Genomic DNA, 101208 nt, shown 5'->3' on the forward strand with positions numbered 1-101208 from the left:
CCTGGTCCACATCGTCGAGCAGAACACCGCCAACTACCCGCACTACTGCGACACGGGCAAGCCCTACGGCTGCCCGGCGGGGCAGGCGGCGTACTACGGCCGGGGCCCGATCCAGCTCAGCTGGAACTTCAACTACAAGGCAGCCGGTGACGCCCTCGGCATCGACCTGCTCAACAACCCGTACCGGGTGGAGCGCGAGCCGGCCGTGGCCTGGATGACGGGCCTCTGGTACTGGAACACCCAGAACGGCCCCGGCACCATGACCCCGCACAACGCCATGGTCGACGGCGCAGGCTTCGGCCAGACCATCCGCTCCATCAACGGCTACCTGGAGTGCGACGGCAAGAACCCGGCCCAGGTCCAGAGCCGGGTGACCAAGTACCAGCAGTTCACCCAGATCCTGGGCGTGCCCGCGGGCAACAACCTCAGCTGCTGAGAAGCGTCCCGCGAACGGGGGGTGGCCGCCGGCGGGCGGCCACCCCCTTCGTCCTGTGCGGCCGCGCCCCCGCCGGGTGCGGGGCCTCGTGACTGGGCCATGCGGCTCTGGGGCAAGTGCCCTGGACCGGGGTCCTGCCGTTACGTCGGCATGTGGAACGGAAGCAGAAGAAGGCGTGCTGTCGGCGCGCTGCTGGTCGCGGGGGCACTGGCCCTCGGGGGCGGGCTCCAGCGGCCCGGGGAGGCCCGGGCCGGCGTCGAGCCGACGGTGGCCGTGTTCCAGGACGTGCTCGTACCGGCCGGGTACCGGGAGCTCCCGGGAGTGCGCGTACGGCTCTCGGCCCGGCCCGGACAGCGGTTCGTGGTGCACGCCGACCGGTTCTCGCTGCGCACCATGGAGCCCCTGACGGGCGCCGAGTACCTGGGGACGACGGCCGCGCTGTTCTGTCCCGGGCAACGACCGCCGAACGGGATGCACTCCGGCAACAACATCGTCCCCGTCCTCAACGAGACCCTGCGGCCCGCGCTGCGGTGGGTGTTCGAGGCACCGCACACCTCCGGCACGCAGGCGTACACCTGCACGGTGGCGGTGGCCTTCTACTCCAGCGACGCGCCCGCGGGGACGGACGTCCGGGCGAGCGCCGCGACCGGGCTCGTGCGGCTGCACGCCGAGAGCGCGTACACGGGAGTGGGCCGGTGGGTCCTGCCCGCGACGCTCGACCCCGTACAGGGGGCGTGGACGGTGATCCCGGCCGGCGGGACGGCCGAACCGCTCGCCCACCTCTACCGCCCCGTCACCGGACGGCCGGCTCTGGCCGTTCGCCAGGACGCCCAGCTGTCCACCTGCAAACGATCGACGCCCTACCGGGCGTGTCCGGTCGGCAGACACCAGTTCAGCTCCGTCGAGACCCGGGTCCACGCCCAGCCGGTCGACCCGGCCGGGGCGGACTGCGGTGCTCCCGTGGAAGGCCCCGTGAGCACCGCCCGGATCTCGGCGGCCGAGCACCACCGGACCATGTCGAATTCGCTGGAGCTCACCAAGTCGGACCTCCCGGCCGGGTGCGGGGACCTACGGCTGTCCCTGCGGGTGCGGGTCCTGGGCGGCGATCCCGTACTCGTCCACGGCGGGTACGCGTCGGCGGGGGAGGCGGCGACCGCCTACAGCCACGGGTACGCCTACGAGTACGAGCCGGACGGACCGGTCCTCAAGGACCAGGTCGCCTGGGCTGCTCCCGTGTCCCGATGACGACCGTCGCGTACAGGTCCTCGCAGGTCGTCAGGGCCGGGGTCAGCCCGTCCGCAGCGACGATCTCCATGGCCCGCGCCGCCTGGCGTTCGCTGGTCTCGAAGAGCAGCCGGCCGCCCGGCGCCAGCCAGCGCGTCGCCTCGGAGGTCACCCGCCGCAGGACGTCGAGCCCGTCCGCCCCGCCGTCGAGCGCCACCCTGGCCTCGTGGTCGCGGGCCTCGGGCGGCAGCAGCCCGACCTCCGCGGTGGGTACGTAGGGCACGTTGGCGAGCAGCACGTCGACGCGGCCCCGCAGCGCGTCCGGCAGCGGGTCGTACAGGTCGCCCTCGTAGACCTGGCCCCCGGCCGCCGCGACGTTGCGGCGGGCGCACCGCACGGCGGCCGGGTCGATGTCGGAGGCGTGCAGCTCGACCCGCTCCAGGGCCGCGCCCAGTGCCGCGCCCAGGGCGCCCGAGCCGCAGCACAGGTCGACGACGACGGCTCCGGGAGCGGCCAGGGCGGCGGCCCGGGAGACCAGGAACTCGGTGCGGCGGCGGGGTACGAAGACGCCCTCGTCCACGGCGATGCGCAGACCGTGGAACTCGGCCCAGCCGATGACGTGTTCGAGGGGGAGGCCGGCGGCGCGGCGCTCGACCATGGTGTCGAGCTCGTCCGGGGTGGGTGCGGCGGAGAGGAGCAGATCCGCCTCGTCCTCGGCGAAGACGCAACCGGCGGCGCGCAGCCGGCCGACGACGGAGGAGAGGAGAACAGGGGTGGGTGGGACAGACATGGGGACCTTCGGGATGCCTAGGGGCACTCCCGCGGTGAGAGCACCCAACCTGACCTGGCGTTGATGGGTCTCACCTCCTCGGTCGATCACCTGCTGGGGCGGATTACATTACCCCACGTCAAAGAGGCCGGGGCCGGGCCCGCTTGACGTCTGACGCCGGTTCCGGCGGTGCCTTCCGGCCCCCTTCACGGCCGTCCGGCGGGACCCTCGTCCCGCCGGCCCCGCTCGCCCGCGAGGGTGTCGAGCGCCCGCGAGAGCCGTTCCAGCACCCGGGCGGTCTCCGCGAACCCGTCCTCGCCCAGCTCGGCGGCGAGGCGGGCCGCCAGCTGCGCGTGGCCGGGCTCGATCTCGGCGACGGCCGCCCGCCCGGCTTCCGTGGGCGTGAGGAGCTTGGCCCTGCGGTGGGCCGGGTTCGGGGCGTACTCCGCGAGGCCACCGGCCACCAGCAGGTCGGCGACCCGCTGGACACCCTGCCGGGTCATGCCCATCGCGCGGGCGATCCCGGCCACGGGCAGCGGCTCGGTCAGTACGGCGCCGAGAACCTGCCACCAGGCCGCGGTGAGCCCGGCCGGCCGGGCCAGGTCCTCCGACGCGGCGAGGAACTGGCCGTTCAGCCGGAAGACGCCCAGCGCGGTACGGCTGAGCAGGTCCTGTTCCGCGCGGCTCATGAGTTCAGCACCTCGAAGGCGGCGGCGTCCGAGTCGTGGAACAGCCGGTACCAGGCGTCGAGCCTCTCGCCCTGGAACGCGCCCATCCGCCCCAGGACCTCACGGGCGAAGGCGACCGGCTCGGTGGGCCCGGCGGTGATCAGGTCGCCGTCGGTGACGGCGTCCGTGTCGATGTAGTGGTCCGCGCCCCGGTAACCGGTGGCCGCGAGGTAGAAGGAGACGGCGCTGGTGTGGTCGCGCTCGTCGAGCAGACCCTCGCGGGCCAGCCCGGCCGTGGCGCCGCAGATCGCGGCGACGGGCACCCGGGCTTCGAGGAACGCGCGGGCCGTGGCGGCGAAGGGCGCGAGGTCGTCGCCGGTGTCCCACAGGTCGGCGCCCGGGAGGATCAGCAGCGCGCTGTCCCCCGGGCGCAGGTCGGGGAGGGCGAGGTCCGGGGTGACGCGCAGCCCGCCGAGAGTGGTCACCGGCGCCCCGGTGGGGCCGACGGTCCTGATCTCGTACCCGCTCCGGGCCAGCCAGGCGGTGGTGTGTCCCGTCTCCCAGTCGGCCAGGGTGTCGTAGACGGCGAGATGAACGGTTTTGCGGGTGGTGGTGCCGGTCATGGTGGCCTCCGATGCCTGTACGCTCCGATGCGAGCTATGACAACATGCTGTCGCAATGACAGCATGTTGTCAATGCGCCCCGGGCTCCGCCCGGCCTGATCGACACGGCACCCCTCAGCCGAGCATCTCGTCCTCGTCGAAGCCGAGGTCGTCCTCGATGCCCAGCTCCACGGCCGCGTGCCAGCGCAGCGGGTCCGGGTACGCGCCCGTCGCCACGGCGCGCAGGGCCGCGTTCGCCTCCTCGGTGCCGATCTCGCCCAGCGACTCGACGCACTTCACGCAGAGCGGGAAGTACGGCGCGTCCGTCTCCCCGCGGGAGTCGATCAGCCCGGCCAGCGCCGGGACGGCCGCGGCCGCCCGGACCTGGCCCGCGATGTCGACCAGGTCCTCCAGGACCGCCCCCGCCTCGCCGGACGCGATGACGGGAGCGAGGAGCTCTCCGAGGCCCCGCGGGTGCAGCTCGGCGGCCAGCGCCGCCAAGCGGCCGAACCGGGTCCACTCGCCGCGGGCCGCACAGACGCCCAGCCAGTCCAGGACGGCCGGCGAGGCCGCCAGGGGTTCGGCCCGCGCCACGGCGGCGGCCTTCTCGGCGCCGATGTAACCGCCCTTCAGCAGGGAGTCGACGCGGTGAATGGTGTTGTCGTCCGTCATGCGGTTGCTCACTCGTCCAGGGGGAGGGGCTTGTGGCTCATGCCCTTGATTCTTGAGTTGAAGACGTCGGCGGATTCGGCGCGCAGGCCGAAGTTGAGTCCGCCGCGCTCCATCTTGACGTGCACGAACTTGTCGCTGTCGCCGATCTCGTCGAGATCGATGCCGAACTCCTCCTTGATGGCGTCCTTGTTGTCGCCGGAGCCCCGGCCGTTGCCGATCAGGGCGTCCCGGGTGCCCGGCTCCATCTCGTAGCGCACGAAGTGGGTGTACTTGTCCGCGTTGCGGCCGCCCTTGCGGGTGGTCCGTTCCGCGATGCCGACGACGTACTCCTTCTCCTGCGTCACGAAGTTCTCGCCGCGCGGGGTGATCTCACCGTTCGGCCCCAGCTTCTTGAACTCCTTGGCGCCCATCACGCGGTAGAAGACCTCGTACGGCGCGAGGCCCAGCGGGTCGGCCCAGGTGAGCGGGTTGTGGACGTAGGCGACCGGGTTGGGCGCCGCGGCCAGTCCGAGCGGATCGGGGGAGAGGTAGCGCGCGGTGGCCGGGTCGTAGTGGCGGAAGTAGTTGTAGTGGAGCCCGGTCTCCGGGTCGTAGTACTGCCCCGGGAAGCGCAGCGGGGTGTACGCGGTGGTGCCCCTGGGCCAGGTGGTGGTGCCCCACACGGTCGTCCGGGCCCGCCAGGCGATCCCGCCGTCCTGGTCGACGAGTTCCGTCGGCGCCCCGGAGAGGTCCGTCACGATCGCGAAGAACCTGCGGTCGATCTCCTCCTGGGCCGCGTCGGCGGAGAGGATGCGCTCGGTCTGGGCCAGCGGCCGGAGCCCGTCGTGGTCCCAGGTGAGGCTGACCGGGTGGGCGACCCCGGGCGCCCGTGTGGTCTGCTCGCAGAGCGTCGTACCGTCCCAGGTGAAGTCCACCTGTTCCCGCACCCGGCCGTCGGCGTCCAGGCGCTGCTTCGCGCTGCGGCGGCCGAGCGGGTCGTAGCGGTAGCGCCACACGGTGCCGTCGGGCGTGGTGACGGCGGTCAGCCGGTCCTCGGCGTCCCAGGTGTACGCCCAGCTGTCGAAACCGCCCGACAGCCGCTTGGCACGGCGCAGGACCGTGCGGCCGGCGGCGTCGTAGGCGTACCGGACCCGGCCCGCCGAGGTCACCCGCGTACCGGAGTACTCGCGCGGGCCGGTGGCCTCGGCACCCGCGTGGGCGGCGGGCCACTCGGCGGACGTCTGGTTGCCGGCGTCGTCGTAGGCGTAGCTCTCCGACCACCCGTCGGCGCTCACCGCGGTGACGCGGCCCGCCGGGTCGAGACCGAAGCTGCGCGTCCCGGCGTGCTCGTCACGCACCTGCGCCAGCAGGCCGTCCGCGCGGAAGGTGTACGCGCGCCGCCGCACGGTCCGCTCCCCGGCGGTGAGGTGCTGGCCGGTGAGGCGCCCGAGGTCGTCGAAGGTGTGGGCCAGGCTGAGGTTCTCGCCGAAGTGCCGGGCCAGCTCCCGTCCGGCCGGGTCGTGCTCGAAGGTGATGCCGTGCCCGCACGAGGACAGCGCGGTGCGGTTGCCGGCGCTGTCGTACGCGAACGTCGAGACGGCTCCCGTCGGCGTGGTGCGCCGCACACGGCGGCCCAGCGCGTCGTACGCGTGGGTGAGGGTGCGCCCGTCGACGGTCTCGGAGACCACCCGCCCGAGCACGTCGTGCTCCCAGGAGGCCTCCGAATCGGGCCCGGTCGCCCGTACGAGCCGCCCGGAGGGGTCGTAGGCGTAGGTCGTGACGGCGCCCGCCGCGTCCTTGCGCACGACATGGCCGAGCGGGGACCGCTCGTAGCGCGTGGTGTCGCCGAGCGGGCCGGTCCGGGCGGCGAGACGGCCGGTCGCGTCGTAGGAGTAGCCGAGGACACGCCGGTCGAAGTCGGTCTCCGAGATCAGGTCGCCCACCGCGTCATAGGTGTAACGCCAGGTCAGCCCCTGTGGGTTGGTGACCTCGGTGAGCCGGAGCTCGGTGTCGTGGGTGAAGGTGTGGCGGGTGCCGTCGGGGGCGACCCGCGCGGCCAGCAGGTCGAAGTGGGTGTACTCGAAGCGGGTGGTGGCGCCGGTGGCGTCGGTGTGCCGGACGCAGTTGCCCTCGCCGTCGTACGCCCAGCTCTCCTCGCCGCCGTCCGGGCCCGTCCTGCGCAGCAGCCGGTCCTCGGTCGACCAGGTGAGCCGGGTGACGGCGCCGAGCGGCCCGGTGATCTCGACGGGACGGCCGAACGCGTCCCGTACGAAACGGGTGACGGCGCCCGCCGGGTCGGTGAACTCGACGGGGAGCCCCGCCCGGTCGCAGCGGATCCGGGTCTCCTGGCCCAGGGCGTCGACCACCCCGGTGAGGTGGCCCGACGCGTCACGCGCGTAGCGGGTCGTGGCACCGGACGGGTCGGTGAACGCGGTGCGATGGCCACGCTCGTCGAAGGTCTGCCGCCAGACGGAGCCGTCGCGGCCCGTCAGTTCGGTGGGCAGGCCGAGCGCGTTGTACACGGCGGTGGAGACGAGCCCGTCGGGGTGGGAGACCGTGACCGGGTTCGCCGCGTCGTCGTAGTGGATCCGCAGGGTGTGGCCCAGGGCGTCCGTGCGGGCCAGCAGGTTGTCCCGGCGGTCCCAGGACCGGTGGACGGTGTGCCCGTGCGGGTCGGTCTCGGCGACGATCTGGTACCGCTCGTTGAGCTGGAAGACGCGGGTCGCGCCGGTGGAGTCGGTGAAGTGGGTGCGCCGGGCCTCGGTGTCGTAGCGGAAGGAGGCGGTGAGGATGCCGTCGGGACCGACCGTGCGGGCGGCCCGGCCCTGCCCGTCGTACTCGTACCGGTAGGCGGAACCGTTGCGGTCCGTCCACGAGGTGATGCGGCCCTCGGGGTCGTAGGTGAAGCGCAGCGGCAGCCCGGACGAGTTGACCACCTCGGTCAGATGGCCCTGTTCGTCGTGGCCGTAGCCGGCCACCGGCACGGAACCGTCGGGCGTGCGCAGGGCGATACCGGTGACCCGCCCCTTCTCGCGGTCCCCGGTGACGGTCACCTCGTAGCCGCCCGTGTGGACCACGGAGACGGGCATGCCGTCCGCCGCGCGGACGATCTCGACCCGGTTGCCGCTGCGGTCCTCGACGGCCCACAGCCAGTAGCGCAGCGTCTCGTGGGGGTGGGCGGGGGAGAAGCGGCGGGTCAGGCCGGTGGCCGGGTCGGTGACCGAGAACTCCAGCTCCCCGTCGGGTGCCTGGTGGCGGGCCAGGCGCAGGTCATGGCCCTCGACGGGGGAGACCTCCGGTCGCGCGGCGGTCGGCAGCGCGGGGTAGACGAGCAGGGAGCCGTCCTCCCGGGCCCAGACCGCGCCGCCGGACAGGTCCAGCTCGACCCGCTCGTCGAGGGTGGAGGCCCAGCTGCGCCCGAACCACTGGCCGTAGCGGTACTCCGACAGATGGGTGCGGCGCAAGGCCCACGGGAGCGTGCCGGGCAGCTGGAGATCGGTCTGCGGCAGCAGCACCTCGCCGGTGGCCACGTCCACCGGGTCGCCCACACACGTGGTGTTGGACAGCGCCACGCTGTTGAGACGGGTGTTGTTCCGGGCGCCGGAGAGCCCGTCGGGGCCCTTGCCCCTGCTCTGCGGGCCTCCGCCCCTGTTCCCGCCGTGTCCGTCGTCGTCCTTCTTGTTCTCCTTGGCGAGGCGGGCGCGGATGTCGTCGTCGTTGTCCTTGTGGTCCTTGGAGATCTGTTTGACGGCCTTGGGGAGGGTCTTGCCGACGTGGTCGCCCATGGTCCTGGTGGATTTGACGAGGGCGGCCATGGCCTTCTCGATGACGGGGTCGAGGGCGTCGGCGATCTCGTCGCGGCCCTTGTTGCGGCCCTGGTGGGACTTGGCCCTGGTGAGTTTGCCGGTGGTCTTGCCGTGGATGGCGATGCTGACGCCGTTGAGCTGGGTGCCGGCGTGGTCGTGCTCGGCGTGCTCGATGTGGAAGCCCTTGCCGCCGCCCTTGCCGCCACCGCCACCGCCCGCGCCGGTGCCTGCGGAGGCGAGGTGCATGGAGTCCTTGGAGGTCTGGACGCCCTCTTTGAAGCCGTCCTTGCCGGCCTGTGCGGCCTGGTCGACGTCGACGCCGTCCTGGAGGCCCATGGCGGTGGCACCGAGCTGGACGACGAGGTCGGCGGCCAGGTTCTCCAGGGCGGCGACGGCGGGTTCGGTCATCGCGGTGACGATGTGGGCGACGGCCTCTTCCATGGCCTCGGTGATCAGGCGCAGGAGGGTCTTCTTGGTGAACGCGACGGCGCCCGCGCCCAGGAGGGCGGACAGGCCGCCGGTGACGGGGATCAGGGCGAGCGCCAGGCCGGTCTGTCCGGCCAGGATGCCCAGCTCGACGACGGCCTTGGTCTTCATGGTCTCGATGGCGGTGACGGCCAGGTCGAGTGCTCCGGCGATGGTGCGGGCGGCCGAGGCGATGTCCTTGATGTGTTTGCCCTTGACCTTGCCCCAGTGCTCGTTCAGGGCGTCGAGGGCCTCGCCGTGGCCCGAGGACAGCAGGCGCTGGACGTGGTTGTTGGCCAGCTGGCCGTCGTCCTCCAGGTCGTCGGCGAACTCCCGCAGGGTGTCCGCCATGTCCTGGTAGGCGTCCTCGTCCACATTCGGCCAGTTCACCCCGACCACGTCCAGCAGTGTGTCCGCCCAGTCGGGCAATGTCACAGCCATCTCGCCAAACCCCCGTTTGCGCTCTGTGCAAAGCAAAGATCATCAGGTTAATGGCGGAGGCTTCCTCCGGACGCCGCGTTCGCCCTCCCGCTTCACGCCCTCCGTTCTCCTCCCTGGCGCCCGCGCCGGACCCCCGCCCCCCGCGTGCGGGTCTTCCGCCGTCGTGTGTGCGGGGGCTCTTTCGCCCGCTGTCCCGCCCCTGGCCTCGGGCCCCCGCCGGGCCCCCGCCCTCGGGCCCTCGTGCCCGCGCGCCGGGGCACGGCCCCGCGCGTCCCGGACCGCGTCGTGAGCCCGTCGCGATGCCGGCCCCGACACCATGCCGACCGATGAGGCCCACGCCATACAGGATGGCCATGTCGGCGACCGCCCGGGCCTCCCTACCCTGGGCCGCATGACCCCTCATGCCGATCCTCAGGCCGGCGCCGCAGTCAAGGCCGCCGACCGTGCGCACGTGTTCCACTCCTGGGCCGCCCAGGAACTGATCGACCCGCTCGCCGTCGCCGGCGCCGAGGGGGCGTACTTCTGGGACTACGACGGCAACCGCTACCTCGACTTCACCAGCGGCCTCGTCTACACCAACATCGGGTACCAGCACCCCAAGGTGGTCGCCGCCATTCAGGAGCAGGCGGCGAAGATGACGACCTTCGCGCCGGCGTTCGCCATCGACGTCCGTTCCGAGGCCGCGCGCCTCATCGCCGAGCGGACCCCCGGCGACCTGGACAAGATCTTCTTCACCAACGGCGGCGCCGAGGCCGTCGAGAACGCCATCCGGATGGCCCGGCTGCACACCGGCCGCCCGAAGGTGCTCAGCGCCTACCGCTCCTACCACGGCGCCACGTCCACCGCGATCAACCTCACGGGCGACCCCCGCCGCTGGGCCTCCGACACGGCGTCCGCCGGTGTGGTCCACTTCTGGGCGCCGTTCCTCTACCGTTCGCCGTTCTACGCGACGACGGAGGCCGAGGAGTGCGCGCGGGCCCTTCAGCACCTTGAGGACACGATCGCCTTCGAGGGGCCGGGGACCGTCGCCGCGATCATCCTGGAGACCGTGCCGGGCACGGCCGGGATCATGCCGCCGCCGCCCGGCTACCTCGCCGGGGTGCGCGAGATCTGCGACCGGTACGGCATCGTCTTCGTCCTCGACGAGGTCATGGCGGGCTTCGGCCGCACCGGCGCGTGGTTCGCCGCCGAGCACTTCGACGTCGTCCCCGACCTGCTCACCTTCGCGAAGGGGGTCAACTCCGGTTACGTACCGCTGGGCGGTGTCGCCATCTCCGGGGCGATCGCCGAGACCTTCGCCAGGCGCCCCTACCCCGGTGGCCTCACCTACTCCGGGCATCCGCTCGCCTGCGCCGCCGCCGTCGCCACCCTCCGGGTCATGGCCGACGAGAAGGTCGTCGAGCGGGCCGCCCACCTCGGCGAGCACATCCTCGGCCCCGGCCTGCGCGAGCTCGCCGAACGCCACCCCTCCGTCGGCGAGGTGCGCGGCCTGGGCGCCTTCTGGGCCCTGGACCTGGTGCGCGACCCCGGGACCCGCGAGCCGCTCGTCCCGTACAACGCGGCGGGCGAGGCGAACGCCCCGATGGCCGCCTTCGGCGCGGCCTGCAAGAAGAACGGCCTGTGGCCCTTCATCAACATGAACCGCACCCACGCCGTGCCCGCCTGCAACGTCTCGGACGAGGAGGCCAAGGAGGGGCTCGCCGCGCTCGACGCGGCGCTGTCCGTGGCCGACGAGCACACGGTGTCCTGAAACCCCGGACCCGGCCCCCGGGCGTCCACGGCGCCGTGGACGCCCGGCGGCCGGGTGCCCCGCGCCGTCCCGGCGTCCTGCCGTCCTGCCGTCCCGGTCTCCCCGGCCCACGATCCCGGCGATGGTCCCCGTCGGCTGGCTTAAGGTGTCCGGAACCGGACAGAGGGGGCCCAGGACCATGCCCGCGAGCGGAGCTGTGACCCGCAACACCCTGCGGCAGCAGATCGCGGACGCGCTCCGTGACGAGGTGCTGGCTGGGCGTTTGCAGCCCGGTGAGGAATTCACCGTCAAGCAGATCGCCGAGCAGTACGGCGTCTCGGCCACCCCCGTGCGCGAGGCGCTCGTCGACCTGTGCGCCCAGGGCCTGCTCGACTCCGACCAGCACAAGGGATTCCGGGTCCACCGGTTCTCCGTGGACGACTACCGGGGCATGGTCGAGGCCCGCTCGCTCGTCGTGGACGGCGTGTTCCAGCGGCTGGCCGGCCGGACCGTGCCCGTGCGCGGTGTCCACCGCCCCGTCGTCGCCCCCCGGACCCCCGAGTCCCCCACCGGGACAGACGTACCCGCCGGGACCAGTACCCCCGCCGGGACCAGTACCCCCGCCGGGACCAGTGCGCCCGGCGTTACCTGGGAGCTGAACGTGCAGGGCGTGCACGGGGCGCCGCTGGTGTCGATACGGCGCCGGGCCGAGGAGGCCGCGCGCGCCGCGCGCGCCGGGGACCTGGACATCCTCATCGGTTACGACCTGCGGTTCTGGCGGGAGCTCGGCGGCTTCGTCGCCAACCGCTACATCGCCGAGTTCATGCACCGGCTGCGCGTCCAGGCATGGGTGTTCGCCGTCCCGCACCTGCGGGCCGACCGCAGGCCAGGCGACTGGCTGTGGAGCGGCCACGAGGAACTGGTCGACGCGATCACGCTGGCCGATCCCGACGCGGTGATCGCGGTGATCGACGCCTACAACGCGCACGCGCTGAGATGGGCCGACCACGTGGAGCGGCGGCAGCGGTGACCGCGCTGTCGGTCGTCGTCCCCGCGTACGACGAGGAGGAGCGGCTGCGGCCGACCCTCGAAGCGATCCGCGCCCACCTGTGCGCCGACCCCGGCCGCTGGGACGGCTGGGAGGTGATCGTCGTCGACGACGGGTCGACCGACGGCACGGCGCGCATCGCGCGCGAGGCGGCCGCCGACGACCCCCGCGTCCGGCTGGTGACCAGCCCCTCGAACCGTGGCAAGGGCAACGCCCTGCGGATCGGCGTCCTCGCCTCGCGCGGCCGCCGCGTCCTGGTCACCGACGCCGACCAGGCCACCCCGGTCGAGGAGCTGGACCGGCTGGACGAGGAGATGACGGCGCGGGACGCGGCGGCGGCGATCGGCTCACGCGCCCACCCCGACTCCCGCATCGAGGTCCGTCAGCGGCGGCTGCGGGAGTGGCTCGGCCGCTCGGGGAACCGGCTCATACGCGCGGTCGCGGTGCCCGGCGTCCAGGACACCCAGTGCGGCTTCAAGCTGTTCGACGGGGACAAGGCACGGGCCGCTTTCGCGGACTCCCGGCTGAACGGCTGGGGCATCGACGTCGAGGTCCTGCGCCATTTCCGGCGGGCGGGGTGGCCGGTGTCCGAGGTGCCGGTGCGCTGGGCCCACCAGGACGGTTCCAAGGTCCGCCCGCTCGACTACGCGCGGATGCTCGGCGAGCTCGCCCTGCTGCGGATCCGGTCCGTCCGGCCCGCGGACCTGGTGGTCGTCGGGGTCTACGCCCTCGCCTCCCTGCTGCTCTACAAGGGGCTCTGGGCGGACCTGGACCGGGCCTACCTCGCCGACGCGGGCCAGGACCAGAACCAGTGGGAGTGGTTCTTCGCGGTCACCGCCGACAACGTCGTCCACCTGCGCAACCCGCTCTTCACGACCGCCCAGAACCATCCCGACGGCGTCAACCTGATGGCCAACACCGTCATGCTGGGCGTCTCCGTGCCCTTCACGCCCGTCACGCTCGCCCTCGGTCCCACCGTCACCTGGGCGCTGGTGCTGACGGTGGGCCTGACCGCGACGGCCTGCTCCTGGTACTGGCTGCTGGCCCGGCGGGTGGTGCGCCGCAGGGCGGCCGCCGCCGTCGGGGCCGCCCTGGCCGCGTTCGCGCCGCCGATGATCTCCCACGGCAACGCCCACCCCAACTTCCTGCTGCTCTTCATGATCCCGTTGCTCATCGACCGGGCGCTGCGGCTGTGCGAGGGCCGTGCGGTGGTACGGGACGGGGTGCTGCTCGGGCTCTTCGCGGCCTACCAGATCTTCCTCGGCGAGGAGGCGCTGCTGCTCGCCGTGGTGGGCATGACGCTCTTCGCCTTCTTCCACGCGCTCTTCCGCCGCGATGTGGCGCGAGCGGCGTGGCGTCCGCTGCTGAAGGGTCTCGGCATCGCGGCGGCCGTCTGCCTGCCGCTCGTCGCCTTCCCGCTGTACTGGCAGTTCTTCGGCCCGCAGAGCTACCACAGCGTGCTGCACGGTCCCCACGCCGGCAACAGCCCGCTCGCGTTCCTGGAGTTCTCCGGCCGCTCGCTCCTGGGCGACGACGCGCGGGCCGACCGGCTGGCCCTCAACCGGACCGAGCAGAACGCCTTCTACGGCTGGCCCCTCACCGCGCTCACCTTCGCCGTCGTCCTGCGCCTGTGGCGCCTGCCGCTGGTGAAGGCGCTGACGTGCGCCCTGCTGGCCGCCGCCTGGCTCTCGCTGGGGCGGCGCGTGCGCGTCCCGTTCACCGAGGTGGTCCTCCCCGGCCCGTGGCGGCTGCTGGCCGACCGGCCGCTGTTCGAGTCGGTCATCGAGTCGCGGGTGGCGATGGTCTGCGCACCGCTGCTCGGCGTGCTGGTCGCGCTGGCGGTGGACCGCCTGGCGGCGTCCCGTTCGCGCACGAACCGGCTCGTGGGCCTGGCGGCGGTGGCGGCCTCCCTGGTGCCGGTCCTGCCGACCCCCTATCCGGTACGGGAGCGGCCGCCCGTCCCGGGCTTCGTCGCGTACGAGACCTACCGCAGGTACCTGGGGCCGGGGGAGTCGCTGGTCCCGGTCCCCGTGCCGGACCCGGGGAGCGCCGACGCCCTGCACTGGCAGACGACGTCCGGCTTCGGCTTCCCGCTGCCCGGCGGCTACTTCAACGGGCCGTACGGCGAGGACCGCACCGGCATCTACGGCGCCCCGCCCCGGTTCGCCTCCAGCCTGCTGCGCGATGTGAGCCGTACCGGCACCGTCTACGACCTGGAACCCCGGTGGCAGGAGGAGTGGCGCAGGGATCTGGACCACTGGCGGGCGGGGGTCCTCGTCATGGAACCCCAGTACCACCAGGCGGCGCTTTACGAGACCGTGTCCAAGCTGGTGGGGCGGCCCGGTGAGCGGATCGGCGGTGTGTGGGTATGGGACCTGCACTGACCCCACCGCCGGTCCCACCGCCGGCCCGACCGCCTGCCCACCCCTCGACCCGCCCCACGAGCCCTTCCTCGACCCCTCCCTCGACCCGGCCGCCGACCGAACCGGAGCACCGGCCTCATCGCCCGCGTCGACCGGCCCGCCGGCGCCGCCCGCACCGCCCGCACTGCCCGTCCCGGCCGGGCGGGGCGCCTGTGCGCACCGCGCCCAGGCGTCACACCCGCCGCACCGGGCGCTGAGGTCCCGTCCTCGCGCGGGCGGAAGCACGGACCCGTACCCGCTCCTGTGCGGAGCGTGCACACCGCATTACGCTGTCCCGACCGTTCGGAACTGAAGGAGAGCGAGTCTCCCTTGGCCTGTGACCTGTGGTTGGTCCCCCTCGTCGACGTGCTGTGCCACAGCCCCGACAATCCCTTCGCGGAAGAGATCGCCGCCTACGACAAGGCCCTCACCGAGGCCGGTCTGCCGACCGTCCCCGTCTTCGCCTACATGCCGGGGCTGTCGGGTGACGTGGCGCCGGTCGCCGGCTTCGACTACGACGCCCTGCACTTCCTGCGCCGCGCCTACCTGCTCCAGATCTGCGGCCTGGCCGTGACCCCGGTCGACGAGCTGGGCGGCGACTACGAGCAGCTGCTGGAGATGTTCGAGTCCACGGCCCAGCAGTCCCACCTGGTGTGGCACTACGACCACGCGGGCGCCTACGTCCCCGTGGACTTCCCCGCCCCGCTGTCCAACGAGGAGCTCCTGGAGGGCGGCGGTCCGCTGGGCTCCGCACAGGGGCTGCTGCGCGAACTGGAGTACGTCGCCCCGTCCATCGGCATCGACCCGGTGAACCCGCCGGCCGCCCCCCGGCCCCCGGAGCGCCCCACCTCCCTGGAGGAGCCGGCGGGCCCCATCCCGTACGACGAGAGTCCCTTCGCCCGCGAGCGGCACGTCTGGCTGGGCCTGCACGCGGCGGCGACACGGAGCCTGGGCCAAGGCTCCATGATCATCTTCAGTTGACCGTAAGGTGCCGGACACCTCGGTCCACTAGGACCGAGCCATGTCACAGACCCCTGCGCACGTCTCCTCCTACTCCGACGTCAAAGGCTGGTTCGGGCCGGTCGACCAGCTGTTGTTCGACTGGTTCCTGACCGGCCAGCGGGACGCGGGTATCCGCGGTGACCTGCTGGAACTCGGCGCCTATCTGGGCAAGAGCGCGATCTTCACGGGCTACTACCGGGCGGAGGGGGAGTCGTTCACGGTCTGCGACCTGTTCGACTCCCCCGCACCGGACGCCTCCAACGGCGCGGAGATGGAACGCTCGTACGCCACCCTCACCCGCCGCGCCTTCGAGACCAACTACCTGTCCTTCCACGACACCCTGCCGACGGTGGTCCAGGCCCCCACGTCGCTGATCACCGGCCATGTCCGCCCCGGCAGCTGCCGCTTCGTCCACGTCGACGCCTCGCACCTGTACGAGCACGTGCACGGCGACGTCGAGTCGGCGCGGCTGCTGCTGGCGGCGGACGGCATCGTGGCCTTCGACGACTACCGTGCCGAGCACTGCCCCGGCGTCGCCGCGGCGGTCTGGGGCGCGGTCGCCTCGGGCGGGCTGCGCCCGGTGTGCCTGACCGGCACCAAGCTGTACGGCACCTGGGGAGACCCCGCCCCGCTCCAGGAGGCACTGCTGCGCCGGCTGGAGTCGCGTACGGACGTGTGGCACGGCGTCGAGGACGTGGCGGGCGCACCGCTGATCCGTCTCAAGCCACGGGGCACCCGGCGCCCGTGGACGCCCCGCTCCCGCTACCCGGCGGCCCCGGCCGCGGATCCCCTTCCGGCCCCGGCCGCCGCCCCGGCGGACGCTTCCGGCGCCGCGGGGTCCGCTCCCGCCGCCCGCCGACGGGCCCCGGCGCTGCGCCGGCTGGCGCGTGACCTGCTTCCCCCGATCCTCACCAGGGCGCTGACGCACCGCTCATGACGCCCGTCCGGCCGGGCCTCGTGCCCGGCCCGCCGCACCGCCCGGCTCAGCGCGGCTCCGGCGGCCGCTGGCGGGGCATGTTCGGCCGCGTGCCCGGCGGCAGCGGGAAACGGCCCGACGGGTGGGCGTGGTCCGGCCGCGGCGGGGCCGACAGCGTCGACTGTGTCACCAGCGGCGTCGGCCCCGAGCGGAACTCCACCATCCAGTCCGCCGTCTCCGCCCGCACCAGCTCCGTGACGTCCTCCGAGAACCGCCGCAGCACCCCCAGGCACCGTTCCGCCGCCTCGCTGGCCGTGCCCTCCGCCGGGCCCAGCACCTCGCGAACGCTCTCCGACGCCCAGTCGAACTGGAGCGCCTGAAGCCGCCGCTGTACCGCCTGCGCCGTGGCGACGTCCCGCATCCAGCCGGACGTCAGCCCGAAGTACCGGTCGCAGGCGACGCACGCGGCGGCCAGCAGCAGCGCGACGTACCCCCACCCCGACGCGCCCTCCAGCGCGCCCGTCACGTCCATCAGGGGCAGCGCGGCCCCGATGATCACGCCCAGTGCCGTGGCGGCCCGCAGTATCTGTGCGAACCGGCGCTTGTGGACCCGGTCGGAGAGGTACCAGTCGGCCGTGCGCAGCGCATGGGTCTCGGCCCACCGGTAGAGCTCGTCCAGGCGCTCGGCCGGTTCTCCCCAGTCACCGAGCGGGAACGGGCGCCCGGTCAGATCGCCGCCGTTCCGCTCCGGGCTGTCGCCCTCCCCCCGGGCCGGGCCCCCGGGCTGCATCTCCGGCTGGGTCACCGGGGCACTCCTCTGCGCTCTGCGTGACAATGCGTGATGTGCGACGCCCGGTTGCGTACTCGTGCTGGAGCCGTGCGCACGCCCTTCCTACCGCCGAATGGCGGGCCCGAGGCGCGAAATGCGGGTTATTCCGCCCGCAAGAGGGGCTTGATCGGGTGGAGGCGGCGCCGGTTTCTCACCCGAACAGGTGAAACCGGGCGGATGGAGCGGGCCGCCTGGCGACCACGTAGGCTCGGCTTACCGAACATTCGTCGTCGAAAATGCCAGGAGTGACCGTGATTCCCGGTGGTGGCCAGCCCAACATGCAGCAGCTCCTCCAGCAGGCCCAGAAGATGCAGCAGGACCTCGCCCGCGCCCAGGAGGAGCTGGCGAGGACCGAGGTCGAGGGCCAGGCGGGTGGCGGCCTGGTGAAGGCCACGGTCACCGGCTCGGGCGAGCTCCGCGGCCTGGTCATCGACCCGAAGGCGGTGGACCCGGAGGACACCGAGACCCTCGCCGACCTCGTCGTCGCCGCCGTCCAGGCCGCCAACGAGAACGCGCAGCAGCTCCAGCAGACCAAGCTCGGCCCGCTGGCCCAGGGGCTGGGCGGTATGCCGGGTCTGCCCTTCTGAGCGCCCTCCCTCCGGGCGGGCCCCGTCCGTGACCGGCGGGGTGACGGCGCGGTTTCCGGCCGGTGAATCGTCCGGTGACCGGCAGTGACCCGTCACGGCAGGCCCTTCTAACCCGCACCCTCAGCAATTACCGTAAGCATCACAGCACTCCAGGAGAGGCGTTCCGTTGTACGAAGGCGTGGTTCAGGACCTCATCGACGAACTGGGCAGGCTGCCCGGCGTCGGGCCCAAGAGCGCGCAGCGGATCGCCTTCCACATCCTGCAGGCCGAGCCCACCGACGTACGCCGTCTCGCCCATGCCCTCCTGGAGGTCAAGGACAAGGTCCGGTTCTGCGCCGTGTGCGGCAACGTCGCGCAGGAGGAGCGGTGCGGCATCTGCCGGGACCCGCGTCGGGACGACACGGTCATCTGCGTGGTCGAGGAACCGAAGGACGTCGTCGCGATCGAGCGGACGCGTGAGTTCCGGGGGCGCTACCACGTGCTCGGCGGCGCGATCAGCCCGATCGAGGGCGTCGGCCCGGACGACCTGCGGATCCGTGAACTGCTGGCGCGCCTCGCGGACGGCACGGTCACCGAGCTGATCCTGGCGACCGACCCGAACCTGGAGGGGGAGGCCACCGCGACGTACCTGGCGCGGATGATCAAACCCATGGGGCTGAAGGTCACTCGCCTCGCCAGCGGACTTCCCGTTGGCGGAGACCTGGAATACGCCGACGAGGTCACGCTCGGCCGCGCGTTCGAAGGGAGACGACTCCTCGATGTCTGACGCCACACTCCACGCGCACAGCCTGGACCCCGACAGCTTCGCGGTCCAGATCGCCGACTCGATCGAGTCCTTCATCGTCGCCACCACGGAAGTGGCCAAGGGCGACGAGCCCGACAGTGCCGTGCCCTTCCTGCTCCTGGAGGTCTCCCAGCTGCTGCTGGCGGGCGGCCGGCTGGGCGCCCACGAGGACATCCTCCCGGAGGAGCGGTACGAGCCGGACACCGGACCCGATGTGGACGTCGACGAGCTGCGGATGCGGTTCGCGGCCATGCTCGACCCGGTGGACGTCTTCTCGGAGGTCTTCGACCCGTACGAGCCGCGCAAGGCACCCGTGCCGTGCCGGATCTCCGACAACCTGGCCGACATCGTCATGGACCTGCGCCACGGGCTGGCCCACTACCGGGCGGGCCGCACCACGGAGGCGCTGTGGTGGTGGCAGTTCTCCTACTTCTCCAACTGGGGCCCGACGGCCTCCGCGACCCTGCGCGCCCTCCAGTCCCTCGTCTCGCACGTCCGGCTCGACCAGCCGCTGGCGGAGCTGGACGGCCTGGACACCGACGAGGACCTGCCGGAGGACGCCCTGGAGGAGGAGGCGGGCCGGGTGATGGCCCGCGAGATCCTCGGACCGCTGGGCATCCGCACCGGCCCGTAGTCACGGGCCGGTCGCCCCGGTCGTTCCCGACGGCCCCGGACCCGGTCGCGCGGTCACCCGCGACCGGGTCCTCGTCGTCGCGCGCCTCCCGGACGGCGCGGGGAAGGCGCTCGCCACCCCTGAGGTGGGCGGGTCCGCTGAACCGGGGGCGCACGGTCCCGCCCACCTGCCATCCTCATGCCCATGAGGCGGTGGCGGGCGACGGGGACAGGCGTCGGTGCCGGTATCGGTCTCGGTCTCGGTGCGGCGGGCGTGGGTGCCCTGATCGCCGTGGCCGTCACCGATCTGGGCAGGGCCGACCAGGTGGCGAGCGTGGCGGGGGCGGTCCTCGCGGCGGCGGGCCTCGGCCTGTCGCTGTGGGCGCGGTCCGGCCGCGGGCCGGGGAGTTCCGCGCCCGGTCCCCCGGCGGATCCTCCGGCCGCCGCCGTCACCGCCTCGGGCAGCCGTGCGGTCGCCGCGGGCGGCTCCATCGGCGCGGTCACCACCGGGGACGCCGCACCGCCGGGTCCGGGTGCCGCCACGGGGCCCGCGGGGCCGTCGGGGTCCGCGGCGCCGGCGGGGCCCCCGGCCGCGACGAGGCCCGAGCGGCCGGTCGTCGCGTCCGGGGACCGTTCGGTCGCCGCGGGCGGTGACATCGGCAGCGCCTCGACGGGCGACGCGTGACCGCCGCGTCGGGCGACCGCTCGGTCGCCGCGGGCGGCTCCATCGGCCGGGTCATCACAGGCGATCACGTCACCCAGGTGGACCACGCGACGATGATCCCGCCCGAGGCGCTGGAACTCTCCGCGTGCCCGCCCTCCCTGGTGAACCTCCCGGGCCGCGATGGGCTCTTCGTCGGACGCGGACGTGAACTCGCCCTGCTCGACGAGGCGTTGCGCGACACCCGGGGCGTCGTGGTGCAGGCCGTGCACGGTCTGGGCGGCATCGGCAAGTCGACCCTGGCGGCACACTGGGCGGCGACCCGGACCGGCGACCACAATCCGGTGTGGTGGATCACGGCCGAGACACCGGCGGACCTGGACGCCGGACTGGCCCAGCTGGCCGTCGCGCTCCAGCCGGCCCTGGCCGGGTCCCTGAACCAGGACGCGCTGCGGGCGTACGCGATCCGGTGGCTCGGTGCCTACGAGGGCTGGCTGCTGATCCTGGACAACGTCTCGGACCTCGCCGATGTCGCACCCCTGCTCGCCCGCACGACGAAGGGGCACTTCCTCATCACCAGCCGTCTGGCGCACCACTGGCACACGGTGGGCGCCCGGCCGGTCGTCCTGGACATCCTCGAACCCGCCGAGGCCGTCGACCTGTTCACCCGCATAGCCACCCATGGCGGTCCCCGGCCGACGGACGGCGCCGACGAGCTCTGCGCCGCACTCGGCTGCCTGCCGCTCGCGGTGGAGCAGGCCGCCGCGTACTGCGCCGAGGCGGCGGTGACCCCCCGCGCGTATCTGGACCTGCTCACCGCGTACCCGGCCGACCTCTACGCGGACGCCCCCGAGGCCAGCGACGGCCGCCGTACCGTCGCCCGCGTCTGGCGCCTCACCCTGGACCGCCTCGCCGACGACCCCCTCACGGGCCGCATCCTGCGCGTCCTCGCCTGGTACGCCCCCGACGCCGTCCCGCGCGCCCTGCTCAACGGCCTCGCCCCCCTGCCCGCCGTCCTGCGGGCGCTGCGCCGCCTGGCGGCCCACTCGATGCTGACCCTGCACGAGGACGGTACGACGGTGTCGCTGCACCGGCTGGTGCAGGCGCTGGCCCGTACGGCCGACGCGGAGGACCCCCACCGCCGGGCCGGGGACATCGCCGAGGCGTATGTCTTCGCCGTCGAGGCCCTGACCGGCCTGGCCCCGAGGAGCGGGCGGGACACGGGGGCCCGGAAGCTCGGGCATGCCCTGCTGCCGCATGTCGACGCCCTCCTCGACCGTCAACCGGGCAGCGCCACCACCGACGCCGACGGGGCCGCCGACGCCGCCGGCACCCCCGCCGGCACCATCGACGCCGCCGCGGCTGATGACGCCGTCGACCGGCTGCTCGGCTGGGCCGGCGGCTTTCTGCTGATGCTGCGGGGGAACGCCCAGGCGGTGGGCTACGCCGAGCGCTGGCTCGCCCACCGCGAGCGGACCCGGGGCGAGTGGCACGCGGACACGGTGCAGGCGCGGAACGTCCTGGCCCACGCGTACATGACCTCGCACCAGGCCCGCCGGGCGGTCCCGCTCCACGAGCGGACGCTGGCGCACCGGCTCCGGGCGCTGGGCCCGGACCACCCGGCCACCCTCCGGTCGGCCGGCCGGCTCGCCCAGGCGTACACGTACTCCGGCGCCCCGGAGCGAGGGGTCGCACTGCACGAGCGCACGCTGGCCGGCCGGACCCGGGTCCTGGGCGCGGACCACCCGGCCACGCTGGCCTCCCGGGGCTTCCTCGCCCAGGCGTGCCTGCGCGCCGGGCAGAAGGAACGCGCGGTCGGGCTGTGCGAGCGTCTGGTCGCCGATCGCGTCCGGCTGAACGGCCCGGAGCACGTCGACACCCTCCGGGCGCGCCATCACCTGGCCATCATGTGCGCCCACGCCGCCGGCCGCGAGCGGACGGTCCCGCTGATGAAGGAGACGCTCGACGACTGCGTGCGGGTCCTGGGCGGTGAGCACCCCCTGACGGAGAGGGTCTGGAAGGACCTCTTCCGGCTGGGCGTCGTAACCCCGCGGCCCTGGCTGCTCTCCGGCTGACCGCCGGGGCCGCCGGGGACCGCCGGGACTGCGAGGGCGCCGGGGCCGACGCGGCGTCGGCCGGAACGCGACGCCGTCCCGAGTGACCCGCCCCACATTGCGCGTAGTGCCGTCCCGCCGGGGCAGGTGCCAGCCCGAGCGGCCGTGACGCCATCTGTGATGATCACGGACTGAGCGGGACATCTCACGATGTGATAGAGCAGGGGCGATTCCCGGCCGCTCGTTAGACTGAGCCGACCGCAAAACGGACTGAGCGAGGAGCGCACGTGGGCCTTGTCGTGCAGAAGTACGGAGGCTCCTCCGTTGCCGATGCCGAAGGCATCAAGCGCGTCGCCAAGCGAATCGTCGATGCCAAGAAGAACGGCCACCAGGTGGTCGTCGTGGTTTCGGCGATGGGCGACACGACGGACGAGTTGATCGATCTCGCCGAGCAGGTATCCCCGATCCCTGCCGGGCGTGAGTTCGACATGCTGCTGACCGCCGGGGAGCGGATCTCCATGGCGCTGCTGGCCATGGCGATCAAAAACCTGGGCCACGAGGCCCAGTCGTTCACGGGCAGCCAGGCAGGTGTCATCACCGACTCGGTCCACAACAAAGCGCGCATCATCGATGTCACGCCGGGCCGGATCCGCACCGCGCTGGACGAGGGCAACATCGCCATCGTCGCCGGGTTCCAGGGTGTGTCCCAGGACAAGAAGGACATCACCACCCTCGGGCGCGGCGGGTCGGACACGACCGCCGTCGCGCTCGCCGCGGCGCTCGACGCCGAGGTGTGCGAGATCTACACCGATGTCGACGGTGTCTTCACCGCCGACCCCCGGGTCGTGAAGAAGGCCCGGAAGATCGACTGGATCTCCTTCGAGGACATGCTGGAGCTCGCGAGCTCCGGGTCCAAGGTGCTGCTGCACCGGTGCGTCGAGTACGCACGCCGTTACAACATCCCGATCCACGTCCGGTCCTCGTTCTCGGGGCTCCAGGGCACGTGGGTCAGCAACGAACCGCGAGGGGACCGCAAGGTGGAGCAGGCCATCATCTCCGGTGTCGCCCACGACACCTCCGAGGCGAAGATCACCGTCGTCGGAGTCCCGGACAAGCCGGGCGAGGCCGCCGCGATCTTCCGCACCATCGCGGACAACGAGGTCAACATCGACATGGTGGTGCAGAACGTCTCCGCCGCGTCCACCGGCCTCACCGACATCTCCTTCACGCTCCCCAAGGCCGAGGGCCGCAAGGCCATCGACGCCCTGGAGAAGCAGAAGACCCTCATCGGCTTCGAGTCGCTGCGCTACGACGACCAGATCGCCAAGATCTCCCTCGTCGGCGCCGGCATGAAGACGAACCCGGGCGTCACGGCCGGCTTCTTCGAGGCGCTCTCCGACGCGGGCGTGAACATCGAGCTGATCTCGACCTCCGAGATCCGCATCTCGGTCGTCACCCGTGCCGACGACGTCAACGAGGCCGTCCGCGCCGTCCACACCGCCTTCGGGCTGGACAGCGACTCCGACGAAGCCGTCGTCTACGGAGGCACCGGGCGGTGACCGCGCGATGAACCGCAAACCGACACTCGCGGTCGTCGGAGCGACCGGAGCCGTCGGTGCGGTGATGCTCCAGATCCTGTCGCAGCACGCGGACGTCTGGGGCGATGTACGCCTGATCTCCTCGAAGCGCTCGGCCGGCCGCAGGCCGGTCGTGCGCGGCGAGGAGACCGAGGTGCTCGCGCTCGATGAGGACGCCCTGGAGGGCGTCGACGTCGCGCTCTTCCTGGTGCCGGAGGAGGTCGCCGCCCAGTGGGCGCCGATCGCCGCCGCCAAGGGCGCCGTCGTGGTGGACAACTCGGCGGCCTTCCGGATGGATCCGGACGTGCCTCTGGTGGTCCCCGAGATCAACCCCCATGCCGTACGGGCGCGCCCGCGCGGCATCGTCGCGAGTCCCGGCTGCACCACGCTCGCGCTCATCGTCGCGGTGGGCGCGCTGCACGCCGAGTTCGGGGTGAGCGAGCTGGTCGTCTCCGCGTACCAGGCCGCCAGCAGCGCCGGACAGGACGGCGTCACCGCCCTGCGCGGCCAGCTGTCGCTCGTCGCCGGTACGCGACTGGGCGACAGCCCCGGTGATGTGCGCCGGGCCGTCGGGGACGACGGCGGTCCCTTCGCGGCCCCGCTGGCGCTGAACGTGGTGCCCTGGTCCGGGTCGCTGCGGGAGGGCGGCTGGTCCTCGGAGGAGCTCCGCGTCCGCGAGGAGACCCGCAAGATCCTGGGACTGCCGGAGCTGCGGGTGTCGGCGACCTGTGTGCGCGTGCCCGTCGTGACCGCGCACTCCGTCTCCGTGCACGCGAAGTTCGAGAACGAGGTGACCGTCGCGCGGGCGCACGAGATCCTGGCGACCTCGCCCGGTGTGGTGCTGTACGACGATCCGGCGGCCGGGGACTACCCGACGCCCGCCGATGTCGTGGGGACCGACCCGACCTGGGTCGGGCGTGTGCGGCGGGCGCTGGACGACGAACGGGCCCTGGAGCTCTTCGTGTGCGGCGACAATCTGCGCAAAGGTGCCGCACTGAACGCCGTTCAGATCGCCGAGGCCGTCGCGGCCGAATTCGCGGTGGACTGATCGCACAGGCTTTGTAGGATCTGTGAACGCCCTGTGAGCAAGTTGCCTGTCAGCAGCACTTGAACTGGGGTGATGGCATGTTCGACGATGCTCTTCCCCTTGCTGCGACCGACGGGCTGCAACCGGCGGTGGGTGGAGGGCGTCTATGCGGTCGCCCCTATGCGCTGCCGTGGACAAATCGGGGCACTTGAGAAGAGCGGGTACGCATGAGGGCAATCGACGCATCGTCAAAAGCGATCGCGTGCGCGTACAACCCTGACGGGGGGAAGCGTGTCCAACAGGCGTGGCAGAGGTTCTCGACATCACAGTGGTGGCCCCGCTCCGCGGCCCCGGCACGGTGCGCCCGCTCCGGCGGCCCCGCCAGCCCGGCGGCATGCCGGTGATCGCTCCCATGCCCGCGGCCCGTTCGACCCGCATACCGTCCCAGCGCGAGGGCGCTGAGGACACCATGACCGCGGGTACCACCGTCGATCACCTCACCGAGACCTACCGCGCCCACTACCGCTCGCTGCTGGGACTCGCGGCCCTCCTGCTCGACGACACCGCGTCCTGCGAGGACGTCGTGCAGGAGGCGTTCATCCGCGTGCACTCGGCGCGCAACCGCGTGCGCGACCGCGAGAAGACCCTCGCCTATCTGCGGCAGACCGTGGTCAACCTCTCCAGGTCCGCGCTGCGCCGTCGCATACTCGGGCTGAAGCTGCTCTCCAAGCCGATGCCGGACATGGCGAGCGCGGAGGAGGGCGCGTACGACCAGCTGGAGCGGGACGCGCTCATCAAGGCGATGCGCGGGCTCCAGAGGCGTCAGCGGGAGGTGCTGGTGCTGCGGTACTTCGCGGACATGACGGAGGCGCAGGTCGCCGAGACGCTCGGCATATCCCTCGGCTCGGTGAAGGCGTACGGCTCTCGTGGCATAGCGGCGCTGCGCGTCGCCATGGAGGCCACGGCATGAGTGGACAGAGCGACAGGCCAGACGGGCCGGGCAGGCCGGGCAGGTCTGACAGGTTTGAGCGGTACGGGCCGGACGGGCCGTTGGACGACCGGACTGGGAACGGAATTGTGAACAACGGGCCGGAAAAGGATCTTGGCGGCCTCGACGGGGACGAACAGGCGCTGCGCCGGATGCTCCAGGGCGCGGTGGAGGACCTGCACCCCACCGACGGCGCACTCGACCATCTGCGCAGGGCCGTGCCCGCGCGACGCGCCCGCAAGCGCCAGGCCATCGTCGGAATGGCGGCGGCGGCGCTGCTCTTCTGCACCGCGGTACCCGCCTTCGTCCATGTCGCCGGATCCGGCGACACCTCCGAGGACCACCCCGTCAACGCCGGACACGGCGAGCAGGCACAGGGCGGCACGGGCGAGGAGACCGGCAGCGGGGGTGGCGAGGCGGGCCCCGACAGCCCGGCGGGCAACCAGACCACCGGGGTCGGTGACGGTGTCAAGGGCGACCCGGAGAAGCCGCAGGAGTCGGTGGCGGGCACGTCGGACGGCACGGTCGGCGGTACGTCCGCCCCGTCCGTCTCGGTGCCGGACACCGTGGCGGTGTGCGAGGCGGGCCAGCTGAGCGTCTCGGCGGCGCAGGCCGACAAGCCGGACGCGGAGGGCAAGGTCTACGGCACCTTCCGCATCGCCAACGTCTCCACCGGCGACTGTGCTGTCGCCGGCGCGGGCAAGGTCGGTTTCACGACGGCGGGCGCGGCGGACCCGTCGAAGATCACCGTCGTCGACCACGCCCCGGGGGACGCGGCGACCGGCCTCCCCGACCAGGCGCGGACGGCGCAGGCGCTGGTGCTGAAGCCCTCCGCCGCGTACGAGGTGAAGTTCGCCTGGGTCCCGGCCGAGACCTGCCCCACCGACGGTGGCGGGGCCTCGCCCGACCCGACCGCACCGACGGACGGCACCGCGGCGTCCGGATCGGGCGGTACGAGCGCCGAGGGCACCCAGCCGCAGCTGGGCACGGAGGACGGCACCCCGGCGGAGGGCAGCGTCACGGTGACCCACACGCCGGAGGCGGGGGCCCCCGCGGCGGAGACGACGATCCCGAACGCCTGCGCCGGGACGATCTACCGCACGGGCGCGCTGGACGCGTCGTAGCACGACCCGTCGGCGGGCGTCCGGCGGACGGGCAGGTTGGATCCGGCGTCCGGCGTCCGGGCGCAGGCCGGCGGGCTCGGCAGGATCGGCCAGGGATGGCCGGCCGACGGCCCCGAGGGGCCACCGACGGGCGCGCCAGGTCGGCGCGTCGGGCTGCCCCGCCAGGTCGGCGCGTCAGGCCGCCGGGGCCGGCTCCTCCGCCGGGATGCCGAGCGCCCGGTCCTTCTCGGCCTCGACCTCGCGGCGGAGCAGCCGGAACCACATGAAGAGCACGAAGCCCGCGAAGACGAACCACTCACCGGTGTAGCCCAGGTTCTGGAACGCCTTCAGGTCCAGCCCGCTGCCCTGGGGCGCCTCCGCCGGGACCGGCGTCAGACCGGACGGCGCGTCGGCGAGGGTGATCCACGCGTCGTAGACGTCGTCCGGTACCAGATTGACCAGCGATGCCGCGCTGATCATCCCGACCTGGCCGGGCGGCAGTCCGCCCGACGCGTCGACGCCCTTGGTGCCCGAGTTCTCCGACGCCTGCAGCGCGCCGGTCACCGTGACCTCGCCGACGGGCGGTGCCGGGGCCTTGGCGCCGTCGGCCAGCCAGCCCCGGACCACCGGAAGGGCCTTGTCGTCCGTGCGCAGCAGGGTCAGGACGTACGAACCGGTCTTCCCGTCCAGCGTCCGCCCGGGAACCAGGAACTGATCCCCGTACCGCCCGCTCGCGGTGGCGTGGCGCCCCGACGTCTCCTTGTCGACCGGCAGCAGGTCGGCCAGCGGCACGGCGGCCCGACTGCCCGCCTCCGGCCGCTGCTCGGCCTCCCGGTGCGAATCGACGCGGTCCTCGAACTTGCCGAGCTGCCAGGTCCCCATGAACACACAGAACGGGATCGCCAGCAGGACGAAGACGTTGATGCCCCACCACCGGGGCGTCGTCAGGAACCGGTACACCCCTCCACGGTACGGAACGCGTTCACCCCGCTTCCTGCCGGGTCCCCAGGTGCCGGGCCGCGAACGCCAGCTCCAGCCGGACCTGCTTGATCCGCTCCTCCACCACGAGCGAGCCGTGGCCCGCGTCGTACCGGTACACCTCGTGCACCGCGCCCCGCGCCGCGAGCCGGTCCACGTAGTTCTCGACCTGCCGGATCGGGCAACGCGGGTCGTTGACGCCGGCCGAGATGTACACGGGTGCGCTCACCGCGTCCACGTAGGTCAGCGGGGACGAAGCCTCGAACCGCTCGGGCACCTCCTCCGGTGAACCGCCCAGCAGTGTGCGGTCGAGCGACTTCAGCGCCTCCATCTCGTCGTGGTACGCCGTGACGTAGTCCGCGACCGGTACGGCGGCCAGGCCCACCGCCCACGCCTCCGGCTGCGTACCGAGGCCGAGCAGGGTCAGGTACCCGCCCCAGGATCCGCCCGTCAGCACCAGTTTCGACGGGTCGGCGAGGCCCGAGGTGACCGCCCACTCGCGGACGGCCGCGATGTCCTCCAGCTCGATCAGCCCGACCCGGTGCTTGAGCGCGTCGGTCCACTCCCGGCCGTATCCGGTCGACCCGCGGTAGTTGACCCGCACCACCGCGTAGCCGTGGTCGACCCATGCCGCCGGGCCCGCGGCGAACGCGTCGCTGTCGTGCCAGGCCGGCCCGCCGTGGATGTCGAAGACCGTCGGCAGCGGGCCGGTGGCTCCCTCGGGCTTCTGCACCAGGGCGTGGACGCGGCCGCCCGGCCCCTGCACCCACACGTCCTCCACCGCGACGGACGCGGGCGCCTTCATGCCCGGAGGGTCGAGGACCACACCGCCCGAGGTCGAGCGCACCACCGCCGGCTGGGAGGCCGAGGACCACAGGTACTCCACGGAACCGTCGGGCCGCGCGGTCGCGCCGGACACCGACCCGGGCGGGGTGGGGACGGGGACCAGCTCCCGCGTCGCGATCTCGTACCGCCACAGCTCGCTGCGGGCCTCGAAGCTGTGCTCGACCAGCAGCCCCGAGCCGTCGGGGTACCACTCGGCCGACACGTCACCGGGAAGGTCGAGGTCCAGCTCCGTCTCCGTTCCCGACGCCACGTCCCAGAGCATCGGTTCCCAGCGGCCGCGGCGCTGGTGCCCCACCAGAAGCCGGGTGTCACCGTCCACCGGTGCGAAGCCCAGCACGGCGAGGCCGAGCGCCTCGGCGCCTCCCTTGGTGTCGTCCAGCTCGGCCACCGTGGACCCGTCCAGCCGCACCACGCGCAGGGCGGAGTGCATCGCGTCGCCGTGCTCGGTGTGCTCCACCGCGACGAGCGTCCCGTCGTGCGACAGGTCCCCGACCCCGGCCGACTCCCGGTGCCGGTAGATCTCGGCCGGCGCGAGGCCCGGCCGCACGACGTGGATCGTCGAACCGTCCTCGTCCGTGGAGCGGCCGACCACCGAAGTGCCGTCCCGCCCGATCGCCAGCCCCGCCGGGTAGGACGCTTCGAGGCCCGGGGCGGCGGGCTCGTCGTCCCCGCCCTCGAAGGGCTGGCGCATCCACACACCGAACTCGTCGCCGTCCGTGTCGGAGAACCACCAGATCCACCGGCCGTCCGGCGACAGCGTCCCGTCCGTCGTGCCGTTCGGCCGGTCGGTGACCTGCCGACGGCTGTCGCTGTCCCGGTCCCAGGCGTAGAGCTCGTACGTACCGGTCGCATTGGAGACGAAGAGCGAGCGGGCGGGAGCGTCGAGCGCCCAGTCGGGCAGGGAGACCCGTGGGGCCCTGAACCGCTTCTCCCAGTCGGGCATGGCGTCCGTGTCGACGGGAGCGAGCGGTACGGCGGTGACGCCCGTGGCGTCGGCGCCGGTCGTTCCGGTGGGGGCGGTCCTTCCGCCGGGGGTGGTCGGAGCGGCGGGAACAATCGGATCAGTCATGGCCCCATGATGCTCCGGCCCGCCGACAAGCCGTCCACACCGCACACAGGCCTGTGGACAACCCGCCGTGTCAGCGCATGCCGCGCGGAGTGTCGTCCGTGCACAGCGCCCAGATGACGAAGAGGCCGATCGCGATCGAGACGATCGCCCAGACCGGCTGGTACGGCAGCCAGATGAAGTTCGCGATCACGGCGAGGGCGGCGAGGGCCACACCGCCGGCCTTCGCCCAGGTCGCACCGGCGAGGATGCCGGCGCCGACGGCCGCGACGAGCAGCCCGAGCACGAGGTGGATCCAGCCCCAGGAGGTGACGTCGAACTCGAAGACGTAGTCGCCGACGCGCTGGTACACGTCGTCCTCGGCGATGCCCGCGATGCCCTGGAGCATGCCGAGCACGCCCTCCACCAGCATCAGTACACCGGCGAGCATGGTCCCGCCCGAGGCCCACGCGTTGGAGGCGCGGTCCGCGCCGTGCTCCCCGGGGGCCGTCGTACCGTCGTGCCGGGCATAGGCGTGGTCGCGGGCCGGGCCCCCGGTGCCGTGGGTCGGGTTGCTCATCGCCGCGCCTTCCTGTCCGCCGGATGCCCTGGGTGCGTTGGCCCTCCGAGCTTGCGACGCCCACGACCCCCCCGGCGACCGGGACACGGCCGTCCGGGTGACGCGTCAGGCGGGTGTGTCGCCGCTGCCCCCCTGGCGCGGCGGGGGAAGCAACAGCCCCCGCTCGGGGTGCTTCTCGCCGGTCACGCTGCCGTCCACCCCGAGGTCCACGCGGGCGCTCTCGTGGAAGTTGTTGACCGCGCGGAACACCGCGCGGTTGCGTTCGCGCCAGTCCTCCAGGGTGCCGTCGATCTTGCCGTTGGCCTGCCAGTCGACCCGGGCGGCGGCGCCGTTCAGCTCGTGCGCCGCCTCCACGACGTCGTCACCCCCGAGCAGCATGATGCGCTCGAAGGCGCGCCCGCGCAGGCGCCCGGCCTCCGACATCTCGGCGAGCATCTCCCGCTCCCCGAGGTCGCTCACCCGGATCGCTTCCTTGTGCTCGTAGAGCTGCACCGCCAGGAAGATGCAGGTGCGCACGCTGTCGACGTACCCCTCGTACGCTTCGAGCTTCTTGCTGTCCCAGCGGGTCACCAGCTCGTGCTTCTTGCGCTGCCGGTCCATCGCGTAGTTGGTCAGAAGCGTGGACATCGCGCCCAGAAGTACGGCGGCTATCGTCACGAACTGATCGGCGGCACCCACGTCATCCCCCACAACCCGGCACTCACAAGGACATCCGGATGATCTTAGGCGTCCCCCTGCCCCGTCGTCAGGGGCGGAGGAAGAGGTTCTCCGCGGAACCCGCGGGAGGGGCCACCGGCGGGTGCGGCGGGGGCCTTCCCCGCGCACGGCCGGCTGGGGGCTCCGGGGCGCTCGGCGCTACGGTTCCCAGGGACGAACCCGCGGAGAGGCGACCCCCATGTCCCATACGTCCGAAGCCCTGGTCACGATCGGCCGCGGCTATACGCGCCACGCCCCCGGCACCCTCGGAAAGGCCCCGCTGGTCGCCCGCCACCTCGACCGCCGGCTGAAGGAGCACCCTCGTCGACGGGTCGTGCGCACCCGGTTCGGTGCCAGGGTCGCCGTCGACACGCAGGACCTCATCCAGCGCTACCTGTACATGTTCGGGGTCTGGGAGCCGCACATGACGCGGTGGCTCCAGCGCAGGCTCCGCCCGGGCGACACCTTCGTCGACGTGGGCGCCAACATCGGGTACTACAGCCTGCTCGCCTCACGCCTCGTGGGCGACGGCGGCCGGGTCGTGGCCATCGAGGCGTCCCCGGCGTTCCACCGCCGCGTCGTCCAGCACGCACGGCTCAACGGCCGGGGCAACATCCGCGCCGTCAACGCCGCCGTGTCGGACAGCCGCACCATGCTGACGTTCGTCCTCGCCAGTTCGCGCAACATGGGCGCGAACAGCATCGTGCCGTACGACGGTCCGGCCGAGTCGTCGTTCGAGATCGAGGCGCGGCCGCTGACCGATCTGCTCGAAGCCGAGGAGGTCGCCGGCGCCCGGGTGATCAAGATCGATGTGGAAGGCGCGGAGGGCGCTGTCGTCCGGGGGATGGCGCCGCTGCTCGGTACGCTGCGGCCGGATGCCGAGATCACCGTGGAGGTGGCACCGGACCGGATGGCGCAGCTCGGGGACGCGGTGGCGGAGTTGTACGACACGATGCGGTCCCACGGGTTCCACGCGTACCGCCTCGACAACGACTACGCCCCGCAGAGCTACCCGGAGGCCGCGCGCCGGTCCACCCGGGTGCCCGTGCGTCTGCGGAGGCCGGCGGAGGGCGAGAGCGACCTGATCTTCTCGCGGGTGGACGCCGAGACGCTGCCGTGAGGCCCGCACCGCGGGCGGGCCCGATCGGCCCCGGCGGGCCGGGCCCGCCGGGGCAGGTGCGGGGGTGGCGTCCGGTTCAGCCCTGCGCGGGACAGCTCCACCCGAGCGAACCGAGTGCCCGCGCCCGCGCCTGGACGACGGCCATACGGGCGTCGCGCTCACCGGCGTCGGTGTGCGATGCCTGCCCCGTCGCCTGTCCCGGCCACTTCCGGTAGAGGAGCCCGGCCTCGCGGGTGAACCAGCCCCGGCTCACGGCGTCCAGTGCCAGCAGCAGACCGGTGTCCTCCGAGGCCGGCAGCGCCATCCACCCGCCGAGCGCGATCACCAGCTCGCGGCGGGCGAAGAGGGTCGCCGGGTGGACCTGCGCCCGGTAGCCGTGCGCCTGCCAGTGGGCGAGCACGGCACCCCGCTCGACGGGCCCGCCGTCCGGGTCCTGGTCGAAGCCGAGGGTCGAGCCGTCGGGCAGCAGATCCAGTACGCGGGAGGTCGCCCAGCCGATGCCCCGGTCGCCTTCGAGGACCGCCAGGTCGCGGGCGAGCGCGCCGGGCGTCAGCTGGTCGTCGGCGTCCAGGACCTTGATGTACTCGCCGTCCGCGTGGGCGAGGGCGATGGTCCTGGCCACCCCGGGCCCGCCGGCCCGGCCCTGCCTGAACGTCACCCGCGGGTCGTCCGGCACATGCGGGGCCACCTCGTCGCCCAGACCGTCCTCCTGGACGACCCAGTGCCATTCCCAGCCGTCCGGCAGCTCCTGCTCGCACAGGGACTTGTAGGCGTCCGCGAGGAACGGCGCCGAGGGGGCGTGCACAGCCGTGATGATGATGATGCGCCGCACGGCGGTCACCACCTTTCCAGGGGAGTGGTGAAGTGCATTTCCGTACGGTCGCCGGGCAGCGTGACGTCCGAGATCTCGACGGGACTGCCCTCGGTGTCGAACGAGACCTTCCGCAGCAGCAGGACGGACGTCCCGGGAGGCAGCTCCAGCTCCTCGGCCTCCTCGGGGGTGGGAGGCCTGGCCGTGACGCGTTCCTCGATGCGGTCCAGCTCGATGCCGACGGTGCGCAGCTGGTTCTGGGTGCCCCCGGGCCAGGGCTCCTTGGTCTCGTCCAGGAGGTCGGCGTTGGCCGCGACCCTGTCCCGTACGAGGTAGGAGGTCACGAGGTTGAACGGGGCACTCTCGGCGCTGTAGCGCGTGCGGTAGGTGCGCTCGACCAGGGCCGTCCCCTCGGGAACGCCGAAGGCGTCGGCGATCTCCTTCTCCGCCTTGATCTCGCGGTACGAGGCGTGGAAGACGAGGTCGTCGATGCCGAGGCCGGTGTCGTGTTCGGTCGCTCCGGTCTGCTGGCGCAGGGCCTCCGGCTCGCGGGCGCGGTCCTTCTCCCACTGGTGCCGTGTGTTGGTGCGCAGCACGGTCGTACGCGAGCGGCGGACGAAGTTGCCCCGTCCGTGCTGCTTCTCGATCAGTCCCTCGTCCCGCAGGAGCCGGAGGGCGTCACGGACCGTCGGAACACTGCGCCGGTACTGCTCCGCCAGCTTCGTTTCCGACGGCAGCCGGTCACCGGGCCGCAACTCGCTTGTCCGGATCGCCTGGCGAAGCTCGTTCGCGATCCGTTCGTACGCCTTTGACACAGCTTGCTCACCGTTCTGTTTGCGACGGCGCCAGCATACGACTCCTCAAGAGGTCTTGACGACTCGAAGAGAGCTGGGTCATAGTGAGGGCATGAACTCCTCAAGAGGACCTGAGGAGAAGAGGTCTTGAGGAGTTCCGGTTCGCCGTTCCGGTGCTCCACCGGTCCGGGTCCCGGGCCGCACCGCTTCACCGCCGCCGCAACGGCGTCACTCCATCGTCGTAGCCCTCCCGCCAAGGAGCTGCCCATGTGCCGGACCTCCGCCACCCCGCCGCACATCTCGCTGATGGCCGCGGCCGAACTCCGCGACCTCCTCAGCCACCTCGAACACGGCAAGGGCCCCGCCGCCGTCGCCGCCCTGATGGCCATCGACCCCGCCTCGTGGGAGGCGATCGAGCAGCGGCTCGCCGCTGTCGGAGGCGACATCCACAAGCTGCTCCAGTCGGCGAACTGACTCCTCGGAGGGGATGGGCGACCATGGAAACGATCGGCGACGAACCCGCCCGCGCCTGTGCGGACGCGCCCGGCCCGCGCGCGGAGCGGGCCTGGGCGGACCGGCGGACCGACGGGGGCCGGCGAGCGGACGGCGGTGAAGGGCGGGAGTCGCGCCTGCGCAGGGCGGCGCTCCTCGACCGCCTGGCCCTTGAGCGCCCCGGCGCCGAGGAGGCGCTGGCCGCGTCCGAGGCCGCCCGGCATCTGGTCGCACTCGATCTGACGGACGCCGGCTCCGGCCGGGGCCCGCTCAGCCTCAAGGGTGCGGACCTGGTCACGGACGACGACTTCCGCGCGTATGTACGTGAGGAGTACCGCGCGTGGAGGGCCGCCTCCCGGCCCGAGGGCCCTCTCGTGACACGGCAGGCGCCCTGACCCGGCGTCAGTGCGGAGCCGGGGCGTGGGAGCGCCTTTCGAGGACGGCCAGGGCCTGTTCGGCCCACTGGATGTTCTCGCGCTCCAGCGCCCGGCCCCGCATGAGGGTCAGGTACGGGCCGATGCGTTCGGCCCGGACCAGGTACTCCTCTTCCGTGAGCCCGTCGAGCAGCCGGGCGCGAAGCCGGTCGTAGCGGGCCAGTTTGGCCCGCGCCCACTCCAAACGCTCGGCGACCGACGCCCGTACCGCCGCCTCGTCCCCCCGGTCGACCGCCTGGACCTTGACCATCAGCTCGTCGCGGATCGCGGTGGGCCTGGCGGGCTCGGCGGTGAAGTCGTACAGCGCCCGCTCCCCGGCCTCGGTGAGCGAGAAGAGGCGCTTGTTGGGCCGCCGCTCCTGCTGGACGACCCGGGCCTCGACCAGTCCGTCGGACTCCATGCGCTCCAGCTCGCGGTACAGCTGCTGCGGGCTGGTCATCCAGAAGTTGGCCACCGAGGCGTCGAAGCCCTTGGCCAGGTCGTAGCCGGACGCCTCGCCCTCCAGCAGAGCGGCCAGAACCGCGTTGCGCAATGCCATCGCGCCAGCCTCCAGGTGCGGACTTGATCGGTCAACCACATGAGCGTCCCAGGACGCTCCGGTCGAAGGGGTGGACGGCGGTACGAGGCGTGGATAGCCTCCAGCACACTTATTCAATTAAGTGACTACCCAGGAGGTGTGGGATGCACGCGTTCCGTCAAGCGGTGGAGGCCGGGGACCACGACGCCATCGAGCCGCTGCTGGCCGAGAACGTCGTCTTCACCAGCCCCGTCGTCTTCAAGCCGTATCCCGGCAGGGCGATCACCGCGGCCATCCTCCGCGGCGCCGCCCGGGTCTTCAGCGACTTCCGCTACGTCCGCGAGATCCCGGCCGCCGACGGGCGCGACCTCGCGCTGGTCTTCAAGGCGAGGGTCGGCGAACGGGAGATCGACGGCTGCGACTTCCTGCATTTCGACGAGGAGGGCCTGATCGACGACTTCATGGTCATGGTCCGCCCGCTCTCGGCCGCCCAGGCCCTCTCGTCGGCCATGGGCGCCCAGTTCGACCGCATCACCCGAGAGGCCACGGGCGCGGGACCGTCCGAGTGAGCATGGGCACCCCTCTCGGTCGCCCCTGACGAGACCCCTCGGCAGGGGCGGTCCCGTCCGGGAACACCCAGACGGGGAACACCCGGACGCCCGCGACACGGGGGGCGGGGACAGCGGATCCGTCTCACCCGTCCGTACCCAGGCCCGCCCGGGGCGCGCGTACCCCTCCGGGCCGAGAGAAGGGTATGCGGAGCAATCCCAGTGGTTGCCCCCTGGGAGCCGCTCTATGGTCGAGGTCGGAGCCCAGAGGAGCAGAGGATGGTAGACCCGGACTGGCAGCACACGGGAGAACCACGTCCTGAGCCAGCTGCACCTCAGGGACCCCCGCCCTGGGACGGGGGTCCGCCCACGTGCGCTCCGCGGCCGGCGCCGCCTCAGCCACCTCCACCTCCTCTCCTTGACACCTGGCAACGTCAACGTGCGGGTGGGGAGGAACTCATTGATCTGGCGTATGAGGCGGCCACGGCCAAACTGGCGAGTCAGACGAGTGCCTTTGAGAGCATCAGGACCCGGGCATCAGGAATCCTCAGCGTTGCGGCACTCGTGACCTCTTTCTCGGCCGGACTGGGGTTGGTCAATACGGACCCGGCACAGGGCAGACTCCTGCCTGTGTGGGCGCCATGGGCCTTGTTCGGGATCCTCATGTCTCTCGGGTGCTGCGCCTTCATCATCCTGCTTCCGACGCGCCAGTGGCTGCATGGTCCGTCGGCTCGGATCCTCATGGAAATGTGGCGTGACGGTTCGGACGCGAGGGACGCGAAGGTGAGCGTGGTCGCCGCGATGGTGGACGCCCAGCACCGGAACACCGAAGCGCTGGGCAGAAGGGCCCTGGCCTACCGAGTGGCCGTACTGCTTCTCCTGGGCCAGATCCTGATCCTCGTTGTGGCCGTGGCGCAGTCCTCGGCTGTCTAGGACCCCCGCCAACTGACGCCAGGGCTTCACCGACGGGCCTCATCCTCATCAGGTCGGTCAGGACTGACAAGGAGCCTCGGTGGTGCCGGCTTCACGCCTCGACACAGAGCGCTGCGGGCCCTCGCCAATCGCCCCGAGTCGCTGACGTTGACGTCGACGTCGAGAACGGATGTCGGGCCGGCGTCGACCGGAAGCGATGAAGCGGTACTGTCCCCGGCTCTGGCGGTTCGTCCGCTCGAACCGCGTGCCGGCCGTGGCGCCCCCTCCGGCCGGCTCAGTGAAGGACCCGATCGACAGGCTCTCGTCACCGGGCTTGAAACGACGTGTACTCAACGACGTGTACTCAAGGCGGCCGCTCTCGGGTCAGAAGATCGCTACGGCTGCGCCGGGGGGCGAGTGGCGGCGGATGCGGGCGCAGAGGGCCTTCGCCGTGTCGGACTCCAGCGACGACAGACACGCAGACGGAAACAGGTGAGGCACCTACTGAATTCAGTAGATGCCTCACCTGGTGTTACGGCTGTCGGGGTGGCGGGATTTGAACCCACGACCTCTTCGTCCCGAACGAAGCGCGCTGCCAAGCTGCGCTACACCCCGATGTCGCTCGGCTTCCCGGCGACGTCGTTTACTTTAGCCCACTGGCGCGCTCAGGCGAAATCCGGTTATCGGAGCCCCGCACATAGGGCCTGACCTGGTCGAGGCCGACGAGGGCCAGTGCCAGGGCCAGGATGATCAGGCCCACGATCCCCGCGTTGCCCAGCACCCCTCCGTAGCCGTGGGTGTCGACGTCCAGGAAGGGGTACGGGTAGCGGGACCCCGGGCCGGGGGCGAGGGTGGCGCCTCGGGCCAGGGCGAAGGCCAGGTACGCCAGGGGGTAGAGCATCCACAGCCCGGCGTCCCGGGGGCGAAGGGCGCCCGGGCGGGTCAGGAGCAGCAGGTCCAGGACCGCTCCGAGCGGGGTCGCCGTGTGCAGGAGGTGGTCGGAGACCGGCTGCCCGCCCGACAGGGGGGCCGTCATGGGCAGGCCACCGGGCAGGAGGAGATGGTGGAAGAGCCCGGTGACCGAGAGGAACAGCACCGTGCCGCCGGTCACCAGGGGCGGCAGGGGCGGGCGGCCGGACCAGGCTCGCCACGCCGAGACGGCGAGGACGGCCGCCGCCAGGATGTTGCTCTGGACGGTGAAGTAACCCAGCACCCGGCCAGGACTGCCCTGGACCAGGTCCAGGACGAGGCCGGTGAGCGCGGCCGACGCGATCAGGGCACGGAAGACGGCTGCGTACGGACGGCGGACCGGAGGGACGACCGCGGATGCGGGCGCATCGGCCGAAAGCGGTGCAGTCATCCCTCCACCGTACGAGGGAAGATCAATCCCGGGCGGTCAGGGTGAGCAGGGTCGCCTCGGGCGGGCAGGCGAAGCGCACCGGCGTGTAGCGGTTGGTGCCGCAGCCCGCCGAAACGTGCAGATATGAGGTGTGGCCGCCGGCGCGGTGGGTGGAGAGGCCCTTGACGCGATCCGTGTCGAGGTCGCAGTTGGTGACCAGCGCCCCGTAGAAGGGGACGCACAGCTGCCCGCCGTGCGTGTGGCCGGCGAGGACCAGGGGGTAACCGTCGGCTGTGAACGCGTCCAGCGTCCGCAGATACGGGGCGTGCACCACGCCCACCGAGAGGTCGGCGTCCTTCTCCGGGCCTCCGGCTACCTCTTCGTACCGGTCCCGCTTGATGTGAGGGTCGTCCAGGCCGGTGAAGGCGAGTTCCAGGCCCTCCAGCTTCAGCCGGCCGCGGGTGTTGGTGAGGTTCAGCCAGCCCGCCGTGTCGAAGGCGTCCCTCAGATCCTCCCAGGGGTTGTGCACGACACCGACGGCCGGGGCGTTGCCGTTGAGGCCATGACGGCCCTGGGTCTTCTCGATCAGATAGCGGGCAGGGTTGCGCAGCTTCGGTCCGTAGTAGTCGTTGGAGCCGAAGACGTACACCCCCGGGAGCTCGAGCAGCGGACCCAGCGCGTCCAGCACCTCGGGGACGCCGTCCGGGTCGGAGAGGTTGTCCCCGGTGTTCACGACGAAGTCGGGGCGCAGCCCGGCCAGCGACTGGAGCCAGGCGCGCTTCTTGCGCTGGCCGCTCACCATGTGGATGTCGGAGACCTGGAGCACCCGCAGGTCACGCATTCCCTGGGGAAGTACGGGCACGGTGACCCGCCGGAGCCGGAACGAGCGGGCTTCGAACCCGGCCGCGTAGGCCAGGCCGGCCGCGCCGACCGCGGCGATTCCTGCCGTGACTTTCAGGGGAACTCCGTATCGCGCGCGCATGGCCCCATCGTCGCAGACATACCGGTACGCAGAAATGCGCGGGCATGTACATCGCCACACCTGCCACACTTGTCCGTATGACCACGCTCAAGTCCAAGCTGCAGGAAGATCTCACGGCGGCGATCCGGGCGCGCGACGAACTGCGCTCCTCGACGCTCCGGCTGACCCTCTCCGCCATCACCAAGGAGGAGGTCGCGGGCAAGACGGCGCGCGAGCTCTCCGACGACGAGGTGCAGAAGGTGATCGCCAAGGAGGCGAAGAAGCGCCGCGAGGCGGCCGACGCCTTCGGTCAGGGCGGCCGGACCGAGCAGGCCGAGCGGGAGAAGGCCGAGGGCGTGATTCTCGACGCGTACCTGCCGCAGCAGCTGAGCGACGACGAGCTGAACCTGATCGTGGCGCAGGCGGTCGAGGAGGCCAAGGCGTCCGGCGCCGAGGGCCCGCGCGCGATGGGCGCGGTCATGAAGATCGTGAACCCGAAGGTGGCGGGCCGCGCCGAGGGCGGCCGCGTCGCCACCGCGGTCAAGCAGCTGCTCGCCGGCTGACGGCACCGGGACGAACGGAGGGGCGCCCGCCGGTTTCGGCGGGCGCCCCTCCGTTCGTCCGACCCCTGTCGCGTCCACGGCCCTTCGCCGGCGCCGGGCGGCTGCGCGGCGAGAGCGGGAGCGAGGGGGGCGGGCAGGGGGGTCGCGGGGGCCGAACGGCCTACCGGGGCCAGTTGCCCCCGTTGCCACCGTTGCCCTGGCCGCGCTGGTTGCCGCCGCCGATCAGGTCCGGCGGGATGGAGATGCCGGGCCAGGGGTCGTCGGCACCGTCGCTGTCCCCCGGCTTTCCGTCGTCCCCGGGCTTTCCGTTGTCCCCGGGCTTGGGCTTGCCCTGGTCGGGGTTCCCCTTCGGCGCGTCGGGGATGCTGACTTCGACGAAGCGCGGTGCGTCGTGTCCCTCCAGCGCACCGGACATCGCGTCCTTCCAGATGGGACCGGGGACCTGGCCGCCGAAGACCTTCTCGTGGTACCGGCCGCCGATGGTGATGTACTGCATCTCCACCTGCTGGCTGGCGCTGCCGACCCAGACGGCGCCGGAGAGGTTCGGCGTGTAGCCGACGAACCAGGCGTTCTTGCGGCCGTCCGTCGTACCGGTCTTGCCCGCGTTGTCACGGGACTTCAGGCCGGCCTCCTGGCCCGTACCGGAGTCGACCACTCCACGCAGCAGGGTGTTGATGGTGTCGGCGGTCCGCTCCGCCATCGCCCTGCTGCACTTGCTCTTCGGAACGGCCAGGCTCTTGCCGTCGGCCGTCCTGATGGACTCGATGGCGGTGGGCGAGCAGTAGATGCCGCGGTTGGCGAAGGTCGCGTACGCGTTGGCCATGTTCAGCGGCGAGACGCCCTTCGAGCCGAGCGAGATCGCGGGCACCTCGGGGAGCTTCTCGTCGTTGCCCTGCACCACGTGGAGCTTGTTGGTCATCTCCACGACCGGGCACATGCCGATCTCGCCGATCATCTGCACGAAGTACGTGTTGACCGACTTCTCCATCGCTTCCCTGAGCGCGTAGGGGCCGACCTCCGACTCGTTCTCGTTCTCCACGGTGTCGCCCTGGTTGACCCACGGCTTTCCGCTGCACGTCGACACCGACGACGGGTACGGCATCTGATACGGCGACGGGTAGACCTGCGTCGGCGGCTTGCCCTGCTCTATGGCCGCCGCCGCGACGAACGGCTTGAAGGTCGAACCGGTCGGGAAGCCGAAGTTGGACCCGCCCATGCCCTTGTTGACCGAGTAGTTGATCTGGGTCTCGTTCTTCCCGAAGCCGTACGGCTTGGACTGGCCCATCGCCACGATCTTGCCCGTGCCCGGCTGGACCATCGTCACCGCGGTGGCGACCTTGTCGCTCTGGTAGACGTGATCCTTTATCGATTCCTGCGCCGACTTCTGGGCCTGCGGGTCGAGCGTGGTCCTGATGGTCAGACCGCCGCGGTTCCAGATCTTGTTGCGCTCCTCGCGGTCCTTGCCGAACACCGGGTCGGAGAGGAAGACCTCGCGCACGTAGTCGCAGAAGAAGCCCGCGCCGTCGACGGCCGTGATGCAGCCGTTCTTCGGCTTGCTGACCTTCAGGTTGATGGGGGTGGCCTTCGCCCGGTCCGCCTCGGTCTGGCTGACGTCTCCCACGGCCGCCATGCGCTGGAGGACCGTGTTGCGCCGCTTCGTCGCCTCCTGCACGTCATTGACGGGGTCGTAGCGGCTCGGCGACTGGACGATGCCGGCCAGCATCGCCGACTCCGCGAGGGTCAGCTGCTTCGCGGGCTTGGAGAAGTAGCGCTGGGCCGCCGCCTCGATGCCGTAGGCCTGCTGCCCGAAGAAGGTGATGTTGAGGTAGTTCTCGAGGATCGTCTTCTTCCCGAGCTCCTCCTCGACCTGGATCGCGTACTTGAGCTCCTGGATCTTGCGGCCGAGGGTCTGCTGGGTCGCCTGGGCGACCTTGTCGGGGTCGTCGCCGGCTTCCTCGACGAAGACGTTCTTCACGTACTGCTGCGTCAGGGTGGACGCGCCCTGTGCGACGCCACCCGACTGGGCGTTGCGGTTGAGGGCGCGCAGGACGCCCTTCAGGTCGATGGCCCCGTGCTCGTAGAAGCGCGAGTCCTCGATCGCGACGATCGCCTTCTGCATGTACGGGGAGATGTCGGAGAGCGGCACGACGGTACGGTCACGTGAGTAGACCGTGGCGATGGATCCGCCCTGCGAGTCCAGGATCGTGGTGCGCTGGCTCAGCGGCGGTCGCTTCAAGTTGGCCGGGATCTCGTCGAACCCCTGGACAGTGCCCTTCGCCGCCAGTCCCAGCGCTCCCGCGGCGGGCAGTGCGATGCCCGCGAGCACGGCTCCGGAGAGCACGCTGACACCGAGGAACTTGGCGGCCTGCTGGGTCCCGGTCAGACCCCCGCCCGAGCGCTTTTTTGGCATGGGAGCAGCCTAAGCCGTAATGAACGGCGTTCCGATGGAGCGGGGGCCTCTCGGGATGTTCGCGTACCAAGCCGTGACATCCGAGCTGTCCGAAGGGTGCGAAGGAGGGACGCGAAGGAGGGACGCGGGGGAGCGGGGCGGAGGCAGGGAGGGCAGGAGGCGGGGGACAGGGGGAGGAGCCGGCCGGACCGCCGGAGCGATGTCTTCCGGATGCGGTGATGAAGGTGATGAAAGGGGTGCCGTTCCCGTCCATTCGCCGGACACGCGTATATGCCTTGGCCTAAGCTGTTCCCAACTGTCACAGCAGTCGCGCCCCCAGCGGCTTTCCCGTTTCAGCCCAAGCCTCAGCCCATACTTCGGCTCCCGTCCCGGATTCGGATTGAATCGCCCATCCGGTTCGAGTCCGGATCCCGGTCGAGTTCGGCTTCCGGTTCCGGTCCGGAACCGGTCCCGGTTCGGGATTCGGCGCTTCTGCCACCGTGTCGCCCGGCCGATCGACGCCATGACACGCGTACGCCCCGGGCGTGTGCCGCGTGCATGACCCTTCGCGCTACTGGCGCCACCAGTGCTACCGGGTCACGCGAACGCGACAGGTGCGTTCACCGGTCGTGCGTCCGGTTTCTCGTCCGGATCCGGCGCCAGGCATGTGTCCGTTTCCGGGAGATGTGTCAGTCCGTGTCCCGTGCGAGGTAGGTAAAGTGCCCAACTTTGCCGGATTCACCGTGAATGTCTTTCGCTCACTCCCCTGGGTGATCTGCCGCGTACGCATAGTCCGTTCGGGCCATTCAAGATTGGGCCCGAAGGGGGTGTTGCGCTGTGCCCACCTTCCGTAACGTCCTCAACTGGCAGCGGTGAATATGCCGCTGCCGCCGTGGGGGAGCCTCGATTCGGGAGAGGACGGCGCCGGTATGGGCTGGGTAGCTGACTGGAGTGCGCAGGCGGCCTGCCGCACTACCGATCCGGATGAATTGTTCGTGCAAGGAGCGGCGCAGAACAGGGCCAAGGCGGTATGCACCGGGTGCCCGGTGCGGACCGAGTGCCTGGCCGACGCGCTGGACAATCGCGTCGAGTTCGGCGTGTGGGGCGGTATGACGGAGCGCGAGCGGCGGGCGCTGCTGCGCCGTCGGCCGACCGTCACCTCATGGCGTCGGCTTCTGGAGACCGCGCGCACGGAGTACGAGCGCAGCGCGGGCATCCTGCCCGTCGCACTGGACGACGACGAGACGTACGAGACGTACGCGGCGGTGGGCTAGGACGACGCCCGTCCGCGATGTTCCTCCCCTCCGGCGGGGACGCTCCGACGCGAGTGCTTCGGATGTGATGTCCCAGTACGGGTGTGGTCGGCCGCCAGGCGTGGCCGACGAGACGCGCGGTGACGCGCGCACTGACGCACGTCGGCGTGGGCCGACGTGGGACGATGCCCGACATTGCATGCCGGGACGGCTGCCGACGGGCTGTCGGCGGGCCTCCGGCGGGCTACCGACAACGAGCGCCGAGATCGCCGACACTCCTCGACACCGCCGATCGCCGACGCGTTCCGCCGTTTACGCCCGGCTGCTGGTGGCAGCCGGTATGGACCGGTCCCTGTACGCCGACGAGCGCCTACGCCGCTCCGGCAGGAGCAGTGCCGCCCGTCGCCAGCCGGTCTCCGATGGCCCGGAGTCCCGCGAGGTCGTGCACGTCTCCCGGCAGAGCGGCCACTTCGGCCACCGCCACCTCGGGGTGGAGAGCGGTGAAGCGGTCACGTGTGCGCCGCTCCCGCGCAAGGACCTGCATCCGCTCCGCGTGCAACCGCAGCAGGCCGGCGGTCAACCGGGCCACGGCGGGCGGAGCGATGATGACACCGGGGGCTGCGGGAGTACCCGTGGCGTCCGGTGCGATGTCTGCGTCTGCATCTGCGTCTGTCGTGCCTGCGCTGCCTGTCATGTCCGTGGGATCGCTGGTCGTGCCTGCGGAGCCGCTGGTCACGCTTGCGGAGTCACTGGGTTTCACGTCGGTGATGACGGTCGCGCCTGTGGTGGCGGTCGCGTCCGGGGTGGCTTCCTCGGCTGAGGGAGAGTCGGGAGAGACCGCCTCGGAGCCACGAACACCAGTCTTCCCGGGCCTATGATCCACAATGCGGCCCTCGTCAAGATTTTCCGCGGCGGCCAGCGCCCGCTCCGCGGAGAGCTTCGTGGCCCCACTGCCGTGCACCCGGTTCAGCACCAGCCCGGCCAGCGGCATCTCCTCCGCCGCCAGCCGCTCGACGAAGTACGCCGCCTCCCGCAGGGCGTCCCGTTCGGGCGCGGCCACCACGAGGAAGGCCGTGCCCGGCGCCTGGAGCAGCCGGTACGTGGCGTCCGCCCGCGTCCGGAAGCCGCCGAACATCGTGTCCATCGCGGCCACGAAGGTCTGCACGTCCCGCAGCAGCTGACCCCCCAGCAGTTTGCCGAGCGTTCCGGTCATCATCGACATGCCGACGTTCAGGAACTTCATCCCGGCCCGGCCGCCCATCTTCGCGGGAGCCATCAGCAGCCGGATGAACTTGCCGTCGAGGAAGGAGCCCAGCCGCTTCGGCGCGTCAAGGAAGTCCAGCGCCGAGCGCGACGGAGGCGTGTCGACCACGATCAGGTCCCACTCGTCACGCGCGCGCAGCTGTCCCAGCTTCTCCATCGCCATGTACTCCTGCGTGCCCGCGAAACCGGCCGACAGGGACTGGTAGAAGGGGTTGCCCAGGATCGCGCGGGCCCGCTCGCCGTCCGCGTGCGCCTCGACGATCTCGTCGAAGGTGCGCTTCATGTCGAGCATCATGGCGTGCAGCTCTCCGTCGCCCTCGATGCCTCCGACCCTGCGCGGAACGTTGTCCAACTGGTCGATGCCCATCGACTGGGCCAGCCTGCGCGCCGGGTCGATGGTCAGGACGACGACCATGCGGCCGCGCTCCGCCGCCCGTACGCCCAGGGCCGCCGCCGTCGTGGTCTTCCCGACGCCGCCCGCACCGCAGCACACGATGATGCGGGTCGCAGGGTCGTCGATGAGCGGGTCGACCTCCAGGCCGGGAGCCGCTTCGAGAGTCATACGCCCACCCCGAGCTTCCGTAGTTCCTTGGCCAGTCGGTAGAGACCGGCGAGGTCCGCCCCCTCGCTGAGGAACGGCAGTTCGTGCGTCGGCACCTGCTGCTTCGCCAGCACCTCGCGCTGCTCCCGCTCCAGTTCCACACGCCGGGCGTGCTCGGCGGCCTCGTCGAGGAGCGGGGTCACCAACTGCCCCGAGCCGGACACGCCGGCCGCCGTGAGGGCCTTCGCGATCTCCTCGCGGTCCCCGGCCGCGGCCCGTACCGCGTCCTCGTCCAGGACGTGCGGACGGACCATGTTCACGATGATCCGGCCGACCGGGAGATCGGCGGAACGCAGCTCGGCGATGCCGTCGGCGGTCTCCTGGACGGGCATCTCCTCGAGCAGCGTCACCATGTGCACCGCCGTCTCGGGAGACTTGAGCACCCGCATCACGGCCTGCGCCTGATTGTGTATCGGGCCGATCTTGGCCAGCCCCGCCACCTCGTCGTTGACGTTCAGGAAGCGGGTGATGCGGCCGGTGGGCGGGGCGTCCATGACCACGTGGTCGTACACGTAGCCGCCCTGCTTCTCGCGCCGGCGGACCGCCTCGCACGCCTTGCCGGTCAACAGCACGTCCCGGACGCCCGGCGCGATCGTCGTCGCGAAGTCGATGGCGCCCAGTTTCTTGAGGGCCCGGCCCGCGCTGCCGAGTTTGTAGAACATCTGGAGGTAGTCGAGGAGCGCGCGCTCGGCGTCGATGGCCAGCGCGTACACCTCTCCGCCGCCCGGTGCGACGGCGATCTTGCGTTCCTCGTACGGAAGCGACTCCGTCTCGAAGAGCTGTGCGATGCCCTGTCTGCCTTCGACCTCCACGAGGAGAGTCCGCTTTCCCTCGGTCGCGAGGGCGAGCGCGAGGGCGGCGGCGACCGTCGTCTTACCGGTACCGCCCTTGCCGCTGACGACCTGAAGCCTGCTCACGTTGTCGAGCCTAACCAGTCCCGCCATGGCCTACGCAGGAGGCTGCCCTGGGCAGCGGCTACAGTCGGCTCCATGACCAAGTGGGAATACGCGACCGTGCCCCTTCTCGTGCACGCGACCAAGCAGATTCTGGACACCTGGGGCGAGGACGGCTGGGAGCTCGTCCAGGTCGTGCCCGGGCCGAACAACCCCGAGCAGCTCGTGGCGTACCTGAAGCGGGAGAAGGCGTGACCGGGCGGGTCGAATCGGCACTCGCCGAGCTCGGCCTGACCCTGCCCCAGGTGGTGCCGCCGCTGGCCGCCTACCAGCCGGCCGTCCGGTCGGGCGTCCACGTCTACACCGCGGGCCAGCTCCCGATGGTGGAGGGCAAGCTTCCGGTCACCGGCAAGGTGGGCGCCGAGGTCACTCCCGAGGAGGCCAAGGACCTGGCCCGCATCTGCGCGCTGAACGCCCTCGCGGCCGTGAAGTCCGTCGCCGGGGACCTGGACCGCATCGCGCGGGTCGTGAAGGTCGTGGGCTTCGTCGCCTCCGCAGCGGACTTCACCGGGCAGCCGGCCGTCCTCAACGGCGCCAGTGAGCTGCTGGGCGAGGTGCTCGGCGACAAGGGCGTGCACGCGCGCAGCGCGGTGGGCGTCGCGGTGCTTCCGCTGGACGCGCCGGTCGAGGTGGAGATCCAGGTGGAGCTCGTCCAGGACTGAGGCCGACGCGGCGCGGGCGACCGTGCCGGGGCCGGGGCCGGGGCCGTGGCCGTGGGGCCCCGGATTCCCGGGTGTCCGGGTGCCCCCGGTGCCTGCCGGTTCGCAGCGCCCTTGCGTGGCTTGTACGGCGGCCCTGTCGCCCATCGATCGAACGGTGGGGGGCAGGGCCCTCGTCGTACCCCTCGCCGGGCACACGGGCATCCCGGACGTTGCCTCTCGAACATCGCGTCGGATGCGCATAGCATCCGGCCATGTCCAATGGTCAGTGGTACCCACCGGAATGGCCCGACCGCATCCGCGCGCTCGCCGGCGGTGAACTCACGGCCGCGACACCCAGGCGGGCCGCGACCGTGCTGCTGCTGCGGGACGGCGCCGAGGGTGGCGGCCCCGAGGTGCACATGCTGCGCCGACGCACCTCGATGGCCTTCGCGGGCGGCGCGTACGCCTACCCCGGCGGGGGTGTCGACCCGCGTGACGAGCACCCGGTCCGCTGGGCCGGCCCGCCCCTGGCGGACTGGGCGCACCGGCTCGGGGTGGCCGGGCGGGCCGAGGCGCAGGCCATCGTCTGCGCGGCGGTGCGCGAGACGTACGAGGAGGCGGGCGTCCTGCTCGCCGGGCCCACCGCGGACACGGTGGTCGGTGACACGACGGGTGACGACTGGGAGGCGGACCGCGCGGCCCTGGTGGCCCGTGAACTGTCGTTCGCCGACTTCCTGGACCGGCGGGGCCTGGTGCTCCGCTCCGACCTGCTGGGGGCCTGGGCGCGCTGGATCACCCCGGAGTTCGAGCCGCGCCGCTACGACACCTGGTTCTTCGTCGCCGGCCTGCCGACCGGGCAGCGCACCCGTAACGCCTCCACCGAAGCCGACCGCACGGTGTGGATCCGCCCCGCCGAAGCGGCCGCGGGGTACGACCGCGGCGAACTGCTGATGATGCCCCCGACGATCGCCACCCTGCGCGGCATCGAGCGGTACGCCACGGCGGCCGCCGCCGTGGCCGCGGCCGCGGACCAGGACCTCGCTCCCGTACTGGCCCAGGCCCGTCTGGAGGGCGACGAGGTCATCCTGAGCTGGCCGGGGCACGACGAGTTCACCAAGCACGTTCCGCAGGCCCGTACGACCGGAGGCCCCCTCTCATGAGCGACGCAGCCGCGCTTCCCGGCCAGCCGCGTGGAGCGGTGGTCTCCGGGCCCGCCACCGACCGTGCCGTCAACGTCCTCGCGCCCAACCCCTCCCCGATGACCCTCGACGGCACCAACACCTGGATCCTGTCCGAGCCGGACTCGGAGCTCGCCGTCGTCGTCGACCCCGGCCCGCTCGACGACGGGCACCTGCGCGATGTCGTGGCGACCGCCGAGCGGCTCGGCAAGCGGGTCGCGCTGACCCTGCTGACCCACGGCCACCCGGACCACGCCGAGGGCGCGGGGCGGTTCGCGGAGCTGACCGGGACCCATGTACGGGCGCTCGACCCGGCGCTGCGCCTGGGGGACGAAGGGCTCGGCGCGGGAGAGGTGGTCAAGGTCGGCGGTCTGGAGCTGCGGGTCGTGCCCACGCCCGGGCACACCGCCGACTCGCTGAGCTTCCACATCCCGGCCGACGGGGCGATCCTGACGGGCGACACGATCCTCGGGCGCGGTACGACGATGGTCGCGCACCCCGACGGACGGCTCGGTGACTACCTCGACTCGCTGCGCCGGCTGCGTTCGCTGACGGTCGACGACGGGGTCCGTACGGTGCTGCCGGGGCACGGGCCGGTGCTGGAGGACGCGCAGGGGGCCGTCGAGTTCTACCTGGCCCACCGGGCGAGCAGGCTCGCGCAGGTCGAGACGGCCGTCGAGAACGGCCACACCACGGTGGCGGAGGTGGTGGCCCATGTCTACGCGGACGTGGACAGGTCCCTGTGGCCCGCGGCCGAGCTGTCGGTGAGGGCGCAGCTGGAGTACCTGAGCGAGCACGGCCTGATCTGAGCCCGCCGGCGTCGGGCGGTGGCCCGGGAGCGACCGGCGTCGGGCGGTGGCCCGGGGCCGGTTCCGGGCACTGGCCGGGGCGGGTTCCGGCATGGCTCCGACGCGGGCCCGGCCCGGCCCGGGGCGTCGGGACGGGTCACGGGCGGGGGGCCGCGTACGAGCGCCCGGCGGCGTCCGGGTCCGTCGGTTGTCCACAGGGGTGGGGAAACGGGCGGAACCCGGACGGTCCATGCTTTACGCTCCGTTTACCTCGGTCGATCCGTGGTTCTGTTCCTGGGGGGATTCTCTGTGTTTTTCCTGGCCGTTCTTCTGCTCATCGCCGCCGCGGTGCTGTTCTTCGTCGGGCGCTCCGGTGACCGCACGGGTCTCAAGCTCGGTGCGGCCGGCGCGCTGATAGCCGGACTGTTCGCCGCGGTGTCCAGCTGCCTGCATGTGATCAGCGCGTACGAGGTCGGCGTACCGGTGACCTTCGGCAAGGTCGGTGCGCCCATGACGTCCGGCATGAACTTCACCTCGCCGTTCACCACCGTCACCACCTTCTCCACCCGTCCCGTCGACCTCAATCTCTCCGACAAGGAGGTCGTCGAGGTCCGCTCGTCGCAGGGCGGAGTGATGTACGCGGAGGTGACCGTGAAGTGGGCGGTCACGCCGGCCAAGGCGGTGGAGCTCTACCGGCTCGCGGGCAGCGAAGAGGCGATCCAGCAGCGCCTGGTCTTCCCGGACAGCCGGGAGATCATCCGTAACGTCTTCGCGCGCCACACGAGCGAGGAGGGGTACGCCTCCGCCCGCGAGAAGATCAACACCGAGATCGGCTCGCTGATCAAGGAGCGGCTGGCGCCCCGGGGTATCGACGTGACCACCGTCAACCTGCGCAACGTGAAGCCGTCGGACCAGCTCCAGGGGCAGATCGACCGCAAGATCCAGCAGCAGCAGGCCACCGAGCGGTCGACCGAGGCCGCGCGTACGGCGAAGGCGGAGGCCGAGCGCCGCAGGGTGGAGGCCGAGGGCATCGCGCGGGCCAACAAGATCCTCGACGGCTCGCTCACCGACAAGATCCTGTTGAACCAGTGCATCGAGGCGTTCAAGGAGGCGTCGGCGAAGAACCCGGTGTACGCCGTGCCGTGCGGCGGCGGCACCGGCAACCCGCTGATCGTGGACGGTACGAAGAAGTGACGCGCGGCTGACGCGCGTACGCGAAGGGCCGCCCCGGTATGCCTCGGAGCGGCCCTTCATGCGTCTGCGCGCCGTGCGCGCCCGTGTCAGCGCGAACGCTTGGCGAGGCGCTCCACGTCCAGCAGGATCACGGCGCGCGCCTCAAGGCGGAGCCAGCCGCGGCCCGCGAAGTCGGCGAGGGCCTTGTTGACCGTCTCGCGAGAGGCGCCGACCAGCTGGGCGAGCTCCTCCTGGGTCAGGTCGTGCACGACGTGGATGCCCTCCTCGGACTGCACGCCGAACCGGCGGGACAGGTCGAGGAGCGCACGGGCGACACGGCCCGGAACGTCGGAGAAGACCAGGTCGGACATCTGGTCGTTGGTCTTGCGCAGGCGCCGGGCGACGGCGCGCAGCAGGGCGGTGGCCACCTCGGGGCGGGCGTTCAGCCAGGGCTGCAGGTCGCCGTGGCCCAGGCCGAGGAGCTTGACCTCGGTCAGCGCGGTCGCGGTGGCGGTGCGCGGGCCCGGGTCGAACAGGGACAGCTCACCGATCAGCTCGCCGGGACCGAGGACGGCGAGCATGTTCTCGCGGCCGTCGGGGGAGGTGCGGTGGAGCTTCACCTTGCCCTCGGTGACCACGTAGAGCCGGTCGCCCGGGTCGCCCTCGTGGAAGAGCGCGTCGCCGCGGGCGAGCGTCACTTCACTCATCGAGGCGCGGAGCTCCGCGGCCTGCTCGTCATCGAGCGCCGCGAAGAGCGGGGCGCGCCGCAGAACGTCGTCCACGAGTTCTCTCCTATGTCGACCTGCCCAGGGAACTTTGGGTCCCATGATGCCGGACGGTAAAACAGTGCGATCAATCACAACAAGTTTGACGCACTGCCACGCGTGTCCGTACGGCAGGGCCCCGATTGGGTCGTGATCGTTGATGCTCGGGGCAGATGTCAGCGGCGGCCCTTAGGCTGGCCGGGTGTCCAATTCGCCGGTGAGAGTGCAGGCCAAGGGGGCCGAGAGAGTGTCCGGGGAACGAAATTCCGCTGTGGGCGAACAGGTGTCTGCCGCCTCAAATGAAGCGACAAAAGCGACAAAAAGCACGGGTGAGTCCGAGGTGACGAACGAGCCCGGGACATCCGCCGAGGGCACCGCATCGGGCACGAGCGCCGGACCCGCCAAGTCCGCCGGACCCGCCAAGTCCGCCGGGTCGGCCAGGTCCGCGAAGCCGGCCACGTCGGTCGGGTCGGCCAAGCCGACGAGGTCCGCCAAGCAGGCCAAGCCGGCCAAGCCCGAGTCGCACCTGGCGATGGTCCGCCGGGCCCGCCGGATAAACCGGGAGCTGGCCGAGGTCTACCCGTACGCCCACCCGGAGCTGGACTTCCGCAACCCCTTCGAGCTGCTCGTCGCGACCGTCCTGTCCGCCCAGACGACCGACCTCAGGGTCAATCAGACGACACCGGCGCTGTTCGCGAAGTACCCGACGCCCGAGGACATGGCGGCGGCGGTCCCGGAGGAGCTGGAGGAGGTGATCCGGCCGACCGGCTTCTTCCGCGCCAAGGCGCGGTCGCTGATCGGACTGTCCGTCGCGCTCCGCGACGCCTACGGCGGTGAGGTTCCCGGCCGTCTGGAGGATCTGGTCACCCTTCCCGGCGTCGGCCGCAAGACGGCGAACGTCGTCCTGGGCAATGCCTTCGGTGTCCCCGGCATCACCGTCGACACGCACTTCGGGCGGCTCGTGCGGCGCTGGAAATGGACGGAGCAGGAGGACCCGGAGAAGGTCGAGGCGGACGTCTGCGCCATCTTCCCCAAGTCGGAGTGGACGATGCTGTCGCACCGTGTCGTCTTCCACGGCCGGCGCATCTGCCACTCGCGCAAGCCCGCCTGCGGAGCGTGCCCGATCGCGCACCTCTGCCCGTCGTACGGCGAGGGCGAGACGGATCCGGAGAAGGCCAAGAAGCTGCTGAAGTACGAGATGGGCGGCTACCCGGGCCAGCGCCTGGCCCCGCCCCCCGACTACCCGGGCAGGCCGGCGGCTCCACTGGGCGGCGCCGAGTGACGGAACGAACCAGTGGCCGGAACGCGTTGTGAAAGCCGGGGGTGCCTATGACGCGCGCTAGAGAACACACGTACGGCCCTGGAGTCGGTCCTGCCTCCGCGCCCGCCGGGCCGGAGGACGCCGTCCCGGGGCCGGAGGATGCCGTCCCGGGGCCTCAGGATGCTGCTCCCGGGCGGGAGGGTGCTGTCTTCGGTCGGGACGGGGCCGCTTCCGGTCGGGACGAGGTGGCGGGTCGGGACGGGGTCGCTTCCGGCGACGCCGGCCCGGAGCCGCAGCGGCCCGGGAGTCCCGAGTTGCGGCAGCTCGGTGTGGAGGTCAGTGACGACGGGCTGCCCGAGTGGCTGGATCCGGTCGTCAAGGCGGCGCGAGGCATCGAACCCGAGCAGCTCAGCCGTTTCCTGCCACCGGAGAGCGGTGGGCGCCAGTCCGCCGTCCTCATCCTCTTCGGTGAAGGCGAGCGGGGGCCCGAACTGCTTCTCATGGAGCGCGCGAGCAGCCTCCGCTCGCATCCCGGGCAGCCCTCGTTCCCCGGCGGCGCCCTCGACCCCGAGGACGGCGATCCGGCCACCACCGGCCCGCTGCGCGCCGCGCTGCGCGAGGCCGAGGAGGAGACCGGGCTGGATCCGTCGGGCGTCCAGATCTTCGGCGTGCTGCCCCGGCTGTACATCCCGGTGAGCAGCTTCGTCGTGACGCCCGTGCTCGGCTGGTGGCGCTCCCCGAGCCCGGTCGGCGCCGTGGATCTCGCGGAGACCGCCCGTGTCTTCACCGTTCCCGTGGCGGATCTCACGGACCCGGCAAACCGTGCGACGACCGTCCACCCGAGCGGCCACCGGGGCCCGGCATTTCTGGTCGAATCCGCCCTGGTCTGGGGTTTTACGGCAGGTGTGATCGACCGGATCCTGCACTACGCGGGCTGGGAAAGGCCATGGGACCGGTCGAAGCAGGTCCCGCTCGACTGGCGCTCATGACAGGGTGACTTCCGTGAACGTGCTGGACATCCTGTTGCTGGTCGCCGCCGTGTGGTTCGCGATCGTCGGCTACCGCCAGGGCTTCGTCGTCGGCATCCTGTCGGTGATCGGGTTCCTCGGCGGCGGTCTCGTCGCGGTCTACCTGCTTCCGCTCGTGTGGGGGCCGCTGACGGACGACGCCAAGGTATCGACGACGGCTGCCGTGGTGGCCGTCGTCGTCGTCATCGTCTGTGCCTCCGTGGGGCAGGCTTTCACCACCCACCTGGGCAACAGACTGCGCCGTTACATCACGTGGTCGCCCGCCCGCGCGCTGGACGCGACCGGTGGCGCCCTGGTGAACGTCGTGGCCATGCTCCTGGTCGCATGGCTGATCGGTTCCGCCCTGGCCGGTACGTCCCTGCCGACGCTCGGCAAGGAGGTCCGCAACTCGAAGGTGCTCCTCGGTGTCTCCCGGGTGATGCCCGTTCAGGCGTCCACCTGGTTCGCCGACTTCTCCTCCGTACTGGCGCAGAACGGCTTTCCGCAGGTCTTCAGCCCCTTCGCCAACGAGCCCATCACGGAGGTACGAGCGCCCGACCCGGCCCTCGTCGACAGTCCGGTCGCGGCCCGGGCCCAGCGGTCCATCGTCAAGGTCGTCGGCACGGCTCCGAGCTGCGGCAAGGTGCTTGAGGGCACCGGCTTCGTCTTCGCCGAGCGCCGGGTGATGACCAACGCGCACGTCGTCGGGGGAGTCGACGAGCCGACCGTCCAGATAGGCGGTCAGGGGCGGTTGTACGACGCCAAGGTCGTGCTCTACGACTGGCAGCGGGACATCGCCGTACTGGACGTACCGGATCTGGAGGCCACACCGCTCCAGTTCACCGGCACGGACGCCCGCACCGGGGACAGCGCGATCGTCGCGGGCTTCCCGGAGAACGGCGCGTACGACGTCCGCTCCGCCCGGGTCCGCGCCCGCATCAACGCCAACGGCCCGGACATCTACCACCGCGGTGAGGTACGCCGCGATGTGTACTCCCTCTACGCGACGGTCCGGCAGGGCAACTCCGGCGGCCCGCTCCTCACCCCGGACGGCAAGGTCTACGGCGTCATCTTCGCGAGGTCCCTGGACGACGCGAACACCGGATACGCGTTGACGGCCGACGAGATCCAGGACGACATCACGCGCGGCCGTACCGCCAACCAGCAGGTCGACAGCCAGGGCTGCGCGCTCTGAGCCGCTCGCGGCCGACGGCCCCGTGGATCTCCCCGTGGACCTTCCGGTGCATCTGCCGGTGGATGTCCCCGTGCCTGTTCCCGCAGAGGGCCCTGCCGATGTTCCGCCGGCAGCTTGTCGCGCGGGGGGTCGGCAGGGCCGTCGTCGACGAGAGGTTCAGAGACTCAGAGGTCCGGGGGCTCGGCGATCCGGAGGGTCCAGAGGTGTCAGTGGTCCACCGGTCCGGCCTGATCCGGGCCGAGGACCCTAGTTGCGGGGATGCCGCAGTCGGGCCGAGACCCAGCGGGCCCGGCGGCGGAGGATGAGGGAAATGCCGAGGCGCGGGTCGGGCCCCGGGCCTTGGAAGCCGCTCCTCTGGGGGATCGGCGCAGAGGCCGAGCGGCGGTTGCGTGCTGCGTCAGCGTAGTCGTGCGTCCAGCCCATACCCCGACGTCTGCCCGGGCCCCAAGGTCGGTAACCGCCCCCGGCGCCGCCAATTGGCCTATGCGCGAGGCATTTGGCTGTCCGTAGGACAACCGTTCCCGGGCGTTCCCGGGGGAGACCGACCGGCCTAACGATCCGGCTCGGGATCCTTGAGCCAATTGATGAGCTCGGTCGAGAACGCCACCGGGTCCTCCTCGTGGGGAAAGTGGCCCAGGCCGTCGAACAGCCGCCAGCGGTAGGGGGCTTCCACGTACTCGCCCGAGCCCGCGGCGCTGCGGGTGCGCATCGCCGGGTCCAGAGAACCGTGCAGGTGCAGCGTCGGTACGCGTACCGGCCGCTTCATGCGACGGTTGAACTGGATGCCGTCGGGGCGGGCCATCGACCGCACCATCCACCGGTACGGCTCGATCGAGCAGTGCGCCGTGGACGGAATGGTCATCGCCCTCCGGTACACCTCGATGGCTTCCTCGTCCGGCAGCCCCGGCCCCGACCAGTCCCGGATCAGCCGGCCCACCAACGCCGCGTCATCGGCCACGAGCTGACGCTCGGGCAGCCAGGGCCGCTGAAACCCCCAGACGTACGAGCCGGCCCGCGACTGCGAGAAGTCCGAGAGCATGGCCGAGCGCCAGCGGCGCGGGTGCGGCATCGACGCGACCGCGAGGCGCCGGACCAGCTTCGGGCGCATCACCGCCGCCGTCCAGGCGAGGTACCCGCCCAGGTCGTGCCCGACCAGCGCCGCGTCGGGCTCGCCCAGGGACCGTACGACGCCGGTGATGTCCAGCGCCAGATTGGCCGGGTCGTAACCCCGAGGCGTACGGTCGCTGCCGCCCACGCCGCGCAGGTCCATCGCCACCGCGCGGAACCCGGCGTCGGCGAGGGCGGTCAGCTGATGCCGCCACGCCCACCAGAATTGCGGGAACCCGTGCAGCAGCAACACCAGCGGTCCGTCGCCGGCCTCGACGATGTGGAAGCGCGCCCCATTGGCCGCCACGTCGCGATGTGTCCAGGGGCCATCGATCCGTACCGGACTGCCAGTGCTGCTTTCAGGGACCGTCATGCAGATGAGCGTGCCACACCCGCGGAGGTGTCCTGGACCGGGCGGACGTCCGCCGTGAGGACGGGAGCACGCGGGTGGGGCTTGGCGTTGCCGAGAACGGCGGCGGTCTGCTTGGCCGACGCGATGGACCTCTCCGGCGGCTTGACCTTCTTGAACTTGGACACCGCGAGCAGCGACAGGAGTCCTGCCAGCAGGAGGAAGGCCGCTCCGACGATCAGGAAGGACCAGGCGAGCCCGAGCCCCAGGTTGTGGATGCCGTACGCCGCGGCGAAGCTGAGCACCGGCAGCGAGAAAAGGGCGAAGACGCCCGCGATACTGATGGCCGCACCACCGATCGCTCCGCGCTTGACGTCCTGTCGCAGTTCGGCCTTGGCCAGCGCGATCTCATCGTGCACCAGCGCGGACATCTCGGCGGTCGCCGAGGCGACCAGCTGGCCAAGACTGCGCTCTGCACCGTTGACGGCGGGGTCGCTCATCGTCTCGCTCCCTCTTCTCTTCTACGGTCCGACTCTTCGAAGGTCCGACCTCAGATCATGCCGGACGGCCGTCGTCCTTGTGCGGTGCCCCCATGACTTCGGCCTGCCGCCGGTGCTCTGCGGCCTTTCTCTCGTAGATCTCCGCCATCCTCAGGTGGTAGTCCGGATCATCCATTTCGTACACGTCCGGTACACCGCTCAGATCCTCGTCCCGCTCCTCCTCCGCGAGCAGCGCCTGGTACTTGCGCACCCGGAGCTTCAGCAGGATCCCGGCGAGTGCGGCGGCGATGAGCGAGCCCACCAGCACCGATGCCTTGACCTCGTCGGTCAGGGCGGGGTCACCGGTGAAGGCGAGCTCGCCGATGAGCAGGGAGACGGTGAAGCCGATCCCGGCGAGTGTCGCGACGGCGAAGAGATCGGCCCAGGCCAGGTCCGCGTTGAGTTCCGCTCGGGTGAAGCGGGCCGTCAGCCAGGTGCCGCCGAAGATGCCGAGGGTCTTGCCGACCACCAGTCCGAGTACCACGCCGAGGGTCTCCGGCTTGGTGAAGACATCACCGAGCACCCCGCCGGACACCGAGACGCCGGCGGAGAACAGTGCGAACAGCGGAACGGCCAGCCCGGCCGACAACGGCCGCACCAGGTGCTCGATGCGCGCGCCCGGCGAATGCTCCTCACCGTCGCGGCGGGTGCAGCGCAGCATCAGGCCCATGGCGACACCGGCGATGGTGGCGTGGACACCGCTGTTGTACATCAGAGCCCAGATGACCAGGGCCAACGGCACGTACACGTACCAGCCGCGCACTTCCTTGCGCAGCAGCGCCCAGAAGATCAGCAGTCCGGCGAAGGCGCCGCCGAGTGCGGCGAAGTCCAGGTCGCTGGTGAAGAAGATCGCGATGATCAGGATCGCGAAGAGGTCGTCGACGACGGCGAGGGTGAGGAGGAAGGCGCGCAGGGCGGACGGCAGGGAGGTGCCGATCACGGCGAGTACGGCTAGGGCGAAGGCGATGTCCGTGGCGGTCGGGACGGCCCATCCGTCCAGCGAACCGCCGCCGACGCTGTTGACCAGCGCGTATACGAGGGCGGGGGCCACCATGCCGCAGAGGGCGGCGATCACGGGCAGGGCGGCGGCCCTGGGATCGCGCAGCTCGCCCGCCACGAGCTCGCGCTTGAGCTCGATTCCGGCGACGAAGAAGAAGATCGCGAGGAGTCCGTCGGCGGCCCAGTGCTGGACGGAGAGGTCGAGGCCCAGGGCGGCCGGGCCGATGTGGGTGTCGCCCACGGCGGCATAACTGTCGGCCAGGGGGGTGTTCGCCCAGATGAGGGCCGCCACGGCGGCGACCAGGAGAAGGACACCGCCGACGGTCTCCGCGCGCAGCGCGTCCGCCACGTACGTCCGCTCGGGCAGCGGCAGGCGGGTGAGGAACGTGCGGGCGGTGGGCTTGGGCGCGGCCACGAGAGTGGACCTCCGGTCGGGTCGGCGGGCATGAAGAAACACATGCCGACCAGACTTCCCGGCGCGCCTGTTGATACCTGTCGTGTTGTTGACAGGTCTCTCAGCCTACCCCTGGCACGCGAAGGCATGTCCGGCAATCTTCACGATAGAAACAAAGGGAGCACCCGGCATGCCGTCGGTTGTCCTCTTTGCCGTCCGCCGTCCGCCGTCCGCCGTCCGCCGTCCGCCGTCCGTCGGCCCGTCGCTTCGCTTTCTGCCGCCTGGCCGCCGACTTCTGCGGCCTGCTCACTGCCTCCTCGCGGCCTTCTTCCCTCCGCTGCTGAGCCGCCCCCGCTCAACCGGAGCCGCCCCCTCCGCCCCGGAGAGGGGAGAGGGGGCGGCTCGGTCGGCTGTCAGTCCGTCCCTCGGTCAGTCCGTCCCTCGGTCAGTCAGTCAGGCAGTCCGTCCGTCGGACAGTCCGAGAGCCGCTTCGACAGTCAGTCCTCGCTGCTCGCGCTCGGCAGGTTGGTCTGGATCAGGTCCATGACGGACGAGTCGGTGAGCGTGGTGACGTCACCGAGCTGGCGGTTCTCCGCGACGTCCCGCAGGAGCCGACGCATGATCTTGCCGGATCGTGTCTTGGGCAGTTCGGCGACGGGGAGGATCCGCTTGGGCTTGGCGATCGGTCCGAGGGTGGCGCCCACGTGGTTGCGCAGCTCGGAGACCAGGGTGTCGGTCTCACTGGCCGTGCCGCGCAGGATGACGAACGCGACGATGGCCTGACCGGTTGTCTCGTCCGCCGCGCCCACGACCGCCGCTTCGGCGACCGACGGGTGGGAGACGAGCGCCGACTCCACTTCGGTGGTGGAGATGTTGTGGCCGGACACCAGCATGACGTCGTCGACGCGGCCCAGCAGCCAGATGTCGCCGTCGTCGTCCTTCTTGGCCCCGTCGCCCGCGAAGTACCTGCCCTCGAAGCGGGACCAGTAGGTGTCGATGAACCGCTGGTCGTCGCCCCAGATCGTGCGCAGCATCGAGGGCCACGGTTCGGTGAGCACGAGGTAGCCGCCTCCGCCGTTCGGGACCTCGTTGGCCTCGTCGTCCACGACGGTGGCCGAGATTCCCGGCAGCGGGCGCTGTGCGGAGCCCGGCTTGGTCTCGGTGACGCCGGGCAGTGGCGAGATCATCATCGCGCCGGTCTCCGTCTGCCACCAGGTGTCGACGATCGGGGTCTTGCCCGCGCCGATGTGCTCCCGGTACCAGATCCACGCCTCGGGGTTGATCGGCTCGCCGACCGACCCGAGGACGCGCAGGCTGCTCAGGTCGAACTTGGCGGGGATGTCGTCGCCCCACTTCATGAACGTCCGGATGGCCGTCGGGGCCGTGTAGAGGATCGTGACGCCGTACTTCTGCACGATCTCCCAGAACCGGCCCTGGTGCGGCGTGTCCGGCGTGCCCTCGTACATCACCTGCGTCGCGCCGTTGGCCAGCGGCCCGTACACGATGTACGAGTGTCCGGTCACCCAGCCGATGTCGGCCGTGCACCAGTAGACGTCCGTCTCCGGCTTCAGGTCGAAGACGGCGTGGTGGGTGTAGGACGTCTGGGTGAGGTATCCGCCGGAGGTGTGCAGGATGCCCTTGGGCTTACCCGTGGTGCCCGACGTGTAGAGGATGAAGAGCGGGTGCTCCGCGTCGAACGCCTCGGGTGTGTGTTCGGCGGACTGCCGGGCGACGATGTCGTCCCACCAGACGTCCCGGCCCTCGGTGAAGACGGTGTCCTGGCCGGTGCGGCGGACCACCAGTACGTGCTCGACCTGCGGGCACTTGGTGACGGCCTCGTCGATCGCGGGCTTGAGCGCGGACGGCTTGCCGCGTCGGTAGCCGCCGTCGGCGGTGATGACCAGCTTGGCGTCGGCGTCCTGGATGCGGGAGGCGACGGCGTCGGCCGAGAAGCCGCCGAACACCACCGAGTGCGCGGCCCCGATGCGGGCGCAGGCCAGCATCGCGATGGCGGCCTCGGGGATCATCGGCAGGTAGACGGCGACGCGGTCGCCCTTGTGGACGCCGAGCTCGGTGAGGGCGTTGGCCGCCTTGGACACCTCGTCCTTGAGCTCCGCGTAGGTGATCGCGCGGCTGTCGCCGGGCTCGCCCTCGAAGTGGATGGCGACCCGGTCGCCGTGACCCGCCTCGACGTGGCGGTCGACGCAGTTGTACGCCACATTGAGCTTGCCGTCGGCGAACCACTTGGCGAACGGAGGGTTCGACCAGTCGAGGGTCTCGGTCGGCTCGGTGGCCCAGCTGAGCCTGCGTGCCTGCTCGGCCCAGAAGCCAAGCCTGTCCGCCTCGGCCTGCTCGTACGCGGCCGCCGTCACATTGGCCTGCGCGGCCAGCTCGGCGGGCGGTGCGAACCGCCGCTCCTCCTTCAGAAGGTTGGCCAGGCTTTCGTTGCTCACGACATCTCCCATTCCCAGGGCGTCCGATGTGTCCCAGCCCATAGCTCATCAGCCCGATGCCCTGGTGACAAGGGCTTCCAGGGCATTGGTTTAGACCTCTTCGGCTGACGGCGTGAACGGGACGGCGGTCAGGCGGCCCCTCCTCCCCGGGCGGCGGGGAGAAGGGGCCATTCACATCCACGGATGCCCCGGGCGGAAGGTTCACACGCCGGCGCGGGCCACCGGCCCGGGCAGCCGCGCCCTCCCGGTCACCTGTCGTGTCGGCCGCCGCTACCGGCCGCTCGTGTTGCCGGCGCCAGTTGGCGGTTTCCGGTCGTCGGACGCTGGTCTTGCCGGTCGTCGGCCGACGCGGACCGGGCGATGAGATCGGTCGCCGATTGCGCCGGCCGGTCGGGGGCCGGTCGCCGACCGGCCGATGGCCGACCCTGGCAGTCAGCAGTCAGCAGTCAGCAGTCAGCCGTCAGCCGTCAGCCGTCGGGTCCCGGTGGGCTACACGGGGTGCCCGGCCTCATGCGGATCTGCGTCCGACCCGGTCCTGCTCTTCCCTCGGGAGCGGGGCGGCGGCCCTGCGGGGCTCTTGGGCCGGGCGCCGGATTCCGCGTGTCCTTCCGACGGCGAGTCGTCGCGCCCGGCGTCCTGGGGCGCTGCGGGGGCAGGCATTCCGCTTCCTGGGCCGCCGGTCGCGGGCACCTGCTCGAAGACCGCGTCCGAGTCGTCCGAGCTCGTGAGCAGATACGCCTGCGCCTCACCCACGTGGAAGTACATGCCGTGCAGCTCCAGCGTGCCCTCGGCCAGCCGTCGCGCCACCGACTCGTGCTCCTTCAGGTGGTCCAGCTGCTGAACCACATTGGTGAGGCAGAGCTGCTCCACCGCGTCGGCGGGCAACCGTCCCGAGATCCGGGCCCATGTGCGGTGCTTGCTCTTCATCCGGTCGAGGCTGGGCCTTCCGTGTCGCAGCCACCGTCGCAAGGGTGTCGCGGGGGCCTCGGGGTCGCTGCCCAGAAGTGCCTGCATCGCCCCGCAACCCGAATGGCCGCACACGGTGATGGACTGTACGCACAGGACGTCCACCGCGTACTCGATGGCGGCCGCCACGGAGTCGTCGCCGCTCTCCGCACCTGGAAGCGGAACCAGATTGCCCACGTTTCGTACCGTGAACAGGTCCCCCGGACCGCTGGCGGTGATCATGCTGGTGACCAGGCGGGAGTCGGCGCAGGTCAGGAAGAGCTGGGAGGGGTGCTGCCCTTCGCGGGCCAAGCGGGCCAGCTCGTCACGCACGAGCGGAGCCGTATGACGCTGGAACGAGCGGAGCCCGCTGGCCAATTGCTGACCGGTGGAGGGGCGCGGTTCGGTCTGCTGGTCGCCGCAGCGATGGTTGCGCCAGGGCGTCCACGTCCGGCAGCACGAGTGGGAGCCGGAGGGGTGTTCGGGGATGTGGCCGCCCGGGCGGCCGGTCACCTCGACCTGCCCGCCCCGGGCCGTGTGGGTGATCTGCCAGTCCTGCAAGGTTTCGTAGGCTGCGTGGTCCATGAATGATCCGTCCAGTTCGACGACTGCGTGAGCCCCCTGGGGAATCTGGTGCAGAGTCCTGCTCAGCCGGGGGACGGCGAGGAAGGTCAGCTGCCCGCGCGCTTTGATGTGGTGGATGCCTTCGTGCTCCTCACGGGTGATCCGGGTCCGGGTCAGCCGGTGCATGGCGAGCCCGGCCGCCACCAGGATGCCGAGGGCCACGCCCTCGAGGATTCCGGCGAGCACCACACCGGCGAGCGTTGCCGCGTACACGACCACCTCACGGTGGCGGGTGACGCTGCGGATGTGGGTGATGCTGATCATCTGGATGCCGACGACCATGACCAGCGCGGCGAGCGCGGCCAGCGGGATCAGATCCAGTACGGGTACGAGGAACAGCGCGGCCAGTACGACCCACAGCCCGTGCAGCATGGTGGAATGCCGGCTCACCGCGCCCGCCGACACGTTGGCGACGCTGCGTACGGCGACTCCGGCCACCGGCAGTCCGCCGAGCGCGCCCGAGATCACGTTGGCGGCGCCCTGTCCCGCCAGCTCGCGGTCGAGATTCGAGCGCGGTACGTGGACCTTCGGTTCCGTGCGGGAGGCCACCAGTTTGTCGACGGCGACGGCGGACAGCAGTGACTGCACGCTGGTGACGAGCGTGATGGTCAGGACGGCCGCGGCGATGCCCAGGACCGTCCCGCTCGGTAGTGCGGGCAGGGCGTGACTGCTCCAGGAGGGCAGGTCGACGCGGGGCACATCCAGTCCGGACGTGACGGCCAGAGCCGTGGCGACGGCCACCGCCGCGAGCGCGGCCGGCACCCTGCTCACCAACCGGCCGTAGGTGCCGGGGAGGTGTCGCCATGTCAGCAGCAGCACCACGGTGAGTGCGCTCACCGACAGCGCCGGCCACTGCGACCTCGCCAACTGGGACGGCAGTTCGATCACATTGTCGACGACGGAGCTTTGCGGTGTACCGCCGAGGACGATGTGGAGCTGGGCGAGAGCGATGGTCACACCGATGCCCGCCAGCATTCCATGCACGATCGCGGGGGAGACGGCGAGCGCCGACCGCGCCACACGCACCGCCGAGAGGCCGATCTGGGCGAACCCGGCGAGAACGGTGATCGCGCATGTGGTGCGCCATCCGTATGTCTGGATCAACCCGGCGGTCACGACGGTCAGTCCGGCTGCGGGGCCACTGACCTGGAGTGGTGAACCGCCGAGCCGCCCGGCGACGATGCCGCCGACGGCCGCGGCCACCAGCCCCGCCTGAAGTGGTGCTCCGGTGGCGAGGGCGATGCCGAGGGAGAGCGGCACGGCGATGAGGAAGACCACGAACGAGGCGGACAGATCGGAGCCGGCGAAGGGGCGGCGGCGGCCGTCCGGCGGGCTGTGCGGCCGCTGGAAGCGGGTGGTGTCGGAGGTGCGCACTGGGCGGTCGGAGCTGTTCGTGCGTGTAGGGACACAGGCGGTCATGGAATTCCCGTCTATTCCGGGCGGCGCGGTCGCGGTGCGTGCGGGGGGACGTCGAAGCGCGGCCGTGGGTCACGGCGTACAGCAGCGGGAGGTAAAACTCTGTGTAAACGAAGGGTAATGCAGAGTAAAGACTGAGGCATGATTTTTAGGGCAAAAGGGGCACTGGTTCACTCGATTTAGCGAATAAGGCATTTGATACGGCTTGTCATACCTTCTCCATCACCCTCGCGGTGTCACGTTGACGCAGCTCGCAGAGACGTTCGCGAAGACGTTCGTGACGACGCTCGCAGGGGCGACCGCAGCGACGTTCGCCCAGGCCTGAGGGAAGAGGGGTGTGCGGATGAAGGCCGCCACGAAGAGGATCACTGTCGGCGCGGTCACGGTGGCGCTGATCGGGGGACTGGCCGGATGCGCCGGCCTGGACGAAGCCGTCACCAAGGGTGCCCCGGGCCCCAAGAAGGCCGCTGTTCCCAAGAGCGCGGTGCGCCTCATCGGGGACGGCTCCACCGCGTACACCGGGGTCCAGCCGGGGCTGCGCAAGCCGGAGCGCCTGAAACCAGGTCAGCGCCCGCCCCAGTTCGTCGTCTTCTCGTGGGACGGGGCCGGCGAGGACAGCCAGAAGCTCTTCTCCCACTTCCGCAAAGTGGGCAAGAAGTACGGAGCGACGATGACGTACTTCCTCAGTGGCGTCTACCTGCTGCCCGAGGAGAAGGCGACGCTCTACGACCCGCCCGGACACTCGCCCGGCCGCTCGGACATCGGCTTCAACGACACCGAGGGAATCCGTGCCACGGTGCGTGAACTGCGTGGTGCCTGGCAGGAGGGCAACGAGATCGGCACACACTTCAACGGCCACTTCTGCGGCCCGGAGAGCGGTGTCGGCACCTGGTCGGTCGAGGACTGGAAGGACGAGATCGCACAGGCCAAGTCCTTCGTCACCAAGTGGAAGACGAACTCCGGCCTGACCGCCGAACAGCCTCTGCCCTTCGACTACGACAAGGAACTGATCGGCGCCCGGACGCCCTGCCTGGAGGGCAGGAAGAACTTCGTACGCGCGGCGAGCGACCTGGGCTGGCGGTACGACACCAGCGGGGTCAACGACCAGATCTGGCCCAAGAAGGACGAGGGGCTGTGGGACCTGTCGTTGCAGCTCGTCCCGGTGCCTGGCCGGGCGTTCGAGACGCTCTCCATGGACTACAACTTCATGGTCAACCAGTCGGGGACGGCCAAGGGCGACTCCTCCCAGCACGAGTACTGGGGGAACCAGATGCGCGACGGCCTGCTGCAGGCGTTCGATCGTTCGTACAACGGCAACCGGGCCCCACTGATCATCGGCAATCACTTCGAGTCCTGGAACGGCGGCACCTATATGCGTGCCGTCGAGGAGACCATCGCGCAGGTCTGTGTCCAGGACGAGGTGCGCTGCGTCTCCTTCCGCCAGCTCGCGGACTGGCTGGACGCGCAGGACCCGGCCGTGCTGGAGAAGCTGCGCACCCTGAAGGTCGGCAAGGCCCCGGCGGACGGCTGGGCGTCGTTCCTTGCCCCGCGGCCCGCCGCCCCCAAGGCGTCACCGGGCACGTCGGCCGGCAGTGCGGCCGGCGCGGCCGCCGACGCGGCCAATGGCGCGGAGTCCCGTTCCTGGCCGTCCGGTTCCTGGCCGTCCGGTTCCTCGTCGGCCGGTGACTCGGCCAGCGACTCGGCCGGTGACTCGTCCTCAGGGCCGGCACCGGGAGGCGCGGCACCGGATGCAGCTACATCGTCCGAGGTGGCCTCGTCCGAGGTGGCGTCGTCCGACGCGGCGCGGGAGGACATGTCCGGGGATGACGCGACGTCCGGCGACTCCCCGCCGGACGCGGTGTCACCGACGGTCAGGCGGGCTGAACAGCGCTGACCTCCTCACTCAGTACGAAGGCGGGGTCGACCTGCGCGGCCAGGTCGGCTCCCGTCTTCGCATTTCCCCAGCTCTCCGCGTTCTTCAGATGGAAGTGCACCATCTGCCGGGTGTAGCGCTCCCAGTCGCGCTGGACGTACGAATCCTCAGCGGCGTCCTGGAGGGCCTGCAAGGCCATGCGGTTGTCGACTTCGAGCAGTTCGAACCGGCCGGGCCGGCCCTTCTCCATCGCGCGGACCCAGTCCGAGTGGCCGATCGTCACCAGGAGGTCGTCGCCCACCTCGTCCCGCAGGAAGTCCACGTCGTCCTGTCCCTGCACCTTGTTGCCGACGACCTTCAGGGCGACGCCGAAGTCACGGGCGTACTCCTTGTACTGGCGGTACACCGAGACACCCTTGCGGGTCGGCTCGGCCACCAGGAAGGTCATGTCGAAACGGGTGAACATCCCGGAGGCGAACGAGTCCGAGCCGGCCGTCATATCGACGACGACGTACTCGTCGGGCCCGTCCACCAGGTGGTTGAGGCAGAGTTCGACCGCCCCGACCTTGGAGTGATAGCAGGCCACTCCGAGGTCGGATTCGGTGAACGGCCCGGTCGCCATCAATCTGATCTCCTCGCCGTCCAGCCGGACGGGCCGGGCACAGGCGTCGTAGACCGGATTCTCCTCACGGACGCGCAGCAGCCGCGAGCCCTCGCCGGGCGGCGTGGTTTTGATCATGGTGTCGGCGGAGGCGATCCGTGGATTCGTGCCGCGCAGGTAGTCCTTGATGAGCGGCAGGTGGGCACCCATCGCGGGGAGGGCGGCGGCCTGCGCCTCGTCGAGACCGAGCGCCGCCCCCAAGTGCTGGTTGATGTCGGCGTCCACCGCGACGACAGGGGCTTCATTGGCGGCCAGGTGGCGGATGAAGAGCGAGGACAACGTGGTCTTGCCGCTGCCGCCCTTCCCTACGAAAGCGATCTTCATGTTCACCTAGGGTAGTGCTGCGAGTGCCTTCTGTTGTCAAGGTGTATGAAGAACACCACTCCAAGGGGGGACGGCGGCGCCGGGCGCGTAGCCTCGCTACCTATGAGTACGAATGCCGCTGACCCGCTGGCCGCCCTCGGGGCGCTGCCCGGTGTGCCCGATGCCGTGGACTCCGTACGCAAGGCTGTCGACCGGGTGTACGGGCACCGTGTCATGCGACGCCGTAGCAATGAGGTCACCTCGGAAGCGGCGCTGCGCGGGGCACGTGGCTCCGCGGCGCTGTCCGGGGCCGACTGGGCGCTGGAGGAGGTGCGCAGGCGGACCGACTTCGGCGGGGACCAGGAGGCGCGGACGGTCGGTGCCTCCCTGCGGCTGGGCGCCGAGGCCGGTCAGTTGCTGTCCATCTGGCGGCAGTCCCCGCTGCGCGTACTGGCTCGGCTGCATCTGGTCGCGGCCGGCGACAACGCGGACTCCGTGGGACGTCCGCGCCGGGACGGCGAGAAGGTCGACGAGCCGCTGATCGAGGCTCCGCTGCCGGATGCCGCCGAGGTCGCGGGGCGTCTGGACGGCCTGGCCGAACTGATCATCGCGGGCGGCTCCGCGCCCGCTCTGGTGACGGCGGCGGTGGTACACGGCGAGCTTCTGGCGCTGCGCCCCTTCACTTCGTACAGCGGGCTGGTGGCACGGGCGGCGGAGCGCGTCGTGCTGATCGGCAGCGGGCTCGACCCGAAGGCGATCTGCCCTGCCGAGGTCGGTCACGCGGAGCAGGGGCGTGCGGCGTACGTCGCCGCGTTCGAGGGCTACCTGTCCGGTACGCCGGAGGGTGTGGCGGCGTGGATCGCGCATTGCGGGCGTTCGGTGGAGCTCGGTGTGCGGGAGTCCACGGCGGTGTGCGAAGCGCTGCAGCGGGGCGCCGCCTGAGGCGTGGCCGACCGCGCAAGCGGGCTTCTCGGACCGGTGGCCTGCTGACGCACGACGCGGGCGGCGGACCGAGCTGAGCGGGGTTCCGGCCTGAGCGGGATTCCGGCCTGAGCAGGGTTGCGGCGGTACCGGGGGCCGGTACCGCCGCTGACACGTCCGCCGGGTTACCAAGCGTCCTCGATATATGCCCATCAGGCGGGGATGCTTTGCCCATCGCCTGGTGCGGCTGGCCCGTAATCGACGGGTCGACGTCGCGTGGGTGCTCAGCTTTCGTGTGCGGTCCGTGGGGCCTTCTTGCTCAACAGGTGATCCTCTCGGATGTCCTCGGTCTCGCGGGCCGTTAATCCATTTGTACTCCCGTACCCAGTGATGCGAAACCCCTGACTCCGCTTCTTTGCTCTTTTCGGTCAAATACCGGCAAAGCCTGCGGGTCAGACGGACACGTGACGGCGCTTGCTCGCGTACCAGACGAGTCCTGCCGTCGCCGCTGCCGCGCCCACCGCGGCGGCGGCCACGAGCGCCGGGCGCGGCGGCATCCGGAACACAGGCAGCCGCTGCTTCAGCCGGACCGGACGGTTGAAGGTGAGAACCGGCCACTCACGCGCCTGGGCCTCGCGGCGCAGCGCACGGTCGGGATTGACCGCGTACGGGTGGCCGACGGATTCCAGCATCGGGACATCGGTGGAGGAGTCGCTGTAGGCGTAACAGCGCTCCAGGTCGTAGCCCTCGGAAGCGGCGAGTTCCCGGATCGCCTCCGCCTTGGTGGGGCCGTACGCGTAGTACTCCACCTCACCCGTGAAGCAGCCGTCGTCGCCGACGACCATGCGCGTGGCCACGACCCGGTCGGCGCCGAGCAGCTCGCCGATCGGCTCGACCACCTCGGCTCCGGAGGTGGAGACGATCACGACGTCCCGGCCGGCGGCGTGATGCTCCTCGATGAGGGATGCCGCCTCGTCGTAGATGATCGGGTCGATCAGGTCGTGCAGGGTCTCGGCGACCAGCTCTTTGACCTGCTGGACGCTCCAGCCCTTGCAGAGCGCGGAGAGGTACTCGCGCATCCGCTCCATCTGATCGTGGTCGGCGCCGCCCGCGAGGAAGACGAACTGGATGTAGGCGGTACGCAGGACGGCGCGGCGGTTGATCAGACCGCCTTGGTAGAAGGACTTGCTGAAGGTCAGAGTCGATGACTTCGCAATGACCGTCTTGTCCAGGTCAAAGAAGGCTGCTGTGCGCGGCAAGGAGTGGTTTTCCACGAGCCCGAGCATAGGTGCCCGCCATTCGGCGTACGCTGGCGCGTGTGGGTTTGCTTGAGAGGGCTCTCGGGTACACCATGGAAGTCACGGATCGTTCGCGACCGTGCTAACCCGGTCCGGCTCCTCCCCCCCCGAGTCGGCCGGAGAGACGACCCCCGCTCTCCCCCCCGGCGGGGGTCGTCGCATGTCCGGACGCGTTTTCGTCCGCTCGCGTCGGCCTGGTCGGTTCTTTCCACCCCCCGCGCCTCCCGTCCCGTCGTGGACCTTCGACCACTATGACTCGTGACGCAGCGTAGCGGAAGGGCTGCTCTGTGGAAGTCACCGGTATGAGCGAGGGGGATATTCACAACCGGTGGGTTATCCACAGTTTTTTGGCAAGATCCACTTTATTTTCCGAACCCCTGCACCGTGATTCCGGTCGTGAAGTCGGCGGACACGGGGAATCGCGGATCTCTCCCCGCCCGGCGGCTGCGCGGCGGCAGTCCGGACGCCTCCGCGCGCTTCCCGAATGACGCGCGGAGACCAAACGGAGAAGACAGGAAAGCAGGGGGTGGAGACTTTGGCTGGATCCAGCACGTCCGACCGCATGCCGGCGGTCGAGGAGCGGCGTCCCGGACCGCTGATCGTCACCGAGGATCCGGATCTGCTCGACGATCTGCTGCGGCTGTGCGCCGCGGCGGGCGCGCATCCCGAGGTCCACCACTCGGTACCGGAACGCGGGGCCGACTGGGACGAGGCACCGCTCGTCCTGGTGGGGGACGACGCGGCGGGCCGGTGCCGTGGTGCCGCGCGGCGCGGTGGGGTCCTGCTCGTCGGGCGGGACCGGGACGACCCCGGTGTGTGGCGGCGTGCGGTGGAGATCGGCGCGGACTGCGTGCTTCGGTTGCCGGACGCGGAGCGCTGGCTCGTCGACCGGATCGCGGACGTCGTGGAGGGCGTGGGGCGGCGGGCACTGACCGTGGGGGTGATCGGCGGACGCGGCGGGGCCGGGGCTTCGACGCTGGCGTGCGCGCTGGCGGTCACCGCGGCACGCGGTGGTCATCGCACGATGCTGGTGGACGGCGATCCGCTCGGCGGCGGACTGGATGTCCTGCTCGGAGGGGAGCAGGCCGAGGGGCTGCGCTGGCCGGATTTCGCGGCGTCCAAGGGCAGGGTCGCCGGTGGGGCGCTGGAGGAGTCGTTGCCCTCGCTCCGTGGGCTCCGGGTGCTCAGCTGGGACCGGGGCGACGCGGTGGTGATCCCGCCGGTAGCGATGAGGTCGGTGCTGGCCGCGGCGCGCAGGCGCGGCGGAGTGGTGGTCGTGGACCTGCCGCGCCGGGTCGACGAGGCCACTACCGAGGCGCTGGCCCAGTTGGATCTCGGTCTGCTGGTCGTCCCAGGTGAGCTGCGGGCGGTCGCGGGGGCCAGAAGGGTGGCGTCGACGGTCGGCGCGGTCCTTCGGGACCTGAGGGCGGTGGTGCGTGGACCGTACGCCGCCGGGGTGGACGAGGAATGGGTGGCCCGGGTGCTGGGATTGCCTCTGGCGGGTGAACTGCCGCTCGAACCGGGCCTGCCGGCGGCGCTGGACGCGGGAGTGCCGCCGGGCGACAGCGCGCGCGGACCGCTGGGACGGTTCTGCGCGGCCTTCTGGGGACGTGCGCTGGCCGTCGAGGGGGTGGTCTCGTGACGGCGGGGCTGCTGGACGCGGTGCGGCAGCGGCTCGCGGAGAGCGGTACCGATCCGACCCGCGGCGGCGTGGCGGCCGCGATGCGTGCGCAGGGCCGGGTGCTGGGGGACGCCGAGGTCCTCGGCGCCACCGAGCGGCTGCGGGACGAACTGGTGGGGTCGGGCCCGTTGGCGCCCCTGCTCGACGATCCGGCCGTGACGGACGTGCTGGTGTCCGCGCCGGACCGGGTGTGGGTGGACCGTGGGCGGGGGCTGGAGCTGACGGACGTCGCCTTCGCGGATCCGGCGGCGGTGCGCCGGCTGGCGCAGCGGCTCGCCGGAGTCGCGGGGCGGCGCCTGGACGACGCCCGGCCCTGGGTGGACGCACGGCTGCCGGACGGGACCCGTCTGCACGCGGTCCTGCCGCCCATCTCGGTCGGTTCGACCTGTCTGTCGCTGCGGGTGGTGCGGCCCCGGGCGTTCACGGTGGCCGAGCTGATCGCGGCGGGGACGGTCCCGCCGGGCGGCGAGCGGGTGCTGGGCGCGCTGGTCGAGGCCAGGGTCTCGTATCTGGTCAGTGGGGGCACGGGCTCGGGAAAGACGACGCTGCTTTCCGCGTTGCTCGGCCTGGTGGGCGAGCGGGAACGGATCGTGCTGGCCGAGGATTCGGCGGAGCTGCGGCCCGAACACCCCCATGTCGTGCGGCTGGAGGCGAGGCCGGCGAACCAGGAGGGCGCCGGGCGCGTGACCTTGCGGGACCTGGTCCGGCAAGCACTGCGAATGCGGCCCGACCGGCTGGTGGTGGGGGAGGTGCGAGGAGCGGAAGTGGTCGATCTGCTGGCCGCGCTGAACACCGGTCACGAGGGCGGGTGCGGCACGGTGCACGCCAATTCCGCCGCTGATGTACCGGCCCGGCTGGAGGCGCTGGGCGCGGCGGCGGGTCTCGACAGGGCGGCACTGCACAGCCAGTTGGCGGCCGGACTCTCCGCGGTGGTCCATCTCGTGCGGGACCGGGACGGGCAGCGGCGGATCGCCGAGGTGCACGTGCTGGAGCGGGACGAGCGAGGGCTGGTGGTGACGGTCCCCGCGCTGCGGTGGGGCGGGGAGGGGTTCGGGCGGGAGCGCGGCTGGGAGCGGCTGCGATCGCTGATCGGGGGTGTGTGGTGCTGACGGCGGGGCCGGGATTCGCGGCGGCGCTGTGCGCGGGTGCTGCGGCGGCGCTGCTGGCGGGCCGGGAGCAGGGCCCGCGCAGGGCCCGTGCGCTGGCGGCGGGACGTGGTCCGGAACCGGACGCCAGAAGCCTGTCCCCACGGGGGTCCTGGGAGCGGTGGTGGCCGGTGGTGCGGGCGCGTCGGGAGTGGTCGTGCCTGGTGCTGGCGGGTGTCGTCGCCGTTATGGGCGGCTCGCCGCTGCCGCTCCTGGCAGGTGCCGGCGCAGTGCCGTTGGCCCGCAGGCGATTACGGGCGCGGGAGCGCGCGAGGGAGCGGGCGCGGAGGACGGAGGCGGTGATCGCGCTGTGCGGAACGGTCGCGGGTGAATTGCGCGCCGGGTGGCAGCCGGCTCAGGCGTTGTTCTTCGCCGCCCGGTCGACGGGGGCGCTGGCTAGTGATGAGGCGGCGGTCCTGGCGGCGGCGCGGTTCGGTGGCGACGTGCCCGAGGAGTTGCGGCGGGCGGCCGTGCGGGAGGGGGCGGAAGGACTGACCGGGGTCGCCGCGTGCTGGCGGGTCGCGGTGGACGGCGGAGTCGGTCTGGCAGCGGGGCTCGACCGGCTGGAGGCGACGCTGCGGGAGCGGAGGGACGGGAGTGAACGGCTGCGTGCCCGGCTGGCCGGGGCCTGGGCCACGGTGGCACTGCTGGCCGTGCTGCCCGTGGTGGGGCTGGTGATGGGGTGGGCGCTCGGCGCCGATCCGTTGCGGGTGCTGCTGCACACTCCGGCGGGGCTGGCCTGTCTGGCGGTGGGCGGACTGCTGGAGACGGTGGGCCTGTGGTGGGCCGGCCGCGTCGTGAGACGCGGGGAGGCGGCGTGAGCGGCGGCTTCGCGTACGGGGCGGGGATGGTGGTCGCGGTCCTCTCCGGGGCGGCCTGGGCGGCGGTCTCGTCGGTGGACCGGCGCCGGGCGCGTCGGGCGCGGGCCCGTCTGGGAGCGCTGTCGGCCGTGGACGGCCGACAAGGGGCCCGCTGGCCCCGGCTCAGGGTCCGGGCCGCCCGATGGGTGGCGCCCGTGGGTGCCGCGGTGGCCGGCTGGGTGCTGGTCGGAGACATCGCCGGGTGTGTGGTCGCCGGCGCGGCGGCGTACGGCGTGTGGAGGTGGCAGCGACGTCCCCGGCCGGTTGCCGAGGACGAGGGGACGGTGCCTCGGCTCCCTCTGGCGGCGGATCTGCTGGCGGCCTGTCTGTCGGCCGGGGCGGGGCCGAGCGAGGCGGCCGAGGCGGTCGGGGAGTCGCTGGGCGGCCAGGTCGGTGAACGGCTGAGGCGAACGGCCGCCGAGCTGAGACTGGGCGGCGACCCGGCCGATGTGTGGGGGAGGTTCGCGGAGATCCCGGGCGCTCGGGAGCTGGCCCGGTGTCTGGAGCGGGCGGGCGCGTCGGGGGCTCCGGCAGCCGATGCCGTCACCCGTCTGGCTGCGGTGATGCGGGCGGAGCGCGCCCGGGAGGCCGAGGCCCGGGCACAGCGGGCGCAGGTCCTGATCACCGCACCTGTGGGGCTGTGCTTCCTGCCCGCGTTCCTCGCGGTCGGAGTGGCGCCCGTGGTCATCGGGCTGGCGAGCGCACTGCTGTGACCGGGTGCGCGCCGGGCGCGCCGCAGCGGCCGTGCCCGAGCCGCGCACGTGCGCACGGAGTCGCACCCCGATGAAGGTGCCGGGCAGCGCGGGGGCTTGACCGCGCACGGAGCCAGAGGCGCATGAGTCATCGGCGCATGAGTCATCGGCTCACGAAGGCATCGGCTCAGGAAGGCATCGGAAGGCGCAAGGGGCGTGAAAAAGCCCATCAAGCGCCCTGAAACAAGCCAAATCATCTGAAAATTCAACGAAACAAAGGGGGAGACATGGGCAAGCGAGGCCGGATGACGATGGGGGCGGACCGTGCGTACGAGACCGGCGTACGGCGCCGGATGGACCGCGCGCGAGGCCGGGGGGCTCCGGGAGGCTCACGAGTGCCGCGAGGCCGGGCGGCCCTGGGCAGTCCGCCGGCGCCGCTCGGCCGGCGAGCCCCGGCAGCTTCACACCGCCTGCGCGTGCCGCGTGGCCCGTGGGCCCTGCGTGCTCTGTGCCGCGCCCTGCCGGCGCTGCGAGGCAGGTCGGCACTGCTCGGCCGGCGGGCCCCTGCGGGCCGTCCGGGGAGGGGCCGGGACGCCGGGATGACCACGTCCGAGTACGCGATGGGCACGATCGCCGCGTGCGCCTTCGCGGCCGTTCTCTACAAGGTCGTGACGAGCGACGTCGTGTCCGCCGGGCTGGAGTCGGTGATCGGGAGGGCGCTCGATGCCCCGTTCTGATGCCGGCCGGGCCGCCCGGGACCGGGGTTCGGTGACGGCGGAGGCGGCGACGGCCCTGCCGGCCCTGCTGCTGTTCGCCATGGCGCTGGTGTGGGCCCTGACCGCGGCCGCGGCCCAGATCCAGTGCGTGGACGCCGCGCGGGCCGGTGCGCGGGCAGCCGCCCGTTCGGAACCGAGGGAGGCCGCGGTGGCGGCCGCCCGCTCGGCCGCCCCGGACGGGGCACGGGTCTCGGTCGCGCGGTCCGGGGAGCTGTGGCGGGTGCGGGTGGAGGCCCGGACTCCGGGTCCCCGCGCCCTGGGCCTGACGCTCGCGGCCGAGGCGGCCGCGCTCGCGGAGGACACCGTGGGCGTGGCGCCATGAGCGGGTGCGACCGGGGTTCCGCGACCGTGTGGGTGGCTGTCGTGGCGGGGGTGCTGTGCGCGGTCTTCGGCACGGTGCTCGCCCTGGGCCAGGCGGTGGCCGCCCGGCACCGCGCGGGTGGCGCCGCCGATCTGGCGGCGCTCGCCGCGGCGGACCGGGCGCTGTGGGGCACCGCCCACGCGTGCGGGGCCGCGGACCGGGTCGCCAGGGCGCAGGGTGCGGAGATGGTCCGCTGCGAAGTGCGTGGCGAGATCGCGGAGGTGACCGCGCGGACGCGCCTGGGGCCGTACGCGCCGGAGGTCAGGTCCCGGGCGGGGCCTCCGGGGGTGTTTGCGGGGCTCCCCGCAGCAGTTCCGTGAGGAGGCGCACGGCGCCCCGCTTGTGGAGCGGTTCGTTGCCGTTGCCGCACTTGGGTGACTGGACACAGGACGGGCACCCCGCCTCGCACTCGCAGGAGGCGATGGCGTCGCGGGTGGCGGTGAGCCACTCCCGGGCGGTGTGGAAGGCGCGCTCCGCGAAGCCCGCGCCACCCGGTTGGCCGTCGTAGACGAAGACCGTCGGCAGCAGGGTGTCCGGGTGGAGCGGGACGGACACTCCGCCGATGTCCCAGCGGTCGCAGGTGGCGAAGAGCGGGAGCAGCCCGATGGAGGCGTGCTCGGCGGCGTGCAGGGCACCCCCCAATTGCTCGGGTCCGACCCGGGCGGCGTCGAGCTGGTCCTCGGTGACCGTCCACCACACGGCGCGGGTGCGCAGGGTGCGGGGCGGCAGGTCGAGTTTGGTCTCGCCCAGCACTTCACCGGTGATGAGCCTGCGCCGCAGGAAGGAGACGACCTGGTTGGTCACCTCGACGGAGCCGTAGCAAAGGCGCCCCTCGCCCCAGGGGATCTCGGTGTCGGTCTCCAGCACGGAGATGGTGGTCGTGTCCCGGGCGGTGGTGGAGTACGGCGGGGCAGCCTCCTCCACGAGGGCGACGCCGTCCTTCAGGTCCAGGTGCTTCACCAGATAGGTGCGGCCCTGGTGGAGGTGGACGGCTCCGTCATGGACGGCCGCGTGGGAGGCCGCTTCGTCGACCGTGCCGAGCAGCCGGCCCGTCCCGGCCTCGACGATCTGGACGGGGCGGCCGCCCTCGCCGCGGATGTCGGCAAGGTCGGCGGCGCGCTCGCGGCGGGTCCAGTACCAGCCGGAGGAGCGGCGGCGCAGCAGGCCCGCGGATTCCAGCTGGGGCAGCAGTTCCGCGACGGCGGGGCCGAAGAGCGCCAGATCCGCTTCGGTCAGCGGAAGTTCCGCGGCCGCCGCGCACAGATGGGGGGCGACGACGTAGGGATTGTCGGGGTCGAGGACGGTCGATTCGACCGGTCGGCGGAACAGCGCGTCGGGATGGTGGACGAGGAAGGTGTCCAGCGGGTCGTCACGGGCCACCAGGACCGCGAGCGCGCCCTGCCCGGCACGCCCGGCGCGGCCGGCCTGCTGCCACAGTGAGGCGCGCGTGCCCGGGTAGCCGGCGATGACGACGGCGTCCAGGCCGGAGACGTCGATGCCGAGTTCCAGCGCCGTGGTCGCGGCGAGACCGAGGAGTTCCCCCGAGTGCAGGGCGCGCTCCAGGGCCCGGCGCTCCTCGGGGAGGTATCCGCCCCGGTAGGCGGCGACGCGCCCGGCCAGGGACCGGTCGACCTCGGCCAGGCGTTCCTGGGCGATGACGGAGATGAGCTCGGCGCCCCGCCGGGACCGTACGAAGGCGACCGAGCGGACGCCCTGGACGGTCAGGTCGGTGAGGAGGTCCGCGGTCTCGGCGATGGCGGTACGGCGTACGGGCGCGCCCTGCTCGCCGTGCAGGTCGGTCAGCGGGGGTTCCCACAGGGCGAAGACCAGTTCTCCGCGAGGCGAGGCGTCGTCGGCGACCTCGGTGACGGGCAGCCCCGTGAGGCGGCCGGCCGCGAGGGCGGGTTCCGCGGCGGTGGCCGAGGCGAGGAGGAAGACCGGATCGGCGCCGTAGCGGGCGCAGACACGCCGGAGGCGGCGCAGGACCTGGGCGACGTGCGAACCGAAGACGCCCCGGTACGTGTGGCACTCGTCGATGACGACATAGCGCAGCGATCGCAGGAAGGAGGACCAGCGCGGGTGTGAGGGAAGTATGCCCCGGTGGAGCATGTCGGGGTTGGTCAGCACGTAGTTGGCGTACTGGCGGATCCACTCGCGTTCCTCGACGGGCGTGTCGCCGTCGTAGACGGCCGGGCGGATCCGGTTGCCGAGCGGTGCCGCGAGGGCCTTCACGGAGCGCCGCTGATCGGCGGCGAGGGCCTTGGTCGGAGCGAGGTACAGGGCGGTGGAGCCCCGGCCGTTGGGCGCTTCGGCCCCGTCGAGGAGCGTGGAGAGCACCGGGGCGAGATAGGCCAGCGACTTGCCGGACGCGGTGCCGGTGGCGATCACGACCGACTCGCCGTCCAGGGCGTGTTCGGCCGCGAGCGCCTGGTGGGCCCACGGATGGCCGATGCCGGCTGCCTGAATGGCGTTGATCACTTCTGGACGAATGCGATCGGGCCAGACGGCATGCCGACCCGGCTTAGGGGGCAGGTGCTCCGTATGAGTGATGCGCGCAGCCCGGTTCGCCCCCGTGGTGAGCCGGTCGAGGACCGTACTGGGGGAGGGGCGCAGGCCCCCGCTCTCGGGATGTCGACTGGGACGGTGATTCTTGGCCATCGGCACCGAGTGTGTCACCGGCGTGACGGACAATGCTCCCAAGGCGTCGTGCATGGCTGCTGGTAAGTGATTGAATGCCATCGCGGCTGGCGATCCGTCCCCTGGCTCCGCTGGGGAGATTTGAGGGGGCGACCGCTCGATAGCAAGGTGCTGGAGGATCCGTGGACCTGTCCCTGTCGACTCGCAATGTGTCCGGCCCTGGTGGCGACCGTACGGTCGTCGAGGTCGGTGGCGAGATTGATGTGTATACCGCGCCCAAGCTGCGCGAGCAGTTGGTCGAGTTGGTGAATGACGGCAGCTACCACCTGGTCGTCGACATGGAGGGCGTGGACTTCCTCGACTCGACCGGTCTCGGCGTGCTGGTGGGCGGCCTCAAGCGCGTGCGCGCGCATGAGGGCTCGCTGCGCCTGGTCTGCAACCAGGAGCGCATTCTCAAGATCTTCCGGATCACTGGTCTGACCAAGGTGTTCCCGATCCACACCACGGTCGACGAGGCGGTCGCGGCGACCGACTGAGGTCGGCCGGACGCTTCCGGAGGAAGGAAGGTCAGGGGCGCCGGGCGATGAGCCCGGTCCTCTGAGATGCACGCCCGTATGTCCGAGGGGGACCCTGTGGCCACCGTTGAACTGCGCTTCAGTGCACAGCCCGAGCACGTCAGGACCGCCCGTCTCGTGGCGGCCGCCGTGGCGCGCCGGGCCGGGGTCGACGAAGCCGTGCTGGACGAGGTCCGGCTCGCCGTCGGTGAGGCGTGCTCACGTGCCGTCGGACTGCACCGGAGCAACGGCGTCACCTCCCCCATCCGCGTCGCCCTGACCGAGGGGGAGAAGGCCTTCTCCATCGAGGTCGGCGACGAGGTGCCGGGCGCGGGCGTCGCGGCGGCCGATGCGGCCGGTGTACCCGGGGCGCGCAGTGCCGCGCCCGCCGAGGATTTCGACGATGCGGAGGGCCAGGACGAGATGGGCCTCGCCGTGATCACCGGGCTCGTCGACGACGTCGAGGTGTCCGCAGGTGAGCAGGGTGGGGCCATTCGGATGACATGGCCGATCTCTTCCGCGACTGTGCTTCCCTGACCGACCCGGTATGAAAAAGGCCCTGCTGAGCAGGGCCTTTTTGTTTTCACCGTACTTTCGATCAAGTGTCAATGCTTTCGTCCCATTACTGCTTTCGGGTGCATTCTCAAGGTCGATCATTTGCCGATCGCCAACATCGGGTGAATTCTGTTCTTCAGTGCACTGTTTTGATCGGGTTCCGCTCCCTACACTCCGTCCACAGCTTGAGCTCTTCTGACGTCAAGGAGGACGAATGGCGGGGCTCTTCGAAACTCAGCTGTCGGACCACTCCACCTCTCTCGCCGCCGCGGTGCTCACCCATGAGAACCGGATCATCGTGATCGTCATCGCGGCCGTGGCGCTGGCTGCACTGATCGTCGCCCAGCTCCTGGTGCGCCAGGTGCTCGCGGCCGACGAGGGCACCGCATCCATGAAGGAGATCGCGGGTGCCGTACAGGAAGGGGCGAATGCCTATCTGGGCCGGCAGTTGCGGACCCTTGGCATCTTCGCCGTGGTCGTGTTCTTCCTGCTGTTGTTGCTTCCGGCCGACGACTGGTCGCAGCGTGCGGGACGCTCCCTGTTCTTCCTCGTGGGCGCCCTATTCTCGGCGACCACCGGATACATTGGCATGCGCCTGGCGGTACGGAGCAATGTGCGGGTGGCGGCAGCCGCGCGGGAAGCGACTCCCGCACCGGGCGAGCCGGAAAAGGATCTGACGGCCGTCTCCCACAAGGCAATGAAGATCGCATTTCGCACGGGTGGCGTGGTCGGCATGTTCACCGTGGGCCTCGGCCTGCTCGGCGCCTCCTGCGTGGTGCTCGTCTACGCGGCCGACGCTCCCAAGGTGCTGGAGGGCTTCGGTCTGGGCGCCGCGCTCATCGCGATGTTCATGCGGGTCGGCGGCGGCATCTTCACCAAGGCCGCGGACGTCGGGGCGGACCTCGTCGGCAAGGTCGAGCAGGGCATCCCCGAGGACGACCCGCGCAACGCCGCCACCATCGCCGACAATGTCGGGGACAACGTGGGCGACTGCGCGGGCATGGCCGCCGACCTCTTCGAGTCGTACGCCGTCACGCTCGTCGCCGCGCTCATCCTCGGCAAGGCCGCGTTCGGCGATCTCGGCCTCGCCTTCCCTCTGATCGTCCCGGCGATCGGCGTGGTCACCGCGATGATCGGCATCTTCGCGGTCGCCCCGCGGCGCGCCGACCGCAGCGGGATGACCGCCATCAACCGCGGGTTCTTCATCTCCGCGCTGTTCTCCCTCGCCCTGGTGGCCGTGGCGGTCTTCGTCTACCTCCCTTCCTCCTACGCGGCCCTGGACGGCGTCTCCGACCCGGCCATCCGGGCGCACGGCGGCGACCCCCGCGTCCTGGCGCTGGTGGCCGTCGCCATCGGCATCGTGCTGGCGGCGCTGATCCAGCAGCTGACGGGCTACTTCACCGAGACGAGCAGGCGCCCGGTGCGGGACATCGGCAAGTCGTCGCTGACCGGCCCCGCGACGGTCGTGCTCGCCGGCATCGCCATCGGACTGGAGTCGGCGGTGTACACGGCGCTGCTGATCGGACTCGCCGTGTACGGGGCGTTCCTGCTCGGCGGCGCGTCGATCATGCTGGCGCTTTTCGCGGTGGCGCTCGCCGGAACCGGCCTGCTCACCACCGTCGGCGTGATCGTCGCCATGGACACCTTCGGGCCGGTCGCCGACAACGCCCAGGGCATCGCCGAGATGTCCGGAGACGTCCAGGGCGCCGGTGCCCAGGTCCTCACCGACCTCGACGCGGTGGGCAACACCACCAAGGCCATCACCAAGGGCATCGCCATCGCCACCGCAGTCCTGGCCGCGGCCGCGCTCTTCGGCTCGTACCGGGACGCGATCGCCACGGCGGTCGCCGATGTGGGCGCCAGGGCCGCCTCGATGAACCTGAGCATGGACATCTCACAGCCCAACAACCTCGTCGGTCTCATCCTCGGCGCAGCCGTCGTCTTCCTGTTCTCCGGGCTGGCGATCAACGCGGTCTCCCGGTCGGCCGGCGCGGTGGTCTACGAGGTGCGCCGACAGTTCCGCGAGCACCCCGGGATCATGGATTACAGCGAGAAACCGGAGTACGGGCGCGTCGTCGACATCTGCACCAAGGACGCGCTGCGCGAGCTCGCCACGCCGGGGCTGCTCGCCGTCATGGCACCGATCGCGGTCGGCTTCACCCTCGGGGTCGGCGCCCTCGGCGCGTACCTCGCGGGCGCCATCGGCACCGGCACCCTGATGGCCGTCTTTCTCGCCAACTCCGGCGGCGCCTGGGACAACGCCAAGAAGCTCGTCGAGGACGGGAACCACGGCGGCAAGGGCAGCGACGCGCATGCCGCCACGGTCATCGGCGACACGGTGGGCGACCCCTTCAAGGACACCGCGGGACCGGCGATCAACCCGCTGCTGAAGGTGATGAACCTGGTCGCGTTGCTGATCGCGCCCGCCGTCGTGCAGTTCGGTTACGGGGACGACGCCAGTCCGGGCGTACGGGCCGTGGTGGCGGCACTCGCGATCCTCGTCATCGTCGGCGCGGTGTACGTCTCCAAGCGACGTTCGGTGGCCGTGAGCGACGAAGGCGACTCCGAGGAAAGGGTGGCCAGTAAGGCATCCCTCCTCTAGCCCATGTGGTACCACCTGATCAAGCGATGGGCGGGCGAGGCGCATTGGCGCTTCGCCCGCCCTTTCGTACGGCCGTGGTGAGCCTTGTCTCCCTTGGTGCAAATGGCTGCAATAGTGTACGGAACGGTCGCACGACACGCAGATGTCGCCCACTTGGCGTGTATGTTCCGGGGCCGAGAGCGTTGGAAGGGACCAATCCGGTGAACAAGAAGCTTGCGGCCGCACTGTCCGGCGGTGCGGTACTGGTGCTCGCACTGTCGGGCTGCAGCGGCGACGAGGACGACGGCGCCAACAAGGTGGACGCCTGGGCCAAGAAGGTCTGCGACCAGGCACAGCCGCAGATCCAGAAGCGGGCCAATGCGCAGCAGACCATCATCTCGACCGCTGCGGACGGCAAGCCCGCCGACATCCAGGCCGCCGACTCCAAGGCGTTCCAGGACATCGCCGACGCGGACAAGGCGCTCGCCAAGGCCGTCCAGGGCGCGGGGACGCCGCCCGTCGACAACGGGGACAAGCTCCAGCAGGACGCCGTCAAGGAGCTCAACGCGACCGCTGTGGCCTACGAGGGCCTGAAGAAGCAGGTCGACGCTCTCGACCCGAAGGACCAGCAGAAGTTCGCGGACGGGCTCCAGGGCGTCGCCGACGGACTGAAGAAGATCGAGAAGATGGACCAGGACGCGCTGTCCAAGCTCCAGTCCGGCCAACTGGGCCAGTCGATGGCCAAGCAGCCCGGCTGCCAGAAGGCCAAGGCCTCGGTGCCGCCCGCCCAGCTGGGCTCGGGCGCTTCGGCCTCCCCGGCGGCCTCCCCGGCGGCCGCCTCGCCGGCCGCCGCGGCCTCCAAGCCTGCCGCCTCCGCCTCCGCCTCGGCTTCGGCCGGCAAGGGCTCGGAGTAAGGCCCGGGGCGGGACGCGCGGCGGGGTACTCGACCAGCGGCCCGCGCGGGGGGCCGCCGGTCGGGGCTCCGGCCGGCACGGCGTACCCGGAACGAACGGCTCGGCTCTCCGACGGAGGCCGGGCCGCTCGTCGTTTGTCAGTGGTGGCGGTCACAATGAGCAGGTGAGTACGACCAGCCTGACCACCAGCCTCCCGGTGCCCGATCGCGCCGCCCGCCTCCGCGACGCCCTGCTCGCGGCCGACTTCACCGCCGACGGGCTGCTGGAGCTGCTCGGCGCTCCCGCCTATGCCGCGCTCGCCCGCAGCGAGACCGTGCCCGCCCTGCGCACCACCCGCGGCGACAGCCCCCTCGACACGCTCGTCCGGCTCTTCCTGCTCCAGCGGCCGGTGTCCCCCGAGCGGGCCCGTGCGGCACTCCCGCTGGACGAGGCGATCGCCGACGGATGGCTGACCGAGGCCGACGGCGGGATCCGCGCCACCGTGGACGTACGGCCGTACGGCGGACCGGAGGGCCAGGACTGGTTCATCGTCTCGGACCTCGGCTGCGCCGTGGGCGGCGCCGGTGGGGCCGGCGGCCGCGGCGAGGGTGTGGTCCTGGGGGTCGGCGGCGCGTCCACCACGCTCGCCGGGATCACCGTCCGCGCCTCCGTCTCCTCCGCGCTGGACATCGGCACCGGGTCCGGCATCCAGGCCCTGCACGCCGCGCAGCACGCCACCCGCGTGACGGCGACCGACCTCAACCCGCGGGCGCTGGAGTTCACCCGGCTCACTCTCGCCCTCTCCGGAGCGCCGGAGGCGGACCTGCGCACCGGTTCGCTGTTCGAGCCGGTGGGATCGGAGACGTACGACCTGATCGTCTCGAACCCTCCGTTCGTCATCTCGCCCGCCGCCCGGCTGACCTACCGGGACGGCGGCATGGCCGGGGACGACCTGTGCCGTTCCCTGGTCCAGCAGGCCGGGGACCGGCTGAACGAGGGGGGGTTCGCCCAGTTCCTCGCCAACTGGCAGCACGTGGAGGGCGAGGACTGGCAGGACCGGGTGCGTTCCTGGGTGCCGCGCGGGTGCGACGCCTGGATCGTGCAGCGGGAGGTCCAGGACGTCACGCAGTACGCGGAGTTGTGGCTGCGGGACGCGGGCGACCACCGGGAGGACCCGCGGGAGTACGCGGCGCGCTACGAGCGGTGGCTGGACGAGTTCGAGGCGCGAGGGACCAAGGCGGTCGGCTTCGGGTGGATCACCCTGCGCAAGTCCGGGTCCGAGCAGCCCTCCCTGGTCATCGAGGAGTGGCCGCACCCCGTCGAGCAGCCTCTCGGCGAGACCGTGGAGGCGCACTTCGCCCGCCAGGACTACCTGCGGACGCGGGACGACGCGGCGCTGCTCGCCGACCGTTTCCTGCTCGCGCCCGAGGTGACGCAGGAGCAGGTCGGGCTGCCGGGCGCCGAGGACCCCGAACACGTGGTGCTCCGTCAGAACCGTGGCATGCGCCGCGCCACCAAGGTCGACGCGGTCGGTGCCGGCTTCGCCGGTGTCTGCGACGGCACGCTCAGCGCGGGCCGCATCCTGGACGCGATCGCCCAGCTCATGGGCGAGGACCCGGTGCTGCTGCGGGACCGCACGCCGCAGGCGATCCGGCTGCTCGTGGAGGAGGGGTTCCTCGTACCCGACGGGCAGGCCGCGCCCCGGGAGTGACGGGTATGACGGGTATGGGTATGACGCGTATGACGGGCATACGGAGAGTGAAACGAGCGGCGATGCGGACGGCGATACCGGTGGCTTGAACGGGTCCCCGTATGTGCCCTCGCAGGCAGCCTCGTACACGCCGTCGAAGGCGCCTCCCGGCCGGATCGGGGCGCGAGATCGCGACGCGGGGCCACGACGTGGAATCGCGACGCGGGGCCGCGTCGCCCGATGTGGCCCCCGGCCGGGCCGAAGGACCGCGAGGGCCCCGCTCGGAGTTCGTACCGTGGTGGCGCCTCTCCAGGGGCCGGACGCCGCCACGGCTCTCCGGTTCCGCTGCCGGCCACCTCGGCCCGCCCCGTGCTCCTCGGCGACTTCGCCCGCCCCGCGCCTCTCGGCGCGTCCCGCGCTCCTCGGCACGCTCCTCGCTCCGTGGACGGGCACCGGGAGCGCGGACCGGACGCCGGGTGGGTGAACCCCGGCATCGTTCCCCGCGCCGTTCACCCGCAATTCGCGCCCAGGCCGTCCGGAGGTGCCAGCCTCGCCTCGGGGTAGGCGATGCCGGGCGGGCCCGGCATCCGACGGAAACGGGGTACGGACATGGAAAGCGCACCAGCCATTTTCGCCGGCATGGCGTTCACGCTGTTCGGCGCGGGCCTGCTGGTGTGGACGGGAGCGCGCTCACTGCACCGGGCTCCGGTCGCCCACGGCGTGAGCCCGATGGCCGCGGCCGCGTTCGCCACGTCGTTCGGAGCGGCTTTCGTCATCCTCGGGGTGTGGTGCTTCGGCCGGATCTGAGCGACGCAGGGCGTTCCTCGTCCACGTCGGTCGGCCCAGGTGGGAGGCGTCCGGCGGGGCCGGTGCCGCCCCCGGCGCCGGCCCCGGGGCGACGCGAGCGGGGGCGCCCGGACGACGCGCGCGATCACCGGGACGATCACGAGCCGAACCCCGGACGATCACCGGGACGATCACGAGCCGAACCCCGGACGATCACCGGGCGGAATGGAGGGCTCCGCGGCGCGAGGGGAGTCCGGGCGGCAGGAATGCCAGAACTCGGGTTACCGTTCGAGTGGCCGTTGCGGTCTTTTGCCGTTTGACACGGGGGCGGGTTGTACCGTCACACTCCGCAGCGACAGCAGCGTCACAGCCGTGCATACGGGACGAGCAGAGGCTCGGTACCGCACCGCACGGCACATGCCACCGAGCGTCGACCGGAGAGAAGAGCGAAGTTGTCCCCGACCAGCGAGACCGCACACGGCGGGCGCCGACTCGTCATTGTCGAGTCGCCTGCCAAGGCGAAGACGATCAAGGGCTACCTCGGCCCTGGCTACGTCGTCGAAGCGAGCGTCGGGCACATCCGCGACCTCCCGAACGGCGCCGCCGAGGTGCCCGAGAAGTACACCGGCGAGGTCCGCCGCCTCGGTGTGGACGTCGAGCACGACTTCCAGCCGATCTACGTCGTCAACGCCGACAAGAAGGCTCAGGTCAGGAAGCTCAAGGAGCAGCTGGCCGAGTCCGACGAGCTCTTCCTCGCCACCGATGAGGACCGCGAGGGCGAGGCCATCGCGTGGCACCTGCTGGAGGTGCTCAAGCCCAAGGTCCCCGTCCACCGCATGGTCTTCCACGAGATCACCAAGGACGCGATCCGCGCGGCCGTGGCCAACCCGCGCGAGCTCAACAAGCGCATGGTCGACGCCCAGGAGACGCGCCGCATCCTCGACCGGCTGTACGGCTACGAGGTCTCGCCGGTCCTGTGGAAGAAGGTCATGCCCCGGCTGTCGGCCGGACGCGTCCAGTCCGTCGCCACCCGGCTCGTCGTCGAGCGCGAGCGCGAGCGCATCGCGTTCCGGTCCGCCGAGTACTGGGACCTGACGGGCACCTTCGCCACCGGCCGCGCCGGTGACGCGTCCGACCCGTCGAACCTCCTCGCGCGCCTGGCCACCGTCGACGGGCGCCGCGTCGCGCAGGGCCGTGACTTCGGCCCGGACGGGCAGCTGAAGGCGGGCTCCTCCCAGGTACTGCACCTGGACGAGGCGAACGCGCGCTCCCTGGCCGCCGCGCTGGCCGAGACCAGCTTCAGCGTCCGGTCGGTCGAGTCGAAGCCGTACCGCCGCTCCCCGTACGCGCCCTTCCGCACCACGACCCTCCAGCAGGAGGCGAGCCGCAAGCTCGGCTTCGGCGCGAAGGCCACCATGCAGGTCGCCCAGAAGCTGTACGAGAACGGCTTCATCACCTACATGCGTACGGACTCCACGACCCTGTCCGACACCGCCGTCGCGGCGGCCCGGGCGCAGGTCACGCAGCTCTACGGCGCCGACTACCTGCCGGAGAAGCCGCGTACGTACGCCGGCAAGGTCAAGAACGCCCAGGAGGCGCACGAGGCGATTCGCCCTTCGGGTGATCGTTTCCGCACCCCCGCGGAGACCGGTCTGACCGGCGACCAGTTCAAGCTGTACGAGCTCATCTGGAAGCGGACGGTCGCCTCCCAGATGAAGGACGCGGTCGGGAACTCCGTCACCGTCAAGATCGGTGGCCGTGCCTCGGACGGGCGGGACGCCGAGTTCAGCGCGTCCGGCAAGACGATCACTTTCCACGGCTTCATGAAGGCCTACGTGGAGGGGGCCGACGACCCGAACGCCGAGCTCGACGACCGTGAGCGCCGGCTACCGCAGGTCGCCGAGGGCGACGCTCTGACCGCCGAGGAGATCACGGCGGACGGCCACTCGACCAAGCCGCCGGCCCGCTACACCGAGGCCTCGCTCGTCAAGGAGCTGGAAGAGCGCGAGATCGGCCGCCCGTCGACGTACGCGTCGATCATCGGCACGATCCTCGACCGCGGCTACGTCTTCAAGAAGGGCACGGCGCTCGTGCCGTCCTTCCTGTCCTTCGCCGTGGTCAACCTGCTGGAGAAGCACTTCGGCCGGCTCGTCGACTACGACTTCACCGCGAAGATGGAGGACGACCTCGACCGCATCGCGCGGGGCGAGGCACAGGCGGTGCCGTGGCTGAAGCGCTTCTACTTCGGCGAGGGCGACGCCACCGGTGCCGCGTCGGACGCGGGCAACGGCGACGGTGATCACCTGGGTGGTCTGAAGGAGCTGGTCACGGACCTGGGCGCGATCGACGCCCGGGAGATCTCCTCCTTCCCCGTCGGCTCCGGGATCGTGCTGCGCGTCGGGCGTTACGGCCCGTACGTCGAGCGCGGGGAGAAGGACGCGGAGGGCCACCAGCGGGCGGACGTGCCCGAGGACCTGGCGCCGGACGAGCTGACGGTGGAGCACGCCGAGGAGCTGCTGGCCAAGCCGAGCGGTGACTTCGAGCTGGGTACGGACCCGGTGAGCGGCAACCAGATCGTCGCGAAGGACGGCCGGTACGGCCCGTACGTCACCGAGATCCTTCCCGAGGGCACCCCGAAGACCGGCAAGAACGCGGTGAAGCCGCGGACCGCCTCGCTCTTCAAGTCGATGGCCCTGGACACGGTGACGCTGGAGGACGCGCTGCGTCTGATGTCGCTGCCGCGTGTCGTGGGCGCCGACGCCGAGGGCGTCGAGATCACGGCGCAGAACGGCCGCTACGGCCCGTACCTGAAGAAGGGCACCGACTCGCGGTCGCTGACCGACGAGGAGCAGCTCTTCACGATCACGCTGGAAGAGGCGCTCGCGATCTACGCGCAGCCCAAGCAGCGTGGCCGCGCCGCGGCCAAGCCTCCGCTGAAGGAGCTGGGCACGGACCCGGTGAGCGAGCGTCCGGTGGTCGTGAAGGACGGCCGCTTCGGCGCGTACGTCACGGACGGCGAGACCAACGCCACGCTGCGGACCTCGGACAGCGTGGAGACGATCACGCCGGAACGCGGGTACGAGCTCCTGGCGGAGAAGCGTGCCAAGGGGCCGGCGAAGAAGACGGCCAAGAAGGCAGCCGCGAAGAAGGCACCGGCGAAGAAGGCGACCACGGCGAAGAAGGCCACGGCCGCCAAGAAGACGACCGCTGCGAAGAAGACCACGGCGGCGAAGAAGACGACGGCGAAGAAGGCCACGGCCGCCAAGTCGTCGGCGCCGACGGAGTGACCGCGCTGACCTGGAGCGACCGCGCGGACGGAGTGGCCGTGCGGACCTGGAGCGACCGCGCGGACGGAGTGGCACGGTGGCGCGGGGACCGCGCCGGCCTGATGATCGCGTCGGTGGAGTGATCACGGCGCCCGGCGCGGTGTCGCGTATCCCGCGCCGTCTCGTCCCCGGCGCCGTCGCGCACGGCGAGCCGCCTCGTGGGCACCTGCCCCGGGGCGGCTTCCGCTTCCAGGGGCCGGCCGCCGAGGGGCCGGGTGCGGCTCGGCGGCGGGCCGGAGCCGTCGAGGGCGCCCCGCTTCCGCCTCGGGCACGCCCCTCGGGTACGCCCCTTCGCCTCGGGCACGTCCCTTCCGGGAGGGCTCGCTTCGTCAACCCGACAGCCGTGAACGCCTCGTTCCGGTGCTGGAGCCGATCCTGCGTGCATTTGTTCGGGAGCGGACGAATGGGCTCCGACTCGTCCGGATAGGCTGAGAGGATGACGCGAGTCGAGCAGCCAACGGTCTTGAGCCCCACCTCAGACTCCGACGCCGCACTTGCCGCAGACTCCCGCGAGCGTGCCGTACGGGCTCTGTTGCGCAACCATCCGCTGCGGCGGTTGTGGAGCGCACAGTTCGTCGGCGGTATCGGCGATGCACTCGCCCTGCTCGTCCTGGTTCTGCTGGCGCTGCAGGCGGCGGTCACCGAGGGGGCGTTCGGAGGCGGGTACCGCGGAGCGGGCTTCGCCGTCGCCGCCGTGTTCGGTGGGCGGATCCTCGCCACGCTCCTGTTCGGCGCCGTGCTCCTGGGACCGATGACCGCGCTCACCGCGCCCGGCGGCCCCCTCGACCGGCGCTGGACGATGGTCACGGCGGACGCGGTGCGCCTGGCCCTGCTCGTCGTCGCGCCCCTGTGGATCGACTGGACGCCCGACAAGGCCCTCGCGTTCCTGCTGATCACCGTCTTCCTGGCCGGCGTCGCCGAACGGTTCTGGACGGTCTCCAAGGAGAGCGCCGCCCCCGCGCTGCTGCCCGCCCCGCCCCTGGAGGGGGCGGCCGTGCGCCCGCTGCCGGACCACCTCGACGCGCTGCGGCGCCTGTCCCTGCGCACCGACTTCGTCGCCATCCCCGCCGCGGCCGTCGCGCTGCTCGCCGCCACGCTCCTGGGCAACCTGCTGGGCACGGGCGTCGAGTGGTTCTCGGCGCACCAGGCGGCGCTCGGTTCGTATGTCGCGGCCGGGCTCTTCGCCGCGTCCGTGTCGATCCTCTACTTCCTGGAACTGCCCGACTCCCAGACCCCCCGCCCCCGCTCCCCGCTGGAGGGCCTGCGCCGCCCGGCCGCCGGGAACGGGCCGGACAAGGGGCGTACGGCGGCCCTGCCGCTGCTCGTACTGGCCTGCGCGGCGATCGCCACGGCCATCGCCGCGGCCGCCGCCGTGTCCGTGCTGCACGCCAAGGACCTCGGCGGCGGGCCCGTCGCCTTCGCCCTGCTGGTCCTCGCGCTGACCGGTGGTACGGCCCTCGGCATCCGCTCGGCCCGCGCCGTGCTGCCCGCCCTGTCCCGCCGCCGGATGCTCGCGCTCGCGACCGCTGTCACGGGTGTCGCGCTGCTCGCGATGGGCCTGGTCCCGGACACGGCGACCGTGCTGTTCCTCGCCGTCGCCGCCGGCGTCGCCGCGGGCGTCGCGGCGAGCACCGGCCACACGCTGATCGACCAGGAGACGGAGGAGTTCCGGCGGCCGAGGGTCACCGAGCACCTCCAGGCCGTCGTACGGGTCTCCATCGCCCTCGGCGCCCTCGCGGCCCCGCTGCTCGCCGCCGCGATCGGCCCCCACCGCCTCGCCAACGGCGACTTCGTCTTCGCGCACGGCGGCGCCGCCTTCACCCTGATGCTGGTCGGCGCGCTGCTGCTGCCCGTCGCGGCGTTGGTGCTGGCGAAGACGGACGACCGTTCCGGAGTGCCGCTCCGCCGCGACCTGCGCGACGCGCTGCGCGGCGCGGACCCGGCACAGGCCCCCTCGCCCACCGGCTTCTTCATCGCCCTGGAGGGCGGGGACGGCGCCGGGAAGTCCACACAGGTCGAGATGATGGCCGAGTGGATCAGGGCCAAGGGCCACGAGGTGGTCGTCACCCGCGAGCCGGGCGCCACGCCCATCGGCAAGCGGCTGCGCTCCATCCTGCTCGACGTGTCGTCGGCCGGGTTGTCCAACCGCGCGGAGGCCCTGCTGTACGCGGCCGACCGCGCCGAACACGTCGACTCCCTGGTCCGCCCGGCCCTGGAGCGGGGCGCGATCGTCATCTCCGACCGGTACATCGACTCGTCGGTGGCCTACCAGGGAGCGGGGCGTGACCTGGCCCCGACCGAGATCGCCCGCATCTCCCGGTGGGCGACCGGTGGCCTCGTCCCGCATCTGACGGTCCTGCTGGACGTCTCGCCGGAGACCGCGCGGGAACGCTTCACCGAGGCACCGGACCGGCTGGAGTCGGAGCCGGCGGAGTTCCACCGGCGGGTCCGTTCCGGATTCCTCGCCCTCGCGGCGGCCGACCCCGGCCGCTACCTGGTCGTCGACGCGGGGCAGGAACCCGCCGCGGTCGCCACCGTCGTACGCCACCGGCTCGACCAGATGCTGCCGCTCTCCGAGGCCGAGGTGAAGGCGCAGGAGGAGGCCCGCAGAGCGGCCGAGGAGGAAGCCAGGCGCAAGGCCGAGGAAGAGGCCGCGCGCAAGGCCGAGGAGGAGCGGCTGGAGCGCGAGCGCCAGGAGCAGCTCGCCAAGCTCCGCGCCGAGGAGGAGGAGCGCAAGCGCCGCGAGGAGGAGGAAGCGCGGCAGCGTGAGGCCGAGCGGCAGGCCGAGGAGGCCAGGCGGCGCGCGGAGGAGGCGCGGCGCCTCGCGGAGGAGGAGCGCAAGCGGCGCGAGGCCGAGGAGAAGGCCCGCCGCGCCGAGCAGGAACGGCTGCGCAAGCAGCACGAGGAGGAGGCCCGGCTGCGCGCCGAGGCCGAGGAGCGCCGCCGGGAGAAGCAGCGCAAGGCCGAGGAGGCCCTGCTGCGCGCTGAGGAGGCCCGGCGACTCGCCGCGGAGGCCGCCGCGGCCTCGGCGGCCGCCAGGGAGGTGTCCGCGGCCGAGACGACCGTGCCGACGCCGGTCGTGAAGCCGGACGAGGTGACGCAGACCGTCCCGGTCCCGCGCGTCAACATGCGCAAGGACGACGAACCGTCGGAGGCCGGTGCGACGGACGAGACGGCGCTGCTTCCGCCCGTGCGGGACGACGAGACGACCGTCCTTCGGCCCGTGCGGGACGACGAACCGTCGCCGGCCGGTGCGACGGACGAGACGGCGCTGCTTCCCCCCGTGCGGGACGACGGGCCGTCGGCGATGGACGAGACCACCGTGCTTCCGCCCGTGCGCGGCGACGGGCCTGCCCGCGGCGACGGGCCCGCCGTACGGGGTGCGGACCGGGGCCCGGCCGACCGGGTGCCGCCGGGCTTCTTCCGCGACGAGGCCCCGCAGGCCGCCGGCCCCCGCCGGGGCGCCGCCCCGGTCACCGGATCCGAGCCCGGTTCCGCCGAGCGGACCCGCGAGCTGCCCCAGCTCGACGAGCAGGGCCGCCCGCGGCGCCGCTCCGACTGGGCGGAGGAGACCCCGCTGGACGACCTGCCGTCCCTGGCGGACGAGCTGCTCGGGCCGCATGACGACCATGACGACCGCAGGGGCGGAGGCCGCCGCCGCTGACGTACCGGTGTTGTCAGAACCCTGCTCCACAATGGGAACGAACGCACACGTACGAAGGCGGTGACGGCATCCATGCCCGTATGGGACGACCTGGTCGGACAGGACCGTGTCCAGGCGCAGCTCGGCGCCGCCGCCCGGGACGCGGACACGCTCGTCACCGCGATCGCGTCCGGCACCGCGCCGCCGGACGCCTCGAAGATGACGCACGCGTGGCTGTTCACCGGGCCCCCCGGCTCCGGACGGGCCACCGCCGCCCGCTCCTTCGCCGCCGCCCTCCAGTGCGTCAGCCCCGACCGGGCGCTCGGCGGTGAGCCGGGCTGCGGGTTCTGCGACGGGTGCCACACCACGCTCGTGGGCACGCACGCCGATGTGGAGATCGTCCGCACCGACCTCCTCTCCATCGGCGTCAAGGAGACCCGGGAGCTGGTGCGCCGCGCGCAGCTCTCCCCGGCGGGCGGCCGCTGGCAGGTCATCGTCCTGGAGGACGCCGACCGCCTCACGGAGGGCGCGGGGAACGTCCTGCTCAAGGCCGTCGAGGAGCCGGCGCCGCGCACCGTCTGGCTGCTGTGCGCGCCGTCGCTGGAGGACGTCCTGCCCACGATCCGTTCCCGCTGCCGCCACCTGACCCTGCGCACGCCGCCGGTCGACGCCGTCGCGGAGGTGCTGGTCCGCCGCGACGGCATCGAGCCGCAGGCGGCCGCCGCGGCCGCCCGCGCCACCCAGGGGCACATCGACCGCGCCCGCCGGCTCGCCACCGACGAGCGCGCGCGCGCCCGTCGGGCCACCGTGCTCAGGCTGCCGCTGCGGGTCGAGGACGTGGGCGGCTGCCTGAAGGCGGCGCAGGAGCTGATCGACGCGGCGGGCGAGGACGCGAAGCAGGCCGCCGAGGAGATCGACGTCAAGGAGACCGAGGAGCTGAAGGCGGCCCTCGGCGCGAGCCAGGGCGGCCGGATGCCCCGCGGGACCGCGGGTGTGATGAAGGACCTGGAGGACAGGCAGAAACGCCGCAGGACCCGCACCCAGCGCGACAGCCTGGACCTCGCGCTCAGCGAGCTGACGGGCTTCTACCGGGACGTGCTGGCGCTCCAGCTCGGCTCGCGGACGGCGATCGCCAACGAGGACGTGCGTGACGCGCTCGACCGGGTCGTCCGCGCCTCCACCCCCGAGCGGACGCTGCGCCGGATCGAGTCGATCCTGGCCTGCCGTGACGCCCTGGACCGCAATGTGGCACCGCTGCTGGCGGTGGAGGCGATGACGATGGCGCTGCGCGCGGGGTAATCCGTACGGGTTCAGTGACCCAACAATCGGTCACCGTCCGGATACGCTCCGGATATGGACTCCAGTCGCCTGCTCCGTACGTCCGCCGTCGCCCTCGCGGCAATCGGCCTGTTCGGCTCCGGATGCTCCGTCGAAGGCACCGCGCCCGCCGGGGCCGCGTCGGCGGCGGTCTCGCCGGTGACGCCGGTGTCGGCCGAGGAGATCAAGGCCCTCAGGACGTACTACGGCCAGCGGCTCGACTGGCGCCCGTGCGGTGTCCCCGACTTCGAGTGCGCCACGATGAAGGCGCCGCTCGACTACGCCAAGCCGGACGGTGAGCAGGTGAAGCTGGCCGTGTCGCGGATCAAGGCCACCGGACCCGGCCGGCGCATCGGCTCGCTGCTGGTCAACCCGGGCGGCCCGGGCGGCTCGGCCATCACCTACCTCCAGGGGTACGCCGGCATCGGCTATCCGGCACCGGTGCGCGCCCGCTACGACCTGGTCGCGATCGACCCGCGCGGAGTGGCCCGCAGCGAGCCGGTCGTATGTCTGGACGGGCCGCAGATGGACGCGTACACGCAGGTCGACCAGACCCCCGACGACAGCGGCGAGACCGACCGGCTGGCCGCGTCCTACAAGACCTTCGCGCAGGGGTGCGAGAAACGCTCGGGCAAGGTCCTTCCGCATGTCTCGACGGTCGAGACGGCCCGGGACATGGACGTACTGCGCCAGGTGCTGGGTGACGAGAAGCTGACGTACGTGGGGGCGTCGTACGGCACGCTCCTGGGCGCCACGTACGCCGAGCTCTTTCCCTCCCGCTCGGGCAGGCTCGTACTCGACGGCGCGATCGACCCGTCGCTGCCGACGGCCGAGCTGAACCGCGGCCAGACGGCCGGCTTCGAGACCGCCTTCCGGGCCTTCGCCGCCGACTGCGTGAAGCAGCCGGCCTGCCCGCTCGGGACGAAGTCGACCGCGGACGCGGCCAAGCGACTGAAGGCGTTCTTCGCGCGGCTCGACGCCGAACCCGTCCCGACCGGCCAGAGCCGCCCGCTCGGGGAGTCCCTGGCCACGACGGGCGTCATCGCCGCCATGTACGACGACTCGGCCTGGCCGCAGCTGCGCGAGGCGCTGACCCAGGCGATGGCGGGCGACGGGGCCGCGCTGCTGGCCCTGGCGGACAGCTACTACGAGCGGGAGAGCGACGGCGCGTACTCGAACCTGATGTTCGCCAACGCCGCGGTGAACTGCCTGGACCAGCCGCCGGCCTTCACCTCCCCGGCCGAGGTGGCGCAGGCGGTGCCGTCCTTCGAGAAGGCTTCCGAGGTCTTCGGCGAGGGCCTGGCCTGGGCCTCCCTGAACTGCGCGAACTGGCCGGTCAAGGCCACGGGCACCGCCCACCGCATCGAGGCGAAGGGTGCCGCCCCGATCGTCGTGGTCGGCACCACGCGCGACCCGGCGACCCCCTACGCCTGGGCCGAGGCCCTCGCCTCCCAGCTCGACTCCGGCACCCTGCTGACGTACGACGGCGACGGGCACACGGCGTACGGCAGGGGCAGCGCGTGCGTCGACACCGCCATCAACACCTACCTCCTCGACGGCAAGGTCCCCCCGGCGGGCAAGCGCTGCCGCTAGCGCCTTCCTGTCCGGGTCCCGCCGGGCTCGCGGGCCGCCGCCGAGGGGCGTGTGCACGGCTTTCCCCGCTGCGCGGGGCCGGCCGGCCCCGGGGGTGTGCGAGGCACCCTCTCGACCTGTGTAGACTTGGGGCCGCTGCTGCACCCCACGGGGATGGCACGGCATGCCGCCTTAGCTCAGTTGGCCAGAGCAACGCACTCGTAATGCGTAGGTCTCGGGTTCGAATCCCGAAGGCGGCTCGGATCAGCCCCAGGACTCACTCGCCGTGACCTGGGGCTTTTTCATGCCCGGGCGGTGCCCGTCGCGTGATCGGCCGGCGGATCGTGGTCCCCTCCTCGACGTTCACGCCGGTGGCAGCCGCTGCCGGGCCCATTGCCGCAGTGGTGCCCGCCAGGTGTCGAGTGCACGCGCCCGTACTTCGCCGACGCCCGGACCCTTGACCTGGTGGCCGTCGGGGCGGGCGGTGTACGCGTCGCGGCTGCTGTACCGGCCGGCCTGCACATACCGTCGCGATGAAGGTCGACCTCGGCAGGATCTGACCTCCTTCCAGGGGCGGGGCATGTGCCGGCCAGAGGCAGACACCCCGTGCGTGAGCATGTGTATGCGCGGACGCATCGGCCGCCGTCGGAGTGCGGAACCGTTCGCTCGTTGAGGAGCCGCCGGAGCGGAGGGCCTTTGGCCCGTGTGCGGCACAGGGCTTTTCCGGCCACGCAAAGGAGTTCCGGGGGAGTGTCCGGCCGACGCTCGAATCGTCAACTCGCCGCAAGGAGAACCCACTTGAGAGGGTCATTCGGCTTGCACGGGAGTTTTCCGGCGTAGTTAATGGGTTCCACTCAGTGATGGGGCATCACCCATACCTCAGGGGGACACAGATGAATACGGAGTCAACGGGCCGCCCGGCGGACCCGCCGGCGGAGCCGCCGTGGGTGGCGGCGGCGGTGGCCGGGCAGCAGCAGACATCACCGGCCACTCCGCCCGTCCCTTCGGCGCCGCCGCAGTTCGCCGGCGGCATCGATCTGCGGGTCAGCAAGCGGCTGCTGTGGGTCGGCGGGGCCGCGTACCCGCTGGCGAACATCGCGCGGGTCCACACGTTCACCCTCCACCCCAGGCGCAAGGACGCGACGCTGCTCTTCCTGAAGCGCGTCGCGATCACGCTCTCGGTGGCAATCGCCCTCACGGTCCTCAGCGGTCTGACGGCCATCGCGAGCCGGGAGGCGGGCGGCGGGCTGCTGACGTTCGTCTGGCTCTGCACCGCCGGCTCGCTGGTCTACTACATCGTCGACCTGCTGATCGTGCTGCTGGCGCCCTCGCACTACGTCCTGGCCGTGGAGACGTCCGGGCCCTCGACGGCCGTGGTCACCAGCCAGAACCCGCAGCACCTCAACCAGCTCGTCGGCCACATCTCCCATGCGATCGAGAACCCCGAGTCGGAGTTCCAGGTGCGGGTGGACAGCATCACGATCAGTCCCAGGAACTACTACTTCGGCGACAACGTCAACATGTACGGCGGTACGGGCAACGTGGGGATGGCAAGCGCATGAGCGGTGACAGTTACTACTACGGCCCCAACGTGAACATGCGGGGCGGAACCGGCAACATCGGAATGGTCAACAACCACGGGGCGACCGGAAGCGCCCCCGCGGCGTCCCCGGAGATGCAGGCCGCGGTCGCGGAACTCCTCCGGCTGGTCGACGAGCTCCGCGACAAGATCTCGCCCGCCACCGCCGAGGCCCTCGACGAGACGCTGCCGGCCGTCGCCGCCCCCGGCGACGACGGCCGCCAGCAGCAGCGGCGTATGGCGTTGCTGACCCTCTCCGGTATCGCGGCCACGGCCGGTTCCCTCGGCCAGCCCGTCGTGGACGCGGTCAACAGGGTCCTGGAGCTGCTGGCGCAGTAGAAGGGCGCGGAGGGCGCCTCGCGTGCGCTCCGGTGGTCCGCGGACGCGGGCCGGGGCGCCCGTGGACCGGGGCGCCCGTGGACCGCGGGCGCGTGGGCCCCCGGGCGGCCGGACGTGGTCGCGCCCGGGGTTCGCCGCCGGTTCCTTGCGCATCGGGTCCGTCCGGCGCGCGGCCAGGGTCTCTCGTCCGGATCGTGCCGGGCCGATCCGGACGGAAGACCCTAGAAGAACACCCCGCAGCGCAGCACCACGTTCGCGTACGGACGTGCCTCACCCGTGCGGACCACCAGACGGGTCGTCGGGGTGAGGGCCTTGAGCGCGTCGTGCGGGATCAGGGCGAGGTCGGGGAGGCGGGACTCCAGCAGTCGGGTGGCCGGCGGGTTCGCCGTACGGATCTCCGCGGCGGCCGTCGCGCCCTCCACCACCACTTCGGCGAGCAGACCGTCCAGGACCTCCGCGAACGAGGGGACGCCCGCCCGGAAGGCCAGATCGACGACGCGCGGACCCTGGGGGATGGGCAGCCCCGCGTCGCACACCATCACCAGGTCGCCGTGGCCCAGCTCGGCCAGCGCGCCGGCCAGATGACGGTTGAGGATGCCGGACTTCTTCACAGCGCCGCGACCTCCTGCGCGGTGGGGAACGACTCCTGCGCCCCGTCCCGGGTGACCGCCGCCGCGCCGACCCGGGCCGCGAAGGCGGCGGCCGCCGTCAGGTCGTCCCCCCGTCCCAGCCGCCATGCGAGCGCCGCGGTGAAGGCGTCCCCGGCGCCCGTGGTGTCGACCGCGGTGACCTGCGGGCTCGTGATCCGCGTCGCGCAGCCCGTACGCCGGTCGGCGACCAGCGCGCCCTCCGCGCCGAGGGTGACCACCACCGACCGGGGCCCGCGGGCGAGCAGCGCGCGTGCCCAGTCCTCCGGCGCGGGCCCCGCCGAGTGCCCGAGCATGAACCGGGCCTCGTGCTCGTTGACGACCAGCGGGTCGCAGGCCGCCAGCACCTCGGCGGGGAGCGGGGCGGGAGGGGAGGGGTTCAGGACGAACCGGGTGTCCGGAGCCAGGCCCCGTACCGTCTCGACGACCGTCTCCACCGGGACCTCCAGCTGGGCGGAGACCACCCGGGAGGCGTGCAGCAGAGTCGCCGCTGCGCGCACGTCCTGCGGGGTCAGCCGGGCGTTCGCACCCGGCGACACCACGATGCTGTTGTCGCCCGACGGATCCACGGTGATCAGCGCGACCCCCGTCGGCGCCCCGCCGACCAGGACGCCGACGGTGTCCACGCCCGCCGCGCGCTGGGAGTCCAGCAGCAGCTGTCCGTGCTCGTCGTGTCCCACCCTCGCGAGCAGGGCGGTCCGGGCGCCCAGGCGGGCGGCCGCGACGGCCTGGTTCGCACCCTTGCCGCCCGGGTGCACCACCAGGTCGGAGCCGAGCACCGTCTCGCCCGGCCCGGGGCGGCGGTCCACGCCGATCACCAGGTCGGCGTTGGCCGACCCCACCACCAGCACGTCGTATGTGTGCATCCCCGTCCCCGCTCCCGCCTCTGCCGCCTCTGCCGCCGGATTCGCCGGTCCTGTCGCTGTCCCCGTCGCCGTTCCCGTGGTCATGAGAAGTCGGCGACGTTCCGCTCGGTGACGACCTTCACCGGGACCTTGACCGTGCTGTCCACCCGCTTGCCCTGGGCGGCCTTGACCGCGTTCTGGACGGCGATCCTGCCGAGCTCCGAGGGCTGCTGGGCGATCGAGGCGTACAGGGTGCCCGCGCCGACCGCCTTCAGGCCGTCGGGCGTTCCGTCGAAGCCGACCACGGCCACCGACGTGCCGGCCTTGCCGCCGAGCGCCTTGACCGCGCCGAGGGCCATCTCGTCGTTCTCGGCGAACACGCCGGAGACGTCCGGGTTGGCCTGGAGGAGGTTGGTCATGACGTCCAGGCCCTTCGTCCGGTCGAAGTCCGCGGGCTGCTTGGCCACGACCTTGATGCCCGGGTAGGCCTTGAGGCCCTCGGCGAAGCCCTGGCCGCGCTCGCGGCTGGCGGACGTGCCCGCGGTGCCCTGGAGGACGACGATGCTGCCCTTGCCGCCGAGCCGGTCGGCCAGCGTCTTCGCGGCCAGCCGGCCGCCGGCCACGTTGTCGGAGGCGACGAGGGTCGCCGCATCCGCCTTGTTGACGCCGCGGTCGGCGGCGACCACCGGGATGTCCGCCGTGTTGGCGGTGCGCACGGCGGGTCCCACCGCGTCCGAGTCCACCGGATTGACGATGATCGACTTCATGCCCTCGGTAGTGAAGTTCTGCAGCTGGTTGGCCTGCTGCGACGCGTCGTTCTGCGCGTCGGTGACCGTGAGTTCGACGCCGGCCGCCTTGGCCTCCGCCTGCGCGCCCGCCTTCATCTGCACGAAGAAGGGGTTGTTGAGGGTGGAGAGGGACATGCCGATCCTGGTCGACGTACCGGACGAGCCCGGGTTCAGGAACGACACGGCGCCCACGACCGCGGCGACGCAGACCGCCATGACGGCGAGCCGGCCTGCCTTGCGCCGGCCGGACCCCGGTGAGGTGGAGGCGGCGGTGGGGGTGGCCCCGGCGCGGCGGCGCAGGGTGTCGAGGAGGACCGCGAGCGCGATCACGACGCCGATGACGACCTGCTGCCAGAACGCGGAGACCGAGAGCAGGTTGAGGCCGTTGCGGAGCACGGCGAGGATGAGCGCGCCGATGAGGGTGCCGGACGCCTTGCCGACGCCGCCCGCCAGGCTGGCGCCGCCGATGACGACGGCGGCGATCGCGTCGAGCTCGTAGCCCTGGGCGGCCTGGGGCTGCGCGGAGACCAGCCGGGACGCGAGGACGATGCCCGCGACGGCGGCGAAGAGGCCGGAGAGCGCGTAGACGGCGAGCTTCTGCCGTTTGACGCGGAGCCCGGAGAGGCGGGCCGCCTCCTCGTTGCCGCCGATCGCGAACATCGAGCGTCCGATGTAGGTGCGGGTCAGGATGACGGCGGTGACGAGCCCCATCACGATCATCACGATGACCGGGACCGGCAGCCAGCCGCCGAGCGTCTCCCCGAAGACGGAGACCGAGTCGGGGAAAGCGATCGGACTGCCCTGCGAGATCACCAGGGACAGGCCCCGGCCCACCGACAGCATGGCCAGCGTGGCGATGAACGGGGGGAGCTTCCCGTACGAGACGAGGGCGCCGTTGACGAGACCGCAGGCGATGCCCGTGGCGATGGCCAGGATCACGGCGAGCCACACGGGCACGCCCTCGGAGGTCGCCGTCCACGCCAGTACGGTCGCCGACAGCGCGGCCACCGAACCGACCGACAGATCGATGCCCGCCGAGACGATGACGAAGGTGACACCGAACGCCAGGATGGCGGTCACCGCGGCCTGCACACCGACGTTGAGCAGGTTCTGCGTGGTCAGGAAGTCGCCGGAGAGCAGCGACATCGCGACGACCAGGACGATGAGGGCGCTCAGCGCGCCGTTGTCGAGCAGGATGCGGCGGATCGCCGTGACGCTCCCCGCGCCGGAATTGCTCTTGAGCGTGTCAGTGGCCACGGGAGCCCTCCACTTCGTCCACTTCGTTCGCGGGTGTTGCCGGTGCTGCTGGTGATTTCGGTCTAGCCAGTGTTTTCGGGGATGCGGGTGTTGATGGGGATACCGGTGAGGCCGGTGCTGTTGCCGGTGGCGCCGATACGGCGAGGGCCATCACGGCGTCCTGCGTCGCCTCCTCCGCGGGCAGTTCGCCCGCGATGCGGCCCTGGGCCATGACCAGCACCCGGTCGCTCATGCCGAGGACCTCCGGCAGATCACTGGAGATCATCAGGACCGCGTGGCCCGAGGCCGTGAGTTCGTTGATGAGCTGGTAGATCTCGACCTTGGCGCCCACGTCGATACCGCGGGTCGGCTCGTCGAGGATGAGCACCTTGGTGTCGGCGAGGAGCCACTTGCCGATGACGATCTTCTGCTGGTTGCCGCCGGAGAGGGTGCGTACGTGCTGGTCCGGGCCGGCCATCCGTACCCCGAGCTGATCGGCGATCCGGGCCGCGGCCGCGCGCTGGGCGGCCAGGTCGACCAGCCCGGCACGGGTGGCCGAACGGAGCGTCACCAGACCGAGGTTCTCCTGTACGGAGGCGTCGAGCAGCAGGCCCTGGCCCTTGCGGTCCTCGGGCACGAGGCCGATGCCGGCGCCCATCGCGGCGTTGACGTCGTGCCGGGGCAGCGTCCGGCCGAGTACGTCGACACGGCCCGCGTCGTACGGGTCGGCGCCGAAGACGGCACGGGCCACCTCCGTACGGCCCGCCCCGACGAGGCCGGCCAGGCCGACGACCTCACCGGCCCGCACCTCGAAGCTGACGTCGTGGAAGACCCCGTCACGGGTCAGACCGCGTACCGAGAGCAGAGGGGAGTCGGAGGCGCGGGACGCGGCCGGCGTGACCTGGTCCCCGGGCGTGGTCGTCGCGGCGGGGCGTACGCGCGGGTACTGCTGCTCGATGCTGCGGCCCACCATCAGCCGTACCAGCTCGGCCTCGGGGGTCGAGGCGGGAACCTGGTCGACGCTGCGGCCGTCGCGCAGCACGGTGACCCTGTCGCCCAGCGCGGCGATCTCTTCGAGGTGGTGGGTGATGAAGACGACGCCGACGCCGTCCTCGCGGAGGGTGCGGACGATCCGGAAGAGTTTCTCCACCTCCTCGGAGGTGAGGACCGCGGTCGGCTCGTCCATGATCAGCACGCGTGCGTCCAGGCTCAGGGCCTTGGCGATCTCCACCATCTGGAGTCGGGCGATGCCCAGGTCGCGCACGCGCGTCCGTGGCGGGATCCGCAGTCCGACGCGGTGGAGCAGCGCTTCGGCGGCCGCCTCCATCCGTCCGCGGTCGATCAGCCCGAAGCGCCGGGGCTGACGCCCGAGGAAGATGTTCTCGGCGACGGTCAGATCGGGGACCAGGTTGAACTCCTGGTAGATCGTGGCGATGCCGAGGCGCTCCGCGTCCTGGGCGCCGTTGATGCGGACCTCGCGGCCCTCGGCGAGGATGCGGCCGGCGTCCGGGTGGTGGGCGCCGGAGAGCGTCTTGATCAGGGTGCTCTTGCCGGCCCCGTTCTCCCCGAGGAGGACGTGCACCTCCCCGCGGCGCAGGTCGAAGTCGACGCCGTCCAGCGCGACCACGCCGGGGAAGGTCTTGCGTATGCCTTCGATACGCAGCAACTCGTCCGGATCGCTCACGGGTTGCTCCTCTGGGTGGAGGCGTCCTCGCCGCAGGAGCGGCGGACGACAAGACGGGCGGGGAGGGTGACGGACCGCGGCGGCCGCCCCTCGATCCGGTCGGCCAGGGCCCGTACGGCGGCCCGGCCCAGATCACCGGTCGGCTGGGCGATCGCCGTGATCGGCGGATCGGTGTGGACGAACCACGGGATGTCGTCGAACGCCGCGAGGGCGATGTCCTGCGGCACCCTCAGGCCCCGGGCGCGGATCGCGTCCAGCGCGCCGAGCGCCATCAGGTTGTCTGCCGCGAAGACGACCTCGGGCGGTTCGGGGAGTTCCAGGAACCCCTCCGTGGCCCGGCGGCCGCTGTCCGCCTGGAAGTCGCCCTGGCCGATGTACGCGTCGGGCAGGGGGAGCCGGTACTCGTGCAGCGCGTCCCGGAACGCCTCGACACGCTCGCTGCCGGTGGTGGTGGCCGCCGGGCCCGCGATGATGGCGAGCCTGCGGTGGCCCAGCCCGTGGAGGTGGGCGACCAGGTCGCGCACGGCGGCGCGGCCGTCCGCCCGTACGACGGGGACCTCGACGCCTGGTATCCATCGGTCCACGAAGACCATCGGCGTACCGGCCCGGGCCGCGTCCAGCAGCAGGGGGGAGCCGCCGTCGGCCGGGGAGACGAGCAGCCCGTCGATCCTGCGGTCGAGCAGCGTGCGGATGTGGTGGTCCTGGAGGTCGGCCCGCTCGTCGGCGTTGCCGATGATCACGCTGTAGCCGAGTGCGCGGGCCTCCTCCTCCACGGAGCGGGCCAGTTCGGTGAAGTACGGGTTCAGCACATCGCTGATGACCAGCCCGAGGGTGCGCGTCTGGTCGGTGCGCAGCGAACGCGCCACGGCGTTGGGCCGGTAGCCGAGCGCCTCGACGGCGGCCAGCACCTGGGCCCGCGCCTCCGGACTGACGGACGGATGGTCGTTGAGGACGCGGGACACCGTCGCGACGGACACTCCCGCCTCGGCGGCGACATCCTTGATGCTCGCCATCGCCGTACCACCTCCTCGTGGTCTGCCATGCCTGGGTCACGACCCACGAGTCATGCCCGTGTAATCGATTACACGGAGGATTGGAATCGATTACACGGCCTCGGGGCAAGCCCTTGGCGCGGTTCCGAGACCGGATCGTGATGGGGTGCGCTCATATGAGCGGCCTGAAGGATCTGAACGGCCGCGTACGGGTGCCGTGGCGGAGCCTTGTGGCTGCTGCGGGCGCTCGGGGGGCGAGGCCGGTACGCCGACGCGCGGGGCGGCGGTGCGGGAGGAGTGACGCGAGCGACGCGCGGGGCGGCTGCTTGCCGTGTGTGTCGGGGTGCGCGAGGGAAGCGCCGGGACCGTCGAGGTGGACCGGGCGGCGCTGTGGATCGCGCTGGAGGGCGGGGGCGTCCCGGCGCCTCAGGCCGTGTCCGGGAGGTCTCGCCCGGGCCGGGACGTCCCGCAGGCTCGCCCGCTGGGCGCTGCCGGTGGTGTGTGCGGCGCTGCCCTTCCCGCGGTCGTCAGCCGGTCCAGAAGTCCCACCAGCGGGTCAGGACGAGCATCCCGATGATGCCGATGTGCAGGGCGGGCAGGACCCAGGTGAACTCGTCGAGGAAGCCCCGCACCGGGCGCGGTGCGGGCAGCAGCCCCGTGCGGA

At 71.7% G+C, this 101208-nt stretch carries 84 protein-coding genes, 2 tRNA genes and 2 pseudogenes; 54 read left to right on the forward strand and 34 right to left on the reverse strand.

All coding sequences use genetic code 11. The annotated features are described in order from the left end of the window. On the forward strand, nt 1-436 hold a 436-nt coding region (locus PUR26_RS30560; RefSeq protein WP_329877409.1), incomplete at its 5' end, for a chitinase. A 150-nt stretch (nt 437-586) separates the two neighbouring features. Continuing rightward, nucleotides 587-1681 (forward strand): hypothetical protein, encoded by a 1095-nt coding sequence (locus PUR26_RS30565; RefSeq protein ID WP_329877411.1) that lies wholly within the window; start codon nt 587-589, stop codon nt 1679-1681. On the opposite strand, the gene PUR26_RS30570 is transcribed toward PUR26_RS30565, so the two are convergent. The 5 genes from PUR26_RS30570 to PUR26_RS30590 form a co-directional block, all read right to left on the reverse strand. Next, on the reverse strand, nt 1641-2450 hold the full coding sequence (locus PUR26_RS30570) for a putative protein N(5)-glutamine methyltransferase (protein ID WP_329877413.1): 810 nt from the start codon (nt 2448-2450) through the stop codon (nt 1641-1643). The two genes, PUR26_RS30565 and PUR26_RS30570, sit on opposite strands and share 41 nt — an antisense overlap. Before the next feature lie 185 nt (nt 2451-2635). Next, entirely contained in the window at nt 2636-3118 is a 483-nt protein-coding gene (locus PUR26_RS30575) for a MarR family winged helix-turn-helix transcriptional regulator (protein ID WP_329877415.1), read from the reverse strand. Next, a complete protein-coding gene (locus PUR26_RS30580) occupies nt 3115-3720 on the reverse strand; it encodes a DJ-1/PfpI family protein (protein ID WP_329877417.1) in 606 nt (201 codons plus the stop codon). Before PUR26_RS30580 ends, PUR26_RS30575 begins: the two co-directional genes overlap by 4 nt. A 114-nt stretch (nt 3721-3834) precedes the next feature. Beyond that, nucleotides 3835-4371, reverse strand: coding sequence for a hypothetical protein (locus PUR26_RS30585; RefSeq protein ID WP_329877419.1), 537 nt, complete (start codon nt 4369-4371; stop codon nt 3835-3837). 8 nt (nt 4372-4379) lie between these two features. Next, a complete protein-coding gene (locus PUR26_RS30590) occupies nt 4380-9062 on the reverse strand; it encodes an RHS repeat-associated core domain-containing protein (RefSeq protein WP_329877421.1) in 4683 nt (1560 codons plus the stop codon). A gap of 391 nt (nt 9063-9453) precedes the next feature. Here PUR26_RS30590 and PUR26_RS30595 point away from each other — a divergent pair, with 391 nt between their 5' ends. The 5 genes from PUR26_RS30595 to PUR26_RS30615 all read left to right on the forward strand — a co-directional run bounded on the left by PUR26_RS30595 (nt 9454) and on the right by PUR26_RS30615 (nt 16180). After that, nucleotides 9454-10812, forward strand: coding sequence for an aspartate aminotransferase family protein (locus PUR26_RS30595; protein ID WP_329877423.1), 1359 nt, complete (start codon nt 9454-9456; stop codon nt 10810-10812). Between the two features lie 178 nt (nt 10813-10990). After that, nucleotides 10991-11821, forward strand: coding sequence for a GntR family transcriptional regulator (locus tag PUR26_RS30600; RefSeq protein WP_329877425.1), 831 nt, complete (start codon nt 10991-10993; stop codon nt 11819-11821). Further along, entirely contained in the window at nt 11788-14223 is a 2436-nt protein-coding gene (locus PUR26_RS30605) for a dolichyl-phosphate beta-glucosyltransferase (protein ID WP_329877427.1), read from the forward strand. Before PUR26_RS30600 ends, PUR26_RS30605 begins: the two co-directional genes overlap by 34 nt. 348 nt (nt 14224-14571) lie before the next feature. After that, nucleotides 14572-15222 carry a hypothetical protein gene (locus PUR26_RS30610; protein WP_329877429.1) on the forward strand — a complete coding sequence of 217 codons (651 nt, stop codon included), beginning with the start codon at nt 14572-14574 and terminating at the stop codon, nt 15220-15222. 40 nt (nt 15223-15262) lie between these two features. Further along, the gene (locus PUR26_RS30615) at nt 15263-16180 is read left to right on the forward strand and encodes a class I SAM-dependent methyltransferase (protein ID WP_329877431.1); all 918 of its coding nucleotides are present in this window, start codon (nt 15263-15265) and stop codon (nt 16178-16180) included. Between the two features lie 46 nt (nt 16181-16226). On the opposite strand, the gene PUR26_RS30620 is transcribed toward PUR26_RS30615, so the two are convergent. Further along, the gene (locus PUR26_RS30620) at nt 16227-16964 is read right to left on the reverse strand and encodes an SLATT domain-containing protein (protein ID WP_443077225.1); all 738 of its coding nucleotides are present in this window, start codon (nt 16962-16964) and stop codon (nt 16227-16229) included. 275 nt (nt 16965-17239) lie between these two features. On the opposite strand from PUR26_RS30620, the gene PUR26_RS30625 reads away from it, so the two are divergent. From PUR26_RS30625 to PUR26_RS30665, 9 genes are all read left to right on the forward strand, one after another. Then, entirely contained in the window at nt 17240-17575 is a 336-nt protein-coding gene (locus PUR26_RS30625; protein ID WP_329877551.1) for a YbaB/EbfC family nucleoid-associated protein, read from the forward strand. 166 nt (nt 17576-17741) lie between these two features. Further along, a complete protein-coding gene (recR, locus tag PUR26_RS30630; protein ID WP_329877433.1) occupies nt 17742-18341 on the forward strand; it encodes a recombination mediator RecR in 600 nt (199 codons plus the stop codon). Continuing rightward, nucleotides 18334-18993, forward strand: coding sequence for a DUF5063 domain-containing protein (locus PUR26_RS30635; RefSeq protein ID WP_329877434.1), 660 nt, complete (start codon nt 18334-18336; stop codon nt 18991-18993). Before recR ends, PUR26_RS30635 begins: the two co-directional genes overlap by 8 nt. Before the next feature lie 183 nt (nt 18994-19176). Beyond that, nucleotides 19177-19656: a hypothetical protein gene (locus PUR26_RS30640; protein ID WP_329877436.1), complete on the forward strand. Its 480-nt coding sequence runs from the start codon at nt 19177-19179 to the stop codon at nt 19654-19656. Next, a complete protein-coding gene (locus PUR26_RS30645; RefSeq protein ID WP_329877438.1) occupies nt 19653-21707 on the forward strand; it encodes a tetratricopeptide repeat protein in 2055 nt (684 codons plus the stop codon). Before PUR26_RS30640 ends, PUR26_RS30645 begins: the two co-directional genes overlap by 4 nt. A 266-nt stretch (nt 21708-21973) precedes the next feature. Continuing rightward, a complete protein-coding gene (locus tag PUR26_RS30650) occupies nt 21974-23245 on the forward strand; it encodes an aspartate kinase (protein WP_329877440.1) in 1272 nt (423 codons plus the stop codon). Between the two features lie 7 nt (nt 23246-23252). Further along, nucleotides 23253-24311: an aspartate-semialdehyde dehydrogenase gene (locus tag PUR26_RS30655; protein WP_329877442.1), complete on the forward strand. Its 1059-nt coding sequence runs from the start codon at nt 23253-23255 to the stop codon at nt 24309-24311. Nucleotides 24312-24684: 373 nt separating this feature from the next. Then, nucleotides 24685-25260, forward strand: a complete 576-nt coding sequence (locus tag PUR26_RS30660) for a SigE family RNA polymerase sigma factor (protein ID WP_329877553.1) — start codon at nt 24685-24687, stop codon at nt 25258-25260. A gap of 107 nt (nt 25261-25367) precedes the next feature. Then, nucleotides 25368-26402, forward strand: coding sequence for a hypothetical protein (locus PUR26_RS30665; RefSeq protein ID WP_329877444.1), 1035 nt, complete (start codon nt 25368-25370; stop codon nt 26400-26402). A gap of 174 nt (nt 26403-26576) precedes the next feature. Here PUR26_RS30665 and PUR26_RS30670 read toward each other — a convergent pair whose 3' ends face one another. From PUR26_RS30670 to PUR26_RS30685, 4 genes are all read right to left on the reverse strand, one after another. After that, nucleotides 26577-27341 carry an SURF1 family protein gene (locus PUR26_RS30670; RefSeq protein ID WP_329877446.1) on the reverse strand — a complete coding sequence of 255 codons (765 nt, stop codon included), beginning with the start codon at nt 27339-27341 and terminating at the stop codon, nt 26577-26579. A gap of 22 nt (nt 27342-27363) precedes the next feature. Beyond that, complete coding sequence (locus PUR26_RS30675; protein ID WP_443077227.1) at nt 27364-29274, reverse strand: prolyl oligopeptidase family serine peptidase; 1911 nt, start codon at nt 29272-29274, stop codon at nt 27364-27366. Nucleotides 29275-29344: 70 nt separating this feature from the next. Continuing rightward, on the reverse strand, nt 29345-29830 hold the full coding sequence (locus tag PUR26_RS30680; RefSeq protein ID WP_443077228.1) for a DUF7144 family membrane protein: 486 nt from the start codon (nt 29828-29830) through the stop codon (nt 29345-29347). A 105-nt stretch (nt 29831-29935) separates the two neighbouring features. Beyond that, nucleotides 29936-30508 (reverse strand): hypothetical protein, encoded by a 573-nt coding sequence (locus PUR26_RS30685; protein WP_329877448.1) that lies wholly within the window; start codon nt 30506-30508, stop codon nt 29936-29938. 217 nt (nt 30509-30725) lie between these two features. On the opposite strand from PUR26_RS30685, the gene PUR26_RS30690 reads away from it, so the two are divergent. Beyond that, complete coding sequence (locus PUR26_RS30690) at nt 30726-31646, forward strand: FkbM family methyltransferase (RefSeq protein ID WP_329877450.1); 921 nt, start codon at nt 30726-30728, stop codon at nt 31644-31646. 76 nt (nt 31647-31722) lie between these two features. Here PUR26_RS30690 and PUR26_RS30695 read toward each other — a convergent pair whose 3' ends face one another. Both PUR26_RS30695 and PUR26_RS30700 read right to left on the reverse strand, forming a co-directional pair. Further along, the gene (locus tag PUR26_RS30695) at nt 31723-32487 is read right to left on the reverse strand and encodes a glycosyltransferase family 2 protein (RefSeq protein WP_329877559.1); all 765 of its coding nucleotides are present in this window, start codon (nt 32485-32487) and stop codon (nt 31723-31725) included. After that, the gene (locus PUR26_RS30700; protein WP_329877452.1) at nt 32484-33272 is read right to left on the reverse strand and encodes a GntR family transcriptional regulator; all 789 of its coding nucleotides are present in this window, start codon (nt 33270-33272) and stop codon (nt 32484-32486) included. Before PUR26_RS30700 ends, PUR26_RS30695 begins: the two co-directional genes overlap by 4 nt. 246 nt (nt 33273-33518) lie before the next feature. On the opposite strand from PUR26_RS30700, the gene PUR26_RS30705 reads away from it, so the two are divergent. Both PUR26_RS30705 and PUR26_RS30710 read left to right on the forward strand, forming a co-directional pair. Continuing rightward, nucleotides 33519-33725: a hypothetical protein gene (locus PUR26_RS30705; protein ID WP_329877454.1), complete on the forward strand. Its 207-nt coding sequence runs from the start codon at nt 33519-33521 to the stop codon at nt 33723-33725. Nucleotides 33726-33748: 23 nt separating this feature from the next. Further along, nucleotides 33749-34138 (forward strand): hypothetical protein, encoded by a 390-nt coding sequence (locus PUR26_RS30710; protein ID WP_329877456.1) that lies wholly within the window; start codon nt 33749-33751, stop codon nt 34136-34138. 7 nt (nt 34139-34145) lie between these two features. Here PUR26_RS30710 and PUR26_RS30715 read toward each other — a convergent pair whose 3' ends face one another. Further along, nucleotides 34146-34715: a PadR family transcriptional regulator gene (locus PUR26_RS30715; protein WP_329877458.1), complete on the reverse strand. Its 570-nt coding sequence runs from the start codon at nt 34713-34715 to the stop codon at nt 34146-34148. 143 nt (nt 34716-34858) lie between these two features. Between PUR26_RS30715 and PUR26_RS30720 the strand changes: the two genes are divergently transcribed. Next, nucleotides 34859-35263 (forward strand): nuclear transport factor 2 family protein, encoded by a 405-nt coding sequence (locus PUR26_RS30720; protein ID WP_329877460.1) that lies wholly within the window; start codon nt 34859-34861, stop codon nt 35261-35263. Nucleotides 35264-35983: 720 nt separating this feature from the next. Further along, nucleotides 35984-36175, forward strand: a complete 192-nt coding sequence (locus PUR26_RS30725) for a hypothetical protein (protein WP_329877462.1) — start codon at nt 35984-35986, stop codon at nt 36173-36175. Nucleotides 36176-36695: 520 nt separating this feature from the next. On the opposite strand, the gene PUR26_RS30730 is transcribed toward PUR26_RS30725, so the two are convergent. The 3 genes from PUR26_RS30730 to PUR26_RS30740 all read right to left on the reverse strand — a co-directional run bounded on the left by PUR26_RS30730 (nt 36696) and on the right by PUR26_RS30740 (nt 38475). Beyond that, nucleotides 36696-36769: transfer RNA gene (locus tag PUR26_RS30730), tRNA-Pro, on the reverse strand. Nucleotides 36770-36797: 28 nt separating this feature from the next. Further along, entirely contained in the window at nt 36798-37514 is a 717-nt protein-coding gene (locus PUR26_RS30735; protein ID WP_329877464.1) for a Pr6Pr family membrane protein, read from the reverse strand. A 22-nt stretch (nt 37515-37536) separates the two neighbouring features. After that, nucleotides 37537-38475: a metallophosphoesterase gene (locus tag PUR26_RS30740; protein ID WP_329877466.1), complete on the reverse strand. Its 939-nt coding sequence runs from the start codon at nt 38473-38475 to the stop codon at nt 37537-37539. Nucleotides 38476-38552: 77 nt separating this feature from the next. On the opposite strand from PUR26_RS30740, the gene PUR26_RS30745 reads away from it, so the two are divergent. Continuing rightward, nucleotides 38553-39017: a GatB/YqeY domain-containing protein gene (locus tag PUR26_RS30745; protein ID WP_329877468.1), complete on the forward strand. Its 465-nt coding sequence runs from the start codon at nt 38553-38555 to the stop codon at nt 39015-39017. A gap of 160 nt (nt 39018-39177) precedes the next feature. Here PUR26_RS30745 and PUR26_RS30750 read toward each other — a convergent pair whose 3' ends face one another. After that, a complete protein-coding gene (locus PUR26_RS30750) occupies nt 39178-41427 on the reverse strand; it encodes a transglycosylase domain-containing protein (RefSeq protein ID WP_329877470.1) in 2250 nt (749 codons plus the stop codon). Nucleotides 41428-42335: 908 nt separating this feature from the next. Here PUR26_RS30750 and PUR26_RS30755 point away from each other — a divergent pair. Further along, nucleotides 42336-42680 (forward strand): WhiB family transcriptional regulator, encoded by a 345-nt coding sequence (locus PUR26_RS30755; RefSeq protein ID WP_058940833.1) that lies wholly within the window; start codon nt 42336-42338, stop codon nt 42678-42680. A 349-nt stretch (nt 42681-43029) separates the two neighbouring features. Here the strand turns inward: PUR26_RS30755 and PUR26_RS30760 are convergent, their stop codons facing one another. Together PUR26_RS30760 and PUR26_RS30765 are read right to left on the reverse strand one after the other, a co-directional pair. After that, on the reverse strand, nt 43030-44484 hold the full coding sequence (locus tag PUR26_RS30760) for an ArsA family ATPase (protein ID WP_329877475.1): 1455 nt from the start codon (nt 44482-44484) through the stop codon (nt 43030-43032). Further along, nucleotides 44481-45440 carry an ArsA family ATPase gene (locus PUR26_RS30765; protein ID WP_329877477.1) on the reverse strand — a complete coding sequence of 320 codons (960 nt, stop codon included), beginning with the start codon at nt 45438-45440 and terminating at the stop codon, nt 44481-44483. The genes PUR26_RS30760 and PUR26_RS30765 overlap by 4 nt, the downstream gene beginning before the upstream one ends. Nucleotides 45441-45512: 72 nt before the next feature. On the opposite strand from PUR26_RS30765, the gene PUR26_RS30770 reads away from it, so the two are divergent. The 5 genes from PUR26_RS30770 to PUR26_RS30790 all read left to right on the forward strand — a co-directional run bounded on the left by PUR26_RS30770 (nt 45513) and on the right by PUR26_RS30790 (nt 49277). After that, nucleotides 45513-45671 carry a DUF4177 domain-containing protein gene (locus PUR26_RS30770; RefSeq protein ID WP_003967454.1) on the forward strand — a complete coding sequence of 53 codons (159 nt, stop codon included), beginning with the start codon at nt 45513-45515 and terminating at the stop codon, nt 45669-45671. After that, nucleotides 45668-46138 carry a RidA family protein gene (locus PUR26_RS30775; protein ID WP_329877479.1) on the forward strand — a complete coding sequence of 157 codons (471 nt, stop codon included), beginning with the start codon at nt 45668-45670 and terminating at the stop codon, nt 46136-46138. Before PUR26_RS30770 ends, PUR26_RS30775 begins: the two co-directional genes overlap by 4 nt. Nucleotides 46139-46389: 251 nt before the next feature. Then, nucleotides 46390-47277 carry an NUDIX hydrolase gene (locus PUR26_RS30780; protein WP_329877481.1) on the forward strand — a complete coding sequence of 296 codons (888 nt, stop codon included), beginning with the start codon at nt 46390-46392 and terminating at the stop codon, nt 47275-47277. After that, nucleotides 47274-48104 (forward strand): MBL fold metallo-hydrolase, encoded by an 831-nt coding sequence (locus PUR26_RS30785; protein ID WP_329877483.1) that lies wholly within the window; start codon nt 47274-47276, stop codon nt 48102-48104. Before PUR26_RS30780 ends, PUR26_RS30785 begins: the two co-directional genes overlap by 4 nt. A 288-nt stretch (nt 48105-48392) precedes the next feature. Next, a complete protein-coding gene (locus PUR26_RS30790) occupies nt 48393-49277 on the forward strand; it encodes a prohibitin family protein (protein ID WP_329877484.1) in 885 nt (294 codons plus the stop codon). Between the two features lie 86 nt (nt 49278-49363). On the opposite strand, the gene PUR26_RS30795 is transcribed toward PUR26_RS30790, so the two are convergent. Further along, nucleotides 49364-50038, reverse strand: coding sequence for a Crp/Fnr family transcriptional regulator (locus PUR26_RS30795; protein ID WP_014046869.1), 675 nt, complete (start codon nt 50036-50038; stop codon nt 49364-49366). A 184-nt stretch (nt 50039-50222) separates the two neighbouring features. Here PUR26_RS30795 and nth point away from each other — a divergent pair, with 184 nt between their 5' ends. The 3 genes from nth to PUR26_RS30810 all read left to right on the forward strand — a co-directional run bounded on the left by nth (nt 50223) and on the right by PUR26_RS30810 (nt 53483). Continuing rightward, on the forward strand, nt 50223-51302 hold the full coding sequence (gene nth, locus PUR26_RS30800) for an endonuclease III (RefSeq protein WP_329877487.1): 1080 nt from the start codon (nt 50223-50225) through the stop codon (nt 51300-51302). 293 nt (nt 51303-51595) lie between these two features. Further along, nucleotides 51596-52270 (forward strand): NUDIX hydrolase, encoded by a 675-nt coding sequence (locus PUR26_RS30805; protein WP_329877489.1) that lies wholly within the window; start codon nt 51596-51598, stop codon nt 52268-52270. Between the two features lie 13 nt (nt 52271-52283). Beyond that, on the forward strand, nt 52284-53483 hold the full coding sequence (locus PUR26_RS30810; RefSeq protein ID WP_329877491.1) for a MarP family serine protease: 1200 nt from the start codon (nt 52284-52286) through the stop codon (nt 53481-53483). Nucleotides 53484-54033: 550 nt separating this feature from the next. On the opposite strand, the gene PUR26_RS30815 is transcribed toward PUR26_RS30810, so the two are convergent. The 5 genes from PUR26_RS30815 to PUR26_RS30835 form a co-directional block, all read right to left on the reverse strand. Further along, a complete protein-coding gene (locus PUR26_RS30815) occupies nt 54034-54963 on the reverse strand; it encodes an alpha/beta fold hydrolase (RefSeq protein ID WP_329877494.1) in 930 nt (309 codons plus the stop codon). Continuing rightward, the gene (locus PUR26_RS30820; RefSeq protein WP_329877496.1) at nt 54960-55439 is read right to left on the reverse strand and encodes a phage holin family protein; all 480 of its coding nucleotides are present in this window, start codon (nt 55437-55439) and stop codon (nt 54960-54962) included. The genes PUR26_RS30815 and PUR26_RS30820 overlap by 4 nt, the downstream gene beginning before the upstream one ends. A gap of 55 nt (nt 55440-55494) precedes the next feature. Then, complete coding sequence (nhaA, locus tag PUR26_RS30825) at nt 55495-56892, reverse strand: Na+/H+ antiporter NhaA (RefSeq protein ID WP_329877498.1); 1398 nt, start codon at nt 56890-56892, stop codon at nt 55495-55497. Nucleotides 56893-57368: 476 nt separating this feature from the next. Continuing rightward, on the reverse strand, nt 57369-59324 hold the full coding sequence (acs, locus tag PUR26_RS30830) for an acetate--CoA ligase (protein ID WP_443077231.1): 1956 nt from the start codon (nt 59322-59324) through the stop codon (nt 57369-57371). A gap of 489 nt (nt 59325-59813) precedes the next feature. Then, nucleotides 59814-62312 carry a SulP family inorganic anion transporter gene (locus PUR26_RS30835; protein WP_329877502.1) on the reverse strand — a complete coding sequence of 833 codons (2499 nt, stop codon included), beginning with the start codon at nt 62310-62312 and terminating at the stop codon, nt 59814-59816. A gap of 340 nt (nt 62313-62652) precedes the next feature. On the opposite strand from PUR26_RS30835, the pseudogene PUR26_RS30840 reads away from it, so the two are divergent. After that, nucleotides 62653-63930: pseudogene (locus tag PUR26_RS30840) on the forward strand (hypothetical protein); the annotation flags it as partial. 250 nt (nt 63931-64180) lie between these two features. Here the strand turns inward: PUR26_RS30840 and PUR26_RS30845 are convergent. Continuing rightward, a complete protein-coding gene (locus tag PUR26_RS30845) occupies nt 64181-65167 on the reverse strand; it encodes an ATP-binding protein (RefSeq protein ID WP_329877505.1) in 987 nt (328 codons plus the stop codon). Nucleotides 65168-65269: 102 nt separating this feature from the next. Here PUR26_RS30845 and PUR26_RS30850 point away from each other — a divergent pair, with 102 nt between their 5' ends. After that, complete coding sequence (locus PUR26_RS30850; RefSeq protein ID WP_329877507.1) at nt 65270-66088, forward strand: oxidoreductase; 819 nt, start codon at nt 65270-65272, stop codon at nt 66086-66088. Nucleotides 66089-66519: 431 nt separating this feature from the next. Here the strand turns inward: PUR26_RS30850 and PUR26_RS30855 are convergent, their stop codons facing one another. Then, the gene (locus PUR26_RS30855; protein ID WP_329877509.1) at nt 66520-67353 is read right to left on the reverse strand and encodes an HAD family hydrolase; all 834 of its coding nucleotides are present in this window, start codon (nt 67351-67353) and stop codon (nt 66520-66522) included. A 574-nt stretch (nt 67354-67927) separates the two neighbouring features. Between PUR26_RS30855 and ssd the strand changes: the two genes are divergently transcribed. The 7 genes from ssd (at nt 67928) to PUR26_RS30890 (ending at nt 73200) form a co-directional block, all read left to right on the forward strand. After that, nucleotides 67928-69007 carry a septum site-determining protein Ssd gene (gene ssd / locus PUR26_RS30860; RefSeq protein ID WP_329877561.1) on the forward strand — a complete coding sequence of 360 codons (1080 nt, stop codon included), beginning with the start codon at nt 67928-67930 and terminating at the stop codon, nt 69005-69007. Continuing rightward, a complete protein-coding gene (locus tag PUR26_RS30865) occupies nt 69004-70155 on the forward strand; it encodes a TadA family conjugal transfer-associated ATPase (protein ID WP_329877511.1) in 1152 nt (383 codons plus the stop codon). The genes ssd and PUR26_RS30865 overlap by 4 nt, the downstream gene beginning before the upstream one ends. Then, nucleotides 70149-71012, forward strand: coding sequence for a type II secretion system F family protein (locus tag PUR26_RS30870; RefSeq protein WP_329877563.1), 864 nt, complete (start codon nt 70149-70151; stop codon nt 71010-71012). Before PUR26_RS30865 ends, PUR26_RS30870 begins: the two co-directional genes overlap by 7 nt. Nucleotides 71013-71038: 26 nt before the next feature. Next, a complete protein-coding gene (locus tag PUR26_RS30875) occupies nt 71039-71764 on the forward strand; it encodes a type II secretion system F family protein (RefSeq protein ID WP_329877565.1) in 726 nt (241 codons plus the stop codon). Nucleotides 71765-72288: 524 nt separating this feature from the next. Next, entirely contained in the window at nt 72289-72480 is a 192-nt protein-coding gene (locus PUR26_RS30880) for a DUF4244 domain-containing protein (RefSeq protein WP_329877567.1), read from the forward strand. After that, nucleotides 72467-72841, forward strand: coding sequence for a TadE family type IV pilus minor pilin (locus PUR26_RS30885; RefSeq protein WP_329877513.1), 375 nt, complete (start codon nt 72467-72469; stop codon nt 72839-72841). The genes PUR26_RS30880 and PUR26_RS30885 overlap by 14 nt, the downstream gene beginning before the upstream one ends. Then, complete coding sequence (locus PUR26_RS30890) at nt 72838-73200, forward strand: Rv3654c family TadE-like protein (RefSeq protein WP_329877515.1); 363 nt, start codon at nt 72838-72840, stop codon at nt 73198-73200. The genes PUR26_RS30885 and PUR26_RS30890 overlap by 4 nt, the downstream gene beginning before the upstream one ends. Here PUR26_RS30890 and PUR26_RS30895 read toward each other — a convergent pair. Then, on the reverse strand, nt 73142-75619 hold the full coding sequence (locus PUR26_RS30895) for a DEAD/DEAH box helicase (RefSeq protein ID WP_329877517.1): 2478 nt from the start codon (nt 75617-75619) through the stop codon (nt 73142-73144). The two genes, PUR26_RS30890 and PUR26_RS30895, sit on opposite strands and share 59 nt — an antisense overlap. An 80-nt stretch (nt 75620-75699) precedes the next feature. Here PUR26_RS30895 and PUR26_RS30900 point away from each other — a divergent pair, with 80 nt between their 5' ends. The 14 genes from PUR26_RS30900 to PUR26_RS30965 all read left to right on the forward strand — a co-directional run bounded on the left by PUR26_RS30900 (nt 75700) and on the right by PUR26_RS30965 (nt 94352). Continuing rightward, entirely contained in the window at nt 75700-76053 is a 354-nt protein-coding gene (locus PUR26_RS30900) for an STAS domain-containing protein (protein WP_003967428.1), read from the forward strand. A gap of 96 nt (nt 76054-76149) precedes the next feature. Then, nucleotides 76150-76608 (forward strand): ATP-binding protein, encoded by a 459-nt coding sequence (locus tag PUR26_RS30905; RefSeq protein ID WP_329877518.1) that lies wholly within the window; start codon nt 76150-76152, stop codon nt 76606-76608. Between the two features lie 232 nt (nt 76609-76840). After that, a complete protein-coding gene (locus tag PUR26_RS30910) occupies nt 76841-79228 on the forward strand; it encodes a sodium-translocating pyrophosphatase (protein ID WP_329877519.1) in 2388 nt (795 codons plus the stop codon). A gap of 200 nt (nt 79229-79428) precedes the next feature. Then, nucleotides 79429-80121, forward strand: a complete 693-nt coding sequence (locus PUR26_RS30915) for a small secreted protein (RefSeq protein ID WP_329877520.1) — start codon at nt 79429-79431, stop codon at nt 80119-80121. Between the two features lie 163 nt (nt 80122-80284). Beyond that, a complete protein-coding gene (locus PUR26_RS30920; RefSeq protein ID WP_329877521.1) occupies nt 80285-81811 on the forward strand; it encodes a class I SAM-dependent methyltransferase in 1527 nt (508 codons plus the stop codon). 618 nt (nt 81812-82429) lie between these two features. Further along, nucleotides 82430-82597, forward strand: a complete 168-nt coding sequence (locus PUR26_RS30925; RefSeq protein WP_329877523.1) for a hypothetical protein — start codon at nt 82430-82432, stop codon at nt 82595-82597. Between the two features lie 431 nt (nt 82598-83028). Further along, the gene (gene topA, locus PUR26_RS30930; RefSeq protein WP_329877525.1) at nt 83029-85863 is read left to right on the forward strand and encodes a type I DNA topoisomerase; all 2835 of its coding nucleotides are present in this window, start codon (nt 83029-83031) and stop codon (nt 85861-85863) included. After that, complete coding sequence (locus PUR26_RS30935; protein WP_329877527.1) at nt 85860-85985, forward strand: hypothetical protein; 126 nt, start codon at nt 85860-85862, stop codon at nt 85983-85985. The genes topA and PUR26_RS30935 overlap by 4 nt, the downstream gene beginning before the upstream one ends. Nucleotides 85986-86338: 353 nt before the next feature. Next, nucleotides 86339-89566, forward strand: coding sequence for a dTMP kinase (tmk, locus tag PUR26_RS30940; protein ID WP_329877529.1), 3228 nt, complete (start codon nt 86339-86341; stop codon nt 89564-89566). Between the two features lie 72 nt (nt 89567-89638). Next, the gene (locus tag PUR26_RS30945) at nt 89639-90844 is read left to right on the forward strand and encodes a DNA polymerase III subunit delta' (protein ID WP_329877531.1); all 1206 of its coding nucleotides are present in this window, start codon (nt 89639-89641) and stop codon (nt 90842-90844) included. 54 nt (nt 90845-90898) lie between these two features. Next, nucleotides 90899-92455 (forward strand): alpha/beta hydrolase, encoded by a 1557-nt coding sequence (locus PUR26_RS30950; RefSeq protein WP_329877533.1) that lies wholly within the window; start codon nt 90899-90901, stop codon nt 92453-92455. A 165-nt stretch (nt 92456-92620) separates the two neighbouring features. Then, nucleotides 92621-92694 (forward strand) — tRNA-Thr (locus PUR26_RS30955). A gap of 633 nt (nt 92695-93327) precedes the next feature. Next, complete coding sequence (locus PUR26_RS30960) at nt 93328-93996, forward strand: DUF6232 family protein (RefSeq protein ID WP_329877535.1); 669 nt, start codon at nt 93328-93330, stop codon at nt 93994-93996. Further along, nucleotides 93993-94352, forward strand: a complete 360-nt coding sequence (locus tag PUR26_RS30965; protein WP_329877537.1) for a hypothetical protein — start codon at nt 93993-93995, stop codon at nt 94350-94352. Before PUR26_RS30960 ends, PUR26_RS30965 begins: the two co-directional genes overlap by 4 nt. Nucleotides 94353-94573: 221 nt before the next feature. Here PUR26_RS30965 and rbsD read toward each other — a convergent pair whose 3' ends face one another. The 6 genes and pseudogenes from rbsD to PUR26_RS34770 form a co-directional block, all read right to left on the reverse strand. Further along, entirely contained in the window at nt 94574-94963 is a 390-nt protein-coding gene (gene rbsD / locus PUR26_RS30970) for a D-ribose pyranase (protein WP_329877539.1), read from the reverse strand. Next, on the reverse strand, nt 94960-95865 hold the full coding sequence (locus tag PUR26_RS30975; RefSeq protein ID WP_329877541.1) for a ribokinase: 906 nt from the start codon (nt 95863-95865) through the stop codon (nt 94960-94962). The genes rbsD and PUR26_RS30975 overlap by 4 nt, the downstream gene beginning before the upstream one ends. Nucleotides 95866-95945: 80 nt before the next feature. Then, nucleotides 95946-97889 carry an ABC transporter permease/substrate-binding protein gene (locus tag PUR26_RS30980; protein ID WP_329877543.1) on the reverse strand — a complete coding sequence of 648 codons (1944 nt, stop codon included), beginning with the start codon at nt 97887-97889 and terminating at the stop codon, nt 95946-95948. Next, entirely contained in the window at nt 97879-99552 is a 1674-nt protein-coding gene (locus PUR26_RS30985) for a sugar ABC transporter ATP-binding protein (RefSeq protein WP_329877545.1), read from the reverse strand. The genes PUR26_RS30980 and PUR26_RS30985 overlap by 11 nt, the downstream gene beginning before the upstream one ends. Then, entirely contained in the window at nt 99549-100565 is a 1017-nt protein-coding gene (locus PUR26_RS30990; protein WP_329877547.1) for a LacI family DNA-binding transcriptional regulator, read from the reverse strand. Before PUR26_RS30990 ends, PUR26_RS30985 begins: the two co-directional genes overlap by 4 nt. A gap of 506 nt (nt 100566-101071) precedes the next feature. Next, nucleotides 101072-101208 (reverse strand): annotated as a pseudogene (locus PUR26_RS34770) (vitamin K epoxide reductase family protein); the annotation flags it as partial.

Source organism: Streptomyces sp. SP18CS02, assembly GCF_036322365.1.
Lineage (GTDB): Bacteria > Actinomycetota > Actinomycetes > Streptomycetales > Streptomycetaceae > Streptomyces.

What these genes read in the sequence shown, in the direction of transcription:
- PUR26_RS30680 (WP_443077228.1), bottom strand. Translation starts at nt 29,830, where the DNA reads ATGAGCAACCCGACCCACGGCACCGGGGGCCCGGCCCGCGACCACGCC.
- PUR26_RS30780 (WP_329877481.1), top strand. Translation starts at nt 46,390, where the DNA reads ATGTCCAATGGTCAGTGGTACCCACCGGAATGGCCCGACCGCATCCGC.
- PUR26_RS30785 (WP_329877483.1), top strand. Translation starts at nt 47,274, where the DNA reads ATGAGCGACGCAGCCGCGCTTCCCGGCCAGCCGCGTGGAGCGGTGGTC.
- PUR26_RS30605 (WP_329877427.1), top strand. Translation starts at nt 11,788, where the DNA reads ATGGGCCGACCACGTGGAGCGGCGGCAGCGGTGACCGCGCTGTCGGTC.
- PUR26_RS30690 (WP_329877450.1), top strand. Translation starts at nt 30,726, where the DNA reads ATGTCCCATACGTCCGAAGCCCTGGTCACGATCGGCCGCGGCTATACG.
- PUR26_RS30580 (WP_329877417.1), bottom strand. Translation starts at nt 3,720, where the DNA reads ATGACCGGCACCACCACCCGCAAAACCGTTCATCTCGCCGTCTACGAC.
- PUR26_RS30595 (WP_329877423.1), top strand. Translation starts at nt 9,454, where the DNA reads ATGACCCCTCATGCCGATCCTCAGGCCGGCGCCGCAGTCAAGGCCGCC.
- PUR26_RS30635 (WP_329877434.1), top strand. Translation starts at nt 18,334, where the DNA reads ATGTCTGACGCCACACTCCACGCGCACAGCCTGGACCCCGACAGCTTC.
- PUR26_RS30590 (WP_329877421.1), bottom strand. Translation starts at nt 9,062, where the DNA reads ATGGCTGTGACATTGCCCGACTGGGCGGACACACTGCTGGACGTGGTC.
- PUR26_RS30990 (WP_329877547.1), bottom strand. Translation starts at nt 100,565, where the DNA reads ATGGCGAGCATCAAGGATGTCGCCGCCGAGGCGGGAGTGTCCGTCGCG.
- PUR26_RS30850 (WP_329877507.1), top strand. Translation starts at nt 65,270, where the DNA reads ATGAGTACGAATGCCGCTGACCCGCTGGCCGCCCTCGGGGCGCTGCCC.
- PUR26_RS30705 (WP_329877454.1), top strand. Translation starts at nt 33,519, where the DNA reads ATGTGCCGGACCTCCGCCACCCCGCCGCACATCTCGCTGATGGCCGCG.
- PUR26_RS30745 (WP_329877468.1), top strand. Translation starts at nt 38,553, where the DNA reads ATGACCACGCTCAAGTCCAAGCTGCAGGAAGATCTCACGGCGGCGATC.
- PUR26_RS30815 (WP_329877494.1), bottom strand. Translation starts at nt 54,963, where the DNA reads ATGACGGTCCCTGAAAGCAGCACTGGCAGTCCGGTACGGATCGATGGC.
- PUR26_RS30570 (WP_329877413.1), bottom strand. Translation starts at nt 2,450, where the DNA reads ATGTCTGTCCCACCCACCCCTGTTCTCCTCTCCTCCGTCGTCGGCCGG.
- PUR26_RS30965 (WP_329877537.1), top strand. Translation starts at nt 93,993, where the DNA reads ATGAGCGGTGACAGTTACTACTACGGCCCCAACGTGAACATGCGGGGC.
- PUR26_RS30890 (WP_329877515.1), top strand. Translation starts at nt 72,838, where the DNA reads ATGAGCGGGTGCGACCGGGGTTCCGCGACCGTGTGGGTGGCTGTCGTG.
- PUR26_RS30735 (WP_329877464.1), bottom strand. Translation starts at nt 37,514, where the DNA reads ATGACTGCACCGCTTTCGGCCGATGCGCCCGCATCCGCGGTCGTCCCT.
- PUR26_RS30960 (WP_329877535.1), top strand. Translation starts at nt 93,328, where the DNA reads ATGAATACGGAGTCAACGGGCCGCCCGGCGGACCCGCCGGCGGAGCCG.
- PUR26_RS30925 (WP_329877523.1), top strand. Translation starts at nt 82,430, where the DNA reads ATGGCGTTCACGCTGTTCGGCGCGGGCCTGCTGGTGTGGACGGGAGCG.
- PUR26_RS30640 (WP_329877436.1), top strand. Translation starts at nt 19,177, where the DNA reads ATGAGGCGGTGGCGGGCGACGGGGACAGGCGTCGGTGCCGGTATCGGT.
- ssd (WP_329877561.1), top strand. Translation starts at nt 67,928, where the DNA reads ATGCCGGCGGTCGAGGAGCGGCGTCCCGGACCGCTGATCGTCACCGAG.
- PUR26_RS30895 (WP_329877517.1), bottom strand. Translation starts at nt 75,619, where the DNA reads ATGGCATTCAATCACTTACCAGCAGCCATGCACGACGCCTTGGGAGCA.
- PUR26_RS30720 (WP_329877460.1), top strand. Translation starts at nt 34,859, where the DNA reads ATGCACGCGTTCCGTCAAGCGGTGGAGGCCGGGGACCACGACGCCATC.
- PUR26_RS30755 (WP_058940833.1), top strand. Translation starts at nt 42,336, where the DNA reads ATGGGCTGGGTAGCTGACTGGAGTGCGCAGGCGGCCTGCCGCACTACC.
- PUR26_RS30910 (WP_329877519.1), top strand. Translation starts at nt 76,841, where the DNA reads ATGGCGGGGCTCTTCGAAACTCAGCTGTCGGACCACTCCACCTCTCTC.
- PUR26_RS30600 (WP_329877425.1), top strand. Translation starts at nt 10,991, where the DNA reads ATGCCCGCGAGCGGAGCTGTGACCCGCAACACCCTGCGGCAGCAGATC.
- PUR26_RS30945 (WP_329877531.1), top strand. Translation starts at nt 89,639, where the DNA reads ATGCCCGTATGGGACGACCTGGTCGGACAGGACCGTGTCCAGGCGCAG.
- PUR26_RS30950 (WP_329877533.1), top strand. Translation starts at nt 90,899, where the DNA reads ATGGACTCCAGTCGCCTGCTCCGTACGTCCGCCGTCGCCCTCGCGGCA.
- PUR26_RS30585 (WP_329877419.1), bottom strand. Translation starts at nt 4,371, where the DNA reads ATGACGGACGACAACACCATTCACCGCGTCGACTCCCTGCTGAAGGGC.
- PUR26_RS30660 (WP_329877553.1), top strand. Translation starts at nt 24,685, where the DNA reads ATGCCGGTGATCGCTCCCATGCCCGCGGCCCGTTCGACCCGCATACCG.
- PUR26_RS30615 (WP_329877431.1), top strand. Translation starts at nt 15,263, where the DNA reads ATGTCACAGACCCCTGCGCACGTCTCCTCCTACTCCGACGTCAAAGGC.
- PUR26_RS30575 (WP_329877415.1), bottom strand. Translation starts at nt 3,118, where the DNA reads ATGAGCCGCGCGGAACAGGACCTGCTCAGCCGTACCGCGCTGGGCGTC.
- PUR26_RS30655 (WP_329877442.1), top strand. Translation starts at nt 23,253, where the DNA reads ATGAACCGCAAACCGACACTCGCGGTCGTCGGAGCGACCGGAGCCGTC.
- PUR26_RS30875 (WP_329877565.1), top strand. Translation starts at nt 71,039, where the DNA reads ATGGTGGTCGCGGTCCTCTCCGGGGCGGCCTGGGCGGCGGTCTCGTCG.
- PUR26_RS30715 (WP_329877458.1), bottom strand. Translation starts at nt 34,715, where the DNA reads ATGGCATTGCGCAACGCGGTTCTGGCCGCTCTGCTGGAGGGCGAGGCG.
- PUR26_RS30845 (WP_329877505.1), bottom strand. Translation starts at nt 65,167, where the DNA reads ATGAAGATCGCTTTCGTAGGGAAGGGCGGCAGCGGCAAGACCACGTTG.
- PUR26_RS30855 (WP_329877509.1), bottom strand. Translation starts at nt 67,353, where the DNA reads ATGCTCGGGCTCGTGGAAAACCACTCCTTGCCGCGCACAGCAGCCTTC.
- PUR26_RS30710 (WP_329877456.1), top strand. Translation starts at nt 33,749, where the DNA reads ATGGAAACGATCGGCGACGAACCCGCCCGCGCCTGTGCGGACGCGCCC.
- PUR26_RS30675 (WP_443077227.1), bottom strand. Translation starts at nt 29,274, where the DNA reads ATGACTGATCCGATTGTTCCCGCCGCTCCGACCACCCCCGGCGGAAGG.
- PUR26_RS30760 (WP_329877475.1), bottom strand. Translation starts at nt 44,484, where the DNA reads ATGACTCTCGAAGCGGCTCCCGGCCTGGAGGTCGACCCGCTCATCGAC.
- PUR26_RS30975 (WP_329877541.1), bottom strand. Translation starts at nt 95,865, where the DNA reads ATGCACACATACGACGTGCTGGTGGTGGGGTCGGCCAACGCCGACCTG.
- PUR26_RS30770 (WP_003967454.1), top strand. Translation starts at nt 45,513, where the DNA reads ATGACCAAGTGGGAATACGCGACCGTGCCCCTTCTCGTGCACGCGACC.
- PUR26_RS30750 (WP_329877470.1), bottom strand. Translation starts at nt 41,427, where the DNA reads ATGCCAAAAAAGCGCTCGGGCGGGGGTCTGACCGGGACCCAGCAGGCC.
- PUR26_RS30565 (WP_329877411.1), top strand. Translation starts at nt 587, where the DNA reads ATGTGGAACGGAAGCAGAAGAAGGCGTGCTGTCGGCGCGCTGCTGGTC.
- tmk (WP_329877529.1), top strand. Translation starts at nt 86,339, where the DNA reads ATGACGCGAGTCGAGCAGCCAACGGTCTTGAGCCCCACCTCAGACTCC.
- PUR26_RS30725 (WP_329877462.1), top strand. Translation starts at nt 35,984, where the DNA reads ATGGAAATGTGGCGTGACGGTTCGGACGCGAGGGACGCGAAGGTGAGC.
- PUR26_RS30835 (WP_329877502.1), bottom strand. Translation starts at nt 62,312, where the DNA reads ATGACCGCCTGTGTCCCTACACGCACGAACAGCTCCGACCGCCCAGTG.
- PUR26_RS30740 (WP_329877466.1), bottom strand. Translation starts at nt 38,475, where the DNA reads ATGCGCGCGCGATACGGAGTTCCCCTGAAAGTCACGGCAGGAATCGCC.
- PUR26_RS30885 (WP_329877513.1), top strand. Translation starts at nt 72,467, where the DNA reads ATGCCCCGTTCTGATGCCGGCCGGGCCGCCCGGGACCGGGGTTCGGTG.
- PUR26_RS30820 (WP_329877496.1), bottom strand. Translation starts at nt 55,439, where the DNA reads ATGAGCGACCCCGCCGTCAACGGTGCAGAGCGCAGTCTTGGCCAGCTG.